Source organism: Agrobacterium sp. CNPSo 2736 (assembly GCF_004005385.1).
GTDB lineage: Bacteria > Pseudomonadota > Alphaproteobacteria > Rhizobiales > Rhizobiaceae > Agrobacterium > Agrobacterium leguminum.
On the sequence record NZ_RZTX01000001.1, the window covers coordinates 689315 to 804657 of the forward strand.

Consider the following 115343-nt stretch of genomic DNA (forward strand, 5'->3'; position numbering starts at 1 on the left):
TTTCGGCGATTGCCTGCCGGTGCAGCGAATTGATCTGGATTTCGCCCGACATGCCGAGATGCTGCGCGATGCAGGAGCCTTCGCGCACATGCACCGGCTGGCGAATGGCGAAGGACACGTCGCGGTCGTCATGTTCCGGCTTGCGATGGTCCCATATGCCGGGCTGCTCCTGAATTTCGGACGCAAGCGTGCCGCCCAGCGCGACGTTCAGCTCCTGAATGCCGCGGCAGATGGCCAGCATCGGGATGCCGCGTTCGATGGCGCGGCGGATGAGCGGCAGGCTGGTGGCGTCGCGGGCCTGATCGAACGGGCCGTCACTTTCCTGCGCCTCTTTTCCGTAAAGGGCAGGATGCACATTGGTGGCGGAGCCGGACACGAGCAGACCGTCCACCCGGTCGAGAATGGCGTCTACCTCGTTCCCGTCCTCGAAGGCCGGAACGATGAAGGACATGACACCAGCCACTTTCAGCGCGGCGGAAACATATTGGTTTTGCGCCGCGTGCCAGTCGGCACCGGTGAAATGCCGGATGTCGGCAGGGACGGCGATAATGGGTTTTGGCATGGTGGCTCCGGGACGAATCTTCGAAATTTGTGCGACTGCCGGCTGGCCAAGTCAAGCACGCGTTTTGCGTTCTGACGATCGTTTATGCACCTAAAGTATAAGGCGATGCCGGTATATTTCAGTTGAAAATAAAATACGAAGCAGAGTTTCCAAAAATTCCCGAAAAGGCCGGTTTTTCCGCGATTAATTCTTGGTGCGGGTGCTTGTCAGCCGGGCCGTAACCGTGCTTACTTTGCTGCGATGCCTGAACAGCAACGAGGGGAATTCAAAGCTGCGGGCAGCGTTCATATCTGGGAGGATATAGATGGATCGCCGTTCCTTTATGAAAAAAGGTGCGCTTGCGGGAGCTGCCACGGCAGCGCTGGCCGCGCCCGCCATTGCACAGCAGAATACCAAGATCAACTGGCGCCTGACGTCGTCGTTTCCGAAATCGCTCGACACGATCTATGGCGGCGCGGAAGATATTGCCAAGCATGTCGCCGCCGCAACCGACGGCAATTTCACCATCCAGCCTTTCGCCGCCGGTGAAATCGTGCCCGGCCTGCAGGCAGCCGATGCCGTATCGTCCGGCACGGTGGAAATGTGCCACACCTGCTCCTATTATTACGTCGGCAAGGATCCGACCTTCGCCATCGGCACGGCAATACCTTTCGGCCTCAATGCCCGCCTGACCAATTCATGGTTCTATGAAGGCAACGGCAACAAGCTGCTCAACGAGTTTTACGCCAAGCACAATCTCTACGGCATGATTTCGGGTAATACCGGCGCGCAGATGGGCGGCTGGTTCCGCAAGGAAATCAACACCGTTGACGATTTCAAGGGCGTGAAGATGCGCATCGCTGGTCTTGCCGGCAAGGTGGTGGAAAAGCTCGGCGTGGTGCCGCAGCAGATCGCCGGCGGCGATATCTATCCGGCGCTGGAAAAAGGCACCATCGACGCGGCGGAATGGGTCGGCCCTTATGACGACCACAAGCTCGGTTTCCAGAAGGTGGCGAAATATTACTATTATCCCGCTTTCTGGGAAGGTGGCCCGGTCATCCATTCCTTCGTTAATCTGGACAAGTGGAACAGCCTGCCGAAAAACTACCAGACGGCGCTGCAGGACGCCTGCGCCTTCGCCAACACCAGCATGATGGCGAAATACGACGCGAAAAACCCGATCGCCATCAAGCAGCTCGTCTCTGAAGGTGCGGTGCTCAGGCCGTTCAGCCAGGAAATCCTCGAGGCCTGCTACAAGGCTGCGCTGGAGGTCTATGCCAATATTTCCGCCTCCAATCCGGACTTCAAGAAGATTTACGAAGATCAGGTCGCCTTCAAGCGCGAAGGTTATCTGTGGATGCAGCTTGCGGAATACACGTTCGATACTTTCATGATGATCCAGCAGCGTAACGGCAAGCTCTGATTATTCGGTGACGGCGGACCGAGCAAAGGCCCTGGGGATTTCGGTCTCCGGGGTTTTTGTTGCGCGCGCATGCCTTCACGCATCCGACAACAAAGGATGATTTACGATCAATTCCGTTGTGGGCAAAAGCAGCAGGCTCCGGGGCCAGCCGGAGTGTCGGCGAGGATTGGCCACGCCGACCTCGGCAAAGGCCTTGCTCTCAACTGTGGAGGTGATGCGATGTGGAAAACGCTGAGCATTGCATTCGTCATTAGAAAAAACCGGACAGGCTGGTCAGTGACTGTCCGGTTCCATTTCTAAAGAGAATAAACGGAAGGCAGGGGCGCAACCCTGTCTTCCACTCCGCGATCATAAGCGTTTCGCCCAGTCCTTACAAGACGCCGATCAAGGCCCGATCTTCGGTGGCTCGCCAAGATTCGGCATGCCCGGCAATCCACCCGGCTGGCTGAAATTGGGCATGGTGTTGCCGCTCTGATTGCCGAAGGCGGGCACTTCGATCTTGATGGAATTCAGATCGACCTCGGGCGCCTTGTCCAGCCAGTAGGTGACGGATTCCGGCCAGAAGATCACGATGGCGACGAGGATGAGCTGCATGCCGAGCCATGGGATGGCGCCCATATAGATATCCGATGTCTTGACCGTGCGCGGCGCGATGGAGCGCAGGTAGAACAGCGCAAATCCGAAGGGCGGATGCATGAAGCTCGTCTGCATGTTGATGCAGATCAGAACGCCGAACCAGATCAGGTCGATGCCGAGCGACTGGGCGATCGGTGCCAGCATCGGGATGACGATGAAGGCGATTTCGAAGAAATCGAGGAAGAAGGCGAGGAAGAAGATGAAGATGTTGACGAAGATCAGGAAGCCGATGGGGCCGCCCGGAATGCCCGACAGCATATGCTCGATCCAGAGCGATCCATCCATGCCCTGAAAGACGAGGGAGAAGCAGGTGGCGCCGACGAGAATGAACACCACCATGGAGGTGATATGCATGGTGGAATGCATGCCCTGCTTGATGAGGTCCCAGGTGAGGCGGCGGTGTGCGGCGGCCAGCGCCATGGCGCCCACGACCCCGAGCGCACCGGCTTCGGTGGGCGTTGCTAGGCCGAGGAAGATGGTGCCGAGCACGAGGAAGATCAGCACGATGGAGGGGATCATGCCTGCCAGCACGCGGAACACCAGCGCCCGGTTGAGTTCTCCTCGCGCTTCCGGCGGCAGCGCCGGCAGGTCCTTCGGCCGCACGACCGACATGAACAGGATGAAGAGCATGAAGATGGCGACCTGAAGGATCGAGGGGCCGATGGCGCCCAGATACATGTCGCCCACGGATTTGCCGAGCTGGTCGGCAAGCACGATCAACACCAGCGAAGGCGGGATAACCTGCGTGATCGTTCCCGATGCGGCGATGACGCCGGTGGCAAGTCTCGGGTTGTAGCCATATTTCAGCATGATCGGCAGCGAGATGACGCCCATGGTGATGACCGAGGCGGCAACCGTGCCGGTAATCGCGCCAAGGATCGCGCCGACGATGATGACGGCGTAAGCGAGGCCGCCGGGAATGGCGCCGAACAGCTTGCCTGTCCCTTCAAGCAGATCCTCCGCAAGCCCGCATCGCTCGAGGATCGCACCCATGAAGGTGAAGAAGGGGATGGCCAGCAGAAGGTCATTCGAGACGATGCCGAAGATGCGCAGCGGCAGGGCCTGAAGAAAGGCCGGTGAAAAATGCTCCGTGAAGATGCCGATGACGCCGAAAACAAGACCGACGGTGGCGAGCGAGAAAGCAACCGGAAATCCGTAAAGCATGAAGATGATCATGCCGAGGAACATCAGTGGCGGAAGAATACCATATTCGAACATGGGAAATATCCTGAAGGTTCAGATCGGTGCGATCATTGCAGCGGTTTTTCGTACTTCGTATCGAGCGCATAAAGCCCGTTAAGGGCGCCTATGCGCTTGATGAGTTCGGAAAAACCCTGAAGAACCAGAAGGGCGAAACCGGAAAAGATGATGAATTTCACCGGCCAGCGGATGAGGCCGCCTGCATTGGAGGACATTTCGCTCTGATGCCAGGATAGCGTGAACATGGGCCAGGAAAGCCAGGCGAGGTAAAAGCAGCCGGGCAGCAGGAACAGCACGATGCCGATAATGTCCACCCAGATGCGGCTGCGTGCTGAGATCGAGCCGTAGATGATGTCGACGCGCACATGTTCATTCATGCGCAGCGTGTAGGATGCGCCGATCAGCACGATGAAAGCGAACATGTACCACTGGATTTCCAGCCAGCCGTTTGAACTGTAGTTCAGTGCGTAACGGACCATGGCATTGCCGGCGCTGACGAGGCAGCAGATGAGCACGAGATAACCGGCAACCTTGCCCAGAGCCTCGCTTGCAAGGTCTATCAGCGCACTTAGTTTTAAAAGCGATTTCATAACTTTCCCCTCTTCCCTTTTCGGGCCCTTTGCGGGTTTATGGCGGAGAGCAAAGCCCGGCGCCCCTGCTGCGGCCACGCCTCCACGTGCTTCCGCTGTCACAGGTTCCAGAGTTCCTCCCCACAGAATCCCGTGTATGGTCAGGCGGTTCGAAAAGCAACCAAAACCACCATGAAACAGCTTGGCGGACCGCCCTTTTCAACCGTTTGCGAAAGAATGTTGCCCTATGACATGTTTTGCCCGGTTGAGCGGCCGCGATGCATGCCGTTGCCGTACTTTCGCGGAGAACGCATTGCGCTTTTCGGCGACTTCATGTTACCTCTGGCTACGGAGAATCCGGCATGGGCCCGCGATCGTTCGCGGGCAGATTTTCCCGCACGACGGGCATGACGGATGGAGCACAAGGGGAAGCGGAATGAGCGAACACCACACGGGTCCTGTCGAAGTCGGCGCCGAGATGAACTATGCCGAGCACGAAAAGACCTATAACGGTTTTCTGGCCTTGACGAAGTACGGCACCATGATGCTGTGCGTGCTGATGCTGGCCATGGTCGCGGGTTTCTTCACCACCGCCGGCTTCCTTGGTGGTCTGGTCGTCTTCGTCGTGCTGTCGGCTGCGGGTTTCTTTTTGCTGCGCTGAACAATCCCGTTCATGAGCGGTTCCCGTTGCGGGGACCGGGCGATGCCGGATAACCGGAAAGGCCAAGCCATGAAGCGTCTGTTATATTGTCTGTTTCTGCTGGTGGCGATTGCGCATCCCGCTTTGTCACGCGATCTCTCATCTGCCGAGCAGAATAGCCTTCGCACGCAGATAGAGCGATTTCAGACGGCTTTGAGCACACAGGATTTCGATGTCGTCGGCAGGACGGTGCCGCCGAAAATCTTTGAATTCATCGCAGGCGAAGCGGGTATTACCGTGGAGCAATTGCGCGGCGCTTTGACCGCGCAGATGCAGATGGCGCTCGCGGCCGTCAAGATAACCGAGTTCACCATGGATACGCAGGCGATCAGCCTTGCGCAAACCGCTGATGGAACGCCCTATGCGCTCATTCCGACCAGGACGGTGATGGAAACCGGCGGCCAGACGATCGAGGCGAAATCCCACACGCTGGCGCTGATGGACGGTGCGGACTGGTATTTGCTGCGGGTGAGCGACCAGCAGCAGGTCACGATCCTGCGCAAGGTCTATCCGTCTTTCGCCGAGGTGGTGTTTCCGGACGGTTCCATGCAGCCGGTGAAATAGCGCCGTCTTCCCGAACTCAGGAAAAACGTCCCGGCCGGAAAGGATCGACCGAGATTTCCGTCTCCTCACCGCTGGCCAGTTGCGTCACCAGACGGGCGGTTGCTGCCGATTGTGTCAGCCCCAGATGGCCATGGCCGAAGGCATAGATGACGGACGGCGTGGCGCGTGCCGTGCCGATGACGGGAAGACAGTCCGGCATGGACGGGCGGAACCCCATCCATTGTTTCCCGCCTTCCAGTTTGAGCCCGGGCAGGAAACGTCCTGCTTTCTTCAGCATGGCTTCCGCACGGCTGAAATTCGGCTTCAATTCCAGCCCGCCGAGTTCGACCGCGCCGCCAATGCGGATGCCCGTCGATAGCGGAGTGACGACGAAGCCATGGTCGTTGAAATAAAGCTGGCGCGTCAGGTTGAAAGCCTCGGGGGAAACCGTGGTGTTGTAACCACGTTCGGTTTCCAGCGGCACGATGTTGCCAAGCGTCGCTGCAAGTTTTCTCGACCAGGCGCCGCAGGCGATCACCACTTTGTCGGCATCGATCTTGTCGCCATTTTCCAGCGTCACGATCGTGCTTTCGCCGACGGCATCGATGCGTTCGGCCTCGCCTTTGCGCAGGCTGGCGCCGCGGGCGATTACCAGATCGAAAATGGCGCGGGTGAAATCGTAAGGGTCGGAGACCTGCAGGCCATCCGGCGAAAACATGGCATGGCGGAACTGGGGCGCAAGACCCGGCTGCAGTTCCTCGATTTCGGGGCGGCCGACGCGCTGAAAGTTGAAACCGGCGCTTTCCTTTTCGTCCCAGTCCCTGCGGGCAGCATTGAGACTTGCCTCGCTGTCATAAAGATCGAGCGTGCCGATTTTCGAAACGAGATGCGAAAGTTCCGGCATCGCCGCAACATGGGCCATTTCCATGGCAGCCAGCCGGTTGATGTCGGTGAGTGACTTCAGCCCATGGCGAAAGTTGCGCTCGGCGCTCGCGCGCCAGAAACGCCACAGCCAGGGTGCGATCTTCGCCGCATAGGCGGGCGGCACACTGAGCGGGCCGAGCGGATCGAACAGCCAGCGCGGCGCTTTTTTCATGATGCCGGGAGCCGGAATGGGGATGATTTCAGGGAAGGCCAGAATGCCGGCATTGCCGGAACTCGCGCCCCGGGCAACCTCGCCGCGCTCCAGCAACACCACCTCGCGTCCGGCATTCTGCAGATAAAGCGCCGCCATGGAACCGATAATGCCGGTGCCGATCACCAGCACATCGCATTTCAGGGTTTTGGTCATCGGCGCTCCTGCAACACAAATCTTTCAACCCCGCATAACAATGAATGCCGCCCCGATGAAAGGCCGTATCGTCTTGCCGGCGCAGAAATATCAGCACTGTGGCAAATAAGCGGTCCGAAATAGACAAGGCGAATATATTCGCGATGAAGCATACCGGCAGTCGATTGAGGCTCCGGATCAATAGTTATAGTTCATTATTAATCGCTATTTAACGGTGTCCGGCTAGTTTCGCGTGCAGGCGGGCCGACCGTTTTTCATCTCTATATTTCGAGGGTGGGCAGGTCTGCATATGGATTACTGTTTGGGGGTTCAAAATGATGTCTCACTTTTCCAAATTCGGTCTGGACGCTTCCGCCGTGCTTGATGCGCTGAGCCGCTCACAGGCCATCATCGAGTTCGATCTGACCGGCAAGATTTTGAAAGCGAACGATAATTTCTGCAAGGCCGTCGGCTATCAGCAATCCGAAATCGTTGGGCGTACCCACAGCATGTTCCTGTCTCCCGAAGATGCGGCCTCGCCCGAATACAAGAGCTTCTGGGCGAAGCTGTCGCGTGGCGAATACGATCAGGGCCAGTATCGACGTCGGGCCAAGAATGGCGACGAAATCTGGATCGAAGCTTCCTACAATCCGGTGTTCCGTTTCGGTAAACCCTACAAGGTGGTCAAGATTGCAACCGACATCACCTCGATCAAGCGCAAGAGCGCCGAGGATGACGGGAAACTGGCGGCGCTCTCCCGCGCACAGGCCATGATCGAATTTACGCCCGACGGGAAAATCCTCAGCGCCAACGAAAATTTCCTCGCGACGCTCGGTTACACGGCGGAAGACATCATCGGCAAACATCATTCGATGTTCTGCGAACCGGCCTATGCCCAGTCTGAGGACTATCGGGATTTCTGGAAGGAACTCGGAAAAGGCCACTTCTCGACGGGGCAGTTCATGCGCCTTGGCAAGGATGGCAAACGCGTCTTCATTCAGGCCTCCTATAATCCGATCATCGATGATCGGGGCCGCGTCTTCAAGGTGGTGAAATTCGCTTTCGATGTGACGGACCGGATGCATGCGGTCGAGGAACTTGGTGCTGCGCTCGAGCGGCTTTCTCAATGCAACATCCGTATTACGCTGGACAAACCCTTCGTCGGCGAGTTCGAGCGGCTGCGTTGCGATTTCAATAAATCCATCGCTGAATTCCAGAAGACGCTGGAAAACGTTCTCGGCCAGACCGGAGACCTGACCCGCAGCAGCCAGGAAGTCAGCGAAGCCTCCGTCAATCTCGCCGAACGTTCGCGTGAGCAGGCGGTGGCGCTTGAGGAAACTTCGGCAGCACTCGAAGAAATCACCGCGACGGTCCGTTCGTCGACCGACAACATGAAAGAGACGCGCAAGCTCGTTCAGAGCGCGCGGACATCCACCGTGGCTTCCACCGAGGTCGTGGAGCGGACAGTCGATGCCATGCAGCGTATCGAGACCGCCTCGCGGGAAATCAGCCAGATCATCGGCGTGATCGACGAAATCGCCTTCCAGACGAACCTGCTGGCGCTGAATGCCGGCGTGGAAGCCGCGCGTGCGGGCGAAGCGGGCAAGGGTTTTGCCGTCGTGGCGCAGGAAGTGCGCGAGCTGGCGCAGCGTTCCGCCAATGCCGCGAAGGAAATCAAGGCGCTGATCAACAATTCCGGCACCGAGGTCCTGGAAGGCGTCAGGCTGGTGGGCGAAACCGGCGAAGCGCTGAAGCAGATCGACGCGCTGGTCAGGCACATTGACGGCAATGTCGACATGATCGCCAAGGCGGCGGACGAGCAGGCCGTCGGCATCAGCGAGATCAACAAGGCGGTCAACCGGCTCGACCGGATGACGCAGGAGAATGCGGCGATGAGCGCCCGCACCACGGTGATCAGCACGACGCTGGCGCAGGGTGCGGATGCGCTGGCGCAACTTGTCAGCCTGTTCAAGCTGAACCGCCGTACGGTGCAGCGGGAAGACGGATCGTCCACCCGCCCGGATACTCCGAATACGGCCCGGCGCGACCAGACTTCGGCGCGGGCGGCCGCGTAAAGGAGCGGGCTCAGGCCCGCTTCAGCTTGAGAATGAGATTCTGTGGATGCGGATGCCTTTGAACGGACATCCGCATGGCTTTGTCACCGCAGCGCCGGCCTTGCGATACCGAGATGGTCGCGCAGCGTCGCGCCTTCGTAGTCCTTGCGGAACAGGCCGCGCTCCTGCAGGAGCGGAACGACTTCGCGATTGAATTCCTCCAGCCCGCCGGGGAAGAAGGGCGGCATGACGTTGAAACCGTCGGCCGCGCCGTTTTCGAACCATTCCTGCATCCGGTCCGCCACATCCTTGGCCGTGCCCATGACGATATGGTGGCCGCGCCCGGCGGCGACGCGCAGCGCCAGCTCCCGGATCGTCAGCTTTTCGCGGCGCGCCAGTTCGGTCAGAAGTTCGGCGCGGCTGCGCAGCTGGTCGGAAATCGGCAGGTCCGGCAGCGGGCCGTCGAGATCGTAATCAGTGAGGCTGTGGCCGATGCGTTCTTCAAGCAGCGGCATGGCGCTCTTGATATCGGTCCAGCGGTTCAGTTCCTTCAGTTTTTCGCCGGCCTCTTCGAAACTCCTGCCGATGATCGGCATGAAACCGGGCATCACGGCGACACTGGCCGGATCGCGGCCGAATTTTTCCACGCGTGCCTTGAGGCTGGTATAGAAGGCCTGCGCTTCGGAAATCGCCTGCTGGGCGGTGAAGACGATATCGGCGGTGCGGGCAGCGAGATCCTGCCCCGGCCCGGAAGAGCCGGCCTGGATGAGAACCGGGTGGCCCTGCGGCGAGCGCGGAATATTGAGCGGGCCCTTGACCGTGAAATATTTGCCCTCGTGGTTGAGGATATGGACCTTTGCGGGGTCGACATAGCGGCCTGCCTGCTTGTCCTTGACGAAGGCATCGTCATCCCAGCTGTCCCAGAGGCCGCGAACGACATTCACATATTCTTCCGCCACCGCATAACGTTCGTCATGCTCGGGATGGTCCTTGGAAAAATTCGCCGCCGTGCGGGCATAGGATGTGGTGACGATGTTCCACGCCGCGCGGCCGTGGCTCAGATGATCGATGGAAGCGAAGGCGCGGGCGGTGTGGTAGGGCTCGCCATAGGTGGTGGAGGCGGTGGCGGCCAGCCCGATCTTGTCGGTGACCATGGCAAGGGCTGCCAGCAGGGTCAGCGGCTCGAAACGGGCGATCATCGAGGGGTGGGCGTCGACGCCGCTGGTCAGGCCATCGGCGAGGAATACCATGTCGAATTTCGCCGCTTCGGCCATTTTCGTAACACGGGTGAGCAGATCGAAATTTTCGCTGCCGGCCTCCGCATCGGGGTGACGCCAGCCGGAAACGTGGTGCCCGGCGCCCTGCAGGAAAAGGCCAAGATGCATCTGTCTTTTGCGTGTCGTGGTGGTCATGGTGATCATGCCTTCATGTCGGTCGAGTTATATTTGCGATACCAGAAGCGTTTCGAGCTTCCTGAGGTCGGCTGCGGTTTTCATGGACCGCACCAGTGCCGGAACGCCGGCGAACTTCTCATTACTGCCGGTCGCGTCGGCGAATTTTTCGGTCGGGTCATCGATGCCAGGAAGGCCGTCGACACGGCGCGACAGCATCGTACCGTCCTTCTTCGTCACATCGATGACCACGAACCGGGTGGTCGGATCGGGCGAGAGGCGGCGGGCGGTCTCGTCATGCCGGCGCGAGATTTTGGCGGAAAGGGCAAGCAGGTCGACGCGTGTCTGGCGCTCATCGAAATGGCCGATGCCGAGCGCCCCATCCGCAAGCGCTGCGGCAAAGACGTATTCGGCGCTGAAGCGCGCATCTATGCCGGTCGTGGGCGTGGCCGGTCCAACGAGGGCGGCATCGCCGCCGGGCGGGAAGGTGATGGTGACCGCCTCGACCTCATCCGGTGTCAGACCACTGCTGTTGCGCAGCGCCAGCGCGCCGACGGCAACGGGATGGCTGGCGGTGCAGCAGGGAAAGGCCTTGAGGGTGAGGCCGGGGGAGACGATCTGCCAGGGTGCGCCCCAGCCGGAGAGAACGCGTTTCGGCTGCTCGGCGCCGAAGGCGTAGGCGGAATAAAAACCGATGGGGTTTTCCAGAAAATCCGGCGCGCCCTGAAAGCCCGATCGCGCCAGCCGCGCGGCGGTAAGGCCGGCGCGCGTGGCGAGCCCGGCATGCAGCGGCTTGGCGTCATAGCCGAATTGCAGGCGAAGCCCTGCCGATTGCGTGGCGGCGAGGCCGAGCGCAACGGCCGTAGTCTGCGGATCGAATTTCAGGAGATGGGCAATCGCCGCCGCGGCACCGATGGGGCCGAGAGTGGCGGTGGCGTGGAAGCCGTTTTCGTAATGCCTGGTGCCGAGCGAGAGGCCGAGACGCGCCATGGTCTCAAGCCCGACAATATAGGCGGCGATAAAGGCATCCGCCGTGGAGCCCTCTTCGACCGCGATAGCCAGCAAAGCGGGAACGATGGCGACGGTCGGGTGGCCGCGCACGCTGCCGTGGACATCGTCATAATCAAGCACATGCCCGGCGTGACCGTTGATGAGGGCGGCGGTGAAGGCATCCGTGCGCAGATCATGGCCGATAATGCCCGCCGTGCCTGATGTGCCGGGTGTGAAGCTGTCGATCAGGATTTTCGTACTTCTGTCGGCGGCGCCGCCCAGCACGCAGGCGAAAAAATCGATCAGCGCCGTGCGGGCGATGGCCACCGCCTCCTCGTCACGCAGGGGATCGGAGGCGGCAATCGCTTCGGCAAGATGAAGGGTGAGCTTTTCATCGGCGGTCATGGCATCATATCCCTTCGCCGTCATTGACCCGCGCGCCCTGTCCGCCGAGACCCTTGACGAAGGCGTTGATGCGCGGATTGGTCGACTTGTAGAAGATATGCTCCGGCGTGCCCTGATCGACGATCAGGCCGTTTTCGGTGAAGACGATATTGTCGCTGATTTCTTCGGCAAAACGCATTTCGTGGGTGACGAGAATGCTCGTCATGCCGTCATTGACGAGATCGCGGATGACGGCGAGCACTTCGCCCACGGTTTCCGGGTCGAGCGCGGATGTGACCTCATCGAACAACACCAGTTCGGGCCGCATGGCGAGCGCGCGGGCAATCGCCACGCGCTGCTGTTGGCCGCCGGAAAGCTGGCCGGGATAGGCGTCGACCTTTTGGGAAAGACGCACTTTTTCCAGCAATTCGCGTGCGTGACGTTCGGCTTCCGCCTTCGGCGTGCCGAGGATTTTGATCGGCGCGATGGTGATGTTCTCCATCACCGTCAGATGCGGAAAGAGATTGAACTGCTGGAACACGATGCCGATGCGCTTGCGCAGCGCGATGCGCTCGGCCTCGGTCTTCAGCTGGTCGACACGGGTGCCGCCGACGGTGATCTTGCCCGATTGCGGAATGAGCAGGCCGTTGATGCAGCGCAGGATGGTGGACTTGCCGGAGCCGGAAGGGCCGATGATGGAGACGGCGTCGCCCTTGTTGACCGTAAGGTCGATGCCCTTCAGGACCTGATTGTCACCGAAGGACAGGTGTATGCCTTCCAGTTCAACCAGAGCTTTTGCGGCGGTTTGTGGTGCGGGTGCGGACATGGCTTGTTCCAATCAGCGGGAAGCGAAGCGCCGCTCAAGGCGCTGCGTGAAACGGGAGACGGGATAGCAGAACAGGAAGAACGCCATCAGAACGGTGAGGTAGACCACGACGGTGAAATCGTTGCGCTGCACGGCGGTGCTGGCGTCCGTCGCGGCGTGCAGAAGTTCATGCACGCCGACCAGCGAGGCGAGCGCCGTACCCATGGTGATCGACGCATAGAGGTTCATCCATGGCGGCAGCGAGCGCTTCACGCATTGCGGCAGGATGATCCAGCGCAGTGTCTGATTGCGCGAAAAGCCCAGCCCCTGTGCCGCTTCCCATTGTGCCGTCGGAATGGACTGGATGGCGCCGCGGGTGATTTCGGCGATATGAGCGCTGGCCGGAATGGCAAGCCCGACGACGGCCTTGATCCAGTCCGGGAAGGGAATGTAGTTGCCGAAAGCGACGATCTCGAAGGGGAAGATGTAGGTCGCGGCAAAGATCAGCACCAGATGCGGGGCGTTGCGGAATATCTGCACATAGGTGAGCGCGGGCGCACGCACGAGGCGGTAGGGCGCAAGCTCCATGATGCCGAGCAGGACACCTATGAAGGTGCCGATGGCTATCGCAAGGATGCTGATCAGCACGTTCATGGCAAAACCCTTGGCCAGATAGGGCAGCCATTGCAGCAGCACCTGACCGAGCGACGGATCGAGGATCAGCCACAGCACGACGGCAATCAGCACGCCGAGCAGCAGAATGGTGCCGAAAGGCGGCTTCTTTACCGCCTGTGTTGGAGAAACCACCGCACTCATTGACCGAACCCCGGAACCGCAAGACGCCGTTCAAGCCACAGACCGGCCCTTGCGACGATAAAATTGATGACGCTGAAGAAGATCAGGATGACGATCATCAGTTCGACCACATTGTCGCGCTGCGTCCAGATCAGGATCGAGGCATAGGTGATTTCACCCACCGCAATTGCCGAGCCGACCGTGGTGAGCTTCACCAGATTGACGAGGTTGTTGATGATGGAGGGCAGCGCCGTGCGGATCGCCAGCGGAAACTCCACATAGCGTAAAATCTCGAAGGAGCTGAAACCGATCGCACGCGCCGCCTCGATGGTGGTGGCCGGCACCGCCTCGATGCCGCCGCGCAACGCTTCCGCATGGAAAGCGGCAATGTGCAGGCCGGTGATGGCGACGACCCAGAAAAAGGGTGTCAGCGGATTGTTCTGCGCGCCGCCCAACGCATTGGAAATCAGCATGTTGAGCACGAGGAAACCGCACATCAGCTGCACCAGCGTCGGCGTGTTGCGCGTCAGTTCCACATAGGCGCGCACGGGGCCGGCGAGCCAGGTCTTGCCCGATGTCAGCATGGCCGCGAAAATGAAGCCGAAGACGAGGCTGAGCGGCAAAGTGACGGCGACGAGGATCAACGTCATCTTCATGCCATCGAGCCAGATCTGAACCTCGTAACCGCTGTTCAGAAAGTCATAGTTGAGGCCGAGATGCGCGGCCAGTTCTATGAAGCGCGCTGTAAATCCATCCTGCATCGGAAATCCATGCTGTTGTCGCGGGTGCGCCGCCCTGCAGGCGGCCCCAGAATGACCTGTCTTGCTTTAAAGCAGAAAAGAACGGCGGGCGAAACCGACCGTTCCCGATAGTCAGGGGAAATCGCCATGATAGCAGCCGCCCTTGCGTCACGCCGGTCCCCGGAACAAGCCAAGGATGATCCGGCATCCAGCCACGGCGCGTCTGCGCCGTGAAAGTGTCTCTCGCGATCAAGAGCCTGATCACGCTTGACCCCCGGATCCCGTCGGGGTGACGGAGCGAGCGGGTTGCCCGATCCCTTATTGCGCCGAAAGCTTCTTCTGCTGCTCTTCCATATAGCCGATGCTCGGCAGACGGTTGGCCTTGGCGAATTCGAGCATCTTGCCGGAGGCGTGCAGTTCCTTGACGATCTTGTCGAGAGCGGCCTGCGTGTCGCTTTCACCCTTGCGCAGCCAGATCACGGAATCCGACGGGATAAGGTCGGTGGGGATGAGGATGCCGTAATCTTTCCACTCATCGGCGCGGTCCTGAAGCATCAGGCTCAGCGTGCCGTTGACGTGAACGGAGACGTCGCAATTGCCGCCCTTGAGCGCCAGCAGCGATTCCGGCTGGCTCGGCAGCGCCTTAACCTGCGCGCCATATTGTTCGATCAGCGGCTGGGTGTAGTTGGAGCCTTGCGAAACGCAGGCGATCTTGCCCTTCAGGTCCGACCAGTCCTTGATGCCACTGTCCTTGCGGCCGATGGCGGCGCCACCCTGGCGGTCATAGGGGGTCGGAACGTAGTCGAGCGTTTTGGCGCGCTCTTCCGTGTATTGCATGTTGGCGATCAGAATATCGACCTTGCCCTGCTGCAGGAACTGCACGCGGTTCGGCGGGGTCACGGTTTCGGTGACCAGCTCGACACCGAGGCCGGCGGCCAGCGCCTTGGCGACGTCGATGTTGAGTCCCTTCTGCTCCTGCGTCTTCGGATCGATAAAGCCGAAAGGCGCGCCGGAGAGGATGACGCCGACGGTGAGCTTGCCGCGACCCTTGATCCGGTCAAGCGTTGCATCCGCGTGAGCGGCGGTGGCCATCGAAGCGATGGCGACGGTTCCGGCAATGAGTTTTGCGGCAAATCTGGAGAAAGAGAGGGCCATGGGTATTTCCTTTTGATTGTAGGTGGAAACTACATGAGGCACCCGCCAAGAGCGAGAATTGGCATTGCGTGAAAAATAGTATGAATAAAATCCGGTTCCAATAAATCTTTTGTGGAGAAAAATTATCCTAATAATTTTGAATTGTAGAATCTTGTTCTTTTCCTCCCTTCCTGTGTGCCGGTTTGTCAGGAGCGGGAGAGTAGTCCGGATGTCGCTGAGGACCGGATGGCCACATGCGGAGCGAGCGCATCCGGCTTGTCTCTTCTCCCCGTGGGGAGAAGGTCGCGGCAGCGGGATGAGGGGGCGAGGCGAGCGATATTCGGAGAGCTTGCCCCCTCATCTGCCCCTTTTGGGGCATCTTCTCCCCGGCGGGGAGAAGAAAAAAGCCGCACGCCCTGTTCTTATCGCCCGGCATTATAGGCCGCGATTGCCGCCATGTTGACGATATCGCTGTCCTTCGCCCCCATCGAGGTGATCTGCACCGACTTGTCGAGGCCGACGAGAAGCGGGCCGATGACGGTCGCGCCACCCAATTCCTGCAGCATCTTGGTGGAGATGGAGGCGGAATGGATGGCGGGCATGACCAGCACATTGGCCGGGCCGGAAAGCCGGGCAAAAGGATACTGGCTCTGCATGCGGTGATGGTTGAGCGCCACATCGGCCGACATTTCGCCGTCGACCTCGAAATTGACATTGCGCTTGTCGAGGATTTTCACGGCCTCGCGCACCTTGTCGGAGCGTTCGCCGGTTGGTTGGCCGAAGGTGGAATAGGCGAGCATGGCAACGCGCGGCTCGTAACCGAAACGGCGGGCGAGGCCGGCTGCTTCTTCGGCGATATCGGCCAGGTCTTCCGCGTTCGGCATGTCATGCACGGCGGTATCGGCCACGAAGACGGTGCGGTTGCGCGAGACCACCAGCGAAACGCCGATGACGCGATGGCCGGGCTTGGTGTTGATGCAGCGGCGGATATCCTCGAGCGCGGTGGAGTAGTTGCGGGTAACGCCGGTGACCACGGCGTCCGCATCGCCCATAGCCACCATGCAGGCGGCGAAATGGTTGCGGTCGTTGTGGACCAGACGCTGCACGTCGCGCAGCAGGAAACCGCCGCGCTGCAGACGCGCATAGAGATAATCGACATAGGCATCGACGCGGCTGGAAAGGCGGGCGTTGGTGATCTCGATATTGGCACGGTCGAGATCGATGCCCGCGCGTTCCGCATTGGCCTTGATGATATCGTCACGGCCGAGCAGGATGGCGGTGCCGAGGCCCTGCGCGGTGAAGGAAATCGCCGCACGCATGACCTGTTCTTCTTCGGCTTCCGCAAAAACGACCCGCTTCGGCGAGCGGCGCACCCGCTCGTAAAGGCGCTGCGTGGTGGAAGCCATCGGGTCGCGGCGGGCGGAAAGCTCGCGGGCATAGGCGTCGAGGTCGGGCAGCTCCCGGCGGGCGACGCCGGTTTCGATGGCGGCTTTCGCCACGGCCACCGGAATGGCCGAGATCAGACGCGGATCGAAAGGGACCGGAATGATATATTGCGAACCGAAGCGCGGGCGGTTGCCCTGATAGGCGGCGGCCACATCGTCAGGCACATCCTCGCGGGCAAGATCGGCGAGCGCCTGTGCCGCCGCGATCTTCATCGCGTCGTTGATCTGGCTGGCGCGAACATCGAGCGCGCCGCGGAAGATATAGGGAAAGCCGAGGACGTTGTTGACCTGGTTCGGGTAGTCCGAACGTCCGGTCGCCATGATGGCGTCGTCGCGGATGCGCGACACTTCTTCCGGCGTAATTTCCGGGTCCGGATTGGCCATGGCGAAGATGATCGGCTTCGGCGCCATGGAGCGGATCATCTCTTCGCTGAAAGCGCCCTTCTGGGAGAGGCCGAAGACCACATCCGCGCCCTTCATGGCTTCCGCCAGCGTGCGGTTGTTGGTTTTCACCGCGTGTGCGGATTTCCACTGGTTCATGCCTTCGGTTCGGCCCTGATAGATCACGCCCTTGGTATCGCAGAGCGTGATGTTTTCAGGGTTGAAACCCATGGCCTTGATGAGGTCCATACAGGCGATTGCCGCAGCGCCCGCGCCGTTGCAGACGAGCTTCGTGGTCTTGAAGTCACGGCCCGTCAGTTCGATGGCGTTGATGAGGCCGGCGGCGGCGATGATGGCGGTGCCGTGCTGGTCGTCATGGAAGACGGGAATGTCCATCAGCTCGCGCAGGCGGCTTTCGATGATGAAACATTCCGGCGCCTTGATGTCTTCCAGATTGATGCCGCCGAAAGAGGGGCCGAGGTAACGCACGCAGTTGATGAACTCATCGGCGTCTTCGGTATCGACCTCGAGATCGATGGAATCGACATCGGCGAACCGCTTGAAGAGAACGGACTTACCCTCCATGACCGGCTTGGAGGCGAGCGCGCCGAGATTGCCGAGACCGAGGATGGCCGTGCCGTTGGAGATGACCGCAACCATGTTGCCGCGCGTGGTATAGTCGTAAGCGGTCGCCGGATTTTCGGCGATGGCTTTCACCGGCACGGCCACGCCAGGCGAATAGGCAAGCGACAGGTCCCGCTGCGTCGCCATCGGTTTGGTCGGGGTGATTTCCAGTTTCCCCGGTCTGCCTTCCGCGTGGAAATCCAGGGCTTCCTGATCCGTAACCGATGTTCTTGTGCTGGCGGGTTTCGTCGTGTCGGACATGGGCTGAGCGTGCTTTCGTGTCGATAACAGTGTAAAAATATCCGCCGTTGTTATTGTATTTTTCGCGCGCCTGCCAAGCCTTGAATGTTGTTCAGTGCAGCAAATTTAAGCGTGATGAAATTTGCGGCCGATTTAATCGATTAATTCCCGTTGTTCGTGTCAAAGGCTTTGCCGATAGGATTGGCGGACCCGGCTTATCGCTCTGAAAAATGAAGCGCAGGGCTTTGTCCCGGGGGTTTCTTTGCTCTCGGTCACTTTGAGCGGCCATTCCGTGCGGAACCTCGCACTCCCCCTTGCGTTAGGAAAACGGGCCTGCCGGCAAATGCCCCGCCGTTCACCAAGCTTTCACAAGGCGAATTTATGAGCTTGCGCTTATCCGCCCGTGAACCGATGATGGCGGTATTTCGAAATATGTATATTGTCCGGCGCGCCGGGAAATTTTTAGAGTTGGAAAGGTTTTATTGTGAAGGAACACTCTCGAAAGATCACGCCGGTTCTTCTTGCTGGCGGTGCTGGTTCGCGGCTTTGGCCGGTATCGCGCGATCAATTGCCCAAGCAGTTCCAGCCGCTGGTCGGCAATCTTTCGACCTATCAGCAGACGCTGCAGCGGGTGGGCGACAACAGCCTTTATGCCGAGCCGCTGGTGATCACCAACGAGGATTTCCGTTTCTTCGCCCGCCGTCAGGCCGAAGAGATCGATCTGCCGGCAACCGTGGTGCTGGAGCCCGCCCGCCGCGACAGCGCCGCCGCCATGGCCGCCGCCGCCGTGCTGGCCGAGCGCCGCGAGCCCGGATGCCTGGTGCTGGCGCTTGCCGCCGACCATGTTGTGCTCGATGCCGACAAGTTCTCCGACGCCGTGAAACTTGGCGCAAAAGCCGCCGATCAGGGCAATATCGTCGTCTTCGGCCTGGTGCCGACCGAACCGCGCACCTCCTACGGTTATATCAAGCCGGGTGATGCGATCGATGGCGAAAAAGACTTGAGCACCGTCGATGCCTTCGTGGAAAAGCCGGATATGAAGACGGCGATCTCCTATCTGGAAAAGGGTTATCTCTGGAATTCCGGCAACTTCCTGTTCCGCTCCGATGTGATGATCGCCGAACTGAAGGCCTTCGCTCCGGAGATTCTTGCGGCGGTGACGCAGGCGGTCGAGCAATATGAAAGCGACCTCGGCTTCGTGCGCCTGCATCAGGCCAGCTTCGAGGCTTCGCCGAAGAACTCCATCGACTATGCCGTGATCGAGAAGACCAAACGCATGGCGGTGGTGCATGGCCATTTCCGCTGGTCGGATATCGGCAGCTGGGATGCGATCTGGGAAATTGCCGACAAGCGCGGCAACGACAATGCGCTGGAAGGCAACGGCGTCTTCATCGATTCCGAAGGCTGCCTCATCCATTCGACGCAATTGCTGACGACGGTGGTTGGCGCCAAGGACATGGTGGTGGTGGCCACCAAGGATGCGGTTCTGGTGGTGCCGAAAAACCGGGTGCAGGATGTGAAGGGTCTGGTGGAGACGCTGAAGGACGGCGAACATGCACCGCAGACGCAAAGCCACAAGCGCGTCTATCGCCCCTGGGGTTATATCGAACACATGTATGTGGACGAGCGTTACAGGGTGGGCCATATCACGGTCGACCCCGGCCACCGCATCTCGTTCCAGAAACACTATCACCGCTCGGAACACTGGATCGTCGTCAAGGGCACGGCGACGGTGACGATCGGCGAAGAAACGAAGTTGCTGACGGAGAACCAGTCGGTTTATATCCCGATTGGCCAGCCGCACCGGCTTGCCAATGAGGGGCAGATCCCGCTCGAACTGGTCGAAATCCAGACCGGGGCCTATATCGGCGAGGATGATGTCATCCGCATCGAGGACGATTATAAAAGGCAATAGAATTGCCGCCCGCGCCGAAGGTTTGGAGAAGGTGAGGCGGATAGTTGTCCGGCTCACCTTTATCGGCTCAGGCGGTCAGCGCGTTCACGCAATGGGCAAGGGCATGAGACAGCATCGCCGCCTCCAGCCCCCGACGCCAGAACAGCCATCCGAACAGCAGGCCGGGAATGAAATTGGTGAGCAGGACTGCAAGGATCAGCGCCGCCTGCGGCCGAGCGACAATCGCAAACAGAAACGGCAGATGACCGGCGGCGAAGAGTGCCGCCGCCATAAGGATGGCGGCCCACAAAATCACCGGTCGAATCTGTCCCCTTCCGGTCACGCGCCAGAGCGCCCAGGCGAAAAACGACATCAGGCCCCATCGGGTCAATAGCTCTTCCGTGATCCCGCCATAGAGAATCCGGGTCGTCAGCGGGACATTAAAAGCGGTCATTCTTGCCACGGCGGCCGCATCCGCGACCGCTGGCAGGATCGCTGATGAATAGGCGATCATCAGCAGGCCGACGGCAATGCCCACCGCCAGCGCGGGCGGCACCTGTGTTCGCAGCACCGCGCGCGGGTTGTCGCCCGTCAGCCAGCTATCGACCAAGGGGGCGCCAAGCCCGAGTTTTGCGGTCAGAGCCTGACCGGTTGCTACCGCCGCAATGGTCAGTATTGCCGGCTGGATGAGGATCAGCAGGCGTATTCCGAATGAAACTTGCTGTCCCGGTACAAGCTGCTCAAATGTCGCCAATAAAAGCGATGCGACGCCGGCTAGTCCGATGACCAAAAGAATATGCCAGCGCTTCATGGTCTCTTCACCTGTTTTACTCACCACGAAGTTTTGTAAGCGACTGGCATTGCGTGTGGATTACGCAGCGCAATCCCCTGTGCCGCATACCTATCCGGCGCATTTTCCAATCGTTCGAAATGCCTCCTGCGGGCGCTGTGAGATTCGTATTTTAGGCGGTTGCCTAATCAAAAATCTTCGCATACGTTCCAACTGCAACGTTTCAGTGAGGGAGGAGACTCATGCGAATGCGTGTTATTTCTGCGGCCTTTTTGGCCAGCGTGATGATTCCGGCGGGTATCGCCGGGGCCACCGATCTTGAGGTGACCCATTGGTGGACATCGGGCGGCGAAGCCGCAGCGGTCGCCGAACTGGCCAAGGCTTTCGACGCCACCGGTAACAAATGGGTGGATGGCGCGATTGCCGGTTCGGGCGGCACGGCCCGTCCGATCATGATCAGCCGCATCACCGGCGGCGACCCGATGGGTGCGACCCAGTTCAACCACGGCCGTCAGGCGGAAGAGCTGGTGCAGGCGGGCCTGATGCGCGACCTGTCCGATGTTGCCGCAAAGGGCAACTGGAAGGACGTCATCAAGCCGGCAAGCCTGCTCGACAGCTGCACCATCGACGGCAAGATTTACTGCGCGCCGGTCAACATCCATTCCTGGCAATGGCTGTGGCTTTCCAATGAAGCCTTCAAGAAGGCGGGCGTCGAAGTTCCGAAGAATTGGACGGAATTTGTCGCCGCCGCGCCGGCGCTGAAAAAGGCCGGCATCCAGCCGCTCGCGCTCGGTGGGCAGGCATGGCAGGCCAACGGCCTGTTCGACACGCTGACGCTTTCGATCGGCGGCAAGGACCTTTATCAGAAGGTCTATGGCGACAAGGATGCCGAGGCGGCAGCCGGACCCGATATGGCGAAGATTTTCGCGGCTGCCGTCGAGGCGCGCGATATGGCCAAGGGCACCAATGTTCAGGACTGGAACCAGGCCACCAACATGGTCATCACCGGCAAGGCCGGCGGCCAGATCATGGGTGACTGGGCGCAGGGTGAATTCCAGCTGGCCAACCAGAAAGCCGGTACGGATTATTCCTGCCTTCCCGGTCTTGGCCTCAGTGAATATCTCACCACGGGTGGCGACGCCTTTTATTTCCCTGTTTTGAAGGACGAGGCGAAAACCAAGGCGCAGGACGTTCTCGCCGCAACCATCGTCGATCCAAAAACGCAGGTGGCCTTTAACCTGAAGAAAGGCTCGCTGCCGATCCGCGGCGACGTCGATCTGAATGCAGCCAATGACTGCATGAAAAAGGGTCTGGCAATTCTGGCCAAGGGCAACGCGCTGACCAGCACAGACCAGCTGATTTCCGCCGATACGCAGAAACAGAAGGAGGACCTGATGGCGGAATTCTTCGCGGGCTCGATGTCGGCGGAAGACGGGCAGAAGCGCTTCGCGGACATTATCGGTTCGGCGGACTGATTGTGATCACTCCGGGTGGGAAAGCGGTTCGCCGCTTTCCTTTCCAGCGTCCTGCCTGTGCAACAATCACCAGCACGGGCAGGGGTTTCATGCGGTGAGGCTTTTGCTTGACCGTTGACTGTAACGTTACAGGAGGAGGTAACATGGCAGGTCAAGCGCGCTCGGGGCGCCCCAACCAGCTTTTCCGCAATCTCAATTCCAAGATTGCCTCCATTCCCATGATACTGACCGCCATGGTGATCTTCCTCGGCGGAACGATTTGGACGGTGGTTTATTCCTTCACCAATTCCAAGCTTCTGCCGCGCGCGAGCTTTATCGGTTTCGATCAATATGAGCGTTTGTGGGCAGCACCACGCTGGATCGTGTCCATTCAGAATCTGGCGATCTACGGTGTGCTGTCGCTGATCTTCAGCCTCGTCATAGGCTTCGTGCTGGCGGCGCTGATGGATCAGAAAATTCGTTTCGAAAACACCTTCCGCACCATTTTCCTCTATCCTTTCGCCCTGTCCTTCATCGTCACCGGCCTTGTCTGGCAATGGCTGCTGAACCCGGAATTCGGCATCCAGTCCGTCGTCCGCTCGATGGGCTGGGAAAGTTTCACCTTCGATCCGCTCTATAATTCCCAGATTGTCATCTACGGCATTCTGATCGCGGCGCTCTGGCAGGGCACGGGGCTCGTCATGTGCCTGATGCTGGCGGGCCTTCGCGGCATTGACGAGGACATCTGGAAGGCGGCGCGCGTCGACGGCATTCCGATGTGGAAGACCTATATTCTCATCATCATTCCCATGATGCGGCCGGTCTTCATCACCACGCTGGTCATCATCGCCAGCGGCATCGTCAAGGTTTACGATCTGGTGGTGGCGCAGACGAGCGGCGGGCCAGGCATCGCGTCCGAAGTGCCGGCGAAATATGTCTATGACTACATGTTCCAGGCGCAGAACCTGGGGCAGGGCTTCGCCGCCTCGACAATGATGCTCCTGACGGTCGCGATCATCATCATTCCATGGGCCTACCTCGAATTCGGAGGCAAGAAGCGTGGCTAATATCAGCACATTGAACACGGTTGTCGCCGCCAGCGATGCGGTTGCCCCGGACCTTTCCGGCCCGCGCGGCAAGAGGCCGAGGAAAACCTTTTCCCGCCACAACATCATTCTTTACGGCACGCTCATCGTGGCTGCCGCCTATTACCTGCTGCCGCTTTACGTGATGGTCGTCACCTCTCTGAAAGGCATGCCGGAAATCCGGCTCGGCAACATCTTTGCGCCGCCGGTGGAAATCACTTTCGAACCCTGGGTAAAGGCCTGGGCCAATGCCTGCACGGGCTTGAACTGCGACGGGCTTTCACGCGGCTTCTGGAATTCGGTGCGCATCCTCGTGCCTTCGGTGGTGATCTCGATCATCGTCGCCTCTGTCAGCGGCTATGCCATGGCGAACTGGAAGTTCAAGGGATCGGAACTGTTCTTCTCGATCCTCATCATCGGCGCCTTCATTCCCTATCAGGTGATGATCTATCCGATTGTCATCGTGCTGCGGGAACTTGGCATATACGGTACGTTAACCGGTCTCGTCATTGTGCATACCATCTTCGGCATGCCGATCCTGACGCTGCTGTTCCGCAATTACTTCGCCTCGCTGCCGGAAGAACTGTTCAAGGCGGCGCGCATCGATGGCGCCAATTTCTGGCAGATCTATTTCCGCATCATGCTGCCCATGTCGCTGCCGATCTTCGTCGTGGCGATGATCCTGCAGGTGACCGGCATCTGGAACGATTTCCTGTTCGGCGTGGTGTTCACGCGGCCGGAATATTACCCGATGACGGTGCAGCTCAATAACATCGTCAACTCCGTGCAGGGCGTGAAGGAATATAACGTCAACATGGCCGCCACGCTTTTGACCGGGGCCGTGCCGCTGATCGTCTATTTCGTCTCCGGCAGGCTTTTCGTCCGCGGCATTGCTGCCGGCGCAGTAAAAGGTTGAGCTATATGAACAAAAGCGTTTCCATTCGCGATCTTTCCCTGTCCTTCGGCGCCGTTACCGTGCTGAAAGACCTCAATCTCGACATTTACGACGGCGAATTCCTCGTGCTGCTCGGCTCTTCCGGCTGCGGCAAGTCGACCCTTCTCAATTGCATCGCCGGCCTTCTGGAGCCGACCGATGGGCAAATCTTCATCAAGGACCGCAACGTCACCTGGGAAGAGCCGAAGGATCGCGGTATCGGCATGGTGTTCCAGTCCTATGCGCTTTATCCGCAGATGACGGTGGAGAAGAACCTGTCCTTCGGCCTTCAGGTCGCCAAGGTGCCGAAAGAGGAGATCGACCGCCGCGTCAAAAGGGCGGCTGGCATATTGCAGATCGAGCCGCTGTTGAAACGCAAGCCCGCCGAGCTTTCCGGCGGCCAGCGCCAGCGTGTGGCCATCGGCCGGGCGCTGGTGCGGGATGTGGATGTTTTCCTGTTCGACGAGCCGCTCTCCAACCTCGACGCCAAGCTGCGCTCGGAACTGCGCGTCGAAATCAAGCGGCTGCACCAGTCGCTGAAGAACACCATGATCTATGTGACGCATGACCAGATCGAGGCGCTGACGCTGGCGGACCGCATCGCCATCATGAAGAGCGGCGTCATCCAGCAGCTCGCCGATCCCGTCACCATCTACAACAAGCCGCGAAATCTCTTCGTCGCCGGTTTCATCGGCTCGCCGTCGATGAATTTTCTGCGCGGCGAGCTGATCGAAAAGGACGGCAAGGTGGTCTTCACCACCAATGGCGTGACTTTCGCGCTGGACGGTTATCATTCGGAAACGCCGCTTGCCGCCGGCCGCGCCGTGGTTCTGGGCGTTCGCCCCGAACATGTGCGCGTCGACGCCGATATCGTCGGTGGTGAAGTGCACGAGGCGATTGTCGATATCGAGGAGCCGATGGGTGCGGATAATCTGATCTGGCTGAAACATGCCGGGCATACCATGTCCGTGCGCGTGGGCGGCCACAGGCGGTTTTCACCCGGCACCAAGGTGCGCCTCGGCCTCGACATGACGATGGCCTCGCTGTTCGACGCGCAAAGCGAGGACCGGCTCTAGAACAGCTTCGATTTACCCCCACACACAATCCCAAGACCCAGATCTCTATGGAGGAGACAATGACAGAACTCGGTTTCCAGCTTTACAGCGCCCGTAATTTCCAGCCTTTTTCCAACATTCTGAAGAAGCTTTCGGCGGCGGGTTATAAACATGTCGAAGGTTATGGCGCGATGTACGCTTCGCTGGATGACGCCGGTTTGAAGGGCCTGCGCGCCGAACTCGACGCCAATGGCCTTGCCATGCCGACCGGCCATTTCGGCCTCGACCTTCTGGAAGGCGATCCGAAAAAGGCGCTCAATATTGCCAAGGTTCTGGGCGTGGAGGCGATCTATTGCCCTTATCTGATGCCTGACCAGCGCCCGACAGATGCCGCAGGCTGGTTCGCTTTCGGCAAGCGTCTGCAGGAAGCCGGCAAGCCCTTCGTGGATGCCGGGCTGGTTTTCGGTTGGCATAACCATGATTTCGAGTTCAAGACGCTTGGCGACGGTTCCACCCCACAGGAGCAAATCTTTGCCGGTGGCCCGGACCTGAAATGGGAGGCGGATATCGCCTGGATCATTCGCGGCAATGCCGATCCGCTCGCCTGGATCGAGAGCTACGGCAAGCGCATTACTGCGGTACATGTGAAGGATATCGCACCGGCAGGCGAGAATGCGGATGAGGATGGCTGGGCCGATGTCGGCCATGGTACAGTGGACTGGAAGGGCCTTATCGCGGCGCTGAAGGCGAAATCGGCCACCAAACATTTCGTGGTCGAGCACGACAATCCGAAGGATATCGACCGGCTGATCACCCGTTCGATCGCATCTTTCAAAACCTACTAAGTTTCAATTTTCGGAGTTTCCATCATGGCCAGGGATCTTGGCGTCGGCATCATCGGATGCGGCAATATCTCGTCTGCTTATTTCTCGCTGGCACCGCTCTTCAAGGGCATCAAGGTGCTTGCCTGCGCCGACCTCAACCGCAATGCTGCGGAGTTGAGGGCGGAAGAATTCGGTGTTGTCGCGCAGTCCATCGAGGAACTGCTTGCCAACAAGGATATCGACGTGGTGGTGAACCTCACCATTCCCGCCGCACATTTTCCGGTGTCGAAAGCCGCCCTCGAGGCGGGCAAGCACGTCTATTCGGAAAAGCCGCTGGTGCTTTCGCTGGAGGAAGGCGAGGAGCTGCGGCGCATCGCCCGCGAAAAGAAGCTGTCCGTCGGCTGCGCGCCGGACACGTTCCTCGGCGGCGCGCATCAGCTTGCCCGGCAATATATCGATGACGGCAAGGTCGGGCGCATCACGTCAGGCACCTGCCATGTGATGAGCCCCGGCATGGAGATGTGGCACCCCAATCCGGGCTTCTTCTTCCTGAAGGGCGGCGGGCCGATCCTCGATCTCGGTCCCTATTACGTCGCAAATCTCATCAACCTCATCGGCCCGGTGAAGCGCGTCGGTGCGCTGACCTCGATGGCGAACCCCACCCGTACGGTGACCAGCCAGCCGTTGAACGGCGAAATCATCCCGGTCGAAACGCCGACCAATATCCATGCCCTGCTGGAATTCGTGAACGGCGCGACGATCACGCTTTCGGCCAGCTGGGATGTCTGGTCGCATCGCCACGCCAATATGGAGCTTTACGGCACGGAAGGCTCGATCTACGTGCCGGATCCGAACTTCTTCGGCGGCGTGGTGGAGATGAGCGGTCGCGACAAGAATATCCAGCCGCTGGAAGACTGGGCGCATCCTTTCGGCATCGCCAATCAGGAAAGCCCGAACGGCCCGCGCGCCAATTACCGCACGGCGGGCCTTGCCGATATGGCGATTGCGCTTCTGGAAGGCCGCGATGCCCGCTGCTCGCTCGACCGCTCATTGCACGGCATCGATGTGATGACCTCGATCCTGAAGTCAGGCGAGGAGGGGCGCTTCATCGAGATGAGGACGACCTGCACCCAGCCGGCGGCACTCGGCATCGAGGAGGCGCAGGCGTTATTGCGCTAAGCCCCTGTTTACAAAAAAGAAGGCCCGGCGTACTGCCAGTCCGCCGGGCCTTCCCCGCTCAGCCGGTTGCGGCGAGCGTCGCGTGTTCGCGCTTGAACTCCTTAAAAGCCGATGAAAAGCCCCAGCCACCGTGCAACGGTTCTAATCATCCAGATCAGGAAGACGAACGGGGCTATGCCAACCGCTGCGACGAGCGCCGCCGAGGCGACAACGAGCGCCGTGGTGAGATTGCGCCTGAACCGGTGGCGTTTTGTGTCGAGAGCCTTATCCATGACGCATGGCGGTGATCAGCCCGCGAATGGTGAGCGTGAGATAAAGCATGCCCGCCATCGCCATCAGCAGGCCGGTGCCGAGAGAGCTGAGGTTGTTCAGCGAAAACAGAAATGTATCAGCCGCCACCATTGGCAAGACCCTTCATGAACAGCAGATTTCGCATCGTTCTAGATCGTGCCGGTTTCCCGCTTATGTCCCGATTGTTTCGTCTTGTTGCTGTGGCGGGGCATTTTCGTGATGGCGTGGTTTTGCGCGATTTCCGCAAGGCCCTTCACAAGCCCGTCGGTTTGGTTTAAAGCCGCTCCCCGTAATCCGGTCGCAGCCCACCCGGTCAAAACAAGGGATCCCAAATTATGAAAACCATCGTCATCTGCTCCGGCGGATTGGACTCCGTTTCGCTTGCGCATAAAATCGCGGCGGAACACGACCTTCTCGCTCTCGTCTCCTTCGATTACGGCCAGCGCCACAGGAAGGAACTGGAATACGCGGCCGATTGCGCAAGGCGTCTCGGCGTGCCGCATCATGTCATCGATATCAGAACCATTGGCGCCCATCTCACCGGTTCGGCGCTGACTGACGACGTGGAGGTGCCGGACGGGCACTATGCGGAAGAGACCATGCGCTCCACCGTGGTGCCGAACCGCAATGCCATCATGCTCACCATCGCTTTCGGGCTGGCCGCCGCGCAGCAGGCGGATGCCGTGGCGATTGCCGTGCATGGCGGCGATCACTTCATCTACCCCGATTGCCGGCCGGGCTTTATCGACAGTTTCAACGCCATGCAGGCGCATGCGCTTGAGGGTTATGCCGACGTCAAGCTCTTTGCCCCCTATGTCACCGTTTCCAAGGCGGCTATCGTAACCGATGGCGCGAAATACGGCACGCCGTTTGGCGAAACATGGTCCTGTTACAAGGGCGGCCTGCGCCACTGCGGCCGCTGCGGCACCTGCGTGGAACGGCGCGAGGCCTTTCATCTGGCCGGTGTCACCGATCCGACCGACTATGAGGACCCGGATTTCTGGGTGGCGGCCACCCATGCCTTTGCGGCACAGGAGGTGCGCTGATGTTCCGCATTACCAAGGAATTTCACTTTTCCGCCTCGCATCAGCTGAAAAGCCTGCCCGCCGACCACCAGTGCAACCGTCTGCACGGCCATAATTACATCGTTGAGGTCGAGCTATCGGGCGAAGAGCTGAACGAGCACGGTTTCGTGCGTGACTATCACGAGCTTGCGCCACTGAAGCACTATATCGACGATCATTTCGATCACCGCCACCTGAACGATGTCCTCGGCCATGACCGGGTGACGGCGGAATATCTTGCAAAACATTTCTACGACTGGTGCAAGGATCGCCTGCCTGAAACCAGTGCGGTGCGGGTGAGCGAAACCGCCAAGACCTGGGCGGAATACCGGCCATGATAGCGGCTGCACAAAAGATTGCAGCGAAGGAAACCACGATCCGCATCAGCGAAATCTTCGGTCCGACCATTCAGGGCGAAGGCGTGCTGATCGGTCTGCCGACCGTCTTCGTGCGTACCGGCGGCTGCGATTACCGCTGTTCCTGGTGCGATACGCTGCATGCCGTTGACAGCGAGTACCGTGACACGTGGAAACCGATGCCGGTTGAGGCGATCTGGCAGGAGGTGCGGCGGCTTTCCGGTGGCGTGCCGCTGACGGTCTCGCTTTCAGGCGGCAACCCGGCCATCCAGCCGCTCGGAGCCTTGATCGCGAAGGGGCAGGGCGAGGGGTATCGCTTCGCGCTGGAAACGCAGGGCAGCATCGCGAAAGACTGGTTTGCCGATCTCGACCATCTGGTGCTGAGCCCCAAACCGCCATCGAGCGGCATGGAAACGGACTGGCAGGCCTTCAAAGACTGTCTTGCCGCCGCCGGCGAGGGGCCGCAGGTGGCGCTGAAGATCGTGGTGTTCGACGATGCGGATTATGCCTATGCCAAGGCGGCATCCGCGCGCTTCCCGCATCTGCCCGTCTATCTCCAGCCCGGCAACCATACCCCGCCGCCGCCCGATGATGACGATGCGCGTGTGGATATCGATGGGGTGATGGACCGGATGTTGTGGCTGGTGGATAAGGTCAGCGAAGACCGCTGGTTTTCGGCGCGGGTGCTGCCGCAGCTGCATGTGCTGTTGTGGGGGAACAAGCGCGGGGTTTGACGCTGCGTGGGAGTGAAATTCCACGCTGTAGCTTGCATCCTCAAGAAGCGCACAATGTATTGAGCGAGTGGAAGCCGCTTGTTTCTTCTCCCCGAGGGGGAGAAGGTCGCGGCAGCGGGATGAGGGGGCTTGCTCGCCGAAATCCGGGGACGTTGCCCCCTCATCCGACCCTTCGGGCCACCTTCTCCCCCTCGGGGAGAAGAAACATGCGGCAACGTTTTGCCGCATGTTGTTCTTTCATATCAAGCCGAAACAGCTACCTCACGCCGTTCCCGATCCGCAATGATCGATAGATCGAGCACCTTCTGCAGATTGGCGGCATGTCGGAAGTCCGGATCGGCGGGGCCGCCTTCCATGACGGCCTTGGCGAATTTTTCGTAATTCGTTGGCACCGGGTCGACATCGATGGTCTTCCAGATCGCCTTTTCCACATCCTCGCCGATGCAGGCCCGCAGGCTGGAATAATCCGGGGTGTGGATCACTTCCAATGCGCCCTTGTCGCCATGGATGCGCAGGCGGAGCTCGTTCAAGTGCCCTGTCGCCCAGCGGCTGGCGTGGATGACGCCCATTGCGCCGTTTTCCAGTTCGGCGGTCATGGTGAAGCTGTCATTGGCGTCGAGGTCGTAGACGCCAATTTTATTGCCTTCATATTTGTCGAAGGTCTTCAGCCGCGTGAAGATGCGTTCCACATCGCTGCCCGCGCCATAGGAGGCGAAGTCGAGAATGTGGATGCCGACATCGCCCAGTACGCCGTTGGAGCCATGCTTGGTGGAAAGCCGCCACAGCCACTTGCTCTCCGTCATCCAGTCGCCCCAGGCCTTGGAAACCAGCCAGCTCTGGAGATAGGAGGCTTCCAGATGCCGCACCTTGCCGATCTTGCCTGCCAGCACCATCTCGCGCGCCGCCTGCAAGGGGGCGACGTTGCGATAGGTTAGGTTGACCATGGCGACGAGGCCGGCTTTTTCGGCGGCATCGGCCATTTCGGCGGCCTTGGCGTAGTTTTCCGCCAAGGGCTTTTCGCAGAAGACATGCTTGCCGGCCGCCAGCAGTTTCAGGCTGGTGGGGTGGTGGATGGCATCCGGCGTGACATTCGCCGCCGCATCGAATTCACCCCAGGCAATGGCGTCATCCAGCGAGGTAAAGGAGAGCGGGATGTTGTGGCGGAGCGCAAAGCCGCGCACCACCACATCGTCCACATCCACCGCCGCGACCAGTTCGACGCCGGGGATTTGCGAGAAATAGGTGGCATGGTTGTTGGCCATGCCGCCGGTTCCGAGAATGAGAAGTCTCATGGCTTTTTACCTGTAACCTGCTTCGCCTGCCTTGTGCAGCTTGGGGCCGCGTTCTTCGATCGGCTCCAGCGCCTTGTCGACGGGAACATTGGGGGCATCGTGAATGCTCTTCAGTGGGCCAACCGGATTATAGGCCCATTTCACCGAGTTGCTGATGACCTTCTGGACATTGGCATCGTGATAGGTGGGATAGGTCTCGTGGCCGGGGCGGAAATAGAAGATATTGCCGGCGCCGCGACGCCAGGTGAGGCCGGAACGGAAGACCTCACCGCCCTGGAACCAGGAGATGAACACGGTTTCCAGCGGCTCCGGCACGGAGAACTGCTCGCCGTACATTTCCTCGTTTTCCAGCTCGAAATGCTCAGGCAGACCGGCGGCAATCGGGTGGCGCGGATTGATCGTCCACAGACGCTCGCGTTCACCCGCCTCACGCCATTTCAGCGCGCAGGGCGTGCCCATCAGCCGCTTGAACGGCTTGGAGAAGTGGCCGGAATGCAGGACGATGAGGCCCATGCCTTCCCAGACGCGTTTGGCAACACGCTCGACGATCTCGTCCTGCACCGCGCCATGGTCCTTGTGGCCCCACCAGACCAACACGTCGGTCTTGTCGAGGCGATCCTGCGACAGGCCGTGTTCCGGCTCCTGCAGCGTGGCGGTGGTGGCGTTGATCTCAGGATTCTGGTTCAGCGCGTCGGCAATGGTGTTGTGCATGCCGTTTGGATAGATCGAACGCACCGTCTCATTGATGTGTTCGTGGATATTTTCGCCCCATACAACGGTGTTGATGGTCATTTTCATGCTCCTCGGTGAAAGCCGGGACCTTGGGTGATCCCGGCGAAAGTGAAAAATTCAGGCAGCGCCCCGGGCGGGGTTACGGGCAAGCGCCCGGCCTTCGGCATCAAAACGATGGATCTGCGTCGCATCCGCCACGAGGGCGATACGCTCGCCCGCCTTGCGGTCGGTCACGCCTTCCTCGCGAACGACGACGGGTTCACCGGCGCCGATCTCGACATAGATGTAGCTGTCCGACCCGAGCATTTCCGAATGCACGATCTCACCGCTCCAGCCGCTGCCGTCGGTGGTGATGGTGATGTGCTCCGGGCGGATGCCGATGGTTTTTGCGCCTTCCGTCTCGGCATATTTGCCTGACAGGAAGTTCATCTTCGGTGAGCCGATGAAGCCGGCGACGAAGGTGTTGACCGGACTTTCGTAAAGCTCCAGCGGCGTGCCGATCTGCTCGACCCGGCCGTCACGCAGCACGCAAATGCGGTCGGCGAGCGTCATTGCCTCCACCTGGTCGTGGGTGACGTAGATCATCGTCGTGTCATGCATCGAGCGGTGCAGCTTGGCGATTTCCAGACGCGTGGCAACGCGCAATGCCGCATCAAGGTTGGAAAGTGGCTCGTCGAACAGGAACACCTTCGGATCGCGCACGATGGCGCGGCCGATGGCGACACGCTGGCGTTGGCCGCCGGAAAGCTGCTTTGGCACGCGCTCCAGATAGGGCGTGAGCTGCAGCATCTCGGCTGCCGCTTCGACGCGCTTCCTGCGCTGTTCCTTGTCCGCGCCTGATAGCTTCATGCCGAAGGCCATGTTTTCGAACACGGTCATGTGCGGATAAAGCGCATAGGACTGGAAGACCATGGCGACGCCGCGCTTGGCGGGCGGCAGGCGGTTGACCGTCTCGCCATCGAAGGAGAGCGTGCCGCCGGAAATTTCCTCCAGCCCGCAGATGAGGCGTAGCAGCGTGGACTTGCCACAGCCGGAAGGGCCGACGAAGACCATGAACTCGCCGGAGCGGATGTCCATGTCGATGCCCTTGATGACATGGAAGGCGCCGAAGGATTTGCGAAGATCGCGCAGTTGAATGGTGGTCATGATGTTTCTCCTAGCCTTTGACGCCGCCGGCGGTGAGGCCGGAGATGATGCGTCGCTGGAAGATCAGAACGAGGACGACGAGCGGGGCGGTGACGATGACGGAGGCCGCCATGATCGTTCCCCAGGGTATTTCGAACTGCGAGCCGCCCGACAGGAGCGCGATGGCGACAGGCACCGTGCGCTGCTCGTTCGATGAGGTGAAGGTGAGCGCGAAGAGGAACTCGTTCCACGCCGCGATGAAGGCGAGAAGCCCGGTCGTAACGAGCGCCGGCCACATCAGCGGCATGAACACCTGGGTTATGATGACCCATGGCGTTGCGCCATCGACGATTGCCGCTTCCTCGATCTCGATCGGCAGGTCGCGCATGAAGGTTGTCAGCACCCAGACCGTGAAGGGCAGGGTGAAGATCATGTAGGAAAAGATCAGCGCTAAGGGCGTGTTGAAGATGCCCGCCCAGCGGATCAGTTCGAACAGGCCGGCGAGCACGGCGATCTGCGGGAACATCGAAACCGACAGGATGGTGAGCAGCAGCAGCGCGCGGCCACGGAAGCGGACGCGGGCGAGAGCATAGGACGCCGTTACCGCGAGGAACAGCGAGAGTATGACGACGGAAGATGCGACAAACAGCGAATTGCCGAGATTGCGCAGGAAAGTGCCGTTGCCGATGACGAAGCTGTAGTTGGTCAGCGAGAAGTCACGCGGCCAATAATTGACCTGGAACAGCGCCGAGCCGGATTTCAGGCTCGTCAGGATCGCGTAATAAAACGGGAATACCGAAATCACCATGATGATGGCGACCAGCGCGTAGAAGGCGGTGGTTTTCAGGATGCTTGGCAGGGTCATCGCGCGGCTCCATCGGTGTTGACGCGCCCGAGCCACATGTAGATGACCGTGATCGAGGCGATGATGAGGAACAGCATGGTGGAGGCGGCGGCGCCATAGGAGAACTTGTCGAAATCGAACAGGTTCTCACGCGCCAGCACCGACATGGTGCGGGTCTGGGCATTATTCGGCGTCAGGATGTAGATGAGGTCGAAGACGCGCATCGCATCCAGCATGCGGAAGATGACGGCGACCATGAGTGCGGGTCGGATCATCGGCAGGGTGACACGGAAGAACACCTTGACCGGATGAATGCCATCCACCTTGGCCGCCTCATACATGTCCTTCGGCACCATCTGCAGGCCGGCAAGGATGAGCAGCGCCATGAAGGGCGTCGTCTTCCAGATGTCGACGATCAGCACGGCCACCATCGCGGTTTCAGGATTGGCGGTCCAGGCGATCTTGTTGGAGATCAGTCCGAGATTGAGGAACAGGTCGTTCAAGATGCCGAACTGGTCGTTCAGCATCCACGCCCACATCTGCGCCGAGACGATGGTCGGAATGGCCCAGGGCACGAGAATGGCGGCGCGCACGAGGCCTCGTCCCCTAAATTCGGCATTCAGCACCAGCGCGACGATGAGGCCGAGTATCGTTTCGAGGCTGACGGAGACGACGGTGAATTTCAGCGTATTGAGAACCGCGCCCCACCATGCGGGATCGGCAAGCAGGCCGCGATAGATGGTGCGGCCGCTGCTGAGCGTGATCCAGGTGAGATAGTTCTTGAGGCCGACGAACTGCGCACCCTCGAGATTGGTGAGCGAAGCGTCGGTAAGGCTGAACCAGACGGTGCGCACCAGCGGCCAGCCCGCCACCAGCGCCAGCACCAGAAATGTGGGGGCAAGAAACAGCCAGGCGGATTTCAGACGTTCCGACTGCAGATCGGAGCCGGTGCCGGCTGCCGCGACCGGTCTTTGAAGGGCGATGTCGTTCATGGGGATATCTCGCGGTTGGGGCGCGGGAAACGATCAGGCTAGACCATCTCCCGCGCGGGCCGGATTACCAGCCGTTGCCTTTGAGATCGGTCAGTTCAACCTCGAGAAGTTCGAGATTTTCCGCCGCCGTGCCGTTGCCGGAGAGCGTGTTGTGCACGGCGCCCCAGAATTTGGCGGAAACCTCGTTATATTTCACCTTGGCCGAGGCGGAAGGACGCGGAACGGCGGTCTCAAAGATCGGCTTCCATGTCGGCATAAAGGGCTGCGCGGCGGCGACATCCTTGTCGTCGTAAAGGGATGCGATCGTCGGCATGTTGGAGAGCTGGATCGCGCGCATCTTCTGGGTGTCTTTCGACGCCAGGAATTTAACGAGCTGAATGGCTGCTTCCTGATCGTCGGAATATTTCGAAACGGCGAGGTTCCAGCCGCCGAGTGTCGAGGCAGGGGCTTCGCCTTCCGCGCCAGCCGGCAGCGGGGTGACGCCGAACTTGCCCTTGATGGCGCTGTCGTCGCCATTACCCAGTGCGTATGCATAAGGCCAGTTGCGCATGAAGACGGAATTGCCGGTCTGCCAGACGCCGCGCGCTTCCTCTTCCTTGTATGCAAGCACGCCCTGCGGCGCGATGGTGCCGACCCAGCCCTTGGCGGTTTCGATGGCCGCTGCGGCCTTCTCATTGTTGACGGAGATATCGCCGTTGGTCTCGACAATATGGCCGCCGCCGGCGGAAGCGATCCATTCCAGCGCGTTGCAGGTCAGGCCTTCATATGCGCTGCCCTGGAAAACGAAGCCCCAGAGATCCTTCTGGCCAGCCTCGCGCTCCTTGTCCTGGATTTCTTTGGCGGTCTCGCTCAGTTCCTTCCAGGTCTTCGGCGGCTGCTTGCCGTATTTTTCCAGAAGGTCCTTGCGGTAGAACAGCGCCGGCGCATCGGTGAACATCGGCATGGCGACGAGCTTGCCATCAACCGTCTGCGACGCGACGATGGAGGGGAAATGATCACCAATGACATCCTTGGTCGCTGCGGTCAGATCCACGAATTGGTCGGCCAGCTGCGGCGCCCAGATCACGTCCGTCTGGTAGACGTCGACATCCTTGTTGCCGGCGGCAAGCCACAGCCGGTACTGGCTGAACTGCTCGCTGGACGATGACGGCATGGTGACGAGATTGACCTTGTGACCGGTCTCTTTCTCGAAGGCGGCGATGCGTTCGCGGAAGAACGCGACGTTCTTGCCGGTCGAATTGGCGGCGATCGAAAGCTCGGCCGCCTCAGCCGAAATAGCGGCGGAAAACGCAGCCCCGCACAGGAACAAAGTCTTCATGGAAATATTCATTGTCAAACTCCTCCGTTGACGCTTCCGATTGTCCTCAAAATTGAAAGCGCTTTTGACCGACGCGAGGCTCTCAAAAGCTGAGCTATCTGTCAATACTCTTTCTAATCCCCCGGAAATCGGCTGTTTTCGCCTGCAATTTTTCGGCGTTTGCCTTTGGGAATGATCAACTGTAAGGTTTCAGGTGGGAGAAAATTGAAATCGTTTTCAATTTTTGTCGGCTTGAAAAATCCGCGGCGGCGACGCATGCAGGGGCAAATTGGCAAAAAATTATGAAGCTTAAGGAATTCGCAGAAAAAGTCGGGCTCTCGCCCACCACCGTCAGCCGGGCGCTGGGCGGCTACCCCGAGGTGCGCGAGGAAACGCGCCAGCGGGTGATGGAGGCTGCGCTGAAATACGGCTACCGGCCGAATGCCAATGCCGTCAGGCTGGCGACGGGCAGGGCAGGCGCCATCGGCGTCGTCATGGGCCGTTCGGGCGGCGGGCACTTCTTTTCCGAATTCATGGGTGGCATGGCGACCCGGCTGGAACGGGAAGAGACCGATATTCTCGTCAGCGTCACCGTCGACAATAATCTCGATGAGGAACTGGCGATTTTCAGCCGGCTGGCGGCGAGCGGCCGGGTGGATGGCATTATCGTGCATTCGCCCCGCCCCGAGGATGAGCGTATCGCGCTGCTCAACCGGTTGGGTGTGCCCTTCATCGTGCATGGCCGCTCAAAGACGCCTTTCGAACATGCCTGGCTCGATATCGACAACCACGATGTGACCTATCGTCCGACGATCCATTTTCTGGAGCGCGGACACAGGCGCATCGCCCTTATCAATGGTCCGGTTGGCCGCACCTTCGTGCAGGACCGCGAGCAGGGTTTTCGCGAGGCGCTGGCCACGCACGGCATTACGCCGGATCCGCGCTTCATGATGAATGAGCACTTCAGCGAAGAAACGGCCTTTCGCTTCGCCCGCTCGCTGCTGGAACAGACGCCGCGCCCAACCGCCTTTGTGGCGGGTGCGATGATGACGGCGCAGGGTGTCTATCGCGCCGCGACGCAGATGGGGCTGACGATCGGCAAGGATGTCTCCGTCATCGCCCATGACGACGTGTTTCCTTATCTCACGCCGGAAAGCATGATGCCGCCGCTTTCCACCACCCGCTCGCCCATGCGGATGGCGGGCATGCGGGTGACGGACCTGCTTTTGCAGATCATCGGCGGCCGTCCCGTCCGCGAGGTTCAGGAATTGTGGCCGGTAGAACTGATCTTGCGGGAATCGGTCGGGCCAGCCTGAACTTCTCGGCATAGCTCACTGATTCCACTCCATTTTGTGAACGTCAGTTGATAACGTTCGCCTTTCATCATCTATACGTCCGCGCCGTCTCATGTATAATCGGAACAGTCACGGGCGTTATGGAACAGGACCCGGACCGGCGCGTTGAGGGGACGTGTCGAAGGAGGTGGACGGATGTTTGAATTTTTAAAACCGCAACAGCAGACTGTGATCGATGATGTCGAGGCGACCGGCACCTATGCCGATGCGCTGCTCAACGTTCCGAGCCCCGAACTTAACCGTTCGACCGCTCGCGAGCATGGTCATGAAGCCCATTCCCGCGACTATTGCGAAAATCGCGATATTTCCCGCAGCGCGCTCGGTTTCGCCTGAGCCATCGCAAAAACCTTCCTAAAAAACGGAACGGACAGGCCGTGCCCGCGTTTTCCCTGTACGACCCACAGGGCGGCGCAACCGGACCGAAGGGACCTGACCGGCATTTGACCGATAGGCGAATTGGGTGTTGCGCCGCCTGATTGGCGACAGCGCAAACGCGCTGTCCCACGAGATAAAAACGCAGCTTGTGCCCATTGTGGCAAAGCGTGTTTATCAGGAGGCCGCGATGCCAGCCGTTCCCGTTGAGCCCTATCCCGAACCGCCGATGCCAGTGCCGCCGCAGCCGGATATTCCGCCGGTGGAAGAACCGGAGCCCGACCGGTTGCCGGACGAGGTGCCGACACCCAACCCCGACGAAAACGACGGGCCGCCGAAGGTGCTCTCGTGTTTCACGCCTCTCCGCTCTCGAATTTCTTGCTGACGAAAGCCGAGCCCTTGAGCCCGAAGCGCCATGGATATTCCGTCGCGCGGCTGATGCCGATTCGTCTGCCGCTGGTGACGGCGGCGGCTTCCTTCGGCAACCGCAGGAAAAACGGCGCTGCGTTCAACGGCGCGCCGTCCATGTCCCCCGTAATCGCCAGCGCCTGACAGAGCCTGCCCGGACCTGAGCAGAGAAGTTTCGGCTTGTCAGTTCCCCGTCGCAGTTTCATCATGTCTATGCCGGTCAGGGGTTCGATGGCGCGCAGAAGCACGGCGGAACCCGGGGCGCAGACAAAGTTGGCGCACCAGTGAATACCATAGGACCGGTAAACATAAAGACGGCCGGCCGGGCCGAACATTGCCCTGTTGCGCGGGGTCTGCCCGTTGAAACTGTGGGATGCGGGGTCGTCCGGATGATAGGCTTCGGTCTCCACGATGATGCCGCCGGTATTGCCGATGCGGAACTCCGCGCCGATGAGGGCTCGGGCCACATCCAGCGCATCGCGCAGGAAGAAACTCTCCTGCATTTCCGGGCCAAAGGCCTGATCCATCTGGAACCCTTCCGCTCTGCCATCGTTGTGAATTCAGGTTCTAACCGTTTTCCAGCATCGGATTCGTACCGGTGCTTTTCAAGCCGGAGGGCATGTCATGCAACTTTCGACGACCTATGTAAAACGCAATAACGGGGTTATCTCCGTCGAGTTCGTCGGCAACGACGGCGATCAGGTCTCTGTTCGCCTCGCCGACGGCCTTGAAGGGATCGACGATGCCGAGGCCATCAAGCGGGCGAGCGCGGTGATGGTGCAACTGACCGCCTTCGGAACGCGCCATGGTGCGGATGCGCCTTCGCAATTTTCTGCTCTCGGCACGGCGCAGGACGATGCGTCTCAGGGATTGCTGCACGGGCAGGCGAGCGCACGCACCGCGCGGGACCGCGAGATTCTGGAGGAAGAGCTTGAGGAGGGGCTGGAGGACAGCTTTCCGGCGAGTGATCCCGTCTCGGCGACGGTCACGTCCATTGCTTCCCGAAAAGGAGGGCAATGACATTGACCGTTCGCAAAGTTGCTCTGGTAACCGGCGCTGGCTCCGGCATTGGGCGCGCCGCCGCCCTTCATCTGTCGGCGCAGGGTTTTGCGGTCGGTCTGTTGGGCCGCACCGAATCGGAATTGAACGATGTCGCCCGGGAAATAGGCGCCGCATCCGGTTCTTCGAAGGTGCTTGTGGCCGATGTGGCGGATGAAGCGGCGATGCGTCACGCGGTCGCAGCGCTGGTTGAGGATTTCGGCCGGCTTGACGTCGTGGTGGCCAATGCCGGCGTCAACGGCGTCTGGGCGCCCATCGATGAGCTGAAACCGTCCGAATGGGACGATACGATCCGCATCAACCTGCGCGGCACCTATCTCACCGTCCATGCCAGCGTGCCGCATCTGAAAGCGGCCGGCGGCGGGTCCATCGTCATCATTTCGTCGATCAATGGCACCCGCACCTTCACATCGCCCGGTGCTACGGCCTATTCCGTGACGAAGGCCGGGCAACTCGCCATGGCACAACAACTGGCGCTGGAGCTGGGGCGTCATCGTATTCGCGTCAATGCGGTTTGTCCGGGCGAAATCGAAACGGCAATCGATGAAAATACCGATATACGCGGGCGGGAAAAAACGGAGGTTCCAGTCCGTTTTCCGGCTGGGGATATTCCGGTAACCGGCGGCGTGGCCGGCACCAGCGATGATGTCGCTGCGCTGATCGGTTTTCTGGCGTCGGATGCGTCCCGCCACATTACCGGCACGCCGGTATGGATCGATGGCGGCCAGGGGCTGCTTCGATAATCGCGGCAGGCACTTTCACTGCCCACCCCATCACGGGCTTGTGTGCTTATGATTAACGAATGGGTAACGTCTGTTCACGAGACTTTGTCCATAAGCGAGGTTGCCGTGTTGTGGCCACCTTCGATAGTTAAGCGTCTGCCGGAAAGGCGGGCAAATCAGGCGGGCAGACGATCCATGGGCATGCAGGCATTGCTGGATTTCGCGGTTGCGGGGTTGCGGCAAAAGGTAAGGGCAGGGGCAAGAATGGCCGTGATCGTTGCGATCGGTGGCAGCCTTGCCGCGTGCACTTCCATGGGGCTCGACAGCGTCAAGAAGGACCCGCCGAAACTGTCGTCCAAGATGATGGCGCAGATGTCGGCCAAGGGCATGCGCCCGGAAAGCCCTGTCCTCGTTCGCATTTTCAAGCAGGAAAGCGAGCTTGAGGTCTGGAAGGTCGACAAGACCGGAAATTACGCGTTGCTCAAGGCCTATCCCATGTGCCGCTGGTCCGGAAAGCTCGGCCCCAAGATGAAGACGGGTGACCGGCAGGCGCCGGAAGGGTTTTATCATGTCTCGGCCGGCATGCTGAACCCGAACTCACAATATTACGTCTCCTTCAATCTCGGTTATCCCAACCGGCTGGAATCGGCGCTCGGTTACACCGGTGAGGCGCTGATGGTGCATGGCGCCTGCTCCTCTTCCGGCTGCTACGCCATGACGGATGCCCAGGTGGGCGAGATTTACGCCATCGTCGCGCGTGCGCTTCAGGGCGGGCAGGACCGTTTTCAGGTACAGGCCTATCCCTTCCGCATGAGCGCCCGGAATATGGTGGCACATCGGGACGACCCCAACATGCCGTTCTGGAAAACGCTGAAGGAAGGCTACGATTATTTCGAGGTGACGCGCCGGCAGCCGAAGGTTTCCGTCTGCGGCCGTCGTTATGTCTTCAACAGCGAATTTGCCGGAGGCGAACCTGCCGATCCGCTGGCGGCCTGCCCGCCGGCCATCAACCAGCAGGATCCGCTGGTGGCTTCGAAACTGGCCGAAGAGCAACAAAAATTTGCCGCCGCGATGAGTGAGGGAACTTCCAGCCCGCTCAGCGCGTATGTAGACGGCGGCATGCATCCGAGCTTCCGGGCCATTTTGAAATCGAACGGCGCCAAGGCCATGGCATCGCAGGTTTCCGGCACGAAGTACCCTATCAGCCGCCCAGAGGCGGCGCTGGCAGATCCCTTTGCCGGCGTGAGATGACGTAAATGAGGTTTTTCAATTGAACGAGACGACGACGACCCGGCGGGGTTTCCTGCTTGGAGCAGGTGGACTGGCGCTTGCCGGCCTTGCGGGCTGCAACACAACCGCGCGTGAGGCCGCCCGGCCTGCAGCGCCCGCGGACGACCCGATGTATGCCCTGATGTACGGTCCCAAGCCGGACGAGCAGTTCCCGCTGCCGGAAATCCCCTACAAGCGGATTCCGCGTCAGTTCCTGCGGCAGATGGTGGCGAACCCGACGGGTGAACGCCCCGGCGTCATCGTCGTCGATACCGCCAATCATTTTCTCTATCTCACTTATGAGAACAATCAGGCCATGCGTTATGGCGTCGGTCTCGGCCGCGCGGGCTTTGAATGGGCCGGCCGCGGTGTCATTCAGTACAAGCGGCAATGGCCGCGCTGGACGCCGCCCGATGAGATGATCGCGCGCCAGCCGGAACTGGAACCCTATAGCAGCCGCAATGGCGGCATGGAGCCGGGCCTCAAGAACCCGCTCGGCGCGCGCGCGCTCTATATCTTCAAGGATGGTAAGGACACGATCTACCGCCTGCATGGCTCGCCGGAATGGTGGACTATCGGCAAGTCGGTATCCTCCGGCTGCGTGCGCCTGCTGAACCAGGATATCATCGATCTTTATAACCGCGTGCCCGATGGCACGCCGATCGTGGTGACGGCGCTCGGCCCCGCACAGCAGGGCGTGCCGATCGGCCAGGAAGGTGTGCCGGTGGCGCAATATGGCAACGGTGTGATCGGCGACGGCCTCTCGCAACCGATGCAGGCCTACTGACAGGGCACAAAAAAGGCCGCGCTTCCCGGCGCGGCCTTTTTGTTTGCATGGTCTTTACTGCGCGCGCTTCAGCGCATCGCCGAGGATCGAGACGATATCGTCGAAATGGGATTTTTCGGCGATCAGCGGCGGCGAAAGCGCGATGATGTCGCCGGTAACGCGAATGAGCAGGCCGCGCTCGAAGCAATCCACGAAGACATCATAGGCGCGTGCGCCAGCAGCACCGTCGCGCGATTGCAGCTCAATGCCGGCGATGAAGCCTATGGTGCGGATGTCGATGACATTCGGCAGGCCCTTCAGGGAATGGATGGCGTCGTGCCAGACATCCTGCAATTCGGCCGCGCGGGTGAAAAGGCCCTCATCGCGATAGATGTCGAGCGTCGCGATACCCGCGGCGCAGGCGACGGGGTGGCCGGAATAGGTATAGCCGTGGAACAGTTCGATCTGGTTTTCCGGCCCATGCATCAGCGCATCGTGCACCTTGCGGCTGGTGAAGACCGCACCCATCGGGATCGCGCCGTTGGTCAGTCCCTTGGCGGTGGTGACGATATCGGGCGTAACGCCGAAATAGTTGGTGGCGAAGGTGGAGCCCATGCGGCCGAAACCGGTGATGACCTCATCGAAGATCAAGAGGATGCCGTGCTTGTCGCAGATGGCGCGCAGGCGCTCCAGATAACCCTTCGGCGGCACCAGCACGCCGGTGGAGCCGGCGACCGGTTCGACGATGCAGGCGGCGATGGTTTCCGCGCCATGCAGGGCGACCAGCCGTTCCAGATCGTCGGCAAGTTCGGCGCCGTGCTCGGGCTGGCCTTTCACGAAGCTGTTCTTCGCCGGATCATGGGTGTGACGCAGGTGGTCTGCGGGGATTTGCGGGAAAACGCGACGGTTGTTGACGAGGCCGCCCACGGAGATGCCGCCGAAACCGACGCCATGATAACCGCGCTCACGACCGATCAACCGGCTGCGGGTGCCCTGGCCGATGGCGCGCTGGTAGGCGATGGCGATCTTCAGCGCCGTATCGACCGATTCCGACCCGGAGCCCGTATAGAAGACACGGTCCAGTTTCGCACCTTCCGGGCCGGGCGCAATTTCCGCCAGCCGCTCGGCGAATTCAAAGGCAACCGGGTGGCCCATCTGGAAGGAGGGCGCGTAATCCATGGTCGAAAGCTGGTGCTTGACGGCAGACGCGATCTGCTGGCGGCCGTGGCCGGCGTTGACGCACCAAAGGCCAGCCGTGCCGTCGAGAACCTGGCGGCCGTCATTGCTGGTGTAATACATGCCTTCGGCGCTCGTCAGCAGGCGGGGATTGGCCTTGAACTGCCGGTTGGCGGTAAACGGCATCCAGTAGCTGTCAAGCGAGGTGGAATTGGATCGGCTCGGGTTGTCCATGGTGGTCTCCTGTTCGTTGCCGGTGATTGAATGCTATTTTCGCGACTGAACAAGCCCTTTTCTCTCTGTGGCCAAGCCATTGAAAATGCTATAGGCCTGAACGCGGATTTTCGATATTTCGAACAAGGGCAACGGGGCTCAGGCATGTCGGTAGATATAGGCGGGCGTTTGCGCCATTTGCGGTTACGCCACAATATTTCCCAGCGGGAACTGGCAAGACGCGCCGGTGTCACCAATTCGACGATTTCTCTAATCGAATCCAACACCTCGAACCCTTCCGTCGGTGCGTTGAAACGAATTCTCGACGGCATACCGATAGGCCTTGCCGAGTTTTTCGCTTTCGAGCCGGAGACGAGCCGCAAGGCTTTTTACCGGGCGGATGAACTGGTTGAAATCGGCAAGGGTCCGATATCCTTCCGGCAGGTGGGTGAGAATGTCTTCGGCCGCAGCCTGCAAATCCTCAAGGAATGTTACCAGCCGGGCGCCGATACCGGCAAGGTGCCGCTGGTTCACGATGGCGAGGAAGGAGGAATAATCCTCTCCGGACGGCTGGAAGTGACGGTCGATGAGGAGAGGCGGGTGCTCGGGCCTGGGGACGCCTATTATTTCGAAAGCCGCAGGCCGCATCGTTTCCGTTGCGTCGGTCCCGTGCCCTGTGAGGTCATCAGCGCCTGCACACCGCCAACCTTCTGATTCCAGCGGTTTTTGCGCCTCGTAACGCTCGTAGAACGGTCAAGTCGAGGCAATTCGGTAAAAAAGGGCCGGGAGCTACGGCAATTTTGCGTGGCTGCCATGACTAGAATGCAGTTTCCTGCCACTCTTTTGCCGTGTTTGCGCCCCTTTAGCGATTTTTCCATCGCTTTTTCTTGGTGGCCTGGCAATGTCAGGCAAAAAAATCCCGGCCGATATGTCAAATTTTATATGCATTGCCACAATCTTGCTGCGATGCAAAAAATTTTTATATTCCGTTACAGGCGTGGCTGTTCTTAACGTTCCTGTCTCATCTCGCCAAGTCATAAGAAACACATAAGAAAAGACTGTCGCCGGCACAAAACCCAATACATGCCGGGGCGGTACCCATGCTCTCAACACATGGCCGTCGGCACATTTGTTGCTTTTTTATGCAACCGTTAATATTGCCCGGACGTTGATCGGCCGCTCGCGCAAGAAATCGCATAGACGGTTATGGCCAATGTGCCTTACAAAAAATCCATTAGCATCAAATTCCGAACACAGACTTGTTATCTCTTTTAGACGGAAAGACGCGCCTCCGGGCACCGACCAATCGCAAAACATAAATGGAGTTCTCTCTATGAAGTCCGCGACCCAATCGGCTGAACAGACACTCAGCAGCTCCGAAGATTTCGATGTCAGTTTCCCTATCGGGGGCATCGCAAAACGCAGCTTCGATATGACATCGGCTGCGCTTGCGCTGCTCATCTTCAGCCCGATATTCCTGTTGATCGCCGCGCTGGTGAAATTGTCTGATCCCGGCCCGATCTTTTATGGCCACCGGCGTGTGGGACATAATGGCCGCTATTTCCATTGCCTGAAGTTCAGGACGATGGCGATGAACGGCGATGAGATTCTGCGGCAATATCTTGCCGCCAATCCGGAAGCCGCCGAAGAATGGCGCGCCACCCGCAAGCTCAAGAACGACCCGCGCGTTACGGCTGTCGGCGCCGTGCTGCGCAAGCTCTCGCTCGACGAACTGCCGCAGCTGCTCAACATCATCCGCGGCGAAATGAGCGTGGTTGGCCCACGCCCGGTCGTCGATGAGGAGCTGAGCTATTATGAAAGCGCTGCCGCTTATTATCTCAGCACCCGCCCTGGCCTGACCGGCCTGTGGCAGATCAGCGGCCGCAACGACGTATCCTACAAGACCCGCGTCGCTTTCGACACGCACTATGTGCAGAACTGGTCGATGCGGCAGGATGTCTTCATCATCGTCAAGACCATTCCCGCCGTGTGCCTTTCACGCGGAAGCTACTGAAAACCGATATTGAGTTCGGCTTTATCGATCTTCGTTTCGACACGCACCCCGACCGGGATCCCAAGTCCGGTCTTTGGGTGCGTCATTGGTGCTAATCATACCGGCCGCTTTTCGCGGCGCTGTGCAGCCGGCCTTGCCCAGTTGCGCGACGGCCGGATCGCCCGTGTGGCGATCCGCTAACAGGGAGTTTCCCGATGAACGGCTTGTCTGCCGCCCGCCGCCCGTTTGTGGCCTTCGTATTTGCCGCTTCCGTCGCCCTTGCCGCGCCGCTTTCCGCCATGGCTGCGGATGGCGCTCAATATAAGCTCGGTACCGCTGACAAGCTGCGTATCCGCGTTGCCGAATGGCAGCCGGCGGATGGCAGCATCCGCAACTGGGATGTGATCAACGGCGATTATTCCGTCGGCCCATCGGGCGCGCTGTCCCTGCCTTTCATCGGTCAGCTGGATGTTGCGGGCAAGACCCCATCGGAGGTCAGCGAAGAGATTGGAGCCCAGCTTCAGAGCAAGTTCGCCCTTCGCAACCTGCCTTCGGCCTCCGTCGAAATCGCGCAGTTCCGGCCGATCTTCTTGAGCGGCGACGTGCAGACGCCGGGTGAATATCCCTATGCCGCCAATCTCACGGTGCTGAAGGCGGTCAGCCTTGCCGGCGGCCTGCGGCGCTCCGATGCCGGGCAGCGTTTTGCCCGCGACTTCATCAATGCCCGTGGTGACGCCGCCGTCTATGACAATCAGCGCGCAAGGCTGCTCGCCCGTCAGGCGCGGCTGGTCGCCGAGGTCAAGGGTGACGCGACCATCGCCAAGACGCCTGAAATGGAAAAGATCGGCGAGATCGACGTGCTGCTGGCCAGCGAAAGCGCGCTGATGAAATCGCGCACCGAACGTTACACCCTGCAGCTCAAGGCGCTGACGGACCTGCACGCCCTTCTGCAGAGCGAAGTCGAATCCCTGAAGAAGAAATCAGAGACGCAGAATCGTCAGCTCCAGCTTGCCAACGAGGACCGCGACCGCGTCAACCGGCTGAACGAGCAGGGGCTTGCGCTGTCGCAACGGCGCATTTCCGCGGAAGAACGCGCGGCGGAAGTGGAATCCAACCTGCTCGATATCGATACGCAGTCGCTGCGCGCCAAACAGGATATCAACAAGGCGACCCAGGACGAGATCAACCTGCGTAACGACTGGGTGGCGCAGCGCTCCAAGGAATTGCAGGATACGGAAGCGGAACTGGACAAGCTCAATCTGCAGCTCACCACCAGCCGCGAATTGATGTCGGAAGCGCTGGCGCAATCGGCCGAAGCGATCCGTTTCGATCCGTCGGGCAAGTCCGCGACGATCAGCTATGTCGTGGTGCGTGAGGAAAACGGCAAGCCGAAGGAGCTGAAGGTGGATGAAAACGCCATGCTCCAGCCCGGCGATGTCATCAAGGTCTCGTCTGAAATCCTGATGCAGTGAGGTTTCAATGCGGATCGCCAAATCGGCGCTGATCGATCCCGAACGCAATGAGATTTACGGAATGGCGGCGGTTGCGCTGTCATTCTTCGTATTCGCTTACTCGTCGCGTTTCGGGCAAATCTCGGTTCTGGCCTATTATGGCATGTGGCTGCCGCTGGTGGTGGTCGATTACCGGCGCGTGCTCGGCAATTATCCGCGCTATCTCTGGATATTCGCCTTCGGCATCTTGACGGTTCTGTCCAGTTTCTGGTCGGAAGCGGCGTCTGTGACCATGCGCGCCTCCATCCAGTATATGACGCATATCGTCTGCGCGCTGATCGCCATGCGGGTGATCTCGATCCGGACCCTGACGCGCGGCGCGCTGATCGGCATCGCCGTCGTTCTGCTCTATTCGCTGCTATTCGGCATTTATCTCTTCGATGCGCTGGATGGCACCTATAGTTTCGTCGGCGCTTTCTCTTCCAAGAACCAGCTCGGCTTTTATGCCTCGCTCGGCGTCATTTTCGCCGCCGCATCGGTGCTGGTGCTCAAGCAAAGGGGCATCTGGTTGCCGCTTGCCGGCGTCACCGGGCTCCTGTCGGCCTATAGCCTCCTTGCGTCCCAATCGGCCACATCCACTATTACCACGGCGGCGGTGGTCGCGCTCATCATCGGCTTCATTCCCATCGGCATGCTTTCGCCGGCAAACCGCAAGATGACGTTTTTTGTGCTCGGTGGTCTCGGCGCATTGCTGGCGGTCGCTTCCCTGCAATTCGGCCTGCTGGACGCCATTCTCGGCATTTTCGGCAAGGATTCGACGCTGACCGGCCGAACTTATCTCTGGCAGCAGGGCATCGAGGCGGCGAAACAGACGCCGATCCTCGGCGTTGGTTATCAGGGGTTCTGGGTTGCGGGTTTTCCCGACGCCGAACGGCTGTGGAACGATTTCTTCATTACCGGCCGCAGCGGCTTCCATTTCCATAATACCTATATCGAAACCGTGGTGGAAAACGGCTTCGTCGGCATGCTGCTGCTTGGCATGGTGCTTTACGGAACGCTGCTCGGGCATCTGCGTTCGGTGCTGATGCGCAAGAGCGATCCGCAGGGCGTCATCCTGTTTGCGATCTGCGCCCTGTTTGTCGTGCGTTCCTTCGTGGAGATCGACATCATCTTCCCCTACCAGATCGGCTCGTTCATGCTCTATTTTGCAGCCGGTAAACTGTGCCTCCCGGCAAGGGCTGCGGAGGGGAGCGAACCTCACCCGGCAATCGGCATGCGGTTACCAACGAGAGCCTAGAGATAATCCGCAGAGACATGCGGACTGGCATGGATGAAACTCCACATGTCCTTGCTGACATCGACGATGTCGGCGATGGATTTTTCGAGCTGCCCGATTTCCTTCTCGTCCATGCACTCCACCTTGCCGTAGCGCACCTGACTGTCATCCTCCACCAGCCGCATGAGCTGCGTGCTGGCGATTTCGCCCTTTTCGTCGAAGGAATAGATGCAGTGATTGTATTTGTTGCGCGTCTTTGCTTCCTTCTTCAGCCGCGCCATGATGGAGAGGATGGTCTTGCGATCCTTCGCATCGGTGGAGGGAAGCTTCGCCAGGCGCTCGATCAGATCCATGCGCGCCCGCGTGGTGTTGAGTGTCAGGAAGACGACGATGGCCGCTTCCTTTTCCACTTTCAGGAGATGGACGATCAGATAGATCATCAGGCTTTCCGTGTTGGTCCACACGTAATTCAGCCTGCCGACCAGCAGCAATACATCCGACATCGCCGCCATGCCGCTTCTCCCGCCCCGACGAAACATATTTGGATATTATATGCCGACCGCTGTGGAAAAGACAGTGTAGGTTACTGATATTTCTTCATCTTTCCTTGAAAGCACGGGACATGCTGTCGGAGATCGGCTTGGTCAGATATTCGAAGAAAGTACGCTCCGAAGTCTGGATCAGCACGTCGGCCGGCATGCCGGGCACGGGGTGGAAATTGTGAACCTTGGCGATTTCCTCGTCGGGTATCTGCACCCGCACGATATAGACGTCCTTGACCTGAAGGCCGGCATTTTCCTCGATGCTGTCGGCTGAAACGTAAAAGACCTTGCCATTCAGAACCGGTGTGGTGCGGCGGTTGAGCGCCGACAGGCGGATCGCGGCCGTCTGGCCCTCATGCAGCTGGTCGATGGAGGTTCTCAGCACCTGCGCCTCCAGAATAAGGGGCACATGAGCAGGCAGGATCTCCATGATCGGCTTGCCGGTGGTGATAACGCCGCCCGGCGTGTGGTAATAGGCGCGTACCACGGTTCCATTGACGGGGGAGCGGATGACGGTACGTTCCAGCACTTCGGCGGCGCCGCGCACCTGTTCGCGCACGCTGTCGAGATCGGATTCGGCGGTTTCCAGCGCATCGAGCGCCGCCTGCTTGTTGGCGTTGACGGCAATGACCGCTTCCTGCCGGAACTTGGCGATTTCCGCCTCGCTCTGGTTCATTTCGCCGCTCAGGCGGGCGATATCGCCCATGGCGTCGGCGATGGCGCGCTCCAGTGCCAGCATGTCGGTCTTGCGAATGACGCCGTCCTTGGCGAGCCGCTCCTTGGAGTCGCGCTCCTGTGTCAAAAGCGCCAATTGCCGGTCGAAGGACTGTTTCTGGCCGTCATAGCCCGCATAGCGGAACTCCAGCGACCGGATATTCTTGTCGATCAGGTTCATCTGTTCCTCAAGCTTGATGAGCTTGCTGTGGAACACGATGTTCTGGCTCTGGATGATGGAGTTGATATCTGGATCGCCGGCTTCCTTCATGACGATATCCGGCACCTTGAAGCTTTTTGCGCCCTGGGCCTCTGCGCGCAGGCGCACCACGATGGTTTCGAGGCGAAGCCGCCGCAGCTGCAACATACGCTCGTTGGCAAGCGCCGTCGTCTTGTCCAGCGTCAGAAGAACGTCGCCTTCCTTGACCGTGTCGCCTTCGCTGACCATCATTTCCTTGATGATGCCGCCTTCCAGATGCTGGACCACCTTGTTGTTGCCGGTGGCGACGAAACTGCCCTGGGCGATGATGGCGGAGGAGAGCGGTGCGGTGCCGGCCCAAAATCCGAAACCGCCGAAGGAGGCGAGCAGCACGGCAAGACCGATCGAGCTGTGCAGGCGGATCGAGCGCGGCACCTCGCTGTACCATTCGAGCTGGCCCTGGGGTTTGACTTCGGCAATGGCGTTTTTCTTCTTGAACATAATGGTTCTCAACCCTCGATCTGCGGGGACTGGTTGGCCTGGCGGCCATTGCCGGAAAGCGCCTTCAGCACGTCCATCCTTTCGCCGAACATGGCGACCGATCCGTCCTTCAGCACCATGATCTTGTCGACGCATTGAAGCAGCGCCGGCCGCTGGGTGATGGTGACGGTAGTGATGCCCTGTCTTTTGGCGTGCAGCAGCGCCTTGGCCAGCGCCTGTTCGCCCTGCGTATCCAGATTGGAGTTCGGCTCATCCAGCACCACGAATTTCGGATCGCCGAAAAAGGCGCGGGCAAGTGCGATGCGCTGTTTCTGCCCGCCGGAAAGCGGTGCGCCATCGGCGGCGACCACGGTTTCATAACCCTGCGGGAAACCGGCGATCAGCTCGTGCACATCGGCCAGCACCGCCGCCTCATAAATCTGCCGGTCCTCGATATCGTCGCGCATGCGGCAGATATTGGCCTTGATAGTGCCGGGGAAAAGCTGCACGTCCTGCGGCAAATAACCGATGCTTTCACCGAATTGTCGCTGGTCCCAGTTGCGCAGATCCATGAGATCGAGGCGCACATTGCCTGACGTCGGTAGAATGGAGCCCACCAGCATCTTGCCGAGTGTCGTCTTGCCGGAGCCGGAATTGCCGATGATGGCGAGCGACTCTCCCTTTTTCAGCGAAAAGGAAATACCGTTCAAAATCACCTTCTTCTGCGGCGGCGGCACGAAGAGGATGCGCTCGACGTCGAGACGCCCTTCCGGGTTGGGAAGGCGCAGACGCGGGAAATTGAGTGGCGAATTGATGAGAAGCTGCTTGATGCGGCCATAGGAGGCGGCGGATTTGTTGAACTGGTGCCAGCCTTCTATCGCGCCTTCGATGGGCGCCAGCGCCCGGCCGGAAATGATGGAGGCCGCAATCACCATGCCGCCGGTCAGTTCGCCGGATAGCGACAGATGCGCGCCCCAGCCGAGCAGCGCCACCTGGGTAATCATGCGCGCCGCCTTGGAAACGCCGGAGAACATGATGTTGCGATCCTGCGCCGCCACATGCGACTTCAGCGAGCCGGCGGTTTCGCGGCCCCACATTTTCACCGCTTCGGGGATCATGGCGAGCGCATTGATGATCTGCGAATTGCGCGACATGGAATCGAGGTGGAAATTGGCGCGGCTGAGATAACCGGAAGCCTCCGAAAACTGTCTTGCGGTGAAGCGCTGGTTCAGCCAGGCGATGCCGAACAGCACGGCGCAGCAGACCATGATGATGATGCCGAGATGCGGATGGACGAGATAGACCACCACGATGAAGAGCGGCATCAGCGGCGCATCGAGAAAGGCGATGAGCGTGCCGGAGGTGAGGAAGGAGCGCAATTGCTGCAGATCCTGCAAGGTCTGATAGTCCTTGCCGCTGCCATGCAGGGAAGCGCGGGCGGCGGCGGACAGGATCGGTGCGCCAAGCTGCACCTCGAGTTCGACGGCGGTGCGCATCAGGATGAAGCGGCGGATGGCGTCCATGAAGGCCTGCAGCAAAACCGCGCCAAGGACGGCGACCGTCAGCATCACCAGCGTATCCATCGAACGGCTGGTCAGAACCCGGTCGGAAATCTGGAACAGATAAAGCGGGATGGCGAGCAGCAGGACGTTGATGGCGACCGTGAACAGCATCACCACCACCATGTTGCGCCGCACGGCGGCGATGCCCTTGGCAAGGCTTGCGGCGAAATTGATCGGCTCGCTGCGTTTGTGAAAACCGCTCTGGCTTCCACCGCCGCCGCCGCCACCGCCGCCGCCACCGCCGTTGTCCGTCGGCTCCTTGCCGCCGCCGCCCGTCACCGGCCGGCGTTCGTTTTCACGGATCGGACCGTCATTATTGTCGATGGTCTTGACGAAAGGCAGGTCGGCATTGTCGATCTTGGCCTGCGGTTCCGGCGGGGAGGCGGGTTGCCGGTCCCGTTGAGGTACCGGCCTTTCCGGGGGAACATCCCGCAATTGTTCCGCCTGTTCCGTTTTTGCATGCGGTTGGGAGAGAATTTGTGGGGAGGCTGTCTGTGCAGGGGATGAAATGTCTTTTGCCGTCTGTTCCGCGCCGGATAGTTGGCGCAGGTTTTCGACGGCTTCATTGATTGCTGAAATACAGGCGTCCGTCAGTTTGCTGTCTTCCGCGTCCTGATCCAGCGGCAAGTCCAGCGAGCGTCCGTCGGCAATGGTTTTTCTAGAAATATGATCCATTTTATATCGGTCCCCTCGATGTTCTTATAGTGTCTGCGGTTCGGCTGTGAGGGGACGTGTTTGCCGCCCCGCTTGCCAAAATCTACGCGGTCACCGCCTGCATGACGTCGGCAGAATGCCCGTTCGACCATGACAGGTCGTGACCGGCATTGATGACGCCATCGGATTCGTTTTCGATGGTGGCGGGATCGTCGTGAAGAAAGGCGATGACCTCGTTTGCCAGTTGGCCTTGCTGGGGTTGCGACGTATCGTTTTCGATGATGCCGCCCTGTATCAGGATGGCATCGGAATAAACGCCGCCGGCGACATAGGTGGTGGAGCCGAAGCTGTCGTAGTCGACGATCTGCGCCAGATTGACCACGGCATTGCTGCCGGTATCGATATGGACGGTGGCGTCCTCGTTATTTTCGAGAACCTTGGCGGCGGCCTGCGTCACATCGTCGGAATCGCCCAGCACGCTCACCTGTTTTATGATGCTGACATCATAGAGATTGCCGGTGATATAGAGGACGTTCAGACCCTCATAGCCGGCGAAATTGACGTCATGGGCAAGCGCATCCGGCATGTTGGGATCGCGCTCGTTGATGGCGTTCACCGTCTGGTTCATATAGTCCGGCATGGTTTCGAAACGGTCGTTGCTGCCGACATTGTGGATGGCGGCGTCGTTCCACAGCAGGTTGTTGCTGGACTGGATGGTGGCGCCTTCCGGCGCATCGGAATTGGCGCGCGCCCAGTCATTGTCGTACAGCACGGCGATCTGGCTGATGATGTTCATGTCCAGCACATTGCCGCCGACGATGATCAGATCGTATTGCATGCCGATGCCGAGGAAATTCGCAATGTTGAGCGCGGCGTTGCCGCCTGTCAGCAGGCTGACGGTGGCGCCCGAGGTCGTTATCGTCATCGTGTCGTTGTCGCTGACGAACTGGTATTGCTCGATCCAGTGCACGAAGGAAACGTCTCCTTCCAGCACGCTGACGCGCCAGGCGGTCGGAAATATCGGCGGTTCGCCGTTTTCCTGACTGCTGTTTTCCGTGTTTTCAGCGCCCGGATAGACGCTGCGCTCGAAGCTGGCGATATTGAAGGCCGCCGTCGCCGCCTGATCTTCCGACCGTGTGAAAACGGAGTCGATCTCGTCCCGGTCGCTATAGATATAGGCCTGGGTGATCGCGTCGATCTGGTGATAGTCGCCCATGACGGCGGTTACCGACGTCATGACACCGGTATTGACCAGCGTGGCGATGTTGGCGACGACATTGGCGCCTGCGGCGACATCGAGGCTGTTGCCGGCAGGGCTGTCCTCATGCAGCGAAACATCGCTCTTTTCCGGCTCTTCCGCCGGTTTGGCGATACCGCGATCGGGCATGTAGTCATCGAGCATCGGCTTTTCGCTGGCTATCGAGCCGTTGATGTAAAGCCCGTCGATGTCATTGCCGGCCAGAACGAAATCCTGATCCGCACCGGTGCCGAGCGATGTCACATCGTTTTCGCGGGCATGGTCGATATAGTCGTGCGCGGATTTGGCGAGCGCCTGCAGGGCTTCGTAACTATCAGTGCGCTGGAAACCGGCGAAAGGCGTGAAGGCGGACGCTTCATTGTAGAACTCGACGGTGCGCTCTGTCACGAAGCTGGTGTCGCGCCACGCATAAGGGCCGTCCGTCATGTTCAGATAGTCGTCGTCCTGAAGAATATTGACCTGCGCCACATGCGCGATGACCGAACCGGGACCGGTGTGAACCACCAGTTCATATTCCTCCTCAAAGGAAAGTCGGCCGGGAAAACGGAAATTGACGCCTGAAATATCGACAGGGATGGCATCTGCGAGCCGCTGCATGTCGTGCTCGACCATGCGCGCGAAATGCGGCTGCAGATAATCGAAATCATAATAGCCGGCGCGGTAGTTGACGCCGGGATCGTAGTCCTTGAGCGGAACGTCATAGTTCTTGTCGAGCAGCTTTGCTGCTTCATCGTCCGGCAAACGGTCCGGATCGGAATGCGCCGGGCCTTCGCTGTAGTTGGTTCTCAGACGCGCTTCCTCGATCACCGTGTCGAACAGGCCGATGAAATGCGCAATCATGTCCGAAATCTTGTCGATATGCATTGGAGGTCCCTCCCTGATCATCGCGGCAGAGCCTTAAGGCTGCGGAGGGCACACGTCCTGGAGGCGGTGCTTCGTTTTACGCAACCCCGGTCCTTCAACCGCGAACTGCACCGGCGGATGCCGGTGCAGCTCTTTTCGTCAAGAGGTGGTTATCAGGAGTGATCCTCACCGACGTCCGATACATGCGAGTTACCGCCTGTGATCGTGACATCAACTGCGTTGGAGAGCATGTTGGCGCCCTGCACCAGTTCCAGATGGAAGCCGGAATTTGCAAGGATTGCCGATGCATCCGCAGTGCTGGTGCCTGCTGCGTCGTCGCCGGCCTTGAGGTCCCATCCCTTGCCGTCGATGCCTTCGGCGCCATAGGCGTCACCGGCATTGGCGCTCAGGTGGTTTTCCGCACCGCCATTCTGCATCTTGATGTCATAGGCCTCATCCTGGTCTGCCAGGTGGTTGGCCTGCACCATGCTGAAGCCGGTGTCGTTGCCATCGCCGTTGAGCGAGCCGTTGAGGATATTGTCGACATCGAGGGTGAAGGAGAAGTCGTCACCCAGATTGAAGGTGAGGTCTCCGCCGGCGATGCCCAGATTGCCGACATCCTTGACGCCCGTGATGTTGCCGAAGTCGTCATCCGACTTGTAGAAACTGTCTGCGGAGTTGAAGCTGTCGGAGGTCGTCGTGGTCTTGGTGGAGGTGTCGTTGTCGGAATAGTTGGACGTCTTTGTGTCCGTATCCGTGATCGTTTTCACATTGGTGTCGTTGTCGCTGTACGACTTGCTTTCATAGCTCCAGTCGTAGTCGACCTTGATATCGGTGTTGGTTTCGGTGCTGGTCTTGGTGGTCGTGTCGTTGTCGCTATAGGACTTGCTGTCATAGCTCCAGTCATAGTCGTTGTCGCGATTGTCGCCGTTATTGGCGTCAACATCGATCTTGGCGTCAACATCCACATTGGTGCTGTTGTCGCTGTTGTCGTTGTTGCGGTTTTCACCGTTTGCGGTGCCGACGTTGCTGTCTTCCACCTTGGCGTCATTGGTCGACGTGTTGGCGAAACCCTCGGAAAGCGCGCCGATCTTGGTGATATCGTCGTCGCTGCCGGCAGACTTATGATCATAACCCATTTCGATTTCCTCCGAAAAAGCTCGGAGCAGCTTTCGAAATCCCTCTCATCTCAAACGGGATTTTTTCGCGCTTGCCCCGGGTAGCATGAAGATTGATGTTTTGCAGATGCACTCGGTACGCATCATCTGCGGTTCGGTAGTGGCCCGTGATCGGGCTCTTTTCGTTCAGCCCTTGTGCGCTACTCGGTAAAACGGCGCACAAATCCGTTCCTCGCTCCAGCAGGGGAGCGCGGTGGCTTCGTCTTTTCGCTTGCATGGTTTCTTGAAAAGGGACCGGCGTTTTTCAAACACACGTCAAGGCCGGAGGTGTCTTTCCATCGGTCGTTGTTTCCAGCGACGGTCAGACTGTGCCGCAGAAAAATCGCGCTTCCTAGATATCAATTCGGGTTAAACCCATCGGCGCTTTACCCGAATATATATGTCGCAGGCGGTTGTCGGCGGGTTCATTCGCCGGTTTGGCCTTAAAAAAACGCCGCTTCGTCAGAGCAGGGCGGCTTTTTCGGGAAACATGGTTTATTTCGGTGGAAAAACGCCTTTATCCCGAAAAGGAACAGGCTGCAGCGTGCTTCGCCGGCGAGCTATGTAAAGGGATATCAACTAAAAGTTATATTTTCCTGGAAGGCAAAACCACAGCGAAAGCTTTTCCGATGTGTTTGTTTTTGCAGCGGTTACAGAATGAACGATTCTATCCCGGCGTAACCTATTTTGTATGTCAATTGTAAAAAATAACCCGTTTGGGCCATTTATTTACACAGCTTTTCGTATTAGCGTGTGTTAATTAACGGGTAATTAATGATAGTTGACATGGCCTAAAGCGGAGAATCGCCCCCAAGTATTCAGGGGAAAGATAGCCGGCGGACAACAGACTGCACAACCAAAAGAAAGTAATGCGTAAGCGCTTGAGGGAGGCGTCAATGTTCATGGGAACGTCAGATTATGCGGCAAAACAAAAAAACGCCGTTGCTCCTATAAATGGAACTTTATTGGTCATAGCGGATCCGGACCTGTTTTCCGAGTGCCTCATGGAGGCGCTGGGCAAAAAGTTCCCCACATTCGCGGTGGTGAGCGTAAGGTCGTCGGCGGGCATCGAGGACGACTACGGTAACAATGTACGGCTGGTTTTGCCTTACCGGATGTCGGGGGATCGTCTTCATGCCGTTCTTTCGGAGGTTCGGGAAAAACATCCCGACGCGCCGATCGCGCTCGTCGTCGAAACCATCGATAAATTCGAGGAGCCGCTGAAAAGGCTGGTGGGAATGCGCGTCATCGATGGCGTGCTGCCGCTCAATCTCAGGCTCGATGTCTTCATGGCGGCCGTCGATCTGCTCATGAAGGGTGGGGAACATTTTCCTGCTGCTCTTCTCGGCAAGCTCACGCCCTATTCGCCTTCGGTCAACAGCAAGAGTGTTCAAAGCAATGCCGTGATCGCCAACCGCGCCGATGCCCTTGCCGCAAGCAGGAGCGACGTGGCGGCGCTGACGACACGCGAGGTGCAAATCCTCGATCTGCTTTGCAAGGGAACGCAAAACAAGATCATCGCTGATCGGCTGCATCTGTCCGAGAACACCGTCAAGGTTCACGTTCGCAATATCTATAAGAAAATGAACGTGCGCAACCGCACGGAGGCGGCGTCGCGCTTCTTCAATAAAGATGAAGACACGACGTTCTCCGGCGGCTGGAAGAACTGAGCGTCAGGGCGGCTAGAGCCGTCCGGACGCCAGTTCCCTCCGGTATTTCTCCAGGAGGCTCAGGGCCTCAGGAAGCAGCGGGATTTCTGCCCGAATCCGCTCGGGGAGCAGATATAGGGAGAGGAGCCCGAGTAGGACTGCCGCGATGCCGCGGGTGTGCCCGAGGCATCGGCAACAAGCGTAACGGCTGCGTTGCCGGTTTTTTGATAACCGTAGGACGCCTTCGCCGGAGCGACCCGGCTCTTGGTCGTGGCGGTACTGGCCGACGCGGTCTTGATGAGAACGGCGTCTTCGACCACGGAGCATGAAGCCGTCGTGAAGGTGAAAGTTACAAGTGCTGCGGCAACAAGCGCGAAGCGACAATGGCGGGCTGCTTTGCCGCTATGGGAATAAGGCATTTCATTCGTCATGTGTGTCCCCTGAAATCGACTGTCTGTCGCATCTCGCCGGGCGGTTTTGTTCCCGGTGGACCGAGCCTTACAAAACCAGGATAGCCCCGACTGGTTGAGCGAAGCTTGCGCTAATGCTCAATAAGAAAGGCATAATAGAGGCATAGTTAAAAAGTATTAAATCAAGGGGCTATTTTGAGTAATTTTTGGTAATCAATTGTAATATTTTGATAAAATGAAGTTGACCTGTTTTCTGCCGCGCCTATCATGAAAGTTGAAATTTATCCGATCGAAATATTAAACCTCCAGAAGAAGTAAAAACCGGAGGATGATATTCAAGATATCGTACAATCGGGAGTTTGATCCAGTTTAGGTGAATCAGCTGCGCTGATTCCTCATGGGGAGGATTGTGTAATGCGTAATTTCGTTCCCAACGAACACGACAACGGTGTCACCATCTACTCCGAATGGAGACCTGGCCAACGCGTTCTCGTTAATGGCGGCGCCGGTTTTCTAGGTTCCCATCTTTGCGAGCGCCTGTTGAGCTGCGGTCACGAGGTGATCTGTCTCGACGATCTTTCGACCGGGCGCACCGCGAATGTGGCGCATTTGCGGGACAATAAGCGGTTTTTGCTGGTCGAGCACGATGTGCGCAAACCCTATGACATCGATGTCTCGCTGATCTTCAACTTCGCTTCACCGGCTTCGCCGCCCGATTACCAGCGCGATCCGGTCGGCACGCTGCTCACCAATGTCCTGGGTGCGGTCAATGTGCTGGAAGTGGCGCGCAGATGCGGTGCAACCGTCGTGCAGTCGTCGACATCGGAAGTCTACGGCGATCCGCACGTTAATCCGCAGCCGGAAACCTATTTCGGCAATGTAAATACAATCGGGCCGCGAGCTTGTTACGATGAAGGGAAGCGCAGCGCCGAAACGCTGTTTTTCGATTATCACCGTAGCTTCGGTGTCGATATCAAGGTGGGACGCATCTTCAACACCTATGGGCCGCGCATGCGACCCGATGATGGACGTGTGGTTTCGAACTTCATCGTCCAGGCTCTGAAGGGTGCCGACATCACCATTTACGGCGATGGCAGCCAGACCCGTTCCTTCTGCTATGTCGATGACCTGATCGACGGTTTCCTGCGCTTCTCGGCCAAGCCGAAGGATTGCACCGGGCCGATCAATATCGGCAACCCGAGCGAAATTCCGGTGCGGCAGCTCGCCGATATCGTCATCCGCATGACGGGCTCCCGTTCGCGCATCGTGCATCTGCCCGCCGCGATCGACGATCCGCAGCAGCGCCGCCCCGATATTTCGCGGGCAAAGGAGCTGTTGAGATGGCAGCCGCGCGTGCCGCTCGAAATCGGCCTGGAAAAAACCATCGTCTATTTCGATGCATTGCTGGCCGGCAAGACTGTGGCGGAGGCCGTATGAGATGCCCCGCACAATCCTCGTCACGGGCGGGGCCGGATTCATAGGCAGCCACATCTGCAAGGCGCTGGCCCAATCCGGCTTCAAGCCCATCGCTTACGACAATCTCTCGACGGGTCACGCGGATTCGGTTCGCTGGGGTCCCTTCATCGAGGGCGACATTCTCGATCGCGGCCTTTTGAAAGCCACGCTGAAGGAGTTCTCGCCGGCCTTCGTCATCCATTGCGCCGCCAATGCCTATGTCGGTGAGTCCGTCGAGGATCCACGCAAATATTATCGCAACAATGTCGGCGGCAGTCTTGCGCTGCTGGATGCCTGTCTCGACCAGAATATCGGCGGGCTGGTATTTTCTTCCAGCTGCGCCACCTATGGCGTGCCGCCGCAATTGCCCATCCGTGAGGAAACGGCGCAAATGCCGGTCAATCCTTACGGGCGCACGAAGCTGATCTTCGAAATGGCGCTCGATGATTATGCCGCCGCCTACGGTCTGCGTTTCGTGGCGCTGCGTTATTTCAATGCCGCCGGGGCCGATCCGGACGGTGAGCTTTACGAGCGCCATGAGCCTGAAACCCATCTGATCCCGCGGGCATTAATGGCTGCGGCCGCAAGGCTGCCGCAACTGGATGTCTTCGGGGCGGATTACGACACCAGCGACGGCACCTGCATTCGCGATTACATCCATGTCAGCGATCTGGCCGATGCCCATGTGGCTGCCGTCAATTATCTTGCCGAGGGCGGAGAGACGCTGCGCGTCAATCTCGGTTCCGGCCACGGTACATCGGTCGGCGATATCATCCGGGCGATCCACCGCGTAACGGGGCAGGAAGTTCCGGTCCATTTCGGCGCAAGACGCGCCGGAGATCCGCCAGCCCTGTTTGCGGATATAAAACGTGCGGAAGAAACGCTCGGTTTTATCCCGAAGCGTTCGGATATCGACACCATCATCCGGACGGCAGGTCCCGGTTTCGGACTGGAGGTGCGGTCATGAAAGCCCATTCCACCCCTTCCGTTCCATCGGCCCGGGCGGTTGCAGTCGCCAGCGATTTGCGGATGCTGCCGGTCTTTGCCGGCTGGAACCGCACGGCCTATCTTCTCGGCATTGGCGGCTGGCTGGTGACGCTCGCCTATTTCTGGATCTGGTGGCTCGATCGCGATCGTGTCATCGACTGGCCCTATTATACCGTCGTTACGATGACGCTCGCGTGGATCACGCTTCTGCCATCCTATTTCATCTTCATCTTTCTGAACGCGAAGGTTGTCGACCGGCGCTCCCCTCTGCCACGGGGCAGGGTAGCGATGGTCGTCACCAAGGCGCCGTCGGAACCTTTCGCGGTGGTGCAGAAGACGCTGCTGGCCATGCTCGAACAGAAGGGCCTGGAATTCGACGTCTGGCTTGCCGATGAGGCTCCGGATGCGGAAACGCTGAAATGGTGTGGCGCGCACGGCGTTTTCGTTTCCACCCGACAGGGTGTCGCGGAATATCATCGCAAGACGTGGCCGCGGCGCACACGCTGCAAGGAAGGCAATCTCGCTTATTTCTACGATCACTACGGTTACGAGCGTTATGATTTCGTCGCCCAGTTCGATGCGGATCATGTGCCGGAACCGGATTATCTGCGCGAGATCATCCGTCCCTTTGCCGATCCGAAGGTGGGATATGTTTCGGCCCCGAGCATCTGCGACGCCAATGCCGGTGAAAGCTGGGCGGCGCGCGGCAGGCTTTATGCCGAGGCGAGCCTGCATGGCGCGCTGCAACTGGGTTACAATAATGGCTGGGCGCCGCTCTGCATCGGCTCGCATTATGCCGTGCGCACGAAAGCCCTGCGGGAGGTCGGCGGCCTTGGGCCGGAGCTTGCCGAGGATCATTCCACCACGCTTCTGATGAATGCCGGCGGCTGGCGCGGCGTTCACGCCGTCAACGCCATCGCCCATGGCGACGGGCCGGTGACCTTTGCCGATCTCATCGTGCAGGAATTCCAGTGGTCGCGCAGCCTGATGACCATTCTGCTGCAATATTCAGGGCACTACGTGCCGAAGCTGCCGCCGCGGCTGAAGTTCCAGTTCCTGTTTTCGCAGCTCTGGTATCCGCTGTTTTCCGGCTTCATGGCGCTGATGTTCGTGCTTCCCGCCGTTGCGCTGATGCGCGGCGATGTGCTGGTCAACGCATCCTATCCGGCGTTTCTGGCGCATTTCCTGCCGGTTTCGCTGATCATGATCGTGTTTGCATTCTTCTGGCGGTCAACGGGCGCCTTCCGCCCGCATGATGCGAAGCTCTTCAGCTGGGAGGCCATGGTATTTCTGTTCCTGCGCTGGCCCTGGTCGCTGATGGGCGTGCTGGCGGCGATACGCGACACGATCCGTGGCGATTTCGTCGATTTTCGCATCACCCCCAAGGGCACGCAGGCAAAACCGCCGCTGCCGCTGAGGGTCGTCGCGCCTTACATTCTTCTGGCGGCGCTTAGCCTCGTGGCCATGGTTCTGGCGCCGCGGGAAAACGGGGCGGAGGGCTTCTTCGTCTTCGCCGCCATCAATGTGGCGATCTATGCGGGCCTTTCGGTGTTTCTGCTCATCCGCCATGCGATGGAAAACGGCTTGCCAAGGCTGCCGGCATTGCGCGGGGGAGCGACCGCCGCCGCCTTTTCGTTGCTGTTGGTGGCGGGCAGTGCCGTACAGCTCAGCTCCCATGCGATCGGCGGGCTGGAGGCCCTGTCGCACGGGCAGCCCTATGTCAGTTTTACCGAAACGCGGTTCACGGTCGCCGGTGCGGGCGTGGAAGGTGCGAGATCGGTGCGTCTGAAACTGCGCATTGCCGTACCGGGACTGCGCGGACCGCAGGAAATGCAGGCGGAACCTATCGTGACGCCGCCGCCAGCGGTGGCAACCGGAGAGATCATGCTGGCCGACAATAGGGTCGGACAATGAAGGAGGAGGCTGTGATGAAAACAACAATAAGCAAATGCGGATTCTCCGCTTTCGTACTCTGTCTTGCGGTGGTCGCGCCAAGCGCGGTCCACGCTGCAGGCGGCACGAAGACGCCGAAACCGCTCAGAACCAGCGAAGTCGTGGACATGTACTTCGACAAGACCTGGAAATGGGAAACGGGCGGTGGACGCTTCATCGCCCAAGACCGCAAATTCATCGCCGCAACGGAAGAAAAGGGCAAGAAGTCCATCGGTGAAGGCCGCTGGACCGTCGATGCCAACGGCACCCTGTGCATGCGCGCCACCTGGAAAAGCGCTGCAGGAAACGGCAAGGCCGATACCTGCTTCGACCATGGCCGCATTGGCAAGGTGCTCTACCAGCGCAAGCAGGGCGGGCCGTGGTATGTGTTCCGGCACAACCCGCCACGCCCTGGCGATGAGTTCCTCAAACTCGTCCGCAAGGACGATGTCACGCCGCAGATCGCCGCTTACGACAAGGCGATGACGGCAACAAGGTAGGGAGTAAGGTGTCATGCAGATAACAAGAAGAAAACTTCTGTTCGCAGGTGGTGCCGCCGCAGCCTTTACCGCCGGCATGTATCCGGTGCTCAAGCTCGACGCACAGGGTGTCGCCCCCATGACGTCGACGGGCATGAAGACACTTGCCGACAAAAGACCGACATTGCATGCGGACGGCATCCGTTTCGGTGCCTACGATCCGCACGGCGATTTCACGGCCCAGGCCGGGGTGGCGTCGGAACATCTGTTCCTGCCCTGGGAAGACGTGGATCTCGACAGTCTCGCACTTGCGGATGCCTACGCTCTGGAGCGCAAGCGCAACGTGCTGATCACGGTCGAACCCTGGTCCTGGGACGTCAACTGGCGGCTCACCTCCGACGAGTTGCGCCGCAAGGTGATGAGAGGCGACTATGACCAGAACATGCAGGCGATCGCCGCGCGCATGTCGGCGATGAAGAGCCCGCTCATCCTGCGCTGGGGACAGGAAATGGAAGACACGTCCGGCCGCTTCTCGTGGTCGGGCTGGAACCCGCGTGATTACATCACGGCGTATAAACGCATGGTGGACATGACCCGCAAGGCTGTTCCCAGCGTCAAGGTGATGTGGTCACCGAAAGGTCTGGACGGTCTGCAGGCCTACTACCCGGGTGACAGTTACGCCGATCTGGTCGGCCTCTCGGTCTTCGGTCTCGAGGAGTACGACAAGATCGAATATGGCGGACCGAAGACCTTCACCGATCTGCTGCGCAAGGGTTATGGACTTGTCGAAACCTTCAACAAGCCGGTCTGGGTTGCCGAACTGGGTTATGAAGGCGGCGATTCCTATGTTCGTCCGTGGATGAATGACGTGACGCTGAAACAGGCGGATTTTCCGAAGCTGGAAGAGGTCGTCTATTTTAACGACAAGGATGTTCACCCCTGGCCGCACAATCTCGGCAGACCGGACTGGCGCGTCGTGCGCCCGGCCAAGGCCTGATCGAGGTCGAAAACCGGCGAGCGGCAATGCCGCTCGCCGGCGGTCCAATATTAGCTGGCCGTCACCAGCACGGCCTCTGCCTCATATATGGCGCAGACGATGTGATAAAACGTGCTTGCCGGCGCCGGCTCGTCGAGCATCGGCCTGTCGGCCGGCCATTTGTCGAACCACAGGCCCTTGACCGGTGTGTCGAGGAAAGGCTGCAGCGCGCCGATGGCGCTGAGACCGGAGGCGAGGTAACGTTGACGCTCCTCACCGCCCGTGACGCTTGCAAGCCGCACCGAAGCCTTCAGCCATTCCGTCTGCGGCCATAACCGCGCCAGCCCGTCATGCACCGAAAAATCGTCGTAGAGGCTCATCACCGCCACCTTGCGGCGCGGGCAGATGCCATATTCCTCGCCGATCTCGAACAGCCGTTTTGCCTTGCCGATCGCTTCGTCGTTTCCACGCAGGCTGCCCCAGCGCACCAGAAGCCAGGCCCATTCGAACTGGTGGCCGGGTTCCATGATCCGGCCTTTGTCGCTGTCATGCGGTGTCCAGTCATGGGCGAAGAATTCGCGCAAGCCGCCATTGCCGCCATCGATGAAGCGGTTAAGCGCAAGATCGGCGATCTCGTCGGCCAGCGCCGACCATGGGCCGTCCGGGTCCTGCACCTCCCAGGCCAGCATCGCCTCGAAGAGATGCATGTGCGGATTGGAGCAGAGCGGCGTGCGCGGCGGGTTCGCTTCCTCGAAACCGGCGACCGGATGTCTGTAGTCGCGTTCGAGGATGGCAAGGATATCGAGCGCCCGGCCGCGCATCTCGTCCCGGCGCTCGGGAAGGCTTGCGGCCGCCTGTGCGGCGGCAAACAGCGCAAAGGCCTGATTGTAGAGATCGAAGGAGGGATCGATCAGCCGGCCGGTCTGGTCGGCAAGGTTGCCGTAAAGGCCGTTTTCAAGGCGATAGACCTTCTCGAACCAGGAAAGCCCGTGCAGGAGCGCGTCTTTCCACGGCCCCTGCCAGCCGTGCTGGCCGGCAGCGGCGAAACAATAGGCCTGGCGCGGCTGCACGCGGGCGCGGCGGTCATCGGAAAAAACCGGTTTCGCATCCTGGCCGAGACGTTCGTAAAAGCCGCCATCCGGGCGAGCCGAACCCGCCTCCCACCACAGGGGCAGGGCGTCCTCATCCAGCCATTTGCGTAATCTTCCGATCTCTTCGGCAAGCGTCTGCGCGATGCTCGGAAATTGCAATGTCATACGTCAACTCTCTGTTTTTACAGTTGAATAAAAAGCGGACCAATAAAAATACGTCATTATGGAGGCAAGTAGACCATGGGACATATTGCGCTGCAACCGTAAAATTATCGACCCGGCAGGAAGCCAACCCCCGGCAGCGCGATTGGTTCCGCCTTCTTCCGCGGCGAACATGGGGCGGCAACGATGATTCGTCAGTCATAAAGTGTCAGAAATTACAACGCAAATTTGAGATTGCTTATTCGTAGTCCTCACGTATTTCGTAACGATGGTCTGGTCATTAGTGATTCGGTCTCCTTTTAACCTGGGCGGCGTTGGGGAAATAAAGGGGCGTAAGGCAGTGAATTTTTCTGCCTATACTTCATTGCTGTTCTCCATTGCGGTTCTGTCGGGCTGCAATACTCCCGCGGGCGTCCGGTCCTTCGGGGGCCCTCAGATGCTGTCTCCTTCCGAGGCGCTGGTTTTCCCGCCGCCCGGTGGTCCCGAAATCGTTACCGTGGTCAACCGCACCTATTCCAACGCCGTGACGCAGCAGGTCATCTTGCGCTCCGAGGCCGCCACGCCCGGGCAGAACTACATCAAGGCCGAGTTTTTCGGTCCGCAACAAGCCGGCGATACGGGGGGTGACGCCCTGGCTTTTTCCGGTTTCAGGGCATCTTCCGTCGCGCGGGAAATCCGCGCCGAGTTTCCGGGCGAAAACATCGCCATGTCGGCAAATTACCTGCAGAACGGTTATGGCGCGTTCTCCTATGCTGCCGGCAGCGGCCGGGGTGACGATACCTGCCTTTATGGCTGGCAGGACATACGCTCGCCGGAAAGCATGCGGCAGGATTTCCGCAATCTCGGGCGCATCAAGGTGCGGCTGCGCCTTTGCCAGTCGGGCGCAAGCGTCGAGCGGCTGCTGGCGGTCATGTATAATTACACGATTACCGGCACCTATGCGTCGCCCAGCTGGAACCCTTACGGCACGCCGCAGGCGGTGGATAAAAATCTCGGGCGTCCGGGCCATCCGGTCTATCCCATAAAAGCGGATGAGGTGCCGATGCGGCCCGGCGGCGAGGTGACCGCCAGCGTGCCGTCCCGGCCCGTTCGCCGCACGGCTGCCGTTGCGCCGCCCGTCCAGCCGGAACCGCAGCCGCTTCCACCCGTTGCTGCAGTCAGTATCCCGTCGCCCGCATCGGCTGGCGCACCCCTCCAGCCTGTAAGGCCCACGGTGGCGGGCAGGCGCCTGGAAGGTGTGCCGGCGGATAGCGGCCGGCAACCGTCGCAGGCCCCGCAGGTATCCATTCCGTCGCCCGCATGTCTGTCCGGTTCGGGGGTGGCGTCAGGATGCAGGTGATCGCCGGAACCAGCGGGAAAGAGCACGCCAAGGCGCAGATCGCAAAAACTCCGGGCCGAAATTCCGGGTGGGGAAGACAACGGAAAGTTTCTGGATGAGCAAGGCCATCACAATCATTGTCTGGTTACTTGTGTCGCTTTGCGTTCTGGCCATCGTCACGATGCCGGTCAGCCTGCAGACGCATCTGGTCGCCACGGCGATTTCACTCATCCTGCTGGCGACGATCAAGAGCTTCAACGGGCAGGGGGCCTGGCGTCTGGTGGCGCTCGGTTTCGGCACGGCCATCGTGCTGCGCTATGTGTACTGGCGCACCACCAGCACGTTGCCGCCCGTCAACCAGCTCGAGAACTTCATTCCCGGCTTTCTGCTCTATCTGGCGGAAATGTACAGCGTCGTGATGCTGGCGCTCAGCCTCGTCATCGTGTCGACGCCGCTGCCGTCGCGCAAGACGAGGCCCGGTTCACCCGATTACCGGCCGACGGTCGATGTCTTCGTGCCGAGCTATAACGAGGATGCGGAGCTTCTCGCCAATACGCTCGCAGCGGCCAAGAACATGGATTATCCGGCCGACCGGTTCACCGTCTGGCTGCTGGACGATGGCGGCTCGGTGCAGAAGCGCAATGCCAGCAATATCGTCGAGGCGCAGGCGGCGCAGCGCCGCCACGAGGAGTTGAAGAAGCTCTGCGAGGACCTCGACGTGCGCTATCTGACGCGCGAGCGCAATGTCCATGCCAAGGCCGGAAATCTCAATAACGGGCTTGCCCATTCGACCGGTGAGCTCGTGACCGTGTTCGATGCCGACCATGCGCCCGCGCGCGACTTCCTTCTGGAAACGGTTGGCTATTTCGAAGAGGACCCGCGGCTCTTTTTGGTGCAGACACCGCATTTCTTCGTCAATCCCGATCCCATCGAGCGCAATCTGCGCACCTTCGAGACGATGCCGAGCGAAAACGAGATGTTTTACGGCATCATCCAGCGCGGCCTCGACAAGTGGAACGGTGCATTCTTCTGCGGTTCGGCCGCCGTGTTGCGGCGTGAGGCGTTGCAGGATACCGAAGGTTTCAGCGGCGTCAGCATCACGGAAGATTGCGAAACGGCGCTGGCGCTGCATTCGCGTGGCTGGAACAGCATCTATGTCGACAAGCCGTTGATCGCCGGGCTGCAGCCGGCCACCTTCGCAAGCTTCATAGGCCAGCGCAGCCGCTGGGCGCAGGGCATGATGCAGATCCTGATCTTCCGCCAGCCCCTTTTCCGGCGCGGTCTCTCGTTTACGCAGCGCCTCTGCTACATGTCGTCGACGCTGTTCTGGCTGTTTCCGTTCCCGCGTACCATCTTCCTGTTCGCACCGCTGTTCTACCTGTTCTTCGACCTGCAGATTTTCGTGGCCTCCGGCGGCGAGTTTTTGGCCTATACGGCGGCCTATATGCTCGTGAACCTGATGATGCAGAACTATCTCTATGGCAGCTTCCGCTGGCCGTGGATTTCGGAACTTTACGAATATGTGCAGACGGTTCACCTCCTGCCCGCCGTCGTTTCGGTGATTTTCAATCCCGGCAAGCCCACCTTCAAGGTGACGGCGAAGGATGAATCCATTGCCGAGGCGCGGCTTTCCGAAATCAGCCGGCCGTTCTTCGTCATTTTCGCGCTGCTGCTGGTGGCGATGGCCTTCGCCGTATGGCGCATCTACAGCGAGCCTTACAAGGCGGATGTCACGCTCGTGGTCGGCGGCTGGAACCTGCTCAATCTCATCTTTGCGGGCTGTGCGCTCGGTGTCGTCTCCGAGCGTGGCGACAAGTCGGCGTCGCGGCGCATCACGGTCAAACGGCGTTGCGAAGTCAAGCTCGAGGGCAGCGACGCCTGGGTGCCGGCTTCCATCGACAACGTGTCGGTGCATGGCCTGCTGATCAATCTCTTCGACAGCGCGACAACCATCGAAAAAGGCGCGACGGCCATCGTGAAGGTCAAGCCGCATAGCGAGGGCGTGCCGGAAACCATGCCTGTCAACGTGGTGCGAACGGTGAAGGGCGAGGGTTTCGTCTCGATCGGCTGCACCTTCTCGCCGCAACGCGCCGTCGATCACCGCCTGATCGCGGACCTGATCTTCGCCAATTCGGAACAGTGGAGCGAATTCCAGCGGGTGCGTCGCAAGAACCCCGGCCTTATCCGCGGCACGGCCATCTTCCTGGCCATATCACTCTTCCAGACGCAGCGCGGCCTTTATTATCTGGTCCGGACGCTTCGGCCTGCTCCCAGAGACGCCAAACCTGTCGGAGCGGTAAAATGACCGGCCGTAAACCCATCCGGGATTCTGTGGCAGTGCTGATATGGGGTGCCGTCGCCACGGGCGCGATGGCGCAGTCCTCCCCCTTCGACATGTCGCCGGAACGGCCCGCCCAGACGGCTCCGACACCCGTGCCGCCGTCCGCCGTTGCGCCTGCCGCGCCCCGTCAACAGCCCCCTGCCCAGATGCCGGCGCAAAGTCCGGTCCAGACGCCATCTCAGCCATCCGCTCCGCCGCCATTTGCGGTTCAGCCCGCGCCGCAGCCGCAACAGCGCCCAGCCGTTCCGTTGCCGCCGCCGGTTGCGGCCCCTCCGCGTCAGGAAGGCGCAAGACCCGTTCCCGCAACGGCCCCGTCGCTCAACGCCGACAGCCGCCGCCGATACATCCTGCCCTATGAAAAGCTCAGCCTTTCCGGGGAGATGGACCGGCGGCAATGGAGCATCTATCTGACGCCGGAGCAGGTGAATGCCGCCGTTTCGCTCAATATCGGTTATCAGAACGCCATCGTGGTCGCACCGGAAAGCTCGAATTTTCAGGTCAGCCTGAACAATGTCGTGCTGGATCCGGCGCGTATCGAAGCGCCTGACAGCGAGGGCAATGTCTCCTTGAAGATTCCGCCCGGCGTTTTGCAGGTCGGCTCGAATGTCGTGAGACTGGGCGTACAGCAACGCCATAGAACCGATTGCACGATTCAGTCCACCTACGATCTGTGGACCGATATAGACCCTGCCAATACCTATATCGGCTTTAATGCGGATGTCGCCGGAAGCTTTGCCAATATCGACGATATTCAGGCAACGGGGCCGGATGGCAAGGCGATGACGTCGATCGAGATCGTCGCACCGGCGCTCGGCAATCCGGCATTTGCGGATTCTCTTCTGCGTCTTTCGCAGGCGCTGGCGCTCAGAACCCAAATGCCGAACCAGACGATCCGTTTCGTGGCCGCTCCTTCCACTGAGCGCAAGGCGGGCACGCTGACGGTCTTCGTCGGCACCGCCCGTGAGATTGCGGGAATTGCCGGAACGCTGCCACCCGAGGCTTCGGCAGGCGCTTTCGCCGGCTTTGGCACCGCCACGCCGGGCGGTCTTTCACCGCTTTTTGTCAGCGGCCCCACCCCTCAGGCGGTGCAGGCGGCAATCGAGACGCTGTTTTCGTCGATATCGCGCACACCCGGTGCCCAGCGAACGACTTTTTCGACCCGCAGCTGGCACGCGCCGGATGTGCCGCTCGTCATGTCGGATCGCCGTATCGCGCTTTCCGAACTTGGTTTCGAAAGCACCGAATTTGGCGGCCGGCGTTTCCGCAACGAATTTTACGTCGGCATGCCAGCCGATTTTTATGCGTCCGCCTATGGTGAGGCGTCGCTTCTTCTCGATGCCGCCTATTCGTCGCAGGTACTGCCGGGCAGCCACGTCGATATCTACGTCAATGACCAGATCGCCTCGACCGTGCCGATTTCCAACGACGGTGGCGGCATTTTCCGGCATCTGCCGATCAGTGTGACGATGCGCCACTTCAAGCCCGGGCCGAATAAGGTGACCATCGAGGCGGTGTTGATGACGGCGCAGGATCAGGCCTGCGCGCCCGGCGCGCCTGCCAGCACGACGCCGCGTTTTGCATTGTTCGACACGTCGGAACTTCATATTCCGGACTACGCACAGATCGGCCGCAAGCCGGATCTCGCTGCGATGGCCGGGGCCGGACAGCCCTATCGTACAAGTGGAACTCCTGTTGCCCTGTCGCTCGACCGTTTCGATACCGATACCATGTCCGCGGCAGCCACGCTGATCAGCCGGCTGGCAAGCGTGGCTGGGCATCCCATCGACATCGAGACCGTCGCATCGCCGCTGGTGATCGGCGACCGCGACGCGCTGTTCGTCGGCACGATTTCGCAATTCCCGCAGGCATTGATCGGCCAGTTCAATCTCGTTCCCTCCAGCCAGATATCCTGGAAAATGGGAACCGGCGTTCAGCCGCCCGCCCAGAGCAGCGAGACCCTTTTCAACGACTGGCGCGAGCGGGTAGACGGCGGTGTCTGGGAGGGGCAGGTGTCTTCTCTCGAGGAATGGATGAAGCGGAATTTCGATCTGAGCTCGGATACGCTGCGCTTCCTGCCGGCAGCCGAACAGCTTTATGCGCCGCCCGGCAATGTCTCCTTCATGCTTGCCCAGGGGCTCAGCCCCTCCGGCCAAGGGGTGTGGACGCTTGCCACCGCCCCGACATCGGCGGAACTTCGTGACGGCATGGCGGCGATGACGCGGGAAAACCGCTGGCGCGGTGTCACGGGACGTGTTGCCGCTTACGATGCCGCTGCCGAAAAGCTTGAAACGGTGGAGGTGGAGCGGCCGTATTTTTACGTCACGCGGGCGTTTTCCCTTTCCAACTGGAGGCTGGTCGCCGCCAACTGGCTGTCGTCCAACGTTCTTTCCTATTCGCTCGCGTTCATCGGTTTCGTGTCTCTCCTCGGCCTCGCCACTTTCACGATGCTGCGCATGATGGGACGGCATCGATGAAGAACGGGATCTCGAAACTGGCCGGTATTTTCTTCCTCTCCATAATGACGGTGATCGCAGGTATTTCCGTCAGCCGCGCCGCTTCGGTTTCGCCGGAGGCGTGGTCCGCCTATAAGGGTGCATTTCTCGATCCCGGCGGTCGCGTCATCGATACCGGCAACGACAATATCAGCCATAGCGAAGGCCAGGGCTACGGCATGTGGCTCGCCGTGCTTGCCGATAACCTGTCCGATTTCGAGCTGATCTGGAGTTTCACGCGCACCGAGCTTTTGGTGCGTGACGACGGGCTTTCCGCCTGGAAATGGGATCCGCGCACCAGACCGCATGTAACCGATATCAACAACGCCACGGATGGCGATATTCTGATCGCCTATGCGCTGGCGCTGGCGGCCGGGCAATGGAACCGTCAGGATTATGCCGAAGCATCCGCAGCCATCGCATCCGCCATTCTCAAGAAGACGGTGGTCCAACGCGGCGGGCGAACACTGCTTCTGCCGGCGGCCAGCGGTTTCGACGAGGGTGACCGGGAGGACGGGCCAGTGGTCAATCCTTCCTATCTGATTTTCGAGGCCTTTCCGGTGCTCAATCTTGTTGCGCCATCGCCGCTTTGGAAAGCGCTTGCCGATGACGGTGTGGTGCAGATCGGCACATTCGCTTTCAGCGATAGAAAACTGCCGGCTGACTGGGTCTCGGTGAAGACGAAGCCGCAGCCGGCATCGGGTTTCCCGCCGGAATTTGGCTATAATGCGGTGCGCATACCGCTTTATCTCGCAAGGGCGAATACGGGGTCGCCGGAGTTGCTCGCCCGACTGAAAGGCGGCATGACGCTGGAAAGCGGCGCTGCCGGGACCTTCGATCTGAAGAGCGGAGCGGTCAAGGATGTCCTGTCCGATCCCGGCTATCGCATCATTCCGGCGCTCGCCGGCTGCGTCGGAGGGGGGGCGGCCATTCCCGCCGAACTTAAAAACTTCCAGCCAACACTTTATTATCCTTCCACATTGCATCTTCTGGCATTGTCGTTTCTGGCAGGGAATAACGGGGAATGCCGATGAACAAGCCACTGTCGACCTCGGCTCTCATTCTGCTTCTGATAGCGCTCGCCGCCTTCCACTGGCGCGACAGCATTCTCGGGCGGGTGTCGGACGTGCATACCTCGGCGGTCGGCGACAACCGGGCGGTACAGCGTGTTTTGCCGACGGCGGCCAACCCGGCGCAGATCAACGCTTTCGTCAAGAACCGTGAAGTGGCGCAGGTAACACAGCCCGCGACACCGCCGGTCACGGTGCCGGCGACCGACCCCTTGCCGGTGACGCAGGCTGGCGGGCAGGCGCCGCAAACGCAGACGGCGCAGGCACCCGCCCCTCGCGCCACCCAGCCCACATCGGCCGATATGCCCGACGTCGATCTGAGTGCGTTGCGCTATTTCGCGGCGAGGGGCGATACGCAGCGTCTTCAGGCCGAAATCGCGCGCCTGCGCACGCTTTATCCCAACTGGACGCCGCCTGCCGATCCTCTCGCCATTCCCGAAAACGGCGATCCACGGCTCGACGCCATGTGGCAGCTTTATACCGACGGCCGTTATGCCGAGGTGAGGAAGGCGATTGCCGACCGCCAGCAGGCGGAACCCGGCTGGCAGCCGCCCGACAATCTGACGGGTATGCTTTCCCTTGCCGAAGCGCGCCAGCGGCTCGTCAATGCTTCCGATCTCAAGCAATATGCGACAGTGGTGGATGCGGCCGCCAACAATCCCGGCCTGCTGACCTGCGGCGAGGTCGATGTTCTGTGGCGGGTTGCCGATGCCTTCGCCAATACCGACCGGATGGGACGGGCGCGCGACGCCTATCTCTACATCCTCAACAATTGCACGGTCGCCAGCGACAGGCTCGCCACCGTGCAGAAGGCATCCGCGCTTTTGCCGGCGGAAATGATGGACGAACTGCTAACCAGGGAAAAACCCGGCGCCGACGGTCAGCTGGAATTCGAGCCGGTCAAGAACGATCTCGCCCGTCAGTTCGTGGCCAAGGCAGGGGAGAAGGAGGGCGTTGCCGTTCCTTCGGCCTATATCATGCGGCTTCAGCGGCTTGCCGAGACCGACAAGCTTGCAAGCGACGCCCTGCTGCTCGGCTGGTACAATATCCGGCAGAAGAACATGGGTGAGGCGGAGAAGTGGTTCCGCAAGGCGCGGGAAGAGGAAGACAGCGCATCTGCCTCGCAGGGGCTGGCGCTGGCGTTGATCGATCGTAATGAGCCGCGTGAGGCCGAGGACGTCATGTATAAATGGCGCAAGGCATCCGACGATGCGCTTGCGACCTATCTCGCCGCAACGGCCAATCTTCTCGCGCTGGAGCCGCCGGTCGTCCTGCCGCCGGAGGTGCTGCAACGTATCGCCGCCGAAACGGTGGCGCGCAAGGACGCGGCGACGGCGCAGCAATTCGGCTGGTATTCGCTTGCCTTCCGGCAGACGCCGCTTGCTTTGCAGTGGTTCAGCACGGCCCTTGGCTGGAAACCGGATGATGAGCCATCGGCCTACGGCATGGCGGTCAGCTATCACGATCTTCGCAATCTCGCCGGCCTGCGTGGCATCCAGCAGCAATGGGGAGGCCGTTCGCAACGTATCGCCGATGTCGGAACGGCGCGTATGGTGGACCAGTCCGGGCAGGCGGTTGCTCCCATAACCGCACCGCCGGTTGTCGCACAGGTGACGGCGCCGCCCGTGCAGACCAATGTACCGCAGGGTGAGACGGCGGTGGTCTATAACCCGCCTGTCGTCCAGCAGCCTGAGCCTTCGCGCAAGCAGGCGCGCCGCCCCGCGCAGGTGCAAAGGGAAACCAGCGCCGCATCGCGCCCGCGTTCCTGCGCGGCCTATCCCGATCCGCAACGTTTGCCGCCACAGCAGGCGCTCGATCTCGGCTGGTGCCTGATGGAGACGAACCGGCCGGCGGAGGCTCTCAAAGCTTTCGAATCCGCGATTGAAAGCGGTCAGTCCAATGTCAAAAGCGACGCAGCCTACGGCCAGAGCCTTGCCTATCTGCGCATGGGCTTGACGGACCATGCGGCCGTCTCGGCGACGAAATCGCGTATGGATCGCCCACGCGCGACGGAGTTGCAGGTTTCGATCCTTGCCGATCGAGCGGTTTCCGCATTCGGGTCGAAGCGATATGCCGAAACGCTTCTCCTGCTCGACCAGCGGGCGCGGCTGGCGGATGAGCGCACGGACCTGATGGTGCTGCGCGGTTATTCCTACCTCGCCATGCGCCGTTATGGTGAGGCCGCCCAGATTTTCGAAAGCCTGACGGCTATCGGAAACAAGGATGGCATCCGGGGCCTGGCTGCGGTGCGCGCCGCCCGGCCGAGCAACGGTCCCCAGGGCGGCTGACGGGCGGCTGATCGCGGCTGGATAAAGCCGGCCGCCGCTATTTCGCGTCGGTGAGGTTGCGGATGATGCGCATGAAGATGCGCGCGCCGGTGCCTATCAGCGCATCCGGAAAGTCGTAATCCGGATTATGCAGGTTGGGATAGTCTTGGCCTGCGCCGAGAAAGAACATCGCCGATGACGAAACGGCGCGAAAGCGGCCGAAATCCTCGGAAGCCCGCATGGGCAGACCCTCCGAACCGTGGGAGATTTTCTCCTCGTCCAGCGCGCGCCGGATATATTCCACAGCGTCGGGTGCATTTTCGCAATGCAGGAAAATATCGTCATAGGAGATGTCGAGCGTCAGCTTCTGTTCGTCCACCACCTTTTTAGCCAGAGTTTCCGCAGCCTCGCAGAGTTTTTCCATCCGGTCGTCGGTCAGTGTCCGCAGCGTCGCCCAGATTTCTGCATCGGCCGGGGAAATGCCGAAAGCGGCTTCGCCCATCGCGGCATGGGTGATCGTCACCATCGAAAAATCAGGCTCTGGCGGGAAACCGGAGCCGAGTTCGGCCAAGGCGGGCATCAGCTGAGAGATGGCCCGCATGGGCGAAATGCCCTGTTCGGGCGAGGAAGCATGCGCGGTCTTGCCGGAAAGGCGGATTTTGACACCACGCGACGCGCAGTTGACCGGTCCCTCCACGACGCTGACATGGGCGAAAGGCAGGCCCGGCAGGTTGTGGAGTGAAAAGGAGTAATCCGGCTTTATGTGTTCGAAGTGCGGGTCGGCAAGGACGGCGGCGGCGCCCGCGCCGGTTTCTTCCGCCGGCTGGTACAGAAGGATGACGCGGCCGGTCTCCGGGCGCTGCCGGGAAAGGCCGAGCGCCAGCGCTGTCAGAATGGTGGAATGACCGTCGTGGCCGCAAAGATGGCCCTTGCCGTCGGTGCCGGAGCGGTATTCGGCGTCACTCTTTTCGTGAATGGGCAGGGCATCGAGTTCTGAACGGATCAGGATCGCCGGGCCGCTTTTGCCGCTGTCATAGACCGCAGCCACGCCGTGCCCGCCGAGATCGGCGAAAAGCTGGTCGGGCTGCGCCTGCCCGAGGAAAGTGCGGATGCGCCGCGCTGTTTCCTTCTCCTCGCCGGAAATTTCCGGATGACGGTGAAGATCATGGCGAAGCTCAATGAGATCGAGCATGTCCTTGTTGGTCAGAAACATCAAAAATCCTTGCAAGTCGTCCGGCCGATTTTTCCTGCCGCAACTTACAGGGCGTTGCCTTTAATGCAAAACCTTTGGCGGGTGCCAGCGTTTGCCCACCGTTTTCGGCTTGATGGCGAGCGCGACGACATCGGCTGGCAGCGGAACCTTGGCTTTTGCCAGTTCCAGCCGGGCAAGGGCTGCACGGGCCTTTTCCGCATATTCCAGATGCGCTGCATCGTCCGAATGATAGTGCTGCAGCCTGTCGAGGATTTCCGCACCTTCCACCGTTCTTTCGGCGGCAATCAGCGCTACGGCGCATTTGTAAAGCGCCTCCCGGTGGAAGGGCGCGCGATTGGTCACCTGGCGGAAGGCCTCGGATGCCTCGTGGTAGTGCTGCTGCGCCAGCCGGGCCTCGCCTATGCGCAGCCAGAGGACGACGGGTTCCTGCCCGGCGGCCAGAAGGCTGAGAAAGGCGATTTCGGCCTCCCGGAATTCGCCCCGGTCGAACAACAGATTGGCGAGCCCGAATTGCGCGCCGAGATGGTCCGGTGCCGCAGTCAGCACCTGCGCGAAGGCAATATTGGCGGCCGCCTTCTGGCCGGTCTTATAGAGTTTGAGGGCCTGTTCGTAGACAAAACGGATGCTGCGCGGGTGAAGCGTGCCGCCGAGATTGTCGCCCGAGCGGGTGCGGAACAGCGTGCAGCTCAGCTTCTGCTCCTCCGGCCCGAAGAAATATTTGTAAGGCTCATTGCCGCGCAGGAAATCATAGGTTTTGAAACCGTGCTCGATTGCCCTGCGAATGCAATGGCCATGCAGCACGAGGCCGGGGGAAGGGGTCTTCCAGTTCTCGTCGCGGCCGGTAATGTAGAACAGGACCGATTTCTTCTGGCGGTCGATGATATTGGCGAGCGCGCCGAGCGGCTGGTCGCCGAACCAGAGTACCGGCACTTCCAGATCGCCACGGATATAGACATCCATCAACATCTGCCGTGTCGCGCCGATCAGGAGTTCCGTGCGTTCCTTGCCCTTGTGCGGCGCCCAGCGGATGCGCCAGAAATCGAACAGGATGTCCATATCCCGCTTGATTGTTTCCCTCGTTGCAAAGGTGATGCGATATTCGTCGCCGCCCTCCACTTTTCTCAGGAAACGCCTCAGCTTCTGCCGGGTCTGGCTGCTCATATGGCTGTCGAGATAGCCGTCGAACGTCTCCGGCAGGGCCACCACCGGGCAGATGCAATTGTTGATGTTGTAGGGGTTGGTCGGCATGTTGTCGCGAAACATGACGAGCGGGCCCTGAAGTGCGCGGATCATCGCCTCGCGGCGTTCCGGCGGGCCGGAAAGATAATCGAGCTTCAGCTCGGTCCAGTTCTGCTGGCGGATATAGGAACAGAAACCGGCGACTGCGTGATTTTCATAGTCCGGCAGGGTGATGAAACCGGTGTAATCCGCCGCCGCATTGCCGGCCATGACGATGCTGTCGTGGAAGCGTCCGGTTTTCTTGTCCGGTTCGGTGACGATGCGCAGCGGGAAAAACGCCACATAGGGCGAGCCTTCCGCCCGTTCGCGCAGCGCAAGAATGAACCAGCGCCTGCGGCGCGGCATATAGTCCCTCAGCCACCCCCAGGAGAGGAAATGCCGGGCATGGGGATCGGCCATGAACACCGCATCCCAGTTTTCGCGGATCGCCTCGAAGCCGGCGTCCGTGTCGATGATATCGATGCGCATTCGTCCCCCTCCCAATACTGATCACACATTCGGGAGGTTTCATTTTATGGGTAAACGGTCGGCTTCAAATATTCCCTTCGGGTGAAAGCCGTGCATCAAATGGGATTAGCCCGTCGCCGATCCGCCATCGCTGCGCCGCGACAAAAAAGACCTTGTCAGCCGGTGGCAGCGCTCTAACATGCGGGGCTGAATGCGCGGCCGGCTCAACGGTCCGCATGGCACAGGAGTTCTCATATGGCTGTTCCTTATATGCTTCTGACCGGCGCAAGCCGCGGAATAGGGCACGCCACCGTCAAGCTGTTTCAGGAAAAGGGCTGGAGAATTCTCACCGTATCGCGGCAACCCTTCTCCGAGGAATGCCGTTGGCCGTCAGCGCGGGAGAGCCATATTCAGGCCGATCTGGAGGACTTGTCCCGCATTGACGATCTGGCGGATGAGGTGCGTTCACGCCTGCCGGAGGGAACGCTTGCCGCGCTTGTCAACAATGCCGGAATTTCGCCGAAGGGCGAGGGCGGGAGCCGTCTCGGTGTCATGGATACGACGGCGGAAATCTGGACGCGGGTGCTGAACGTCAATCTCGTTTCGACGGCGCTGCTCGCCCGCGCGCTTTTGCCGGAACTGGAAGCGGCAAAAGGCTCCATCGTCAACGTCACGTCGATTGTCGGGTCACGGGTGCATCCTTTCGCCGGCGTGGCCTATGCCACGTCGAAGGCGGCGCTTGCGGCGCTGACGCGGGAGCTGGCGCATGAGTTCGGCCCGCGCGGCGTGCGCGCCAATGCGATTGCGCCGGGCGAGATCAACACCGCCATCCTCTCCCCCGGAACGGCCGAGCTGGTGGAAGCCCAGGTGCCGCTCGGGCGGCTCGGCACCACGGCCGAGGTGGCGCAGACCATCTATTTCCTGTGCTCGGAACAGTCGAGCTACATCAACGGCGCGGAAATTCACATCAATGGCGGCCAGCACGTCTGACACGCCGAGCATCAACCGAAAATGGAGCCTTCATCGATGACCATCCTGCCGAACTCCGTCGAGGCACGCGATATCGCCTATCAGATGCATCCGAACGTCAATCTGCGCAAATTCGAAAAGACCGGCGGTCTGGTGATCGAGAGTGGCGAAGGCATCTATGTCACCGACAGCAGCGGCAAGCGCTATATTGAGGCGATGGCGGGGCTGTGGTCGGTGGCGCTCGGCTTCGGTGAACAGCGGCTGGTGGAAGCGGCGACGAAGCAGATGCAGAAGCTGCCCTATTACCACACCTTTTCCTACAAGACGCACGGTTCGTCGGTCGATCTCGCAGAGCTGCTGATCGAGCTTTCACCGGTGCCGATGTCCAAGGTGCATTTCACCTCCTCCGGCTCCGAGGCTAACGATCTTGTCGCCAAGATGGTCTGGTATCGCTCGAACGCGCTGGGCAGACGAGACAAGAAGAAGATCATCGGCCGCATCAAGGGGTATCATGGCGTGACGATTGCCTCGGCCTCAATCACCGGCCTGCCGCGTAACCATGAAAGCTTCGACCTGCCGCTGGACCGCATGTTGCATACGGCCTGCCCCTCCTATGTGCATTTCGGAAAGGAAGGGGAAAGCGAGGCGGATTTCACCGCGCGTATCCTGAAAGAGCTGGAGGATTTGATTCTTCGCGAAGGCCCGGAAACCATTGCCGCTTTCTGGGGCGAGCCGGTAATGGGCGCCGGCGGCGTTCTTTTGCCGCCGGAAGGTTATTGGGCTGGCGTACAGGCGATCCTGAAGAAATACGATATTTTGCTTGTGGTGGATGAGGTGATCTGCGGTTTCGGCCGAACCGGCAAGATGTTCGCCTGCGAGACCTATGGCATCAAGCCGGATGTGCTTGTCGTCTCCAAGCAGATTTCGTCGTCCTATATGCCGCTTTCGGCTATCATCATGAATGACAGTTTCTACCAGCCGATTGCCGATGAATCCGACCGTATCGGCTCCTTCGGCCATGGTTACACCGCCTCCGGCCATCCCGTCGCGACGGCTGTGGGGCTGGAAAACCTGAAGATCATTCAGGAGCGCGATCTGGTCGGTAACGTCGCCCGGCTGGAAGGCAAGTTTCTCGATCATCTGAAGGCGTTGGCCGATCATCCGCTCATTCATTCCTCGCGCGGTATCGGCCTGATCGGCGCGCTGGAGGTGAAACCGTGGGAGGGCATGAAGCCGGGCGATACGACGCTCGCCCTTGCCGCCGCCATCGAGGAGGAGGGTGTCATCACCCGGCCTATCGGCGAATCCATCTGCTTTTGCCCGCCGCTCATCATTACGGCCGAACAGCTGGACGAGCTGTTTGCCGGTGTGAAGCGTGGTCTCGATAAGGTTGCGGCTGCCCGAGGCTGAATAGCTCCAGCGATTGTGCCGGCCGGTTATCCGGCCGGCCTATCCCCGATAGGCCACAAGTACCGCGCCGCAGGCGATCAGCACCACGCCGAGCCAGTTGGGCAAAGACAGCCTTTCCCCCAGAAACAGCACCGCAAAGACGGCGACAAACACGACGCTCAACTTGTCGATGGGCGCGACGCGGGCGGCGTCTCCGAGTTTAAGCGCCCGGAAATAACATATCCACGATGCGCCGGTGGCCAGTCCCGAAAGCACGAGGAACAGCCAGGTTTTACCCGAGATGGTGGAAGGCTGCTGCCAGTTGCCGGTGATGTAAACCATCAGGCCGGCGGCGGCGAGAATGACGACGGTGCGGATGAGAGTGGCGAAATCGGAATTGATATTTTCGACGCCGACCTTCGCAAAGATGGCGGTCAAAGCCGCAAAGGCCGCCGATAGCAGCGCCCAGAATTGCCAGGCCAGAAACAGGTTCTTCATGCCGCCACTCCGCTTATCGCATTTGTTCCGCTTCGGCTCTACCGCATCTTCCGGCCGATAAAAACCCCGTTTAGTGGGTGCGAGCCTGAACAATGAAAGCCCGGCGCATCCAGTCGATGCGCCGGGCTTTCCATATGTGCCTGCCCGGAGAAACCGGGACAGGCCGGACCTTGGGAGGTCTTATTATTCGGCGGGCTGAACCGAAGCCGGAAGCTGATCCACATCGGCGATGCCGGTGAACTCTTCCTGGCCGCTCAGCACGCGGGCAAGCTGATCCTGATCCAGTTCGCCTTCCCAGCGGGCGACGACGATGGTGGCGACTGCATTGCCGACGAAGTTGGTGAGTGCACGGCATTCCGACATGAAGCGGTCGATGCCAAGGATCAGCGCCATGCCGGCAACCGGAACCGAAGGCACAACGGAGAGGGTGGCCGCGAGCGTGATGAAGCCCGCACCGGTGATGCCCGCGGCACCCTTGGAGGAGAGCATGGCCACCAGCAGCAGCAGAATCTGTTCGCCGAAGGAGAGGTGGATACCGGTCGCCTGCGCGATGAAGAGGGCCGCCAGCGTCATGTAGATGTTGGTGCCGTCAAGGTTGAAGGAATAACCGGTGGGGATGACGAGGCCGACGACCGAACGCTTGCAGCCAGCCTTTTCCATCTTGCTCATCAGGCCGGGAAGGGCGGCTTCGGAAGACGACGTGCCGAGAACCAGAAGCAGTTCTTCCTTGATGTAGCGGATGAGCGCGACGATGGAGAAGCCGTTGTAACGGCATACCGCACCAAGAACCACGAACACGAACAGGAAGGAGGTGATGTAGAAGGTGCCGATCAGCATCGCGAGGTTGGTGACGGACGAGATGCCGTATTTGCCGATGGTAAACGCCATGGCGCCGAAAGCACCGATGGGGGCGGCCTTCATCAGGATCGCGACCAGCTTGAAGATCGGATACATCAGGGCGTGCATGAAATCGGTGACCGGCTTGCCCTTTTCGCCGACGATGCCGAGCGCGATACCGAACAGAACCGAGAAGAACAGCACCTGCAGGATATCGCCGCTGGCGAAAGCACCGACGATGGTGGTCGGGATGATGTTCATCAGGAAGCCGGTGATGGTCTGCTCATGGGCCTTGTCGGCGTAGGTCGCGACAGCCTTTGCATCCAGCGTGGCGGGATCGATGTTCATGCCGGCGCCCGGCTGCACGGTGTTGGCGACGATGAGGCCAACGATGAGCGCGAGCGTGGAGAATACGAGGAAGTAGATCATGGCCTTGCCGGCCACGCGACCCACCTTCTTCATGTCGTTCATGCCGGCGATGCCGGTTGCGACGGTGAGGAAGATGACGGGCGCGATGATCATCTTGACGAGGCGGATGAAGCCGTCGCCGAGCGGCTTCAGCTGTTCGCCGAAGGCCGGATAGAAATGGCCGAGCGCGATACCGGCGATGATGGCCACCAGAACCTGGAAATACAGGTGCTTGTAGAATGGCTGCTTGGCGTGGCCTGCGGCCACGGCTGTCGTATCGATCATGTTTTTTCCTCCTCGGCCTCACCCTGCCTTTATTGGCCTCCCGGGATCGCCGTGACGTTGACGGCTTCGCGCCGATTGCGGAGTCATGTGCAATACGCATGCCAGACTTGCTTATTTGGCGTAACTGGCTGATTTCAAAAGTAGTTTTTATTGGCGCTTTATCGGTCGACCTGTATTTGTGCGGAATTCCGGACAAAATCTCTTGCGGTCTGTGTGTAAATCCGCACAATTACCGTATGAATTATCAGGATCAGGCATCTCATTCCCATGCGAAGCGGCGGGCGCAATGGCTGGCGCTGGCGGGCCTGTGGCTGCTCGTCAGTCTTGGTGTTCTGCTGGTGGCCGATGAGTTCGCTCGCAATCAGGCGCTGCGCATGGCCGGTTCCGAGGCCGCCACGGATGCCGAATTGAAGATCGCGCTCCTGAATGTCGCGCTGGAGCGGCCGCGCGCCATTCCGCTTGTCCTCTCCGGAGATCCCGATCTTGCCGCCGCGCTGGATGGCGGCGGTGCTCCTGCCCTCGACCGGTTGAACCGCAAGCTGGAGGGGCTGATTGAAGGCACACAATCCTCAGTGATTTATGTGACCGGGCCGACCGGATTGACCATCGCGTCGAGCAACTGGCGGCAGGACGACAGCTTTGTCGGCTCCAATTATGCTTTCCGCGAATATTTCCAGGCGGCGATGAAGACCGGCATGTCCGAACATTATGCTCTCGGCAATGTCAGCCGTCGGCCGGGTCTCTATATCTCTCGCCGCATCGACGCCGCCGATGGGCGACCGCTTGGCGTCGTCATTGCCAAGGTCGAGTTCAACCGGCTGGAGACAGACTGGAACATTGGCGGCAAGCCGGTCTATGTGGTCGACAGAAACGGCGTCGTGCTGATGACCAGCGTACCGGAATGGCGCTTCAAGACCGTCGCGCCGATCGATGAGGCGCGGCGGAAAATCATTTCCGAAAGCCTGCAATTCGGCAATGAGGCGCTTTCAACGCTGCCATTTCGCGCGGCGCGGCGCGCGAGTGAGGGTGTTCCGCTCATTCATGTCGATGAGCCGGGGAGGGAGCGCGGCGATTATCTGCGGCTGGAAGTGCCGGTGCCGACCACTTCATGGACGCTGCATTATCTCCAACCCGTCGCGCCGGCACTGAACGCCGCCATCCGCGAGGGCAGGGTGGTGGCGCTGGCGACGCTGATGCCGCTGATGGCGCTTTCGGCCCTGTGGCTCTGGCGCAGGCACAAGGCGCTCAAGGAAAAGGAAGAGGAGCAGAGTGCCCGCGCCGAGCTGGAAATGAAGGTGCAGGAGCGGACCCGCGACCTGACGAAGACCCGCGACCATCTACAGGCCGAAATTGCCCTGCATGAAAAGACCTCGGGCGAGTTGCGCAATGTCCAGCACGAACTGGTGCAGGCCAACCGCCTTTCCATTCTGGGGCAGGTGGCGGCGGGTGTGGCGCATGAGATCAACCAGCCGGTCGCGACCATCCGCGCCTTTGCCGACAATGCCCGCACGTTGCTGAAGCGCGACCGCATGTCCGAGGCCAACGAAAATCTCGAAAACATCGCAGCACTGACCGAGCGCATCGGCACGATTACCGGCGACCTGAAGATATTGGCGCGCAAGGGTCGCACCGCCGCCGAGCCTGTCAGTGTTCGACTGGTTATCGAAGGTGCGGTCATGCTGTTGCGCAGCCGTTTTTCCGGGCAGATGGATGCGCTGGATATCGCGCTGCCGGATCAGGACCTGAAAGTGCTCGGCAGCCGTATCCGGCTCGAGCAAATTCTCATCAATCTTCTGCAAAACGCGCTGGAAGCCACTGAAGAGACTGGGGCAGCCCGTGTCGAAGTTCGTGTGCGCGAGGAAGGCGACATGGTCGTGCTTTCCGTCAGCGACAATGGCACGGGCATTCCCGAATCCATCCGCGCCCAGCTTTTTTCGCCCTTCAATACGTCCAAGGAAAGCGGCCTCGGCCTCGGTCTCGTCATCTCCAACGATATTGCCTCGGACTATGGCGGGCGCATCGAGGTGGCGAGCAGCAAGGCGGGCACATGTTTTTCCGTATTTCTGAAGCGAGCATGACATGACGGCGGATGGAACCATAATCCTTGTGGACGACGACTCCCAGCTGCGCAAGGCGATGGTGCAGACGCTGGAACTCGATGGATTGCCGGTCACCTCCTTTTCCCGTGCCGAGCAGGCGCTGGCGGCCCTGAACGAGGATTTCGACGGCGTCGTCATCACCGATGTACGTATGCCCGGCATGACCGGGCTCGAATTTTTCGACCATGTTCGCAAGATCGATGCCGATCTGCCGGTCATTCTCATCACCGGCCATGGCGATGTGCCGATGGCGGTCGATGCGCTTCACAATGGAGCTTATGATTTCATCGCCAAGCCGTTTCCCGCTGAACGCATGGTGGAAAGCGCCCGCCGGGCGCTGGAAAAACGCCGCCTCGTGCTGGAAAACCGGGCGCTTCGCCGGGCAGCGGGACAGGCTGAGGATGATTTACCGCTGATCGGCCAGACGCCCGCCATGGAGCGCCTGCGCACCACGCTGCGGCACATTGCCGATACGGATGTGGATGTGCTGGTGGCGGGCGAGACGGGCAGCGGCAAGGAGGTGGTGGCGACGGCCCTTCACCGCTGGAGCAAGAAGCGCTCAAAGGGCAATTTCGTGGCTTTGAATTGCGGGGCGTTGCCGGAAACGGTGATTGAAAGCGAGCTTTTCGGCCATGAGCCGGGGGCTTTCACCGGCGCACAGAAAAAACGCGTTGGCCGCATCGAACATTCGAGCGGCGGCACGCTGTTTCTGGACGAGATCGAAAGCATGCCGCTTGCGGTGCAGGTGAAGATGCTGCGTGTGCTGGAAATGCGCGAGGTCTCTCCGCTCGGGTCGAATGAGGAGCGGCCTGTCGATATTCGCGTGGTCGCGGCGGCCAAGGTCGATCTTGGAGATCCGGCCGAACGCGGCACGTTTCGCGAGGACCTCTACTACCGGCTGAATGTGGTGACGCTGTCCATTCCGCCGCTGCGCGAACGCAAGGCGGATATTCCGCTCTTGTTTTCCCATTTCGTCACCAAGGCCGCCAACCGTTTCAACATGGCGGTGCCGCAGATCAGCGCCGGCATTTCCCGCCGCCTCAATGACCACGACTGGCCGGGCAATGTGCGCGAACTCGGGCATTTTGCCGAAAGGGTGGTGCTGGGGCTGGAAACGGAGGCGGCGACCGCGCCTGCGTTACAATCCACAATCCCCGCCTCCGGCACCTTGCCGGAGCGCATGGACGAGATCGAGGCGCGCATCATCCGCGAAACGCTGGAACAATCGAATGGCGACGTGGCGGAAACCATCGCCACGCTCGGCATCGCCCGCAAGACCTTTTACGACAAGCTGCAGCGCCACGGCATCAACCGGGCGGATTATGTGAAGAGCGGCACGGCGTGAGTTGGCGCGGAGCGCGCATGGAAAAGCCGCGGACGTTTCCGTCCGCGGCCTGACAATAACGGTAATAACCGTGTTGAAGGTCTTCCCGATCAACCCGCGACGCAGAAATGACGCTGGCCGTCATAATCCGTATAGGTGCCGGTGCGGGTGTTGAAGCTGCGGTAACGCTGCGAGCAATAATCGTACCAGGCGTTGGTCCAGGGCTCGATGGTGCGATAGGTACGGCGCTGGTTGTAGACCGGGCGGCTGTCGTAAACCGGCTGGGCACGATAGACCGGTGCCGGGCGGTAAACCGGCTGCGGTGCTGCGCGGTAATAACGGTAATCCGGCTCTTCATAAACATAGCTCGGCTCGTCGACATAAACGCGCTCATCGTAGGCTGGTGCCGGACGCGACATTGCGGAGCCGACGGCGACACCGGCGGCAAGGCCGAGCACGCCACCCAGAATGGCAGCATCGCGACGGTCGCGGCGGTCCCAGTCGCCGGCGGATGCGCTGCTCAAGGGAACAATGGCGGCGGCGGCGACAGCGATTGTCAGAACTGTTTTAGCTGCAAAGGACGACATGGTGTGTTCTTCCATACAGGTGGCAGGGCGCTGCCAGTTGCAAATTCGATGGTTAAGGAAATACAGCCGGGCTGCTGAACGGGCGCTGAATGAATTGTGGCAGACCGGCGGCGACCCGCAATTCCTGTTTGCGCGCGACGCACTTCGCGCTAGAACTCAAGAACAAACAGGACGCACCGATGAGCCTTTCCCAGATAACCGTCAATTCCGACACCTCGCATGAAGACCGTGCCCAGGCCATTCGCGATACGCTGCGTGACGCCATTGTCGACCGGCGGCTGGCGCCGGGAACCAAACTGTCGGAATCGGAAGTGGGAACGCTGTTCGATGTCAGCCGCACGGTGGTGCGCGCCGCACTTCAGATGCTGGCCTATGAGGGATTGGTGAAGGCCGAACGCAACCGGGGCGCCTTCGTTTCCAATCCCACACCGGATGAAGCGCGGCAGGTGTTCGCTTCGCGCCGGTTGATCGAACCCGGCGTCGTGGATGCCGCAATCGAAAAAATCACGCCTGCGGCGGTGAAGCGGCTGCGTGAGCATCTGGTGCAGGAAAGCCGCCACCAGCATGAGCGCGGCCCGAGTGCCAGACGCGCGGAAATCAAGGCATCGGGCGATTTCCACCTGATGCTGGCCTCGCTTGCCGGCAATGCCATTCTGGAAAAATTCATGGACGAGCTGGTCGCCCGCTCGTCGCTGGTCATTGCGCTTTACGGGCGCTCGGGTGTTTCAAGCTGTGGCCATAATGATCACGCCGATCTCCTGGACGCGCTTGAGGCGAAAGATACGGCAAAGGCGCGTGCGCTGATGTTGCAGCACCTCGACCACATCGAGGCCGATCTTGATCTGCGCATGATGGAAGGTCTGGCGCTGAAGGATGCTCTGGCGCTTTGATCGACCGCCATCCCGTCTTGTGGGACGGGGATGGCGGGTTACGTGTCAGGCGGCGTAACGGCTGATCGCCAGATCGTGCGTGTCGATCTCCGGCTTGTTGCCGCTGATGAGATCGGCGAGCACCCGGGCGGAGCCGCAGGACATCGTCCAGCCAAGCGTGCCGTGGCCGGTGTTGAGATATAGATTGCTGTAGCGCGTGGCGCCGATGACAGGCGTGCCATCCGGCGTCATCGGGCGCAGGCCGCACCAGAATTTCGCCTGGGTCTGGTCGCCCGCGCCGCCGAACAGGTCTTCCACAGAGTGGGCCAGCGTTTCCTGGCGAGCGGCCGGCAAATCCTTGCTGAAACCGGCGATTTCCGCCATGCCGCCGGCGCGAATGCGTGAGCCGAGCCGGGTAATCGCCACCTTGAACGTTTCGTCCATGACCGTGGAAACGGGTGCGCGCTCCTCTTTCACGATCGGAACCGTGATGGAGTAACCCTTGACCGGGTAAACCGGCAGGGTAAGGCCAAGCTGGCGCACGAACTGCGGCGAATAGCTGCCCAGTGCCGCCACGAAAATATCGGCCTCCACCAGCCCGCGGGTGGTCTCCACAGCCTTGACGCGCCCTGCCTCGACGATGGGGCGCATGATGCCGGTATCGTAGAGGAAGGTGACGCCCGCCTCTTCCGCCATACGGGCAAGTTCGCTGGTGAACATGAAGCAATCGCCGGTTTCATCGCCCGGCAGGCGCAGGCCGCCGACGATCTTCTCCTTCGAAGGAGAAAGACCGGGTTCGATGGCGGCGCAGCCGTCGCGGTCGAGAATCTCGAAAGGCACGCCGCCTGCCGTCAGCACGTCGACATCCTTGCCGATGGCATCGAACTGCTTCTGGGTGCGGAATACCTCCAGCGTGCCCTGCATGCGCTGGTCATATTCGATGCCGGTTTCTTCACGAAGCGCCATCAGGCAATCGCGGCTATATTCGGCAACGCGCACCATGCGGCTCTTGTTGATGGCGTAACGCGCCGAGGTGCAGTTGCGCAGCATCTGGCTCATCCAGCGCCATGCGGCCGGATCGGCCGTCGGGCGGATGATCAGCGGCGCGTGTTTCATGAACAGCCATTTCATCGCCTTGACCGGAATGCCGGGCGCAGCCCATGGCGACGAATAGCCGGGGGAAACTTCACCCGCATTGGCGAAGCTGGTTTCCAGTGCCGCGGCCGGCTGGCGGTCGATCACCGTCACCTTGTGCCCGGCTTTGGCCAGATACCAGGCGGATGTCACGCCGACGACGCCGGCTCCGAGGATAGTGACGTTCATGATCGTCTCACTTGTGATTGACTGATGTTGAAGCGGCTGCCGGGGTTTCTCCCGGCTGAATATAAAGGCGTCGATAGCGGCGTCCGAGGCCGGTCAGGATTTCATAGGCGATCGTGTCCGCATCCTCGGCGATGTCTTCCAGCGTCTGCTCAGGCCCGATCATCTGCACAAGGCTGCCCTGGGTCAATGTTCCCTCGGGCAGGGCGGATATGTCGAGAATGATGCTGTCCATCGAAACGCGTCCCGCAATCGGCAGGCGCACGCCGTTATACCACGCTGCGCCGCGATTGCTGAGCGAACGCGGCAGGCCGTCAGCGTAACCGGCGGCGATGGTTGCCAGACGCGTGGGCCCGGCCGCTTCGAAGGAGCCGCCGTAACCGACCAGCGAACGGGCGGGCACAGTGCGGGTCTGGATGACGGCGAGATCGAGGCGAACGACCGGCTTCATAGGGTTGGGGCGTGCGACGGAGGGCGCGCCGCCATAAAGCGCGATGCCGGGGCGCAGCAGGTGGTTGTGGTAATCATTGCCCAGAAAGATGCCGCCGGAATTCGAAAAGCAGACCGGCGCTTCAGAAAAGGCAATGGCGGCTTTGCGCATCACCGCAAGCTGCGCGGCATTGGAGGCATGCTCCGGTTCATCGGCGCAGGCGAGGTGGCTCATGACGAAGGCGATGTCGATGCCATCCAGCAATTGCGGCCGGGAGGCGAGGATTTCGAGTTCTTCGGGGGAGAGGCCGAGACGGCACATGCCGGTATCGATCTGCACGGCGGCGGTGAGCGCCTTGCCAAGCTTTTTGGCGTGGGCCGACCATTGGGCAATCTGCTCCAGCGAATTCAGAACCGGGGTAACGGCCATGGCAGCGCAGGAGGTCTCGTTGCCGGGCTGAAGACCGTTGAGAACAAAGATCCGCGCTTCTGCCGAAAGCCGCAGTCGCAACGCTAGCGCTTCATCGATATGGGCGACGAAGAAATTGCGGCAACCCGCGTCGAACAGGACCTGCGAGACGATATCCGCGCCGAGACCGTATGCATCGGCCTTGACGACCGATGCCGTCTGCGACGCGGGCGCCATGGCCGCAAGGGTCAGATAATTGTCGCGCAATGCGCCGAGATCGATGGTCAGATGACCGCTTGCACCACCGGCGGCCTGCTGGCGGCTGATCTGCATGTCCATGGTCGTTCACCCTCATTTTTATCCCATGAGGATATTGCAACGATTGTCGAATTTCTTGGCGATTGTTCGAAGAAAATGCGATAGAGTTCACAATGGCGCAATTTTCTTTTGCTGATTGGAATCTTCTATGTCGTCACTCGATGCGACCGACCGCCACATCATCCGCCTGCTTCGGCTCAATGCCCGCATCAGCAATGCGAAACTCGCAGCAGAAGTCGGGCTTTCCGCATCCGCGTGCCTTCGCCGGGTCGATATTCTCGAGCGGGAAGGGATTATCCGCGGATATACGGCGCTGACCAGCGGCCTTGCCGGCGGCGAGGTGATTTCGGTTATCGTGCAGATCACGCTGGATCGGCAGACGGAGGATTTTCTCAACCGTTTTGAAAATGCGGTGCGGCGCTATCCGGAGATCCGCGAATGTTATCTGATGACGGGCGGTTCGGATTATTTTCTGCGCTGCGAGGCGGAAAGTGCTGGCGACTTCGAGCGGATTCACAAGGAAATTCTGTCTAAGCTGCCGGGGGTTTCGCGCATTCATTCGAGTTTTGCGATCCGGAATGTGTTGGCGACGCCGAAGGCGCGGTAGCGTCGGAGTTCGCGGGGACCCCCCTCTGTCCTGCCGGACATCTCCCCCTCAAGGGGGGAGATCAGATGGGGCGACCGCTCGTTCCCTCGCAACCGTCTCACTATCAATAGCCTGGCTTACTGGAATGAGGTGAGCGGGCCACTTGTCGATCTCCCCCCTTGAGGGGGAGATGTCCGGCAGGACAGAGGGGGGGGGTAAACCCCAAACTCCGCCCTCTCATCGCTAACCCCACCACCGATAAAAATGATGCACCGGCCCCCGCCCATGCCCGATGGCAAGGCCCCGCCCGGCATCGAGTGCCCCATTCAGATACTCCTTCGCAAGCCCAACCGCCTCCCGCAACTCACGACCCCTCGCCAGATGAGCGGTAATCGCCGCCGCCAATGTGCAGCCGGTGCCGTGGTCGTTTTTCGTCTCGACCCTCGGCGCGGAGAGCGCCTGCGTGGCGCCATCCGCAAACAGGTAATCTGTGCTCTCAGGCCCATCGTCATGGCCGCCCTTGATAAGCACGGCTTTCGCTCCCGCTTTCAGGATCAACTCAGCCTGGCGGGCGATCTCCGTCTCCGTCTTCGCCATCGAAGTCCCGGTCAGCAGCGCCGCTTCCGGCAGGTTCGGCGTAACGATGGTCGCGAGCGGCAGCAAGTCGCGCCGCAATGTCTCGATGGCGTCTTCATGCAGCAAACGGTCGCCGGAGGTCGCGACCATGACCGGGTCCAGCACCACCGGCTGCGATTGCCGCCGAAGCCGTTCCGCGATCGCGGCGATGGTTTCGATCCGCGAGACCATGCCGATCTTCACCGCATTGACGGCGAGATCGGAGAATACCGCATCCATCTGCGCGACGATGGTGGCGACCGAAATATCCTCCACCGCCGTCACGCCCTTGGTGTTCTGGGCGGTTATGGCGGTGATGACGCTGGCGGCATAGGCGCCGAGCGCGGAGAAGGTCTTGATATCCGCCTGAATACCCGCGCCGCCGCCGCTGTCGGAGCCGGCAATGGTCAATGCAATGGCTGTCATGGCTGTCTCGCTTTCAGCGCCGCGTCAATCCTGGAGCGGAAGTCCTTGGTCGCGCTGGCAATATCGCCCGCGCGGAAAATGGCGGAAATGACCGCCACACCATCCGCGCCGGCGGCAATGACGGGTGGCACGCGGGCAAGATCGATGCCGGCGATAGCGCCGACCGGCATATCCGGTTTCCACTCCTTCAGCAGGGCGCGCAGCGTGGCAAAACCGTCGATACCGACCGGCTTGTCCGGATTGACCTTGGAAACGGTTTCGAACACGCCGCCGATGCAGGCGTAGTCGACGGGCATCGAGGCTGCCCGTTCGGCATCGGGGCGGTGCTTGACGGTGAGGCCGATGATCGCCTTTTCGCCGAGAATACGCCTTGCGGTTTTAGCGTCCATGTCGTCGGCGCCGAGATGCACCCCATCCGCGCCCGAGGCGAGCGCCACATCCACCCGATCGTTGATGACCAGCGGCACGCCGGTGCCGGCGATGGCCTCGTGAATGGCGCGGGCGTTTTCGATCATCTCGCGCGTCGAGCCGTGCTTGTCGCGATATTGCAGAATGGTCGCGCCGTTCAGTGCGGCCGCCAGAGCAAGCTCCTGCAGCGGCGCAACGTCACTGAGGCTCGCATCAACCAGCGCGTTGAGGCGGTAATCAACCTTGTTCATGCTCTATCCTCGCGTGATTTGTGATGTCCTCGCCGGAAATTTCGGAAAGCGCATCCAGAAACGCCGGTTCGAAGGTGCCGGGGCCTCTGGCGTGTTTTGCTGCGAGTTCGGCGGAAACGCCGGTGACGGCAAGGGCGGAGGCCGCCGCAGTCAGGGCGTCCTTTTCCACTGCCATGAAGGCGGCGATGACGCCGCCCGAAAGGCACCCTGTTCCCGTCACCTTCGCCATCCACGGATGACCGTTGACGATCCTGATGCTGCGGGCGGCATCGCGCAGATGATCGACCGGCCCGGTCTCAATCCGGACAGCATCCGGCACATCGCCGATCAGGCTCATTTCGGCGCGATTGCCGCGCACGATGGTGGGGGAAAGGGCGATTAGTTCGCGCGTGAATTCCAGCCGTGACGGCGAATAATCGCAATGCACGGGGTCGACGATCCACGGCTTGCCGGATGCATTGGCGATTTCGATCGCCAGCCGGATGACCTTTCGCCGCTCGGCATCCAGCGTGCCGAGATTGACGGTCAGCGCATCCGCCTTGGTGACAAAACTCTCGATCTCCTCGAGCGAGGTGGTCATGGAGGGAATGCCGCCGACGACGGTGATGCCGTCTGCGGTGAATTTCTGCACCACGGTGTTCATCAGGCAATGCACGCGCGGGCGCGTCTGCCGCACGCGCTCCAGAATCTCGGCGGCCTTTGCCGCTGTCGGAAAAGTCGTCGTCATGGCTGCTGCAGCTCCACGGCGATGTCGTCCGCCGCCGGCGCCTGCTTGATCAGCTGCATCTCCCGCATGAAAGCGCCAAAACGGGCATAGCGGGTGCGATCAAGTGCGGCCGGGCGCTTGGCGAAACGCGGCAGCGTATCGAAGAAGGCCTGCTTGTTCAGCGCATCGTCAAGGTTCGGATAGGCCTTGATGAAAAGCTGCCAGGATTCCTGCGGATTATTGGTGATGAAGATCGCGGCCTGTTCCACGGCGGAGAGGAAACGCGGCAGGCGGTTGTCTTTTGCGAGATCGCGGTGCGTGACGAAGATCAGCTCGTCATAGGCCGGCACGCCGTGTTCCTCCGGGAAGAAAGAGCGGCCTTCATGTCCCTCCAGCTTCATCTGCGTCAGCTCGAAATTGCGGAAGCCGCCCAGCGTGGCATCCACCTTGCCGGCGATCAGCGACGGCGAGAGCGAGAAATTGACGTTGATGAGTTCGATATCATCCTTCGTCAGACCGTCCTTTTCCAGCATGCGCTTCAGCATCGCATCCTCGAAGCCGGAAACGGAAAAGCCGACCTTCTTGCCTTTAAGGTCCTTCAGGCTTTTGATCGGACCATCGGCCAGAACGGTGACAGTGTTGAGCGGGGTCTCGACCAGCGTGCCGAAACGCACGAGCGGCAGGCCGGCATCGTGATCGAGGTAGAGGTTCGGTTGGTAGTGCACGCCGATATCGGCCTGTTTGGCCGAGACGAGACGCGGCACGGCGGAGGGGTCTGCGGGCGGAACCAGTTCCACTTCGAGCCCGGCCTCGGCAAACAGGCCGCGTTCTTTCGCGATTACCATCGGCGCATGATCGGGGTTCACGAACCACTCGAGCAACACGGTCAGCTTGTCTGCCGCATGCGATTGCATGGGTGAAAGTACGCTTGCTGCCGCGACGACGAGGGAAAGAAGAGTTCGTTTCATGGTGCCGAAAGTCTCCGTAAAGATCTGAAAGGAATGGTGTGTTCTGTTTCCTTGGCCCAGGGGGCCAGATTGGCGGTCGCCCGGTCGACGATGAGCCGCAGCAGCACCGCCATGACGGCGAGAATGGCCATGGCGGCAAACATGGTGTCGGTCTGCATGCGGGCATTGGACTGGATCATCACAAACCCGAGCCCGGCCGATGCGCCCACCCATTCGCCGATGACGGCGCCGAGTGGGGCGAGCGGCGCGGCAACCCTGAGACCGGAAATGAGCGAGGGCAACGCCAGCGGCACGCGCAACCGGGTGAGGATCTGCCAGTGGCTCGCCTCAGTCAGCGAGGCGGCGTCGAGGATGGCGCGATCCGTGCGGTTGAGGCCGTCCGTGAAAGCGGAGGCAACGGGGAAGAAGATGATGATCGCCGTCATGACCACTTTCGAAGCCATGCCGAAACCGAACCAGAGGACGAGGATGGGGGCGAGCACGAAGACCGGAAAGGCCTGCAACACCAGAACCATGGGCCAGACGAGGCGGCCGAGGCGCGGGATGGCGGCAATCGTGAAAGCGACGAGAATACCGGCGGCGATGCCTGCCGCGAGCCCGAGCGCCATTTCACCGAGCGTTACCAGTGCCTGCCCGAACAGGAAGCCGGGCTGACGCCAGAAAGCGCCGGCAACATCGGCGGGCGACGGCAGGATATAGCGGGGCGGCGAAAACAGCCACGTTCCCGCCTGCCAGAAGACCAGCAGAAGACCGACACCGTTCAGCGCATGGGTGGCACGCATGAGCCGGACCTCAGACGCAGACGCACCGTGTGCGAAGGGCGGAAGGTTTCAGCATCATCATTCGTCTCCAGATGTGACAATCTCGGAGATCAGGCAAAGCGGAGAAGAGAAAGGGCAGCGCCTACTAGCGCGACAGTTCCGTTCCTACGCCGGCATGACCCGGATCAGGTTCAAGGGTCCGGCTCATCGCCATCTCAGCACCGTTCGGTGCTCCCCTCGGAAGAGTTTGTTTTGTAGGTCAAGTTTCATAAATGTCAACGTCCCACCAGCGATCCGTCGTCAGGCGCGATCTTGAATGCCCGAACGGCCTCGCGCTGGTGCGCACCTCCCATTGGCGTATTAGTTATTGAGGAAATTAGATTTATCGAAAATTAGTTATCTCTTGAAACTGCCTTTCAATATTGTTCGGCTAACTTTCGCTCCGGGGAAAAGTTCCGGGGGCGAATTTGAAGAACATCTGGCAGGATAAATCGGGAAATTTCGGCATTCTCAGCGCCCTGTTGATGGTGCCGTTGATTGGGGCGGCCGGCGTGGCCCTTGATATAACGCGTGGCATGGCCGTCAAATCGGACCTGCAGATGGCGGCGGATGCCGCGGCGCTTGCGGTGGTCGCCGATACGTCATCGAGCGTTCACAAGGCAAAGGAAATGTCGGGCGACGGTGTCATTTCGCTTGGCACTGATGAAGCCTCCGCATTCTTTGAAAGCAATGAGCGGGCCAATCCCGACTACAAGCTCCTGTCTCTTGACGTGTCGGTGATCAAGCAGGGTAATGCCATCGAATCCTCGGTCAATTTCACGGCATCCGTCGGCACGACGCTTTCACGGATACTCGGAGAGGATCTCATCACCGTTTCGGGCAAGGCGACCGCCAAATACGAGACGGAAACATTCAGCGACTTCTATGTCCTTCTGGATAACACCCCCTCGATGGGCGTTGGCGCGACGCCAACCGACGTTGCCACCATGGTTGCGAATACGAGCGACAAATGTGCTTTCGCCTGTCACATCGTGAAAGACGGGGTGGTGGATAAGAACAGCTATTACTACAAGGCCAAAAGCCTCGGGGTCACAACGCGCATCAATGTGGTGGCGCAGGCCACGGCAAGCCTGATGGATACCGCAAAGTCCATGCGCAAAAGCAGCAATCAATATCGTATGGCGGTTTACTCCTTCGGAGAGAAAGCGGAAGATACGAAGCTGCTCGAAGTCGTGTCGTTGACATCTGATCTGGCGATCGCGAAGAAAAAAGCCGCTGAAGTCGACCTGATGTCGATCCCCAAGCAGGGGTTCAACAACGACCAGCAGACCGATTTCGACCGGGCACTGACCCAGATTGGCGACAGGATCGGCAGTTCGGGCACCGGTGCAAGTTCAGCCAGCCCCGAAAAGATCATCTTCTTCGTTTCGGACGGTGTCGGCGATAGCTACAAGCCATCCGCCTGCACCAAAAAAACCACCAGCGGCCGCTGTCAGGAGCCGATCGATATCAAATATTGCACGAAGCTGAAGGAGAAGGGTTTTCGGATCGCCGTGCTTTATACCACCTATCTGCCGCTGCCGACCAATGACTGGTATAATAGCTGGATCAAACCCTTTCAGCCGGAAATCGGCGCACGCATGCAGCAATGCGCTTCGCCGGGCCTGTTCTTCGAAGTCAGCCCGTCGCAGGGCATCAGTGATGCGATGACCGCCCTTTTCAAAAAGGCCATCACATCACCCCGACTGACTGGGTGATGGCAGCGACGAACCCACTAGTTCAAACAATGGTGCGAAGCTGTTCAAACAGCGAACGATGGCTGCTATCGGCACGATAGAACACCGCCGGCTCGCCGAGCGGCGCTTCGACGGTGACGTCCTGTCCGCCGGGATAATGCGTGCCGCTCCACAGGTGCACCCATTCACCATCGCCCGGAAGATAGAGCGAGCGTTGTGTTTCACCTGCTTTCCAGACGGGTGCGACAAGCATGTCCGCCCCGTAGAGATAGCAGTCCTGAATGGCATAGGTCTGCCGGTCATTCTCGTAGTGCAGGAAGAGCGGACGCTGCACCGGCAGACCCGTCCTGGCCGCTTCCGCCGAGAGCGATTTCAGATAGGGGGCAAGTGCGACATAGATGGATGTCATGCGGGCGAAATGGGCAAGAACCGCCTCATCCTGATCGATCTGGAGATTGTCGCGCGGCCGGTTGCCCTCATGGGTACGCATGACCGGCGTGAAGGCGGCCATTTCCGTCCAGCGCATGATGAGCTCTGCGGTTCTGACATTGCCGAACAGGCTGGTGTAACCGCCAATATCGGAATGGTGATAGGCATTGCCCATGAGGCCGGAGGAGAGCGCCCCGCAGATGACGGTGACCAGGCCATCGTGACGGGAGAAGTCAACCGATTGGTCGCCGCCCCAGATGAGGGGGCAATGGGCCTGCACGCCGGTGAAGCCGGCGCGCATGAAGAACAGCGCTTCGCCGGTCTTGCCGCGGCTTTCGACGGCTTTGGCGTTCACCTCGGCCCAGAGCGTTGGCCAGGCATTGTGCATCAGCTTGGCGTCGACACCATTGGAAAGCGTGATGTCGATCGGTAGATATTCGCCGAAATCGGCCATCCAGCCGGAGAGGCCGAAATCGAGCATGTTCCTGCCGATGATCTCCTCGGCAAACCAGTCGGCGGCGGCCGGATTGGTGAAATCGACCACGCCGCAATCGAACTCGCCGAAATCCACCAGCGCCGTCTTGCCCTCGGCGTCGGTGGCGAAATAACCGGCTTTTTCGGCAACCGGGAAAAGCGGACCATCGACGCAGAGATAGGGGTTTACATAACCCAGGAAGCGGATGCCCTGATCGGCAAGCTCGGCGATCTTCTGACGCAGATGCGGATAACGCATATCATTCGCCTGCCAGTCCCAGAACAGGCGCGCGCCGAATGACGTCTGGCGAAGACCCACCCAGTCTTCGCACCAGAGGCCGGACACCTTCGTTCCGGCAGCGCGGATTTTCTCCAGTCTGGCGAAGGAGTTGACGCCATCCTTTAACCCGATGATCGCGCCGCCATAGATCCATTCCGGCAGTTCTGGCTGACGTCCGAACCGCAGCGACAGGGCGGAAACGATATCGGCAAAATGATCGCCGGCGAAGAATTCGATCTTTTCGGGAATGGCCCAGATTTCGATCTCATGGAAATCGCCGTTGCGGAAATCGAAGACCGAATAGGCGCTTGTCTCCACATGGAGGGCGTATCTGCGCGACGACAGGTAAGTCGGCTGCGGATAGTTGGTATTGTAATAATCACCGCCCGCCTTGCCGCTAACATCGGACTTGAAGGTGATTTCGGTGGTCTTGTCGCGGCCGACCCCCGGCTCGGAAGTCCAGAGCGGGAAACGCCGGCCGCGCATGTCGAAATAGGACATCTGTTCGCCGCCGCCCCAGACATGCTCATCCGTTTCCGCAACGACGCGCAGCCAGAGGCGGTTGACGGTGTCATCCAGCGCCGTTAGCCGCATCGCGTTGCCGTCGAGTGTCAGGCGAAGGCGCGGTGCCTGTCCCGGCGCGGATGAGAGCGTGATGCTGTCGCCGTTGACCTCGGCGTGGCGCAGGGCGGTTCGCTCAATGACATAGTCTTCGATATCGAAATTGCCGCGATACATGTCCATTCGCTCCTTGCCGAAACCGGCGAAGAAGGCCGGGTTTTGGGGAGAATGGGAAAGTATGATGCGGTTGCCGATCGTGAGCGCGAAGCCGTCTTTGGTCGTTTCGAAATGCATGACTTTACCTTTTAGCCCTTGAGACCGCCGGCGGTGAGGCCGGAGACGACCCGCTCCTGGAAGATGACGATCAGGATGGCGACCGGCACGATACCCACCACAAGCGCCGCCGAAATGACCGGCCAGGGGAAGGCGAATTCACCCTGATAAAGCTGGATGCCGACGGGCAGGGTGCGGAGGGTCGGATTGGAATTGAAGGAAAGCGCCAGCAGGAATTCATCCCAGGCATTAACGAAGGCGAGAATGCCGGCGGTGAAGACGCCCGGTGCGCAGAGCGGCACCACCACCTTGAACAGCGCGCCGATGCGGGTGCAGCCATCGATCATGGCGGCGTTTTCGAGATCGCGAGGAATGCTTTCGAAGAAGGAGACCAGCATAAGCGTGCAGACCGGCAGTGAAAGCACCGTGTAGGGCAGGATTAGCGCCGTCCAGCTGTTGAGCAGGTTCAAGGCACGCATGATTTCGAACAGAGGCACCAGCAGCGTCACCAGCGGGAAGGTGGAAACGGCGATGATGAGCGAGAGGATCAGCGCCCGGTATTTGAGGTTGAGCCGCGCCAGCGCGTAAGCCGCCAGCACCGAAATCAGGATGGTGAGTGCGGTCGAAAGCAGCGCCACCATGAAGCTGTTGAACAGGAAGAGGTGCAGCGGCTGATCGGAAAAGGCCTGCATGTAGTTGGCCAGCGTCGGCGCGTGCGGAAACCAGGTGATCGGCTTCGCCGTCAGTTCCGCTTCCGTCTTCAGCGAGGTGAAGAGGATCCAGATTGCCGGAAACAGGCCGTTGACCAGAAGGATGGAGGCCGCGATGAAGCGCAGAGGCTTGCCGGAGAAGAACGAGGACAGACCGGAATTTGCAACGGTGCTCATGGGATCAGTCCTTCGTCCTGATGATGCGGAGATAAACGGCGGTGACGCACATGGAGAGCGCAAACATCATGACAGCGAGCGCCGAACCGTAGCCGAGATCGAGGAAGGAAACGGTGTTCTGGTGAATGTACATGGCAAGCGTCGTGGTGGATGTGCCGGGGCCGCCGCCGGTCATCATATAAGGAATATCAAAGGTCTGAAGCGCTGTGATCGTGCGGAAGATGAGGGCGACGACGATCGAGGGCTTGAGAAGCGGCAGGGTGATTTCGAAGAACTGCCGGATTTTACCGGCGCCATCCACATCCGCCGCCTCGTAGAGCGAGCGCGGAATGGTCTGCAGGCCGGCAAGGATCATCAGCGCCATGAAAGAGGATGTCTTCCAGATGATGGTCAGGCAGATGGCCGCAAACGCCCAGTTGGGGGAGTTGAACCAGATGACGCCTTCAAAGCCCAGCCGGTTCAGCACATCATTGACCACGCCATACTCGTAATGGAAGAACCACGCAAAGATCAGGCCGGCAAAGGAGAGCGGCAGCGCCCAAGGGATGAGCAGCGACAGGCGCATCGGCCATTGCATGGAAAAGGGCAGGTTGGCGAGCAGCGCGAGGCCAAGGCCCATGAACAGCGCGCCGGGCACGGTAATCAGCGTTATCAGAACCGTGTTCCAGGTCGTTTCCCAGAAGATCGGGTCATCGAACATCGCCGTGTAGTTTTCAAAGCCGATGAATTCCGCCGGCAGGCCCGATGTCAGCGACAGGCTGAAAAACGAGGTATAAACAAGCCGCGCCACCGGATAGACGATGATCAGCGACAGAAGAATGGCAGCAGGCGCCAGCAGAAGCACGGCAAGCGACCGGTCGCCGAGATCGAGCCACCGCGTCCAGCGCGGCAGCTGCTTTTCGTCCACCCGGACCATGGTTCTTTCCGGCATTGTCACACCTGCCACTCCCGCAACTGGATTCACGTCATCGTCTCCCGATCGGACCGGTTCATATCCGGCCCGTTTATCGCACCGCCCGGGCGCGTTTATTCCTGTCCGTCGAAGCAGCCGGAAAGGGCATGAAACCACGCCGCTTTCCGGCCTTGAAGCTTAGCGCAACACGCGCCGCAGACGGCTTTCCATCTGCTTTGCGCCGTCCTCCGGCGTCATGACGCCGGCAAGTACGCCGTTGACGGTGGTGCGGATCGTCTCGCTGACCTCGTTGTAACGCGGCGTCACGGGACGGGCCTTGGCGGTTTCAACCACGGGCAGGGCATCGGCGAACCACGGGATTGCCTTGGTCACGTCGGCATCCTTGTAAAGCGCGGCATAGGTCGGCAGCAGCGTGGCGTTGATGGCCATGAACTTCGACACATCCTGACCGGAGAGATATTCCACCAGCTTCTTGGCTTCATCCTGCTGCTTGGAATAGGCGGAAACGCCGAATTCCCAGCCGCCGAGGCAGGTTGTCTGCTCGCCGCCCTTGACGGCCGGCAGGCGGGCGACGCCAACCTTGTCGTTCACCTGCGATTCCTTGCCCTGGAAATGCGTCCAGGCGTAGGACCAGTTGACGGCGAAGAGAACCTTGCCGGCCTGGAATTCCTTGCGGGTGTCGTCGGTCGCGACTTCGGAAATATTCTTCTTGGAAATGCCTTCATCGACAAAGCTCTTCCAGAGCTTCAGCGAATCCACGGCTGCCTGATTATCGAAGTTCAGCTTGCCGTTTTCGACCAGCGACTTGCCTTCGCTCCAATAGGGCAGGAGGAAGGTGCAGACCGCGCCTTCGATCGCCTTGCCCTGGAAGGACAGGCCCTGAAGCTCGGGGTTCTTTTCACCCTCCATCACCTTCTTGGATGCTTCCTTCAGCTCGTCCCAGGTGGTTGGCGGCTGAATGCCATATTTGTCCAGCAGGTCCTTGCGGTAATAAAGGAACATGGAGTCGGCGAAGGCGGGCAATGCCACGATCTTGCCGTCCACGGTGTTGGCTTCGGCATAGGTCGGCAGATAGGCGGACATGTCCTTGCCGGAGAAATCGCTGGTCCAGCCGGCGGTGGCGAATTGCGCGGGGCGGATAACGTCGAGCATCAGCACGTCGAGGCTGGAATCCTTCGCCGACATCACGGTGTTGAGATATTGCGCCTGCATTTCCGAGGTATTGCCGCCTGTCTCGATGACAACCTTCACGCCCGGCGTCTTCGCCTCATATTGATCGAGCGCCTTGCGCCAGACGTCCGGCTGATGCTGGCTGGAAACGAAGATTTTCAGTTCGGCGTCGGCAAAGGCCTGTCCCGAAAAGGCGAGCATGGTCGCGCAGAGCGCTGCACCCATGAGGGCTTTGCCCCCGACAGCTTTGCCCCCGATAGCTTTGCCCTCGATAGCTTTGAATGTCATGTGTTCCTCCCGTTATTAAACCCTGGCCGCAGCGTTTTTCGCCCGGCGATCAGTGAATCGAGCGCTCCGTCGCGGCGTCGAAAAGATGGACCTTGGACGGATCGACGCCGATCTTCAGTTCCTCATTCGGCGCTGGCCGCAGATGCGGCGGCATGCGTGCGGTCAGCGCCGCATCGCCAAGGCTGAAATGGACGAGCGTGTCCGAGCCCAGCGGCTCCACCACCTGCACCTTGACCGCAAGCTGCGTGTCGAAGCCCTCGGCGGGGCCGAAATGTTCCGGACGAATGCCGACGATGACTTCACGCCCTTCGAGCCCCGTTTCGCGGGACGGCCGGATGGCTGCCATCGGCAGGGAATTGCCGTCCGAAAATGCCAGCCGGTCGCCGCTCACCTTGGCGCGGGCGAAATTCATCGCCGGAGCGCCGACGAAACCGCCGACGAAGACGCTTTCCGGACGGTTATAGACCTCGTCCGGCGTGCCGACCTGCTCGATATCGCCGCCACGCAGGATAACGATGCGGTCTGCCAGCGTCATGGCCTCCACCTGATCATGGGTAACGTAGATGATGGTCGTGCCGAGCTGCTGGTGCAGCCGCTTGATTTCCGTGCGCACCTGTCCGCGCAGCTTGGCGTCGAGGTTGGAAAGTGGCTCATCGAACAGAAACACCTGCGGGCGGCGCACGATGGCGCGGCCCATGGCCACACGCTGGCGCTGGCCGCCGGAAAGCTGGCCGGGCCGCCGGTCGAGAAGGTGCTCGATGCCAAGCATCTTCGCCGCCTCGTCGATGCTGGCATTGGCCTGCGATGCGCTGACACCGCGCACCTTCAGGCTGAAACCCATGTTTTCACGCACGGTCTTGTGCGGATAAAGCGCATAATCCTGAAACACCATGGCGATGTCACGCTCACGCGGCGGCAGCCGGTTGACGACGCGGTCGCCGATCTTCACCTCGCCGCCGGTAATGCTTTCAAGCCCCGCGACCATGCGCAGCGTCGTCGATTTGCCGCAGCCGGAAGGGCCGACGAACACGACGAATTCGCCATCGTTGATTTCAAGGTCTATGCCCTTGACGATGCGAAGCGCACCGTAACTCTTGTCCAGCTTGCGCAGGCTGACCGAAGCCATATTTTCCTCCTCACGACCGGCGCGTCCAGAATTCGGATGGACGCCATTGCCGGTATCAACCTTCAAGTTCCACGCATCGCATCGTTGAAAATCGATCCCGATTGTCTGGCGATATCGTGGGATGGCGAAACGCCTGTCTCCCTGAGGACGTGATATTACCTTTCAAAAAAAGGAAATCAATAGTGTATCAATTTTATTTCTGACAGAAATCAAAAACTATTAAGTCATTGATTTAAAGAAATATAGTCGCAAAGCAGCCTGTAGGGCAGGCCGCTGCTTGCTTGCCTCCCGTCAAATTTCTCCATCCATCTGGATCACGCGAATTTTGCGCGGTCTCAACGTATGCGTGAAACGTATCGCGCAACGGTATGATCGAACCAGGTCCATGAAACTTCGGCCACTGCACCATCCTGCGCCTGGCTGAGACGCAACACCCGCGGCACCAGCGCGCCTGATTTCTGCCCGAATACCTCGGGTGTCCATTCCGGTACTTCGCCGAGATCGATGCGATCCTCCGCCTTCGATATCCAGAGGTTGAGGCGGGTGCGGTAATAGAGATAGAGAGATTCCGACATGTTCTCGATGGCGATGGTATCGACGTAAGAGCCGTCCAGCCAGATTTCTTCGATGGCCGCCGGTTTGCCGGCAATGCGCCGCAGGCGACGAATCCTGTGTCCTTCGGTCGATGTGCCGAAGGCGGGCAGGTCGGCGGGCTTGGCAAGGCGCGCCACATCCAGAACCTCCGCCGTCGGCAGGCCGCCGCCCTCGATCAGTTCAAGCCGGAAGAACGCGTAAACGCTTTGCGGATCGCTGACGGCGCGAATGTAATTGCCCGAACCCTGCACGCGCTCCAGCAGGCCGCGTTCCTGCAATTCGGCGAGTGACTTGCGAAGCGTGCCGACGGCAATGCCGAGATCGGCCGCCATATCGCGCTCCGGCGCCAGTTTTTCGCCGTCGATCAGCCGGCCCGCCGCCACTTCGCGCACCAGCATTTCCGCGATCTGCATATACATTGGCAGGCTGCCGCCAGTGTGTTTCATATGCCGTTTCCTCCCCCGAAACAAAAATTGATACATCATTGATTTACATATTTCTTGATGTTATGCAAGAAAAACGAGAGCGGCCCTGAGGAGGAATTGCATGACCGTCGTACCCGTTACATCCGCTGATCTCGATGCTGCCGAGGTCTCCTGGTTTTCCGCTTTGTGTTCCGATGACTACGCCTATCTTGGCGTGCCGGATGGCAGCCTGCGTTCCAGTTTCGAGCATTGCTCCGATATCGTCAAAAAGGCCGAAGAACTCGGCTTCCGCAACATTCTCTGCCCCTCTTCCTATCAGGTGGGGCAGGATACGCTGAGCTTCGTCGCCGGCTGTGCGCCGATCAGCGACCGCATCAATTTTCTTGCTGCCATCCGCTGCGGCGAGATGCAGCCGATCATGCTGGCGCGTACGGTGGCGACGCTCGACCACATGCTGAAGGGCCGCCTGACGCTCAACGTCATCAGCTCCGATTTTCCCGGAGAAGTGGCCGATAGCGCGTTTCGCTACAAGCGCAGCCACGAGGTCGTTGAGATCCTGCGTCAGGCCTGGACGCGCGACACCATCGACCATGACGGTGAAATCTACCAGTTCAAGGGCGTCTCCACCGAGCCGGCAAGACCCTATCAGCAGAATGGCGGACCGCTCCTTTATTTCGGTGGTTACTCGCCGGATGCGCTGGAACTCTGCGGCGCGCAATGTGACGTCTATCTGATGTGGCCTGAGACGAAGGACCAGCTTGCAGACCGCATGCGTGCCGCAAATGAGCGCGCCGCTGCCCATGGCCGCACGCTGGATTACGGCCTGCGCGTCCACATGGTGGTGCGCGATACCGAACAGGAAGCCCGCGAATATGCCGAACATCTTGTCTCGAAGCTCGATGACGAATATGGGCAACTGATCCGCAACCGCGCGCATGACAGCGGCTCGCTCGGCGTGTCGCATCAGGCGCGTGCCCGCGAGCTCGCCGACAAGTTCGGTTATGTCGAGCCCAATCTGTGGACCGGCATCGGTCGGGCGCGCTCCGGCTGCGGCGCGGCTCTCGTCGGTTCGACGGATCAGGTTCTGTCGACGCTGGAGGAATACCAGAAGATGGGCATTCGCGCCTTCATTCTTTCCGGCTATCCGCATATTGATGAGGCGGAACACTTCGGCACCAAGGTTCTGCCGCAGATGAAAACCTGCTCCCTGCCGCATGCTTACGGCCGGGTACCTTCTGAAACGCCTGCCACGCCGCTCGGCAACGGGGAACGCCACTGATGGAACGCATCGCTCTTTCCGACAAACTCGAACTCAGCCGCATCGTCTACGGCATGTGGCGCATCGGCGACGATGCCGATACCTCGCCCGCCCATGTGCAGGCCAAGATCGAGGCTTGCCTCGCGCAGGGCATCACGACCATGGATCAGGCCGATATTTACGGCGGATACACGGCGGAAGCCATTCTGGGTGCCGGCCTGAAAGCCGCTCCGGGGCTGCGCGACAGAATAGAAATCGTCACCAAATGCGGCATCGTTGCACCCGCCGGACGTCACGCCGCCGCCCGCGTCAAACATTACGACACGACGGCCGGCCACATCAACGCCTCGGTCGAGGCGTCGCTTCGCGACATGGGGACGGATCACGTCGACCTGCTGCTCATTCACCGTCCCGATCCGTTGATCGATGCGGAAGAAACCGGCAAGGCGCTCGATGCGCTGGTGGCATCCGGCAAGGTCAAGGCCGTCGGCGTCTCCAACTTCCGTCCGTGGGATTTCTCCCTGCTGCAATCGGCGATGAGCAACCGGCTCGTGACCAACCAGATCGAGATGAGCCTTCTCGCGACGGATTGTTTTACCAATGGCGATCTCGCTTTCCTGCAGGAAAAGCGCATCTCGCCAATGGCATGGTCGCCGCTCGGCGGCGGCTCGCTGTTCTCCGGTGCTCATGGCGGCACAATGGCCGCCCTGCAGCGCATCGGCAAGGAGCAGGGCGTTGATGCGACGGCTGTTGCGATTGCCTGGCTGCTGCGCCATCCGGCAAAGATCGTGCCGGTGCTCGGCACCAACAATATCGAGCGTATCAGAACGGCGGCCGATGCGCTTCGCGTGACGATGGACCGCCAGACGTGGTTCGAACTCTACACCCTTGCGATTGGAAAAGAGGTGCCGTGATGACAGTGGCAGAGGCGATCAAAATGCCCAATGAGCATGTATTCGTTCCCGGCGGCGAAAACAGCCGCAGCTTCCGCAATGCGCTCGGCGCTTTCACGACAGGCGTAACGGTGGTGACCGCCACGACGCCGGAAGGGCCGATCGGCATGACGGTCAACAGTTTTGCGTCCGTGTCGCTCGATCCGCCGCTGGTCCTCTGGTCGCCGGCCAAAAGCTCGTCGCGTTATCAGGCTTTCAGCGGTGCCACCCATTTCGCCATCCATGTGCTGAGCGCCGATCAGGATGTGCTGAGTGCCCGCTTCACCCGCAACGGCCGCGCTTTCGACGATCTCGACTGGGAAATGAATGACGAGGGCGTTCCCGTCATTCCCGGCACGCTTGCCCGTTTCGAATGCCGGCAGGCGGCGTCCCACGATGCGGGCGACCACACCATCATCGTTGGCGAGGTGCTGCGCGCCGCCCATCGCGACGGGGACCCGTTGTGCTTTTCGGGCGGAGCCTTTGGCCGATTTTCGCGGCAATAGGAAAATTCGATAGTATTTTATCGAGTGCTTGAAAAGCATATTCTTGTTTAAATATTTCAATTGTTTTACGGAGAACGCCCGGCGTTCTCCGTTTTTTCTTTTCATCGTCAGTATAGATACGATTTGTTCTGTTTTTGCTGACAATGTTTTCTCAAAATGGGCTAATTGATTTGGTCGTAAAATGATTCGCCGATCGTGCGTGGTGGAAAGAGAAGCCGGTAGGGGGAGGTTGAATGTCCGGTTGTTTCTGCCGTAACAGGGTAAAACCGCGGAGGGCCGGCTCAAGGGCAACGGTCGCACTCGGCGGCTGGGGAAAACGTTCCTTAAGCCCTTTCGCCCTTGTGCTTTCTTTTGCAATCGCCCCGTCGGTACTGGCCGATACGATAGTCTGGGGAGGTGGTGCAGGGGGGAACTGGTTTATCCCAGGCAACTGGATTTCCTATGGTCGCGTGCCCCTGCCGGATGACAATGTCACCATCGATTCCGCAGGTCCGGCGATCGCCGCCGGGACAAAACCCGAGATTTATCGGCTGTCTGTCGGCCCCAATACCGATGGAACAATGTCGGTCAATGGCGACCTGTCGACATTTTACACCGACTTGGGCGCTCAGCCTGATGTCACCGGCACCCTGCGCTTTTTTTCGGGTGGCAAATGGCAGAATGAGCACGATATTTCGGTGGGCAAAAATGGGCGGGGCGAACTTGTTCTCAGCGGAAGCTCGGCCAAGTCCGGCGGAAATATCTACGTCGCTGAGAAAGAGACAGCCAATGGCCTGTTCGTGTTGGACAATTCTTCCAGTCTTGAGAATTCCGGCACGGTTTTTGTTGGATATGGCGCTAGTGCGCTTCCGTTCGGTGGCGGGAGTTTGGGAGTGCTGGAAGTGCGGGGCGCAAGCCGTCTTGACACCGGTGCACTGGTGGTTGCCAAGGAGGCCGGCTCCATGGGAACCGTGTCTGTGGAAGGGCAGGGCAGCAGCCTGGCGGTTTCCGGAGACATGGTTGTCGGTGGTGGCGGTGCGGCATCGTTCACCATCGCCGGAGGCGGGACGGTCGCGAGCCGCGGCGATACGATCATCGCTGATCTGCAGTCATCGAGTATAAGTGGGTTCACGATAGGTGGCGCCGGTTCCTCGCTTAAAACCGAAGGAACACTGGTTGTCGGCAATGAGGGGAACCTAACCATGCTGGTCGGCACGGCGGCGACCGTCACCAGCGGTGCCGCGATCATCGGCCGCCGTTCGGCGTCTATCGTCGTCGTAGCCGATGGCGACACCAAATGGACGACAGGCCATTTGCAGATCGGCGGCAAAACGTTGGATACGACCGGGAGTGGGGCTTCTGGCGCGCTTCAAATCAAGACGGGCGGCACGGTTGAAAGCGCCGCCGCGCGTCTCGGCAACGTTGCGGGCGCGACGGGCGAGGTCACCGTGGATGGCAGCGGCTCGGTCTGGACGGTCGGCAATGGCGGTCTCGATGTTGGCCTTGACGGTAGGGGCTCGCTGACGGTGGCGAACGGCGGGATCGTCAATGCCGCCGACACGGTCATCGCGAGAAATGCCGGTAGCAGCGGCTCCATCGCTGTTTCCGGTTCCGAAAGCGCTTTTAATGCCGGCGATCTCTATGTGGGCGATGTCGGAGGCGGCTCGCTGAGGGTTCATACGGGCGGCGCTGTCACCAGCGAGACCGTTTATGTCGCGACGCGCACCGGTTCGTCTTCTTCCGTGACGGTCGACGGCGGCGGCTCGACCTGGACGGTGGCCAAAGCCCTGGTCGTCGGATACGAGAGCGGTACAGAGGGCGACGTTTCGGTCAGCGCCGGCGCCGGCATCCGGGCAGGGCAGATCAGGTTAGGCTATCTGGCGGGTTCCTCCGGCATAATGACGGTCGATGGCGATGACTCCAACGTCAGCGTTCGGGTCGACAATAATCTCGCCTATTCCGGCTACATGGATATCGGTTATGAGGGAGACGGCAGCGTGTCGGTGTTCGACGGCGCGTCGTTGGATGCCTATCGGCTTTATGCAGGCACGCAGGCAGGCTCAAGCGGTGCATTATATGTGAACGGCATGGGATCGCATGTCGAGATCGGTGACACTCTTGTCATCGGTTATGACGGCGGCGGCAACGTGGGGGTGACGGGCGGAGCCTCGCTCGCCGCCACGACCATCGAGATCGCTTCCCGGGCAGGCTCGACAGGCGTTCTGAACATCGGCGGCGCTGCCGGGCAGTCGGCCTATTCGGCTGGAGAGATCAGGGCCGGGGCGATCGTTTTTGGCGCGGGGGACGGTCGCATCGTTTTCAACCATTCCGAGACGAATTATGTATTATCCGCCGATATTTCCGGGACGGGCCATATCCGCGCCGAAAACGGGGTGACGACGCTCTCCGGGCACAATAGTTATTCCGGCGGCACCATCGTTTCGGGCGGGACGTTGAAAGGCACAGCCACGAGTTTCGGCTCAGGCGAGATCGCCAATAATGCTGAGCTCGTCGTGGATGGAGCGGGCACGCTTTCCAATCTTGTCAGCGGTTCCGGCTCGTTTGAAAAGACGGGTAACGGTAATCTGGTTCTTATCCGAGACAGCAGCTATTCTGGCGGCACGACGGTTTCTGCCGGCACGCTGACGGGAACCGCAAAAAGTTTCGGCCCCGGAGAGATCGTCAACAATGCGCAACTCGTCTTGGACGGGGCCGGCACGCTGTCGAACATCGTCAGCGGTACTGGCGCCCTCGAAAAGACCGGGGGCGGCAATCTGGTCCTGACCGGAAACAGCACCTATACCGGCGTCACCGAAGTTTCGTCGGGCAAACTCAGCGTTAACGGCTCGCTTGCAAGCCCGGTTTCCGTCGGCAGCGGTGCGACGCTGGGTGGTTCCGGCACCATCGGCGGCCTGATAGTCGCTTCCGGCGGCGCGCTTTCGCCCGGTAATTCTATCGGCACGCTAACCTCCACCGGCGATGTAAGATTCCTCAGCGGTGCGCGTTATGCCGTTGAAATCGATGCGGACGGCAACTCCGACAGGCTGGCCGTCAATGGCGCCGTTACCATCGACAGTGATGTCAGTCTCGTCGTCACGCCGCTTTCCAGCCATTCGGCCTATAGTCTCGGCACCCAATATACGATCCTGACAGCGACGAATGGCATTTCCGGCGCATTTTCCGGCATAAGCGAAAGCTTCGCCTATTTGACTGTGAGCGTGACGAAGAGCACCGACAACGGGGCAGCTTATCTTTCTTTCACGCGGGCTTCGCCAGAGCCCGGGCTATTTGTCGGCGGGGCTTCGCCCGAGAGCGCGAGTGCAGCCAATGCTGTTGAGGCGCTTGGGGAAGCCTCGCCGCTTTATGAGGCAGCGGTGTTTCTTCAACAGGGTGAAACTCAATCCGCCTTCTCGCAGCTGACCGGCGAACTCCATCCATCGCTTGCAATGGCGTTGATAAACCGCAGCCAGCTGACGCGCGACGTTATTCTCGACAGGATGCGCAGTGCTTTCGACGGTATCGATGCGCGCCAGATCCTCGGAAGGGAATCGCAGACTATCGACGAAGGTTCGCTTGCCTTCTGGTCCAGCGGTTTTGGCTCGCGCGGTCGTCTCGATGGCGATAGCCGCGGTCCTTCGGTCGATATCAGGGGCGGCGGCGGACTTTTCGGCGTCGATGGAGATTGGGATAACGGCTGGCGCACGGGCCTCGCCGCCGGTTTCGGCCGCGATACCGTCCGCCAGGGCGGCCTTGCCGCCACGGCCGATGTGGACAGCTACTATATGGCCGCCTATGCCGGTGGGTCGGTTGGCCCGGCATCGCTGCGCTTCGGAGCGATCCATGCCTTTCAGGATATCGAAACCCGCCGGGGCATTGCCTTTTCAACCTTGAGGGAAGAACTGACCACGAGCTATGACGCCTCCACCACGCAGGTCTTCGCCGAAGCCGCCTGGCGTTTCGATGTCGATCTCACCCGCATCGAGCCCTACGCCAATATCGGCTACGTGCAGACGCATACCGACGCCTTCAGCGAAAAGAACGGCGTTGCGGCCGTTTCATCCGGTTCCGCAAGTCACAATCAGCTCTATTCGACGCTCGGTGCGCGCGTCAGCCGCGATATTTCCGTTGAAGGCGTGAATGGTCGCGCGACATTCGACCTCGGTTGGCGTCACGCCTATGGCGATCCGGCGGTGGAGAGTATTTTGTCTTATCAGGGCGGCAGCGCCTTTGCTGTTGCCAGTGCGGCGATGACGCGCGATGCGGCGATATTGAATCTCGGGCTGAGCTACGATCTCAATTCCTCGGCTACCTTGACATTCCGTTATGGCGCGGTTTTTGCAGCCGATGTGCTGGATCAAACCGCTGTCGCAGAGCTCGGAGTTCGTTTCTGATGATACATACTCGAAATCGCTTTGCGAAAGCGGCGCTCGCGGTTCTTTTTTGCGTCGCCGTCGCGGCAGGCGGCGCGGGCGCGCAAGAGGCAGCGAAGCCACCAGCGCCATTGCACGAGGTTCACGGAAGCTGGCAGCTTGCCTGCGCCGCACCCGCCAAAAAAGACGGCGCCGAGGCCGCGCCGTCCATAGCGGAAAAGGTGAAGCCCCTCTGCGCCATCGCGCAGGTCCAGCTTGAGGAAAAAACGCGCAAGCTGGTCGTTTCCGTCGAGTTCCGGCTTGACAATGCCGCAACGCCAGACAAGCTTTCCGGCACCATGGTCCTGCCTTTCGGTCTGGCCGTCACCAAGCTTTTCGCGGTGAAATCCGGAAATGTCCGCTTGCAGGAGGTACAGGTCAGCACCTGCCTGCCGGTCGGCTGCATCGTGTCTTTTACGCCTTTCATCGAGCTTGTTTCGGCGCTGAAGGCGGAACAGACCCTGACGGTGGAGGCTCCCGATCTGCAAGGCCGCACGGTGTCGTTTCAATTGCAGGCAAAGGGCTTTGGCGAGGCGCTGAAGCGCCTCGAAAGCCTGCGTTAGAACCTCTTTGTTTGACATGTTTACGTGAGATGCCTTAGGCGGCAACGGAGTCCGGTTCGCCTGTCCCTTCCGGCTTTTGCGGTTCGGCGTGTTTTTCCGCTGTTTTCCGGCGGGAAAACAGCCCGGTGAGGAACCGGCCGAACCGGTCCATTTCCACGAAGATGACAGGCGTGATGAACAGCGTCAGCAATTGCGAGACGATGAGGCCGCCGACCACGGCGATGCCGAGCGGCTGGCGCAGTTCCGAACTTGCGCCCGAACCGAGCGCGATGGGCAATGCACCCAGTAGCGCGCAGAAGGTCGTCATCATGATCGGCCGGAACCGGCGAACGCAGGCTTCGTGAATGGCGGTTGCCGGCGGTTCCGCCTTTTCGCGCATCAGTTCCACCGCGACATCGATCATCATGATCGCGTTTTTCTTGACGATGCCGATCAGCATCAGCAGGCCGATCAGCGCGATGATCGAGAAATCCATGCCCATCACCTTCAGCGCCACCAGCGCGCCGAAGGCGGCGGCCGGCAGGCCGGAAAGAATGGTCAGCGGGTGGATAAAGCTTTCGTAGAGAACGCCAAGCACCACATAGATGGTCAGCACCGCCGCCAGAATGAGGATGCCGGTATTGCCCTGGCTCTGCTGGAAGATCGCCGCTGTGCCGCCATAGCTGGTGAAGACATCCTGCGGCAGGCCTATCGTGCTCTTGATCTGATCGATCCGGCTTGTGGCATCGGAAAGCGCCACGCCATCCGGCAGGTTGAAGGAGATGGTGGTGGAGACGAGCTGGCCCGTCTGGTTGATAGTAACAGGCGCCTGCGTGCGGGTGAGGGTGGCGAAGTTTGAAAGCGGAACCAGAACACCCGATTTCGCCGAAAGAATATTGATATCGCTGAGGAAATCATCATTCCACGGTTTCGAACTGTCGAATTCCACAATCACGTCGTAGCTGTCGCCGGTCGACTGAATCTGTGCCGCCGTATAACCGCCAAAAGACATTTCCAGCGTCTTGCGCAACTGGTCATTGGTGATGCCGAAGGCGGCAGCTTTTTCCGGATCGACGGAAATCGTCGCGGCGATCGCGCCGTTCTGGGCATCTGAGGTGACGGAGGTGAAGGTGTGGTCGCGGCGCATCGCCTCCATCAGCTTGTTCGACCATTCATTGGTCGTGTCGGCATTCAGACCCTGAACGACGAGTTGGTATTGGCTGGCGGAACTGCGCCCGCCGAAACGCAGGCTCTGCTGCGGATTGATATAGGTGCGGATGCCGGCCACTTTCGATGTGGCCTGCCCCAGTTCTGACAGCACCTGGCTCAGCGGCGCGCGCTCTTCCTTGGGCTTCAGCTCCACGAACACCGAGCCGTTGTTCAGCGGATTGCGGGAATTGCCGCCGACAATGGAGGTGACGTGTACCACGGCCGGATTCTTGCGGATTTGATCGGCGACCTGGGCCTGCAGATCGCGCATCGCCGTATAGGAAATATCCTCACGCGCCTGTGTGGAGACCGAAAGACGGCCAATATCTTCCTGGGGGAAAAAGCTTGAGGGCAGGGTTTCGAAGAGATAGAGCGATGCCGCGACCGAGGCGAGAAACGATGTCAAAACGATGCGGCGATGGGAAAGGCACCAGCCGACGGCGCGGCCATAACCACGAAGCGTGCGCTCGAAACCCGCATCGAACCAGCGGATGATGGCGGGCGGCCGGGAGGAGTGGCCGGAGAGGCGCGAAGCGAGCATTGGCGTCACCGTCAGCGACACCAGCGCCGAGGCCATGATCGCGAGCGTGACGACCATGCCGAACTCGTTGAAGAGCCTGCCGATAACGCCGCCCATCAACAGGATGGGAATGAAGACTGCAACCAGCGAGACGGACATGGAGAGAATGGTGCTGCTGACCTCCGCCGCGCCCTGAAGGGCCGCTTCACGCATGGGCAGGCCTTTTTTATGCAGGCGCAGAATGTTTTCCAGCATGACGATGGCGTCGTCCACCACCAGCCCCACCGAAAGTGTGAGGCCGAGCAGCGAGATATTGTCGATGCTGTAGCCCAGAACATACATCATGCCGAAGGCGGTGATGAGAGACAGAGGCACGGCAAGGCCGGGAATGATGGTCGCCGTCAGGTGTCCGGTGAAGAGATAGATGACCGCAACCACCAGCCCGATGGTGAGAAACAGCGTGAACTGAACGTCCGAAATCGCGTCCTTGATGGCAGTCGAGGCGTCATTCATGACGTTGATATTGACCGAAGGCGGCAATTGCTGGTGAAGCGCCGGCAGCTTGGCCTTGATGGCGTCCACGACGTCGACCGTATTGGCGTCCGGCTGGCGCTGCACGGCGAGAACGATGGCCTGTTCACCGTCGAACCAGCTGCCTGCATTGGTGTTGTCGATGCTGTCGGTGACATTGGCGATATCGCCGAGATGGATCGGTGCGCCATTATTCGTCGAGACGACCAGCGAGCGGAAGGCGGCCGCATTGGTGCGCTGGGTATCGGCCTCGATCGTCAGGCGCTGATTGTCGTTCTGCAACGCCCCGACGGGCACCTGATTATTCGCCTGGGCGATGGCGGTGGTGACGGTGTCGACGCCAAGCCCTCTTGCCTGAAGCTGGGCCGGATCGAGCCCTATACGCACGGCATAGGTCTGCGCGCCATAGATGCTCACCTGCGCGACGCCCGATATGGTGGAAAGAAGCGGAGAAATGATGTTCTCTGCGATTTCGTCGACCTTGCTGGTCGGCATTTCCTTGCTGTTGACGGCCAGCAGGAGCACCGGCGCATCGGCCGGGTTGGTCTTGCGATAGCTTGGCGTTGTCGTCATGTTGCTTGGCAATTGCCGCTGCGCGCGCGAAATCGCGGCCTGCACATCGGCCGCCGCTGCATCGATATCGCGGTTGAGATCGAATTGCAGCACGATCGAGCTGTTGCCGAGCGTATTGGTGGCGCTGATTTCGCTGACGCCGGGAATGGTCTCGAACTGCTTGACCAGCGGTGTGGTGACCGATGTGGCCATAGTTTGCGGCGAGGCGCCCGAGAGCGACGAGGAAACGTTGATCGTCGGGAAATCCACCTTCGGCAGGGCGGCGACGGGCAGCAGGCGGAAGCCGGCAAGCCCGGCCAGCACCAGGCCGATGGCGAGAAGCGTGGTGGCGACGGGCCGGTTGATGCAAAAATTCGGGATCATTGGCCGCCAACCTTTTCCTGCGGAATATTGGCGGCCAGATTGCCGGCCGCGCCGCCCTTGTCGGAAAATTGCTCGACCACGAACTGGCCGTCGGCAAGTTCGGATTGACCCTCGATAATCACGTGCTCGCCGCCATTGAGACCGCTTGCGATGGCGGTAAGATCGCCATTCGAGCGGGCGACTTCCACCGGTGTCATATGGGCATGATGCTCGCTATCGACGGTATAGACGAAATTGCCCTTCGGCCCCGGCCGCACGGCGACCGTCGGCACGACGATCATTTCATCGTCCGAAACGAAGTGCGCGGTGACATTGACGGACTGGCCGGGCCATAAAAGACCGCGATCGTTCTTGAATTCCGCCTTGGCCAGCACGGTGCCGGAGGTCTGATCCACCGTATTGTCGTAGAACCGCAGCACGCCGCTCATCGGTTCGCCACCCGTCGCCGCGGGGTCGACATCGACTGCGGTATCCTTCGCCACGCCTTCGCGCAATTGCGGCAGATAGCGCTGGGAGAGCCGGAAACTGACAGAAATCGGATCGTATTTGGTGATCGTCACGATATTGACGCCGGCGCTGAGATAGGCGCCGGGGCTGACGCTGATATCGCCGAGCCGCCCATCGAAGGGGGCACGTATTTCCATATGTTCAAGCGTCACCTGGTCGGAGGCAAGCGTTGCCTTGTCGGCATCGATCTTGGCGCTGGCGCTATCCCGCGCCGCCCTTGCCTGATCCAGCACCTGCTGGGATTCCGCGCTCTGCTTGACGAGATTGGCGGCGCGCTGGAAGGCGGCCTCCGTCTGCTCCAGCGTTGCCTGATCGGCGGCGATATTGGCCTTGTCCTTGTCGACAGCGGCGCGGGCGATGCGGTCATCCATCTTGAGGATAAGGTCGCCCGCCTTGATATGCTGACCGTCCTTCGCCTCGATTTCCATGACAAGGCCGGCCTGAAGCGGCGCGATATTGGTGATGTCGGCCGCAACCGCCCAGCCCGTCGCCGTTGCATCCATCGGCAGCGTCGCCTTGCCGACGGCGATGGTGCTGACGGTGGGTGGCCCGCCATTGCGCCGCCCTCCACCCTGTCTTTGTCCCTGCTGCCGGGCTGGTTGGCCGCTTTGGGAGGACTGCGTCGCCGTTTCGGCGTCGGCCCTGGGAGATACGCTGGCAAATTGCTTGAGATAGGCGACTTGATCGAGCGGCAGGCGGTCCTTGAAATACCAGGCACCGGCGGCTGCGATGGCAAGAACGCTGAGAGCGGTCCAGAAACGTTTCATCTGACGATTCCGCGTAATGAGAGCGATACATGTTTCCCGAACATGTGCGGTAAGCCTTGGGAGCAGCTTTCCCCCACAAGACACCCAATGCGCTGCGAAATCACCTTAAACTTTTGTAATGGCGGCGACAATGACCGTCACTATATCCCTTGCCTTTCAGGAGGCAGACGATTTCGGTTCATGCCCCAGGCAATGCTTGCCATGTTCCCGTTCGCCGCGGGTTCCGGCCAAGAAAAAAGCCGCCTCGTTTCCGGGGCGGCTTTGGGATGAACGGCGAAAAGCTTCCGATTAGAAGGCCCGGATGGCGTTGCGGGTCGCAAGCACGTCCTCGGCGACATTGCCGGTCGTTGCCGGTACGGAGCCGACGAGATCCAGGAACTTGTAAAGTTCGGTGGCCTGCGAGTTGGTGACATAGATGATGTCGCGATCCTGCATCGGGAACTTCGTGGCGGCGAAGAAGGTCGACGGATCGCGCAGATTGGCGCGGAAGATGACCGGAACGTCCTGTCCGGGGAACTTCGACGTATTGATGCCGAGCTTCACGAGAAGATCGCGCTTGACGATACGATAGACATAGACCTGAGCCGGATCGGCACGGGAATCGAGCAGTCCACCCGCTTTGCCCAGTGCATCCGAAAGCTTGAGATCGGCATCCTCGAACTCGAAACGTCCGTTGAGGCCCGAAGCGCCGAAGGCAAGGTAGGTGCGGCGTTCACGCTCCACCATGATCGTGTCGCCCGGAACCACATAGATGTTTTCGGACGGCGTGCTGACGAGGTGGTTATAGTTGACGCGGGCAGTCTTGCCGCGGCGGATCAGCGTGAC

At 60.1% G+C, this 115343-nt stretch carries 98 protein-coding genes and 1 riboswitch (2 of these 99 running past the window's edge); of the genes, 48 read left to right on the forward strand and 50 right to left on the reverse strand.

The features are described from left to right. Positions 1-562, reverse strand: the 5' portion of a protein-coding gene (locus EM858_RS03155; protein ID WP_127755785.1) for a gamma-glutamyl-gamma-aminobutyrate hydrolase family protein. The gene continues 194 nt to the left of window position 1, outside the view; only the first 562 of its 756 coding nucleotides appear in the window; it begins with the start codon at positions 560-562; the stop codon falls past the left edge of the window. A gap of 304 nt (positions 563-866) precedes the next feature. On the opposite strand from EM858_RS03155, the gene EM858_RS03160 reads away from it, so the two are divergent. After that, positions 867-1964: a TRAP transporter substrate-binding protein gene (locus EM858_RS03160; RefSeq protein ID WP_003510333.1), complete on the forward strand. Its 1098-nt coding sequence runs from the start codon at positions 867-869 to the stop codon at positions 1962-1964. A gap of 384 nt (positions 1965-2348) precedes the next feature. Here the strand turns inward: EM858_RS03160 and EM858_RS03165 are convergent, their stop codons facing one another. Both EM858_RS03165 and EM858_RS03170 read right to left on the reverse strand, forming a co-directional pair. Continuing rightward, the gene (locus EM858_RS03165; protein ID WP_127755786.1) at positions 2349-3818 is read right to left on the reverse strand and encodes a TRAP transporter large permease subunit; all 1470 of its coding nucleotides are present in this window, start codon (positions 3816-3818) and stop codon (positions 2349-2351) included. Between the two features lie 32 nt (positions 3819-3850). Continuing rightward, a complete protein-coding gene (locus EM858_RS03170) occupies positions 3851-4390 on the reverse strand; it encodes a TRAP transporter small permease subunit (RefSeq protein WP_127755787.1) in 540 nt (179 codons plus the stop codon). 415 nt (positions 4391-4805) lie between these two features. Here EM858_RS03170 and EM858_RS03180 point away from each other — a divergent pair, with 415 nt between their 5' ends. Both EM858_RS03180 and EM858_RS03185 read left to right on the forward strand, forming a co-directional pair. Beyond that, entirely contained in the window at positions 4806-5030 is a 225-nt protein-coding gene (locus EM858_RS03180; RefSeq protein ID WP_003524572.1) for an aa3-type cytochrome c oxidase subunit IV, read from the forward strand. 69 nt (positions 5031-5099) lie between these two features. Further along, complete coding sequence (locus EM858_RS03185) at positions 5100-5633, forward strand: hypothetical protein (protein ID WP_205649537.1); 534 nt, start codon at positions 5100-5102, stop codon at positions 5631-5633. Positions 5634-5649: 16 nt separating this feature from the next. On the opposite strand, the gene EM858_RS03190 is transcribed toward EM858_RS03185, so the two are convergent. Continuing rightward, entirely contained in the window at positions 5650-6903 is a 1254-nt protein-coding gene (locus EM858_RS03190) for an FAD-binding oxidoreductase (protein ID WP_127755789.1), read from the reverse strand. Positions 6904-7220: 317 nt separating this feature from the next. Here EM858_RS03190 and EM858_RS03195 point away from each other — a divergent pair, with 317 nt between their 5' ends. Beyond that, positions 7221-8957 carry a PAS domain-containing methyl-accepting chemotaxis protein gene (locus tag EM858_RS03195; protein ID WP_127755908.1) on the forward strand — a complete coding sequence of 579 codons (1737 nt, stop codon included), beginning with the start codon at positions 7221-7223 and terminating at the stop codon, positions 8955-8957. Positions 8958-9040: 83 nt separating this feature from the next. Here EM858_RS03195 and EM858_RS03200 read toward each other — a convergent pair whose 3' ends face one another. The 7 genes from EM858_RS03200 to EM858_RS03230 form a co-directional block, all read right to left on the reverse strand. Next, positions 9041-10357, reverse strand: coding sequence for an LLM class flavin-dependent oxidoreductase (locus EM858_RS03200; RefSeq protein WP_164865285.1), 1317 nt, complete (start codon positions 10355-10357; stop codon positions 9041-9043). Positions 10358-10375: 18 nt separating this feature from the next. After that, positions 10376-11722 carry an MmgE/PrpD family protein gene (locus tag EM858_RS03205; RefSeq protein ID WP_127755791.1) on the reverse strand — a complete coding sequence of 449 codons (1347 nt, stop codon included), beginning with the start codon at positions 11720-11722 and terminating at the stop codon, positions 10376-10378. A gap of 4 nt (positions 11723-11726) precedes the next feature. Further along, a complete protein-coding gene (locus EM858_RS03210) occupies positions 11727-12527 on the reverse strand; it encodes an amino acid ABC transporter ATP-binding protein (RefSeq protein ID WP_127755792.1) in 801 nt (266 codons plus the stop codon). 12 nt (positions 12528-12539) lie between these two features. After that, entirely contained in the window at positions 12540-13322 is a 783-nt protein-coding gene (locus EM858_RS03215; protein WP_080819164.1) for an amino acid ABC transporter permease, read from the reverse strand. Further along, entirely contained in the window at positions 13319-14062 is a 744-nt protein-coding gene (locus EM858_RS03220; RefSeq protein ID WP_127755793.1) for an amino acid ABC transporter permease, read from the reverse strand. The genes EM858_RS03215 and EM858_RS03220 overlap by 4 nt, the downstream gene beginning before the upstream one ends. 297 nt (positions 14063-14359) lie before the next feature. After that, positions 14360-15196: a transporter substrate-binding domain-containing protein gene (locus tag EM858_RS03225; protein ID WP_127755794.1), complete on the reverse strand. Its 837-nt coding sequence runs from the start codon at positions 15194-15196 to the stop codon at positions 14360-14362. A 401-nt stretch (positions 15197-15597) separates the two neighbouring features. Further along, positions 15598-17886, reverse strand: coding sequence for an NADP-dependent malic enzyme (locus EM858_RS03230; protein WP_080819163.1), 2289 nt, complete (start codon positions 17884-17886; stop codon positions 15598-15600). A gap of 463 nt (positions 17887-18349) precedes the next feature. Here EM858_RS03230 and EM858_RS03235 point away from each other — a divergent pair, with 463 nt between their 5' ends. Beyond that, positions 18350-19780, forward strand: a complete 1431-nt coding sequence (locus EM858_RS03235; protein ID WP_127755795.1) for a mannose-1-phosphate guanylyltransferase/mannose-6-phosphate isomerase — start codon at positions 18350-18352, stop codon at positions 19778-19780. A gap of 67 nt (positions 19781-19847) precedes the next feature. Here EM858_RS03235 and EM858_RS03240 read toward each other — a convergent pair whose 3' ends face one another. Then, on the reverse strand, positions 19848-20570 hold the full coding sequence (locus EM858_RS03240; RefSeq protein WP_127755796.1) for a CPBP family intramembrane glutamic endopeptidase: 723 nt from the start codon (positions 20568-20570) through the stop codon (positions 19848-19850). A 221-nt stretch (positions 20571-20791) separates the two neighbouring features. Between EM858_RS03240 and EM858_RS03245 the strand changes: the two genes are divergently transcribed. The 6 genes from EM858_RS03245 to EM858_RS03270 all read left to right on the forward strand — a co-directional run bounded on the left by EM858_RS03245 (position 20792) and on the right by EM858_RS03270 (position 27080). Further along, the gene (locus EM858_RS03245; protein ID WP_080819160.1) at positions 20792-22024 is read left to right on the forward strand and encodes an ABC transporter substrate-binding protein; all 1233 of its coding nucleotides are present in this window, start codon (positions 20792-20794) and stop codon (positions 22022-22024) included. Between the two features lie 143 nt (positions 22025-22167). Beyond that, positions 22168-23070 (forward strand): sugar ABC transporter permease, encoded by a 903-nt coding sequence (locus EM858_RS03250; RefSeq protein WP_003525111.1) that lies wholly within the window; start codon positions 22168-22170, stop codon positions 23068-23070. After that, positions 23063-24004, forward strand: coding sequence for a carbohydrate ABC transporter permease (locus tag EM858_RS03255; RefSeq protein WP_127755797.1), 942 nt, complete (start codon positions 23063-23065; stop codon positions 24002-24004). Before EM858_RS03250 ends, EM858_RS03255 begins: the two co-directional genes overlap by 8 nt. A gap of 5 nt (positions 24005-24009) precedes the next feature. After that, on the forward strand, positions 24010-25098 hold the full coding sequence (locus EM858_RS03260; protein ID WP_080820951.1) for an ABC transporter ATP-binding protein: 1089 nt from the start codon (positions 24010-24012) through the stop codon (positions 25096-25098). A 59-nt stretch (positions 25099-25157) separates the two neighbouring features. Then, a complete protein-coding gene (locus tag EM858_RS03265; RefSeq protein WP_080819158.1) occupies positions 25158-25922 on the forward strand; it encodes a sugar phosphate isomerase/epimerase in 765 nt (254 codons plus the stop codon). A 24-nt stretch (positions 25923-25946) separates the two neighbouring features. Continuing rightward, the gene (locus EM858_RS03270) at positions 25947-27080 is read left to right on the forward strand and encodes a Gfo/Idh/MocA family oxidoreductase (RefSeq protein WP_127755798.1); all 1134 of its coding nucleotides are present in this window, start codon (positions 25947-25949) and stop codon (positions 27078-27080) included. 101 nt (positions 27081-27181) lie between these two features. Here EM858_RS03270 and EM858_RS27045 read toward each other — a convergent pair whose 3' ends face one another. Together EM858_RS27045 and EM858_RS27050 are read right to left on the reverse strand one after the other, a co-directional pair. Beyond that, positions 27182-27352, reverse strand: a complete 171-nt coding sequence (locus EM858_RS27045) for a hypothetical protein (RefSeq protein ID WP_164865286.1) — start codon at positions 27350-27352, stop codon at positions 27182-27184. Then, the gene (locus EM858_RS27050) at positions 27345-27482 is read right to left on the reverse strand and encodes a hypothetical protein (protein ID WP_164865287.1); all 138 of its coding nucleotides are present in this window, start codon (positions 27480-27482) and stop codon (positions 27345-27347) included. The genes EM858_RS27045 and EM858_RS27050 overlap by 8 nt, the downstream gene beginning before the upstream one ends. A 224-nt stretch (positions 27483-27706) precedes the next feature. Between EM858_RS27050 and queC the strand changes: the two genes are divergently transcribed. The 3 genes from queC to queE are packed head-to-tail and all read left to right on the forward strand — an operon-like array spanning position 27707 to position 29525. Further along, a complete protein-coding gene (queC, locus tag EM858_RS03275) occupies positions 27707-28417 on the forward strand; it encodes a 7-cyano-7-deazaguanine synthase QueC (protein WP_127755799.1) in 711 nt (236 codons plus the stop codon). Further along, entirely contained in the window at positions 28417-28773 is a 357-nt protein-coding gene (gene queD, locus EM858_RS03280) for a 6-carboxytetrahydropterin synthase QueD (protein ID WP_127755800.1), read from the forward strand. The genes queC and queD overlap by 1 nt, the downstream gene beginning before the upstream one ends. Beyond that, a complete protein-coding gene (gene queE / locus EM858_RS03285; protein ID WP_127755801.1) occupies positions 28770-29525 on the forward strand; it encodes a 7-carboxy-7-deazaguanine synthase QueE in 756 nt (251 codons plus the stop codon). Before queD ends, queE begins: the two co-directional genes overlap by 4 nt. A gap of 242 nt (positions 29526-29767) precedes the next feature. On the opposite strand, the gene EM858_RS03290 is transcribed toward queE, so the two are convergent. The 6 genes from EM858_RS03290 to EM858_RS03315 form a co-directional block, all read right to left on the reverse strand. Continuing rightward, a complete protein-coding gene (locus EM858_RS03290) occupies positions 29768-30817 on the reverse strand; it encodes a Gfo/Idh/MocA family oxidoreductase (RefSeq protein WP_080819153.1) in 1050 nt (349 codons plus the stop codon). Between the two features lie 6 nt (positions 30818-30823). Then, positions 30824-31609, reverse strand: coding sequence for a ThuA domain-containing protein (locus EM858_RS03295; protein WP_127755802.1), 786 nt, complete (start codon positions 31607-31609; stop codon positions 30824-30826). 57 nt (positions 31610-31666) lie between these two features. Next, positions 31667-32695 (reverse strand): ABC transporter ATP-binding protein, encoded by a 1029-nt coding sequence (locus tag EM858_RS03300; RefSeq protein WP_127755803.1) that lies wholly within the window; start codon positions 32693-32695, stop codon positions 31667-31669. 10 nt (positions 32696-32705) lie between these two features. After that, positions 32706-33539, reverse strand: a complete 834-nt coding sequence (locus EM858_RS03305) for a carbohydrate ABC transporter permease (protein ID WP_003523786.1) — start codon at positions 33537-33539, stop codon at positions 32706-32708. Next, entirely contained in the window at positions 33536-34510 is a 975-nt protein-coding gene (locus EM858_RS03310) for a sugar ABC transporter permease (protein WP_127755804.1), read from the reverse strand. The genes EM858_RS03305 and EM858_RS03310 overlap by 4 nt, the downstream gene beginning before the upstream one ends. A gap of 64 nt (positions 34511-34574) precedes the next feature. Next, positions 34575-35840 (reverse strand): ABC transporter substrate-binding protein, encoded by a 1266-nt coding sequence (locus tag EM858_RS03315; protein ID WP_080819150.1) that lies wholly within the window; start codon positions 35838-35840, stop codon positions 34575-34577. Between the two features lie 269 nt (positions 35841-36109). Between EM858_RS03315 and EM858_RS03320 the strand changes: the two genes are divergently transcribed. From EM858_RS03320 to EM858_RS27370, 3 genes are all read left to right on the forward strand, one after another. Continuing rightward, positions 36110-37123 carry a substrate-binding domain-containing protein gene (locus EM858_RS03320; RefSeq protein ID WP_065656296.1) on the forward strand — a complete coding sequence of 338 codons (1014 nt, stop codon included), beginning with the start codon at positions 36110-36112 and terminating at the stop codon, positions 37121-37123. A gap of 174 nt (positions 37124-37297) precedes the next feature. Next, entirely contained in the window at positions 37298-37495 is a 198-nt protein-coding gene (locus EM858_RS03325) for a hypothetical protein (RefSeq protein ID WP_003523793.1), read from the forward strand. A gap of 229 nt (positions 37496-37724) precedes the next feature. Next, the gene (locus EM858_RS27370) at positions 37725-37919 is read left to right on the forward strand and encodes a hypothetical protein (protein WP_080820950.1); all 195 of its coding nucleotides are present in this window, start codon (positions 37725-37727) and stop codon (positions 37917-37919) included. On the opposite strand, the gene EM858_RS03335 is transcribed toward EM858_RS27370, so the two are convergent. Next, a complete protein-coding gene (locus tag EM858_RS03335) occupies positions 37888-38469 on the reverse strand; it encodes a DNA-3-methyladenine glycosylase (protein ID WP_127755805.1) in 582 nt (193 codons plus the stop codon). The genes EM858_RS27370 and EM858_RS03335 overlap by 32 nt on opposite strands. Before the next feature lie 97 nt (positions 38470-38566). On the opposite strand from EM858_RS03335, the gene EM858_RS27055 reads away from it, so the two are divergent. The 4 genes from EM858_RS27055 (at position 38567) to EM858_RS03355 (ending at position 41779) form a co-directional block, all read left to right on the forward strand. After that, a complete protein-coding gene (locus EM858_RS27055) occupies positions 38567-38962 on the forward strand; it encodes a hypothetical protein (RefSeq protein WP_162936829.1) in 396 nt (131 codons plus the stop codon). Beyond that, positions 38959-39744, forward strand: coding sequence for an SDR family NAD(P)-dependent oxidoreductase (locus EM858_RS03345; RefSeq protein ID WP_127755806.1), 786 nt, complete (start codon positions 38959-38961; stop codon positions 39742-39744). The genes EM858_RS27055 and EM858_RS03345 overlap by 4 nt, the downstream gene beginning before the upstream one ends. Positions 39745-39918: 174 nt before the next feature. Then, entirely contained in the window at positions 39919-40974 is a 1056-nt protein-coding gene (locus tag EM858_RS03350) for a murein L,D-transpeptidase family protein (RefSeq protein ID WP_164865288.1), read from the forward strand. 19 nt (positions 40975-40993) lie between these two features. After that, entirely contained in the window at positions 40994-41779 is a 786-nt protein-coding gene (locus EM858_RS03355; RefSeq protein WP_059758579.1) for a L,D-transpeptidase, read from the forward strand. A gap of 54 nt (positions 41780-41833) precedes the next feature. On the opposite strand, the gene EM858_RS03360 is transcribed toward EM858_RS03355, so the two are convergent. Beyond that, entirely contained in the window at positions 41834-43168 is a 1335-nt protein-coding gene (locus EM858_RS03360) for an aspartate aminotransferase family protein (RefSeq protein ID WP_059758580.1), read from the reverse strand. A gap of 144 nt (positions 43169-43312) precedes the next feature. Here EM858_RS03360 and EM858_RS03365 point away from each other — a divergent pair, with 144 nt between their 5' ends. The 4 genes from EM858_RS03365 (at position 43313) to EM858_RS03385 (ending at position 47888) form a co-directional block, all read left to right on the forward strand. Beyond that, on the forward strand, positions 43313-43861 hold the full coding sequence (locus EM858_RS03365; RefSeq protein ID WP_003523802.1) for a cupin domain-containing protein: 549 nt from the start codon (positions 43313-43315) through the stop codon (positions 43859-43861). Positions 43862-44480: 619 nt separating this feature from the next. Further along, positions 44481-45161, forward strand: a complete 681-nt coding sequence (locus EM858_RS03375; RefSeq protein ID WP_003523803.1) for a sugar transferase — start codon at positions 44481-44483, stop codon at positions 45159-45161. A 194-nt stretch (positions 45162-45355) separates the two neighbouring features. Further along, complete coding sequence (locus EM858_RS03380; RefSeq protein ID WP_065656288.1) at positions 45356-46612, forward strand: polysaccharide biosynthesis/export family protein; 1257 nt, start codon at positions 45356-45358, stop codon at positions 46610-46612. A 7-nt stretch (positions 46613-46619) separates the two neighbouring features. Continuing rightward, positions 46620-47888 carry an O-antigen ligase gene (locus EM858_RS03385; RefSeq protein ID WP_127755808.1) on the forward strand — a complete coding sequence of 423 codons (1269 nt, stop codon included), beginning with the start codon at positions 46620-46622 and terminating at the stop codon, positions 47886-47888. Here EM858_RS03385 and EM858_RS03390 read toward each other — a convergent pair. The 5 genes from EM858_RS03390 to EM858_RS03410 form a co-directional block, all read right to left on the reverse strand. After that, a complete protein-coding gene (locus tag EM858_RS03390) occupies positions 47885-48379 on the reverse strand; it encodes a hypothetical protein (protein ID WP_127755809.1) in 495 nt (164 codons plus the stop codon). The two genes, EM858_RS03385 and EM858_RS03390, sit on opposite strands and share 4 nt — an antisense overlap. 85 nt (positions 48380-48464) lie before the next feature. Beyond that, positions 48465-49823: an HlyD family type I secretion periplasmic adaptor subunit gene (locus EM858_RS03395; protein ID WP_035262274.1), complete on the reverse strand. Its 1359-nt coding sequence runs from the start codon at positions 49821-49823 to the stop codon at positions 48465-48467. A gap of 8 nt (positions 49824-49831) precedes the next feature. Next, positions 49832-52039, reverse strand: coding sequence for a type I secretion system permease/ATPase (locus tag EM858_RS03400; RefSeq protein ID WP_127755810.1), 2208 nt, complete (start codon positions 52037-52039; stop codon positions 49832-49834). 82 nt (positions 52040-52121) lie between these two features. Beyond that, positions 52122-54140, reverse strand: a complete 2019-nt coding sequence (locus EM858_RS03405; RefSeq protein WP_127755811.1) for a hypothetical protein — start codon at positions 54138-54140, stop codon at positions 52122-52124. 152 nt (positions 54141-54292) lie between these two features. Next, complete coding sequence (locus EM858_RS03410) at positions 54293-55258, reverse strand: fibrinogen-binding protein (protein ID WP_080819143.1); 966 nt, start codon at positions 55256-55258, stop codon at positions 54293-54295. A gap of 914 nt (positions 55259-56172) precedes the next feature. Here EM858_RS03410 and EM858_RS03415 point away from each other — a divergent pair. Continuing rightward, entirely contained in the window at positions 56173-56946 is a 774-nt protein-coding gene (locus tag EM858_RS03415) for a response regulator transcription factor (RefSeq protein WP_035262289.1), read from the forward strand. A gap of 59 nt (positions 56947-57005) precedes the next feature. Here the strand turns inward: EM858_RS03415 and EM858_RS03420 are convergent, their stop codons facing one another. Further along, positions 57006-57356 carry a hypothetical protein gene (locus EM858_RS03420; RefSeq protein ID WP_127755812.1) on the reverse strand — a complete coding sequence of 117 codons (351 nt, stop codon included), beginning with the start codon at positions 57354-57356 and terminating at the stop codon, positions 57006-57008. A 393-nt stretch (positions 57357-57749) separates the two neighbouring features. Here EM858_RS03420 and EM858_RS03425 point away from each other — a divergent pair, with 393 nt between their 5' ends. The 5 genes from EM858_RS03425 to EM858_RS03445 are packed head-to-tail and all read left to right on the forward strand — an operon-like array spanning position 57750 to position 63185. Beyond that, positions 57750-58772 carry a UDP-glucuronic acid decarboxylase family protein gene (locus EM858_RS03425; protein WP_080819141.1) on the forward strand — a complete coding sequence of 341 codons (1023 nt, stop codon included), beginning with the start codon at positions 57750-57752 and terminating at the stop codon, positions 58770-58772. Between the two features lies 1 nt (position 58773). Continuing rightward, entirely contained in the window at positions 58774-59757 is a 984-nt protein-coding gene (gene galE / locus EM858_RS03430; protein ID WP_020811999.1) for a UDP-glucose 4-epimerase GalE, read from the forward strand. After that, complete coding sequence (locus EM858_RS03435) at positions 59754-61691, forward strand: glycosyltransferase family 2 protein (protein WP_127755813.1); 1938 nt, start codon at positions 59754-59756, stop codon at positions 61689-61691. The genes galE and EM858_RS03435 overlap by 4 nt, the downstream gene beginning before the upstream one ends. A gap of 14 nt (positions 61692-61705) precedes the next feature. Then, positions 61706-62209, forward strand: coding sequence for a DUF995 domain-containing protein (locus tag EM858_RS03440; RefSeq protein WP_127755814.1), 504 nt, complete (start codon positions 61706-61708; stop codon positions 62207-62209). 13 nt (positions 62210-62222) lie between these two features. After that, positions 62223-63185, forward strand: a complete 963-nt coding sequence (locus tag EM858_RS03445) for a glycoside hydrolase family 26 protein (RefSeq protein WP_080819139.1) — start codon at positions 62223-62225, stop codon at positions 63183-63185. A 50-nt stretch (positions 63186-63235) separates the two neighbouring features. On the opposite strand, the gene EM858_RS03450 is transcribed toward EM858_RS03445, so the two are convergent. Further along, complete coding sequence (locus tag EM858_RS03450; protein ID WP_127755815.1) at positions 63236-64420, reverse strand: AGE family epimerase/isomerase; 1185 nt, start codon at positions 64418-64420, stop codon at positions 63236-63238. A 433-nt stretch (positions 64421-64853) separates the two neighbouring features. Between EM858_RS03450 and bcsN the strand changes: the two genes are divergently transcribed. From bcsN to EM858_RS03475, 5 genes are all read left to right on the forward strand, one after another. Continuing rightward, complete coding sequence (gene bcsN, locus EM858_RS03455) at positions 64854-65756, forward strand: cellulose biosynthesis protein BcsN (RefSeq protein ID WP_127755816.1); 903 nt, start codon at positions 64854-64856, stop codon at positions 65754-65756. A 94-nt stretch (positions 65757-65850) separates the two neighbouring features. Beyond that, the gene (gene bcsA, locus EM858_RS03460) at positions 65851-68040 is read left to right on the forward strand and encodes a UDP-forming cellulose synthase catalytic subunit (RefSeq protein ID WP_127755817.1); all 2190 of its coding nucleotides are present in this window, start codon (positions 65851-65853) and stop codon (positions 68038-68040) included. Beyond that, the gene (locus tag EM858_RS03465) at positions 68037-70550 is read left to right on the forward strand and encodes a cellulose biosynthesis cyclic di-GMP-binding regulatory protein BcsB (protein ID WP_127755818.1); all 2514 of its coding nucleotides are present in this window, start codon (positions 68037-68039) and stop codon (positions 70548-70550) included. The genes bcsA and EM858_RS03465 overlap by 4 nt, the downstream gene beginning before the upstream one ends. Beyond that, positions 70547-71602 (forward strand): glycosyl hydrolase family 8, encoded by a 1056-nt coding sequence (locus EM858_RS03470; protein WP_127755819.1) that lies wholly within the window; start codon positions 70547-70549, stop codon positions 71600-71602. The genes EM858_RS03465 and EM858_RS03470 overlap by 4 nt, the downstream gene beginning before the upstream one ends. Beyond that, on the forward strand, positions 71593-73926 hold the full coding sequence (locus EM858_RS03475) for a cellulose synthase (RefSeq protein WP_164865289.1): 2334 nt from the start codon (positions 71593-71595) through the stop codon (positions 73924-73926). Before EM858_RS03470 ends, EM858_RS03475 begins: the two co-directional genes overlap by 10 nt. A gap of 37 nt (positions 73927-73963) precedes the next feature. Here the strand turns inward: EM858_RS03475 and EM858_RS03480 are convergent, their stop codons facing one another. Together EM858_RS03480 and EM858_RS03485 are read right to left on the reverse strand one after the other, a co-directional pair. After that, positions 73964-75118, reverse strand: coding sequence for an amidohydrolase (locus EM858_RS03480; RefSeq protein ID WP_127755820.1), 1155 nt, complete (start codon positions 75116-75118; stop codon positions 73964-73966). A gap of 60 nt (positions 75119-75178) precedes the next feature. Continuing rightward, on the reverse strand, positions 75179-76825 hold the full coding sequence (locus EM858_RS03485) for a GNAT family N-acetyltransferase (protein ID WP_127755821.1): 1647 nt from the start codon (positions 76823-76825) through the stop codon (positions 75179-75181). 234 nt (positions 76826-77059) lie between these two features. On the opposite strand from EM858_RS03485, the gene EM858_RS03490 reads away from it, so the two are divergent. Together EM858_RS03490 and EM858_RS03495 are read left to right on the forward strand one after the other, a co-directional pair. Then, positions 77060-77794, forward strand: coding sequence for an SDR family oxidoreductase (locus EM858_RS03490; RefSeq protein WP_164865290.1), 735 nt, complete (start codon positions 77060-77062; stop codon positions 77792-77794). A gap of 36 nt (positions 77795-77830) precedes the next feature. Further along, on the forward strand, positions 77831-79183 hold the full coding sequence (locus EM858_RS03495; RefSeq protein WP_127755822.1) for an aspartate aminotransferase family protein: 1353 nt from the start codon (positions 77831-77833) through the stop codon (positions 79181-79183). 39 nt (positions 79184-79222) lie between these two features. Here EM858_RS03495 and EM858_RS03500 read toward each other — a convergent pair whose 3' ends face one another. Together EM858_RS03500 and EM858_RS03505 are read right to left on the reverse strand one after the other, a co-directional pair. After that, positions 79223-79660 (reverse strand): EamA family transporter, encoded by a 438-nt coding sequence (locus EM858_RS03500; protein ID WP_127755823.1) that lies wholly within the window; start codon positions 79658-79660, stop codon positions 79223-79225. Positions 79661-79843: 183 nt separating this feature from the next. Continuing rightward, positions 79844-81190: a dicarboxylate/amino acid:cation symporter gene (locus EM858_RS03505; protein ID WP_127755824.1), complete on the reverse strand. Its 1347-nt coding sequence runs from the start codon at positions 81188-81190 to the stop codon at positions 79844-79846. A 236-nt stretch (positions 81191-81426) separates the two neighbouring features. On the opposite strand from EM858_RS03505, the gene EM858_RS03510 reads away from it, so the two are divergent. Both EM858_RS03510 and EM858_RS03515 read left to right on the forward strand, forming a co-directional pair. Continuing rightward, positions 81427-83268 (forward strand): sensor histidine kinase, encoded by a 1842-nt coding sequence (locus tag EM858_RS03510; protein WP_127755825.1) that lies wholly within the window; start codon positions 81427-81429, stop codon positions 83266-83268. A gap of 1 nt (position 83269) precedes the next feature. Then, positions 83270-84634 carry a sigma-54 dependent transcriptional regulator gene (locus tag EM858_RS03515; RefSeq protein ID WP_127755826.1) on the forward strand — a complete coding sequence of 455 codons (1365 nt, stop codon included), beginning with the start codon at positions 83270-83272 and terminating at the stop codon, positions 84632-84634. Between the two features lie 89 nt (positions 84635-84723). Here the strand turns inward: EM858_RS03515 and EM858_RS03520 are convergent, their stop codons facing one another. Then, positions 84724-85200 carry a BA14K family protein gene (locus EM858_RS03520; RefSeq protein ID WP_127755827.1) on the reverse strand — a complete coding sequence of 159 codons (477 nt, stop codon included), beginning with the start codon at positions 85198-85200 and terminating at the stop codon, positions 84724-84726. A gap of 179 nt (positions 85201-85379) precedes the next feature. Between EM858_RS03520 and EM858_RS03525 the strand changes: the two genes are divergently transcribed. After that, positions 85380-86090 (forward strand): GntR family transcriptional regulator, encoded by a 711-nt coding sequence (locus EM858_RS03525; protein ID WP_003519916.1) that lies wholly within the window; start codon positions 85380-85382, stop codon positions 86088-86090. A gap of 45 nt (positions 86091-86135) precedes the next feature. On the opposite strand, the gene EM858_RS03530 is transcribed toward EM858_RS03525, so the two are convergent. Beyond that, positions 86136-87392, reverse strand: a complete 1257-nt coding sequence (locus EM858_RS03530; RefSeq protein WP_127755828.1) for a D-amino acid dehydrogenase — start codon at positions 87390-87392, stop codon at positions 86136-86138. A gap of 7 nt (positions 87393-87399) precedes the next feature. Continuing rightward, a complete protein-coding gene (alr, locus tag EM858_RS03535) occupies positions 87400-88566 on the reverse strand; it encodes an alanine racemase (protein ID WP_080819129.1) in 1167 nt (388 codons plus the stop codon). Between the two features lie 127 nt (positions 88567-88693). Between alr and EM858_RS03540 the strand changes: the two genes are divergently transcribed. Beyond that, a complete protein-coding gene (locus EM858_RS03540; RefSeq protein ID WP_003500727.1) occupies positions 88694-89152 on the forward strand; it encodes an Lrp/AsnC family transcriptional regulator in 459 nt (152 codons plus the stop codon). Positions 89153-89374: 222 nt separating this feature from the next. Here EM858_RS03540 and thiD read toward each other — a convergent pair whose 3' ends face one another. From thiD to EM858_RS03570, 5 genes are read right to left on the reverse strand one after another with little or no spacing between them, the layout of a single operon-like run. Then, positions 89375-90172, reverse strand: a complete 798-nt coding sequence (gene thiD, locus EM858_RS03550) for a bifunctional hydroxymethylpyrimidine kinase/phosphomethylpyrimidine kinase (protein ID WP_127755829.1) — start codon at positions 90170-90172, stop codon at positions 89375-89377. Then, the gene (gene thiE, locus EM858_RS03555; protein ID WP_127755830.1) at positions 90169-90831 is read right to left on the reverse strand and encodes a thiamine phosphate synthase; all 663 of its coding nucleotides are present in this window, start codon (positions 90829-90831) and stop codon (positions 90169-90171) included. The genes thiD and thiE overlap by 4 nt, the downstream gene beginning before the upstream one ends. Next, the gene (locus EM858_RS03560; RefSeq protein WP_127755831.1) at positions 90818-91558 is read right to left on the reverse strand and encodes a hydroxyethylthiazole kinase; all 741 of its coding nucleotides are present in this window, start codon (positions 91556-91558) and stop codon (positions 90818-90820) included. Before EM858_RS03560 ends, thiE begins: the two co-directional genes overlap by 14 nt. Beyond that, positions 91555-92505 carry an ABC transporter substrate-binding protein gene (locus EM858_RS03565; protein ID WP_164865291.1) on the reverse strand — a complete coding sequence of 317 codons (951 nt, stop codon included), beginning with the start codon at positions 92503-92505 and terminating at the stop codon, positions 91555-91557. The genes EM858_RS03560 and EM858_RS03565 overlap by 4 nt, the downstream gene beginning before the upstream one ends. Then, positions 92502-93287, reverse strand: coding sequence for an ABC transporter permease (locus EM858_RS03570; RefSeq protein ID WP_080819125.1), 786 nt, complete (start codon positions 93285-93287; stop codon positions 92502-92504). Before EM858_RS03570 ends, EM858_RS03565 begins: the two co-directional genes overlap by 4 nt. Positions 93288-93411: 124 nt before the next feature. Next, positions 93412-93514, reverse strand: a riboswitch (TPP riboswitch). Positions 93515-93733: 219 nt separating this feature from the next. Here EM858_RS03570 and EM858_RS03575 point away from each other — a divergent pair. Further along, positions 93734-95023 (forward strand): pilus assembly protein TadG-related protein, encoded by a 1290-nt coding sequence (locus EM858_RS03575; RefSeq protein WP_065117629.1) that lies wholly within the window; start codon positions 93734-93736, stop codon positions 95021-95023. Positions 95024-95045: 22 nt separating this feature from the next. Here the strand turns inward: EM858_RS03575 and EM858_RS03580 are convergent, their stop codons facing one another. The 6 genes from EM858_RS03580 to EM858_RS03605 form a co-directional block, all read right to left on the reverse strand. Next, on the reverse strand, positions 95046-97040 hold the full coding sequence (locus tag EM858_RS03580) for an alpha-glucosidase (RefSeq protein ID WP_127755832.1): 1995 nt from the start codon (positions 97038-97040) through the stop codon (positions 95046-95048). An 11-nt stretch (positions 97041-97051) separates the two neighbouring features. Further along, positions 97052-97906 carry a carbohydrate ABC transporter permease gene (locus EM858_RS03585; protein WP_127755833.1) on the reverse strand — a complete coding sequence of 285 codons (855 nt, stop codon included), beginning with the start codon at positions 97904-97906 and terminating at the stop codon, positions 97052-97054. A 4-nt stretch (positions 97907-97910) separates the two neighbouring features. Continuing rightward, complete coding sequence (locus EM858_RS03590; protein WP_003519885.1) at positions 97911-98822, reverse strand: sugar ABC transporter permease; 912 nt, start codon at positions 98820-98822, stop codon at positions 97911-97913. Between the two features lie 174 nt (positions 98823-98996). Next, complete coding sequence (locus EM858_RS03595) at positions 98997-100277, reverse strand: ABC transporter substrate-binding protein (RefSeq protein ID WP_127755834.1); 1281 nt, start codon at positions 100275-100277, stop codon at positions 98997-98999. Positions 100278-100326: 49 nt separating this feature from the next. Beyond that, positions 100327-101403 carry a sn-glycerol-3-phosphate ABC transporter ATP-binding protein UgpC gene (ugpC, locus tag EM858_RS03600; protein ID WP_080819122.1) on the reverse strand — a complete coding sequence of 359 codons (1077 nt, stop codon included), beginning with the start codon at positions 101401-101403 and terminating at the stop codon, positions 100327-100329. A 335-nt stretch (positions 101404-101738) separates the two neighbouring features. Continuing rightward, positions 101739-102443 (reverse strand): GntR family transcriptional regulator, encoded by a 705-nt coding sequence (locus EM858_RS03605; protein ID WP_065655620.1) that lies wholly within the window; start codon positions 102441-102443, stop codon positions 101739-101741. 100 nt (positions 102444-102543) lie between these two features. On the opposite strand from EM858_RS03605, the gene EM858_RS03610 reads away from it, so the two are divergent. The 5 genes from EM858_RS03610 (at position 102544) to EM858_RS03630 (ending at position 110069) form a co-directional block, all read left to right on the forward strand. Continuing rightward, positions 102544-103701: an LLM class flavin-dependent oxidoreductase gene (locus tag EM858_RS03610; protein WP_127755835.1), complete on the forward strand. Its 1158-nt coding sequence runs from the start codon at positions 102544-102546 to the stop codon at positions 103699-103701. Further along, a complete protein-coding gene (locus tag EM858_RS03615; protein ID WP_127755836.1) occupies positions 103701-104594 on the forward strand; it encodes an aldo/keto reductase family oxidoreductase in 894 nt (297 codons plus the stop codon). Before EM858_RS03610 ends, EM858_RS03615 begins: the two co-directional genes overlap by 1 nt. Then, a complete protein-coding gene (locus EM858_RS03620) occupies positions 104594-105118 on the forward strand; it encodes a flavin reductase family protein (RefSeq protein WP_003519878.1) in 525 nt (174 codons plus the stop codon). The genes EM858_RS03615 and EM858_RS03620 overlap by 1 nt, the downstream gene beginning before the upstream one ends. Before the next feature lie 233 nt (positions 105119-105351). Next, positions 105352-109488, forward strand: a complete 4137-nt coding sequence (locus EM858_RS03625; protein ID WP_127755837.1) for an autotransporter domain-containing protein — start codon at positions 105352-105354, stop codon at positions 109486-109488. Then, positions 109488-110069, forward strand: coding sequence for an invasion associated locus B family protein (locus EM858_RS03630; protein WP_127755838.1), 582 nt, complete (start codon positions 109488-109490; stop codon positions 110067-110069). The genes EM858_RS03625 and EM858_RS03630 overlap by 1 nt, the downstream gene beginning before the upstream one ends. Before the next feature lie 34 nt (positions 110070-110103). On the opposite strand, the gene EM858_RS03635 is transcribed toward EM858_RS03630, so the two are convergent. The 3 genes from EM858_RS03635 to EM858_RS03645 all read right to left on the reverse strand — a co-directional run. Further along, on the reverse strand, positions 110104-113244 hold the full coding sequence (locus EM858_RS03635; protein WP_127755839.1) for an efflux RND transporter permease subunit: 3141 nt from the start codon (positions 113242-113244) through the stop codon (positions 110104-110106). Then, positions 113241-114518, reverse strand: coding sequence for an efflux RND transporter periplasmic adaptor subunit (locus EM858_RS03640; RefSeq protein ID WP_127755840.1), 1278 nt, complete (start codon positions 114516-114518; stop codon positions 113241-113243). Before EM858_RS03640 ends, EM858_RS03635 begins: the two co-directional genes overlap by 4 nt. A 288-nt stretch (positions 114519-114806) precedes the next feature. Continuing rightward, positions 114807-115343 carry the 3' portion of a polysaccharide biosynthesis/export family protein gene (locus EM858_RS03645; protein WP_003519875.1) on the reverse strand. It continues 660 nt past the right edge of the window, so only the last 537 of its 1197 coding nucleotides appear in the window; its start codon lies off the right edge, out of view; it ends in the stop codon at positions 114807-114809.

Excerpts from the sequence above, each read along its gene's own strand:
- EM858_RS03160 (WP_003510333.1), top strand. The coding sequence starts at position 867 with ATGGATCGCCGTTCCTTTATGAAAAAAGGTGCGCTTGCGGGAGCTGCC.
- EM858_RS03165 (WP_127755786.1), bottom strand. The coding sequence starts at position 3,818 with ATGTTCGAATATGGTATTCTTCCGCCACTGATGTTCCTCGGCATGATC.
- EM858_RS03170 (WP_127755787.1), bottom strand. The coding sequence starts at position 4,390 with ATGAAATCGCTTTTAAAACTAAGTGCGCTGATAGACCTTGCAAGCGAG.
- EM858_RS03180 (WP_003524572.1), top strand. The coding sequence starts at position 4,806 with ATGAGCGAACACCACACGGGTCCTGTCGAAGTCGGCGCCGAGATGAAC.
- EM858_RS03185 (WP_205649537.1), top strand. The coding sequence starts at position 5,100 with ATGAAGCGTCTGTTATATTGTCTGTTTCTGCTGGTGGCGATTGCGCAT.
- EM858_RS03190 (WP_127755789.1), bottom strand. The coding sequence starts at position 6,903 with ATGACCAAAACCCTGAAATGCGATGTGCTGGTGATCGGCACCGGCATT.
- EM858_RS03195 (WP_127755908.1), top strand. The coding sequence starts at position 7,221 with ATGTCTCACTTTTCCAAATTCGGTCTGGACGCTTCCGCCGTGCTTGAT.
- EM858_RS03200 (WP_164865285.1), bottom strand. The coding sequence starts at position 10,357 with ATGATCACCATGACCACCACGACACGCAAAAGACAGATGCATCTTGGC.
- EM858_RS03205 (WP_127755791.1), bottom strand. The coding sequence starts at position 11,722 with ATGACCGCCGATGAAAAGCTCACCCTTCATCTTGCCGAAGCGATTGCC.
- EM858_RS03210 (WP_127755792.1), bottom strand. The coding sequence starts at position 12,527 with ATGTCCGCACCCGCACCACAAACCGCCGCAAAAGCTCTGGTTGAACTG.
- EM858_RS03215 (WP_080819164.1), bottom strand. The coding sequence starts at position 13,322 with ATGAGTGCGGTGGTTTCTCCAACACAGGCGGTAAAGAAGCCGCCTTTC.
- EM858_RS03220 (WP_127755793.1), bottom strand. The coding sequence starts at position 14,062 with ATGCAGGATGGATTTACAGCGCGCTTCATAGAACTGGCCGCGCATCTC.
- EM858_RS03225 (WP_127755794.1), bottom strand. The coding sequence starts at position 15,196 with ATGGCCCTCTCTTTCTCCAGATTTGCCGCAAAACTCATTGCCGGAACC.
- EM858_RS03230 (WP_080819163.1), bottom strand. The coding sequence starts at position 17,886 with ATGTCCGACACGACGAAACCCGCCAGCACAAGAACATCGGTTACGGAT.
- EM858_RS03240 (WP_127755796.1), bottom strand. The coding sequence starts at position 20,570 with ATGAAGCGCTGGCATATTCTTTTGGTCATCGGACTAGCCGGCGTCGCA.
- EM858_RS03245 (WP_080819160.1), top strand. The coding sequence starts at position 20,792 with ATGCGAATGCGTGTTATTTCTGCGGCCTTTTTGGCCAGCGTGATGATT.
- EM858_RS03250 (WP_003525111.1), top strand. The coding sequence starts at position 22,168 with ATGGCAGGTCAAGCGCGCTCGGGGCGCCCCAACCAGCTTTTCCGCAAT.
- EM858_RS03260 (WP_080820951.1), top strand. The coding sequence starts at position 24,010 with ATGAACAAAAGCGTTTCCATTCGCGATCTTTCCCTGTCCTTCGGCGCC.
- EM858_RS03265 (WP_080819158.1), top strand. The coding sequence starts at position 25,158 with ATGACAGAACTCGGTTTCCAGCTTTACAGCGCCCGTAATTTCCAGCCT.
- EM858_RS03270 (WP_127755798.1), top strand. The coding sequence starts at position 25,947 with ATGGCCAGGGATCTTGGCGTCGGCATCATCGGATGCGGCAATATCTCG.
- EM858_RS27045 (WP_164865286.1), bottom strand. The coding sequence starts at position 27,352 with ATGGATAAGGCTCTCGACACAAAACGCCACCGGTTCAGGCGCAATCTC.
- EM858_RS27050 (WP_164865287.1), bottom strand. The coding sequence starts at position 27,482 with ATGGTGGCGGCTGATACATTTCTGTTTTCGCTGAACAACCTCAGCTCT.
- queC (WP_127755799.1), top strand. The coding sequence starts at position 27,707 with ATGAAAACCATCGTCATCTGCTCCGGCGGATTGGACTCCGTTTCGCTT.
- queD (WP_127755800.1), top strand. The coding sequence starts at position 28,417 with ATGTTCCGCATTACCAAGGAATTTCACTTTTCCGCCTCGCATCAGCTG.
- queE (WP_127755801.1), top strand. The coding sequence starts at position 28,770 with ATGATAGCGGCTGCACAAAAGATTGCAGCGAAGGAAACCACGATCCGC.
- EM858_RS03290 (WP_080819153.1), bottom strand. The coding sequence starts at position 30,817 with ATGAGACTTCTCATTCTCGGAACCGGCGGCATGGCCAACAACCATGCC.
- EM858_RS03295 (WP_127755802.1), bottom strand. The coding sequence starts at position 31,609 with ATGACCATCAACACCGTTGTATGGGGCGAAAATATCCACGAACACATC.
- EM858_RS03300 (WP_127755803.1), bottom strand. The coding sequence starts at position 32,695 with ATGACCACCATTCAACTGCGCGATCTTCGCAAATCCTTCGGCGCCTTC.
- EM858_RS03305 (WP_003523786.1), bottom strand. The coding sequence starts at position 33,539 with ATGACCCTGCCAAGCATCCTGAAAACCACCGCCTTCTACGCGCTGGTC.
- EM858_RS03310 (WP_127755804.1), bottom strand. The coding sequence starts at position 34,510 with ATGAACGACATCGCCCTTCAAAGACCGGTCGCGGCAGCCGGCACCGGC.
- EM858_RS03315 (WP_080819150.1), bottom strand. The coding sequence starts at position 35,840 with ATGAATATTTCCATGAAGACTTTGTTCCTGTGCGGGGCTGCGTTTTCC.
- EM858_RS03320 (WP_065656296.1), top strand. The coding sequence starts at position 36,110 with ATGAAGCTTAAGGAATTCGCAGAAAAAGTCGGGCTCTCGCCCACCACC.
- EM858_RS03325 (WP_003523793.1), top strand. The coding sequence starts at position 37,298 with ATGTTTGAATTTTTAAAACCGCAACAGCAGACTGTGATCGATGATGTC.
- EM858_RS27370 (WP_080820950.1), top strand. The coding sequence starts at position 37,725 with ATGCCAGCCGTTCCCGTTGAGCCCTATCCCGAACCGCCGATGCCAGTG.
- EM858_RS03335 (WP_127755805.1), bottom strand. The coding sequence starts at position 38,469 with ATGGATCAGGCCTTTGGCCCGGAAATGCAGGAGAGTTTCTTCCTGCGC.
- EM858_RS27055 (WP_162936829.1), top strand. The coding sequence starts at position 38,567 with ATGCAACTTTCGACGACCTATGTAAAACGCAATAACGGGGTTATCTCC.
- EM858_RS03345 (WP_127755806.1), top strand. The coding sequence starts at position 38,959 with ATGACATTGACCGTTCGCAAAGTTGCTCTGGTAACCGGCGCTGGCTCC.
- EM858_RS03350 (WP_164865288.1), top strand. The coding sequence starts at position 39,919 with ATGGGCATGCAGGCATTGCTGGATTTCGCGGTTGCGGGGTTGCGGCAA.
- EM858_RS03360 (WP_059758580.1), bottom strand. The coding sequence starts at position 43,168 with ATGGACAACCCGAGCCGATCCAATTCCACCTCGCTTGACAGCTACTGG.
- EM858_RS03365 (WP_003523802.1), top strand. The coding sequence starts at position 43,313 with ATGTCGGTAGATATAGGCGGGCGTTTGCGCCATTTGCGGTTACGCCAC.
- EM858_RS03375 (WP_003523803.1), top strand. The coding sequence starts at position 44,481 with ATGAAGTCCGCGACCCAATCGGCTGAACAGACACTCAGCAGCTCCGAA.
- EM858_RS03380 (WP_065656288.1), top strand. The coding sequence starts at position 45,356 with ATGAACGGCTTGTCTGCCGCCCGCCGCCCGTTTGTGGCCTTCGTATTT.
- EM858_RS03385 (WP_127755808.1), top strand. The coding sequence starts at position 46,620 with ATGCGGATCGCCAAATCGGCGCTGATCGATCCCGAACGCAATGAGATT.
- EM858_RS03390 (WP_127755809.1), bottom strand. The coding sequence starts at position 48,379 with ATGGCGGCGATGTCGGATGTATTGCTGCTGGTCGGCAGGCTGAATTAC.
- EM858_RS03395 (WP_035262274.1), bottom strand. The coding sequence starts at position 49,823 with ATGTTCAAGAAGAAAAACGCCATTGCCGAAGTCAAACCCCAGGGCCAG.
- EM858_RS03400 (WP_127755810.1), bottom strand. The coding sequence starts at position 52,039 with ATGGATCATATTTCTAGAAAAACCATTGCCGACGGACGCTCGCTGGAC.
- EM858_RS03405 (WP_127755811.1), bottom strand. The coding sequence starts at position 54,140 with ATGCATATCGACAAGATTTCGGACATGATTGCGCATTTCATCGGCCTG.
- EM858_RS03410 (WP_080819143.1), bottom strand. The coding sequence starts at position 55,258 with ATGGGTTATGATCATAAGTCTGCCGGCAGCGACGACGATATCACCAAG.
- EM858_RS03415 (WP_035262289.1), top strand. The coding sequence starts at position 56,173 with ATGTTCATGGGAACGTCAGATTATGCGGCAAAACAAAAAAACGCCGTT.
- EM858_RS03420 (WP_127755812.1), bottom strand. The coding sequence starts at position 57,356 with ATGACGAATGAAATGCCTTATTCCCATAGCGGCAAAGCAGCCCGCCAT.
- EM858_RS03425 (WP_080819141.1), top strand. The coding sequence starts at position 57,750 with ATGCGTAATTTCGTTCCCAACGAACACGACAACGGTGTCACCATCTAC.
- galE (WP_020811999.1), top strand. The coding sequence starts at position 58,774 with ATGCCCCGCACAATCCTCGTCACGGGCGGGGCCGGATTCATAGGCAGC.
- EM858_RS03435 (WP_127755813.1), top strand. The coding sequence starts at position 59,754 with ATGAAAGCCCATTCCACCCCTTCCGTTCCATCGGCCCGGGCGGTTGCA.
- EM858_RS03440 (WP_127755814.1), top strand. The coding sequence starts at position 61,706 with ATGAAAACAACAATAAGCAAATGCGGATTCTCCGCTTTCGTACTCTGT.
- EM858_RS03445 (WP_080819139.1), top strand. The coding sequence starts at position 62,223 with ATGCAGATAACAAGAAGAAAACTTCTGTTCGCAGGTGGTGCCGCCGCA.
- EM858_RS03450 (WP_127755815.1), bottom strand. The coding sequence starts at position 64,420 with ATGACATTGCAATTTCCGAGCATCGCGCAGACGCTTGCCGAAGAGATC.
- bcsN (WP_127755816.1), top strand. The coding sequence starts at position 64,854 with ATGCTGTCTCCTTCCGAGGCGCTGGTTTTCCCGCCGCCCGGTGGTCCC.
- bcsA (WP_127755817.1), top strand. The coding sequence starts at position 65,851 with ATGAGCAAGGCCATCACAATCATTGTCTGGTTACTTGTGTCGCTTTGC.
- EM858_RS03465 (WP_127755818.1), top strand. The coding sequence starts at position 68,037 with ATGACCGGCCGTAAACCCATCCGGGATTCTGTGGCAGTGCTGATATGG.
- EM858_RS03470 (WP_127755819.1), top strand. The coding sequence starts at position 70,547 with ATGAAGAACGGGATCTCGAAACTGGCCGGTATTTTCTTCCTCTCCATA.
- EM858_RS03475 (WP_164865289.1), top strand. The coding sequence starts at position 71,593 with ATGCCGATGAACAAGCCACTGTCGACCTCGGCTCTCATTCTGCTTCTG.
- EM858_RS03480 (WP_127755820.1), bottom strand. The coding sequence starts at position 75,118 with ATGTTTCTGACCAACAAGGACATGCTCGATCTCATTGAGCTTCGCCAT.
- EM858_RS03485 (WP_127755821.1), bottom strand. The coding sequence starts at position 76,825 with ATGCGCATCGATATCATCGACACGGACGCCGGCTTCGAGGCGATCCGC.
- EM858_RS03490 (WP_164865290.1), top strand. The coding sequence starts at position 77,060 with ATGGCTGTTCCTTATATGCTTCTGACCGGCGCAAGCCGCGGAATAGGG.
- EM858_RS03495 (WP_127755822.1), top strand. The coding sequence starts at position 77,831 with ATGACCATCCTGCCGAACTCCGTCGAGGCACGCGATATCGCCTATCAG.
- EM858_RS03500 (WP_127755823.1), bottom strand. The coding sequence starts at position 79,660 with ATGAAGAACCTGTTTCTGGCCTGGCAATTCTGGGCGCTGCTATCGGCG.
- EM858_RS03505 (WP_127755824.1), bottom strand. The coding sequence starts at position 81,190 with ATGATCGATACGACAGCCGTGGCCGCAGGCCACGCCAAGCAGCCATTC.
- EM858_RS03510 (WP_127755825.1), top strand. The coding sequence starts at position 81,427 with ATGAATTATCAGGATCAGGCATCTCATTCCCATGCGAAGCGGCGGGCG.
- EM858_RS03515 (WP_127755826.1), top strand. The coding sequence starts at position 83,270 with ATGACGGCGGATGGAACCATAATCCTTGTGGACGACGACTCCCAGCTG.
- EM858_RS03520 (WP_127755827.1), bottom strand. The coding sequence starts at position 85,200 with ATGTCGTCCTTTGCAGCTAAAACAGTTCTGACAATCGCTGTCGCCGCC.
- EM858_RS03525 (WP_003519916.1), top strand. The coding sequence starts at position 85,380 with ATGAGCCTTTCCCAGATAACCGTCAATTCCGACACCTCGCATGAAGAC.
- EM858_RS03530 (WP_127755828.1), bottom strand. The coding sequence starts at position 87,392 with ATGAACGTCACTATCCTCGGAGCCGGCGTCGTCGGCGTGACATCCGCC.
- alr (WP_080819129.1), bottom strand. The coding sequence starts at position 88,566 with ATGGACATGCAGATCAGCCGCCAGCAGGCCGCCGGTGGTGCAAGCGGT.
- EM858_RS03540 (WP_003500727.1), top strand. The coding sequence starts at position 88,694 with ATGTCGTCACTCGATGCGACCGACCGCCACATCATCCGCCTGCTTCGG.
- thiD (WP_127755829.1), bottom strand. The coding sequence starts at position 90,172 with ATGACAGCCATTGCATTGACCATTGCCGGCTCCGACAGCGGCGGCGGC.
- thiE (WP_127755830.1), bottom strand. The coding sequence starts at position 90,831 with ATGAACAAGGTTGATTACCGCCTCAACGCGCTGGTTGATGCGAGCCTC.
- EM858_RS03560 (WP_127755831.1), bottom strand. The coding sequence starts at position 91,558 with ATGACGACGACTTTTCCGACAGCGGCAAAGGCCGCCGAGATTCTGGAG.
- EM858_RS03565 (WP_164865291.1), bottom strand. The coding sequence starts at position 92,505 with ATGAAACGAACTCTTCTTTCCCTCGTCGTCGCGGCAGCAAGCGTACTT.
- EM858_RS03570 (WP_080819125.1), bottom strand. The coding sequence starts at position 93,287 with ATGCGTGCCACCCATGCGCTGAACGGTGTCGGTCTTCTGCTGGTCTTC.
- EM858_RS03580 (WP_127755832.1), bottom strand. The coding sequence starts at position 97,040 with ATGCATTTCGAAACGACCAAAGACGGCTTCGCGCTCACGATCGGCAAC.
- EM858_RS03585 (WP_127755833.1), bottom strand. The coding sequence starts at position 97,906 with ATGAGCACCGTTGCAAATTCCGGTCTGTCCTCGTTCTTCTCCGGCAAG.
- EM858_RS03590 (WP_003519885.1), bottom strand. The coding sequence starts at position 98,822 with ATGGTCCGGGTGGACGAAAAGCAGCTGCCGCGCTGGACGCGGTGGCTC.
- EM858_RS03595 (WP_127755834.1), bottom strand. The coding sequence starts at position 100,277 with ATGACATTCAAAGCTATCGAGGGCAAAGCTATCGGGGGCAAAGCTGTC.
- ugpC (WP_080819122.1), bottom strand. The coding sequence starts at position 101,403 with ATGGCTTCGGTCAGCCTGCGCAAGCTGGACAAGAGTTACGGTGCGCTT.
- EM858_RS03605 (WP_065655620.1), bottom strand. The coding sequence starts at position 102,443 with ATGAAACACACTGGCGGCAGCCTGCCAATGTATATGCAGATCGCGGAA.
- EM858_RS03610 (WP_127755835.1), top strand. The coding sequence starts at position 102,544 with ATGACCGTCGTACCCGTTACATCCGCTGATCTCGATGCTGCCGAGGTC.
- EM858_RS03615 (WP_127755836.1), top strand. The coding sequence starts at position 103,701 with ATGGAACGCATCGCTCTTTCCGACAAACTCGAACTCAGCCGCATCGTC.
- EM858_RS03620 (WP_003519878.1), top strand. The coding sequence starts at position 104,594 with ATGACAGTGGCAGAGGCGATCAAAATGCCCAATGAGCATGTATTCGTT.
- EM858_RS03625 (WP_127755837.1), top strand. The coding sequence starts at position 105,352 with ATGTCCGGTTGTTTCTGCCGTAACAGGGTAAAACCGCGGAGGGCCGGC.
- EM858_RS03630 (WP_127755838.1), top strand. The coding sequence starts at position 109,488 with ATGATACATACTCGAAATCGCTTTGCGAAAGCGGCGCTCGCGGTTCTT.
- EM858_RS03635 (WP_127755839.1), bottom strand. The coding sequence starts at position 113,244 with ATGATCCCGAATTTTTGCATCAACCGGCCCGTCGCCACCACGCTTCTC.
- EM858_RS03640 (WP_127755840.1), bottom strand. The coding sequence starts at position 114,518 with ATGAAACGTTTCTGGACCGCTCTCAGCGTTCTTGCCATCGCAGCCGCC.